Source organism: Streptomyces sp. NPDC002324 (assembly GCF_053593335.1).
This window is the reverse complement of record NZ_JBSFCF010000008.1, coordinates 56,695-169,923: the sequence shown is the minus strand read 5'-3', so window position 1 is coordinate 169,923 and position 113,229 is coordinate 56,695. Positions and strand designations below refer to the sequence as shown.

Sequence of the window (113,229 nt, the reverse complement as noted above, 5' to 3'; positions counted from 1 at the left end):
GCGGGATGTTCATCAGGTTGGGCGGCAGGCCCTTGATCGCGTACAGCTCCTGGCCCTTCTGGTCCAGGCGCGGGATGGAGTCGAGCAGGCCCCGGGTGTACGGGTGGGCCGGAGCCTTGTAGATGTCGTGGACCGGGGCGGACTCCACGATGCGGCCCGCGTACATCACGGCGATGCGGTCGGCGACGTCGGCGACGACTCCGAGGTCGTGGGTGATGAGGACCAGGCCCATGCGGAGTTCGCGCTGCAGTTCGGCGAGGAGGTCCATGACCTGGGCCTGGACGGTGACGTCCAGCGCGGTCGTGGGCTCGTCGGCGATGATCAGCGCGGGTTCGAGGGCCAGCGCCATGGCGATCATGATGCGCTGGCGCATGCCGCCCGAGAACTGGTGCGGGTAGTCCCGCACGCGCTCCTTGGCGGCCGGGATGCGGACGCGGTCCATCAGCTCGACGGCTCTGGCGCGGGCGTCCTTCTTCGACAAGCCCCGGTGGACGACGAACATCTCGCCGAGCTGGTCGCCGACGGAGAGGACGGGGTTGAGGGAGGACAGGGCGTCCTGGAAGATCATCGCCATCTCGGCGCCCCGGATCTTCCGGCGCTCGTCCTCCTTGAGCTTCAGCAGGTCCTGGCCCTTGAAGAGGATCTCGCCGCCGGTGATCCGCCCCGGCGGCATGTCGAGGATGCCCATGATGGCCTGCGCGGTGACCGACTTCCCCGAGCCGGACTCCCCGAGCACGGCCAGCGTCTGCCCCTCGTCCACCCCGTAGTCGACCCCGTTGACCGCCTTGGCGACCCCGTCCCGCGTCCGGAACTCCACGTGCAGATCACGTACTTCGAGCAGCATGACGGCGGTTCACCTCAGCTTCGGGTCGAGGGCGTCGCGGACCGCGTCGCCGAGCATGATGAACGCCAGGACGGTGATCGCCAGGGCGCCCGAGGGCCACAGCAGGGCGTGCGGGGCGTTGCGGATGTACGGGGAGGCGGCGGAGATGTCGATGCCCCAGGAGACGCTCGGGGGCTTCAGGCCGACGCCCAGGTAGGAGAGGGTCGCCTCCAGGGCGATGTAGGTGCCCAGCGCGATGGTGGCCACGACGATGACCGGGGCGACGGCGTTCGGGGTGATGTGCCGCAGCAGCATGCGCGAGTTGGAGGCGCCGAGGGCGCGGGCGGCCTGGACGTAGTCGTTCTGCTTGGCGGTGATGACCGAGCCGCGGGCGATGCGGGAGATCTGCGGCCAGCCCAGCAGCACCATGAAGCCGATCACCGGCCAGATGGAGTTGCTGGTGACCACGGACAGCAGCACCAGGCCGCCGAGCACGACCGGGATCGCGAAGAAGACGTCGGTGATCCGGGACAGGAACGAGTCCGGGTGGCCGCCGAAGAACCCGGCGAGCCCGCCGAGCACCGACCCGAGCAGCGCGACACCGAGCGTCGCGCAGACGCCGACGGAGATGGAGATCCGCGCCCCGTAGACGGTACGGGTGTACACGTCACAGCCCTGGCCGTCGTAGCCGAAGGGGTGACCGGGCTGCGCGCCCTCCTGGGCCTTGGAGAGGTCGCACTTGAGCGGGTTGCCGGAGGCGATCAGCGACGGCCACAGCGAGATGACGACCAGGAAGAGGATCACCAGCGCCGAGATGATGAAGACGGGGTTGCGGCGCAGGTCGCGCCAGGCGTCGGACCAGAGGCTGCGGGCCCTGTCGGCCGGACCGCCGCCCGCCGGGCCGTCTCCCAGGCGCTTCTCCAGGGTCTCTCCCTCGGTGGTGGCCAGATCCATGGTGCCGTCCAGTCCCGTCGCGGCGATCGCCCCGTTCTCGGCCGCGCGCTGGCCGCCCGACACGTGCGGCTCCCCGGACTGCGGCTCAGGCATAGCGGATCCTCGGGTCGAGTACGGCGTAGAGGAGGTCGACGAGCAGGTTGGCGAGCAGGAACACCAGGACGAGGACGGTCACGAAGCCGACGACGGTCTGGGTGTTCTGGCGGAGGATGCCCTGGTAGAGCTGGTAGCCGACGCCGTGGATGTTGAAGATCCGCTCGGTGACGATCGCGCCGCCCATGAGGGCGCCGATGTCGGTGCCGATGAAGGTGACCACGGGGATCAGGGAGTTCCGCAGCAGGTGTTTGCGGATCACCCGGTGCCGGGGCAGTCCCTTGGCGACGGCGGTGCGGACGTAGTCGGCGCGGGCGTTCTCCGCGATGGACGTCCGGGTCAGGCGGGTGACGTAGGCGAGGGAGACGGAGGCGAGGACGAGCCCGGGGACGATCAGTTCGTCGAAGGGGGCGTCGGAGGAGACCGACGGACTGATCCAGCCCCACTCCACGCCGAGCAGCAGTTGGATCAGCAGGCCGGTGACGAAGGTGGGGACGGAGATGACGACCAGGGTGACCACCAGCGCCCCGGTGTCGACGGGCCGCCCGCGCCGCAGGCCGGTGACGACACCGAGGGTGACGCCGATGACGATCTCGAAGAGGATCGCGACGATCGTCAGCCGGATGGTGATGGGGAAGGCGGAGGCCATCAGCTCGGTGACCTCCTGCCCGTTGAACGCGGTACCGAAGTCGCCGGTGAAGACGTTGCCCATGTAGGTCAGGTACTGCTGCCACACGGGCATGTCGAGGCCGAACTCGCGGCGCAGCTGGGCGGCCGTCGCCGGATCGCACTCCCGGTCGCCGCAGAGGCCCGCGATGGGGTCGCCCATCACGTTCACCATCAGGAAGATCAGGAGGGTGGCGCCCACGAAGACGGGGATCATCTGGAGCAGGCGCCGGACGACGTACCGTCCCACGGAGGATCAGCCGACCTTGATCTGGTCGTACACCGGCACGCTGAACGGGTTCAGGGAGACGTCCGACAGCCGCGCCGAGTAGCCCGCGCTGCCGTTCTGGTACCAGAGCGGGATGGCGGCCATGTTGTCCCGGACGACCTCCTCGGCCTTCTGGAACGTCTCCACGGCCTTCGCCGTGTCCGACTCGGCATTGGCCTCGTCGACGAGCTTGTCGAAGTCGGCGTTGGACCACTTGCCGTCGTTGGAGGAGGCGTTGGTGTAGTAGAGCGGCTGCAGGAAGTTCTGGATGAGCGGGTAGTCCATCTGCCAGCCGGCCCGGAACGGGCCGCTCATCTTCCGCTGGGTGATCTGGTTGCGGTAGTCGGCGAAGGTGCCGACCGGGTTGCCGACGCACGCCTTGTCGTTGTCGAGGGCGTTGTTGATGGAGTTGCAGACGGCGTCGACCCACTGCTTGTGGGAGCCGGTGTCCGCGTTGTACGTGATCTTGACCTGGCCGTTGGGGAGGCCACCGCCCTCCTTGATCAGCTTCTTGGCCGCGTCCGCGTCGTACTCGCAGGCGTCCCCGCACAGCCCCTTCTTGTAGCCGCCCTCCTCGCCGAGGACCGGGGAGGTCCAGTCGGTGGCGGGGGTGCGGGTCTTCTGGAAGATGGTGTCGGTGATCTGGTCGCGGTCGATGGCCCGGGACAGCCCCTGGCGGACCTTCTCCGAGCCGTCCTTGTTCCAGTCGGCGTCGTAGAACGGGAAGGACAGGGTCTGGATGATGCCGGCCGGGGTGTTGATGTACCGGTCGCCGAGGTCGGCCTTGACGTTCTTCAGCTGGGCGGCGGGGACGTCGTCGACGAGGTCGAGGTTGCCCGCCATCAGGTCGGTGTAGGCGGTGTTGTTGTCGGTGTAGACCTTCAGGTCCACGCCGCCGTTCTGGGCCTTGTCCTCGCCGGGGTAGTCGTCCCACTTGCGGACCGACAGCTGGGAGCCCTTGGTGTACGAGTCGACGGCGTACGGGCCGTTGCCGACGGGCTTGGCGAGCCAGGCGTCGTGGTCGGTGAAGAACGACTGCGGGAGCGGGGCGTAGGCGTTGTAGCCGAGGGTGTCGGGGAAGGTCGAGAACTTCTGGGTGAGCTGGACGGTGAAGGTGTTCTCGTCGGTGACCTTCAGGCCGGAGAGGGTGTCGGCGGTCTGCTTGCTGCCGTCGTCGGGGTGCGTCTTGTCGTAGCCCTGGATGTACTCGAAGAAGTACGCGTTCTTCTGGTTGTTCTTCAGGCTCGCCCCGTAGTTCCAGGCGTCCACGAAGGACTTGGCGGTCACCTTCTCGCCGTTGCTGAAGGTCCAGCCGTCCTTGACCGTGACGGTGAAGTTCTGCGAGTCGGTCGTCTCGATCTTCTCGGCGAGCATGTCCTTCGCCTCGCCGGTCTTCGGGTCGTACCGCTTCAGCCCGCGGAAGATCATGTCGAGCACCTTGCCGCCCTGCACCTCGTTGGTGTTGGCCGGCTCCAGCGGGTTCTGCGGGTCGCCCCACGAGGAGCTGAGCACGGCGCCGGTGTCACCGCTGCCGCTGTTGCCGCCGCCGCTGTCATCCCCGCCCCCGCACGCGGTCGCGGTGAGAGCCACCGCCGCCGCGCCGGCGATCCATCGAGCGTGCGTGGCTCCACGCATGGGGTGCCTCCTCGTCCGTGCGCGAGTGTGCGCAGTACGCCAGCGCGAGTGCACTGTTTCGTTACCGGTCAATATCGACCGTTAACCGGCATAAAGCACACCACGCGGTCCGTCCGGGGGAATGCATCCTCCGGATGCACGCACTCATTGCCCCTCGCGCGGCACCACGGTCGCCATCGGCCGCACCTGTGCGCCCGCCGACAGGCCCCCGCCCGGCTCTGGACGGTCTCGGTCACGGACTTCCGGTCACGCGTGCCCACAGAGCCCCCACGAGTCGCACAGAGCCCCCGGAGTCGGGACCCGGTCGCGCGCGCCCGTGCGGCGGGACGGGACGCCCACCTGGCCGCACGCCAGATGGGCAGCCGTCGCGGTAGGGGGCCCGGCCGATGCATCAGCCCGCGCCGAGGCAGGCCGGCGCAGCGCGCCCCTGATTGCGCCGAGGGCGGATGTATGTGTTCCGGCGCTTCACAGGAGGCCGTTCAATCCCACGAGAGTCCACGTCCCCCGTCGGCGCACCCATGACGTTCGACGGCTGGACGGTGAGGGGACCGGACGGCGGAGAGACCGGACGGTGAGGAGACCGGACAGCGGAGAGATTTAACGGCGGAGAGACTGGACGGTGGAGAGAACCGGCCTTCCGCTCTGACCGCCCGACGGATGCAGCCCATCCTGACGGGCTGGCCACGAAGGGCCCAGGTCAGCCCAGCTCGCCGCGCTCCACACAGAACTCGTTGCCCTCGGGGTCCGCCATGAGGACCCAGCCGCGCCCGTCGGGGCGGGTGTGGTCCGCGACCAGTCGGCCGCCCAGCGCCAGCACCCGCTCGACCTCCTCTTCCCGGGTACGACCGTGCGGCTTCAGATCGAAGTGGAGCCGGTTCTTCGCCGACTTGCCCTCGGGCACTCGGACGAAGAGCAGCCTCGGGCCGCCGGCCGGGTCCTCGATCAGCGCCTCCGGGTCACCGGGCTTGTCGTCGTCGGCCAGCGGACGGCCCAGCAGTCCGCTCCAGAAGAGGCCGAGGTCGTACGGATCTCCGGTGCAGTCGAAGGTGAGGCTGTGAATGGTGGGGTGTTCCAGGCTCAACTGGTGTCTCCATCGGGTGTCGTCGTCTTTTGGCATACAGGCGATTCAGCGGTTCCGTGGGCGAGCGAGGCCTCCGTGACGCATGCGCGGGAGCAGTCGAGGTCTCGCTCCAGTACCTCCCCTGTGACAGCCCGGAGGACCACAAGCCATGTGCTCGACCACTCGCCGCACTGACGGAGCACCGACCGCGCACCCCGGTCCACGGTGGCGCTCGGTCAGATGCCCGTCCGGCCGTCCACGAGTTCCCGTACGACGTCAAGGTGCCCGTTGTGCCGGGAGGTCTCCTCGATGAGGTGAAGGAACACCCAGCGGAGGTCGACGTGACGGCCGTCCCTGATGGGCCGCTGAGACTTGCTGTTCAGGTCGTGTGCGGCGAGCAGTTCGCGATGACGCCCGCTCTGCTCCTCGTATTCGGCCAGGAGTTGCGGCAACGGGACGTCGACAGCCGTGCGCATCTCAGGGTCGGGGTCGTCGTCGGTCGCCTCCGCGAGCGGACCGGTCATGTCCTCCCCGAGGAACACCACCTGAATCCAGTAGTACTCGACCCATCTCAGGTGACTGATCAGCCCGCAGAGAGTCATGAGCGGCGATCCCGGCAAGGGAGCCTTCCGCGCGTCCTGGGGTGACACGCCCTCACACTTGGCGATCGCGGTGGCGCGCGTGTAGTCGAGGAACGTGGTCAGCTGCGTCTGCTCGTCCCAGGCGGGAGGCGTATCGGTGCGTTTCGTCATCGCCGGACAGCATCTCCGGCACCGGCCCGAGTGACAAACGAATTAGTGTGTGGGCATGAATCAGCAACGTGATGCGGCGTTGTCGCAGGCTGTGCGGCTACGGGAAGAAAAGAACCCACAGGCGCGCGAGCAACTGCTGAATCTGGCCGAGCGGTATCCACAGGATGCCGCGATCGCCTATCAGGTTGCCTGGGCGCACGACGCTCTCGGCCTGGAGGCTGAGGCTGTCCCGTTCTACGAGCGGGCGTTGAACGGCTCCGGGCTGTCGCCCGGCGAACGGCACGGGGTCTTCCTGGGGCTCGGAAGCACATACAGGGTGCTCGGCCGCTATGAACTGTCACTGGCGACGTTGCGTCGCGGCCTGTCGGAGTTTCCCCACGACGCAGCTCTGCAGACTTTTCTGGCGATGGCGTTGTACAACCTCGGTGAGTCCCGAGAGGCCGTGCGGACCCTGCTCCAGGTGACGGCGGCCACCAGCGAGGACGGGCGTGTGCAGAAGTACCGCCGCGCGATCGAGTACTACGCCGAACACCTGGACGAAAAACAGTAGGCGTCGAGCAGGCCTCGATGATCAGAGGCCGGCGCTCCCCGGAGCGGTGCGAGGCGCGGACGGGTGTTCTGCCAGGGCTCCTCACGGGTCGTCATTTCCGCACCGGCGACTCCTCACCGGTCTGTACCGATGATGAGGCAACCTCGCGTTGTCGTGCGTTTCCCCGGGCCACTTGGGAAAAGCAGTCGTTGACGCACGGCAGCCACCCGACGGACCACCGCATGCCCCCACCTGCGGCGGGAGTGGCGGAGGCCTGCCGCACACGGAACCGGAGGTCCTGGACCACGGAGGAGAGTCACGGGAGGCGTGTCACTGGGCACGGACGGCCACGGCGGCGGGCGGTGCCTCGACACGCCTGTTCCCGGCACCGCAGCGAACGCCGGTGCCGGGAACAGGTCAGTCTCAGACTGCGTGCACCACGTTCTTCTCCTCCGCGAAATGACACGCGGACTCGTGGGCAGCTGGGGAGTCCACCCCCTGAAAACGCTCGGGAACCGCGAGCAGCGGGACCTCCTCGGCGCACCTGTCCTCAGCCTTCCAGCAGCGGGTGCGGAAGCGGCAGCCGGACGGCGGGTTGGCCGGGGACGGCACATCACCGGTGAGGATGATGCGTTCCCGGCCCTCACGGGCCTCCGGGTCCGGCACGGGCACTGCGGAGAGCAGTGCCTGGGTGTACGGATGCGTCGGGTGCTCGTAGATCTGCTCGTCCGTGCCGATCTCCGCCATCTTGCCGAGGTACATGACCCCGACCCGGTCGGAGATATGCCGCACGATGGACAGGTCGTGCGCGATGAAGAGGTAGGAGAGGTTGAACTCGTCCTGCAGCTTCCCCATCAGGTTGATCACCTGCGCCTGGACCGACACATCGAGCGCCGACACCGGCTCGTCGCAGATGATGATCTCCGGGTTGAGCGCGAGGCCGCGGGCGATCCCGATGCGCTGGCGCTGACCGCCGGAGAACTGGTGCGGGTACCGGTTGATGTACTCGGGGTTGAGCCCGACCACGTCCAGCAGGTCCTGCACCTTGCGGCGCCGGTCACCCTTGGGCGCGACCTCCGGGTGGATCTCGAAGGGCTCCCCGATGATGTCGCCCACCGTCATACGGGGGTTGAGGGATGTGTACGGGTCCTGGAACACCATCTGGATGTTGCGGCGTACGGCCTTCAGCGCGCGCCCGGACAGCTTGGTGATGTCCTGGCCCTTGTAGAAGACCTCACCAGCGGTGACCCGCTCCAGGTTCATCAGCAGCTTGGCCACGGTGGACTTGCCGCAGCCGGACTCGCCGACGATGCCCAGCGTCTCGCCCTGGTAGAGGTCGAAGGAGATCCCGTCCACGGCCTTGACCGCACCGACCTGCCGCTTGAAGAGGATGCCCTGGGTCAGCGGGAAGTGCTTGACCAGGTTGCGCACCTGGAGGATGGGCTCGCCGCGCTCGACCGGTGCCTCGATCGCCGCGACCGCCTCGTCCTCGGAGTGGGCGTCGACGACCTCCACCTCGGAGACGTTGGGCATGGCGTCCACGGCTCCGACGGACTCGTCCGCCTTGTTGGGCTCAGCCATGGATCGTGTCCTTCCAGAAGTGGCACGCGCTGCCGCGGCCGGCCAGCTCGCTGCCGTCCCGCTCGGTCACCGGGAGCAGTGCCGGGATCTCCGTGGTGCAGATGTCCTGGACCTGGGGGCAGCGCGGGTTGAAGGCGCAACCGGTCGGGACGTGCAGCAGGTTGGGCGGCAGACCCTTGATCGCGTACAGCTCCTGGCCCTTCTGGTCCAGGCGCGGGATCGACTCCAGCAGACCCTTGGTGTACGGGTGCGCCGGCCGCTTGTAGATCTCGTGGACCGGCGCCTGCTCGACGATCCGGCCCGCGTACATCACCGCGATCTTGTCGGCGACGTCGGCGACGACGCCCAGGTCGTGTGTGATCAGGATGAGGCCCATGTGGAACTCGCGCTGCAACTCGGCGAGCAGGTCCATGACCTGGGCCTGCACCGTCACGTCGAGGGCGGTGGTGGGCTCGTCGGCGATGATCAGGTCGGGTTCCAGGGCAAGCGCCATAGCGATCATGATGCGCTGGCGCATACCGCCGGAGAACTGGTGCGGGTAGTCGTTGACCCGCGCCGCGGCCGCGGGGATCTTGACCCGGTCCATCAGCTCGATGGCCTTGGCCTTGGCCGCCTTCTTGGACAGGCCCAGATGCACCCGGTACATCTCGCCGAGCTGGTAGCCGACGCTGAGCACGGGGTTCAGCGAACTGAGCGCGTCCTGGAAGATCATGGCGATCGTGGTGCCGCGCAGCTTGCGGCGCTCCTCGGCCGACATCTTCAGCATGTCCTGGCCGCGGTAGAGGATCTCGCCCTGCGGGATCTTCGCCGGTGGCATGTCCAGGATGCCCATGATCGCCTGTGCGGTGACGGACTTGCCGGAGCCGGACTCGCCGAGCACGGCGAGCGTCTCGCCCGCGTTCACGCTGTAGTTGACACCGTTGACGGCCTTGGCCACTCCGTCGCGGGTGTGGAACTCCACGTGCAGGTCACGGACTTCGAGCAGCGGGGCGCCGTCCTCGTCATGCCCGCGGGGCGCGGGGACGGCGTCGTTCTTGTCGATGATGGTCACGTACGCCCTCCTCAGCGCAGCTTGGGGTCGAGGGCGTCGCGCACCGCGTCGCCGAGCATGATGAACGCGAGCACGGTCACCGACAGCATCGCCGCCGGGAAGAACAGGACGTGCGGCGCGTTCCGGATGACCTTGGACGCCGACGAGATGTCCATGCCCCAGGACACGGTCGGGTCGGCGAGGCCAATGCCCAGGAAGGACAGGGTGGCTTCGGTCGAGATGTAGATGCCCAGCGAGATCGTCGCGACGACGATCACCGGGGCAATGGCATTCGGCAGGATGTGCCGGGCCAGGATCCGCGTGGTGCTCGCACCGAGGGCCTTGGCGGCGTGCACGTAGTCCGCCTGCTTGTTGGTGATCACCGCACCGCGCATGACGCGGGCCACCTGGGTCCAGCCGAGGAAGGACATCGCGAGGATGACGACGATGACCGAGCGCGTCTCGAAGGAGTTGAGCACGATGAGGGCGCCGAGCAGGAACGGGATGCCGAAGAAGACATCGGTGATGCGGGAGAGCAGCGAGTCGATCCAGCCGCCGAAGTAACCGGCGAGCATGCCGACGAGGCCGCCGACGACCGTGGTCAGCACGGTGACTCCGACACCGACGAAGATCGACGCGCGGGTGCCGAAGATGAGCCGGGTGTAGATGGACCGTCCCTGGCCGTCGTAGCCGAGCCACTCCGGGGAGAACCAGTGTCCGAGCTGCGGCTCACCCAGGTAGTGGTTGCGCAGGTCGCCGGAGCGAGGGTCGCCGCTGGAGAAGAGGCTGGGGAAGATCGCGATGATCAGCAGCAGCGCGATCAGCACCGCAGAGACGATGAAGTACGGGTTGCGCCGCAGGTCGCGCCAGGCGTTCGACCAGAGGCTCGCGGGTTTCTCCTGGCCGGCGGGTTTCTGAGCCGGTGTCGCCTGCGGTGGGACGACGGGGCCCCCCGGTGTCTGGGCACCCGCGGTCTTGATCGCGTCCTTGGCCGCGTCCTTGGTCACGTCAGGCATAACGGATCCTCGGGTCCAGGACCGCGTAGAGCAGGTCGATGAGCAGGCTTGCCAGCAGATACACCAGCACCAGGATGGTGACAATGCCGACGATCGTGGCACCCTCGCGCCGGAACAGCGCGGTGTAGAGGGCGTTGCCGACGCCCGGCACATTGAAGATGCCTTCGGTGACGACCGCTCCCGCCATCAGGGAGCCGATGTCCGTGCCGAGGTAGGTGACCACGGGGATCAGCGAGTTGCGCATCAGATGGACACCGACCACACGGCGACGCGGCAGACCCTTGGCCACGGCCGTGCGCATGTAGTCGGAGCGCAGGTTCTCGGCGATCGACGTACGAGTCAACCTCGCCACGTACGCGAGGGAGAGCGAGGCGAGGACGGCTCCTGGCAGGATCAACTCGTTCCAGTTCTCGGCGTTCTGGACGTTGGGCGAGACCCAGCCCAGGTTGAACGAGAACACCTGGCGCAGGACGAAGGCCAGGACGAAGACCGGAACGGAGATCACCAACAGGGTGAAAACCAGGATGAGGGTGTCCGCGGCGCGGCCGACCCGCAGGCCCGCGAAGATGCCGAGGGAGACACCGAGGACGAGTTCGATGACGAAAGCGACCGTGGCGAGCCGGATCGTCGTGGGGAAGACCCGACTGATCTCCTCCGCGACGGGCCGGCCGGCGAAGGTGTCACCGAAGTCGAAGTGGAAGAGGATGCCCGACATGTAGTCGACATACTGCTTCCAGAGCGGCTGGTCGAGGCCGAACTTGTGTCGCAGCGCGGCGAGGGTGGCCGGATCGGCGCCCTTGTCACCGAACATGGCCCGGACCGGGTCACCGGGCAGCGCGTACACCATAAGGAAGATGAGCAATGTGGTCCCGATGAAGACCGGGATCATCTGGAGCAGTCGTCGTGCGACATAGCGCCCCATCGTGCCTCCGTCTCAGGTCGGTGAAACGCGTGACCGCAGGCTCCCCCGACCGTGCGACCACGCACCTGGAGGACGGTGCCGCGGAGTGGGTCCGCGGCACCGCCTCTCCAAGTAGCCGACAATCGTTACTTCTTCTTGACTTCGATCTCGTTGAGGATCGGGTCACCGGACTGGTTGAACTTCACGTTCTGGACGTTGTTCGAGTAGCCCGAGTTGACCTTGTAGTACCAGAGCGGGATGGACGGCATGTTGTCGACCAGGGACTTCTCGGCCGTCTGGTACAGCTCCGCCGACTTCTCGATGGTAGGCGCCGCGTCGGCCTCCTTGACCAGCTTGTCGAAGTCCTTGTTGGAGTAACCGCTGGTGTTGCCGGCCACACCGGTGCCGTAGAGGTCACGGAGGAAGTTGCCGTTGAACGGGTAGTCGAGCACCCAGCCACCGCGGTACATCGACTTGACCTCCTTGGCGTCACGCGCCTCGAGGTCGGTCTGGAAGTCGGCCTTGGAGTCGCCGGAGCACTCGACGCCGGTGGCCTCGCGGATGCTGTTGCAGACCGCTTCGACCCATTCGCCGTGGCCGCCGTCGGCGTTGAACTGGATGGTGATCTTGTTACCGGGGACACCGCCACCGGCCTCGATCAGCTTCTTGGCCGCGGCCGGGTCGTACTTGGTGACGTCACCAGCGGCACCCGCCTTGAAGCCGAGCACACCCTGGGCGACCCAGCCGGTGGCCGGGGTACGGCTGCCCTGCAGCACGGTCTTGGTGATCGTGTCGCGGTCGATCGCCCTCGACAGGCCCTGGAGGACCCGGTTGTCGATGCCCTTCCACTGCTTGGTGTAGAAGGCCGGGACGATGGACTGGACGGCCGAGTAGTCCTGGTCGATGGCGCGGTCGCCCAGGTCGGTCTTGTAGTTCGCGAGGCTCGCGGCCGGCACCTGGCGGATGACGTCGACCTTGTCGGAGAGCAGGTCGGCGTAGGAGGCCTCGGGGCCGGTGTAGTTCTTGAAGAGCACGCCGCCGTTCTTGGGCTTGTTCGGGCCCTTGTAGTCGGCGTACGTCTTCACCTCGATCGACTTCTTGTGGTCCCACTTGACGAACTCGTAGGGGCCGTTGCCGACCGGCTTCTCGCCGTAGCCCTCAGGGTCCTTGAAGAAGCCGGACGGGAGCGGCGCGAAGACGTTGTACGCGAGCTTGTACTCGAAGTACGCGAGCGGCGCGCTCAGGGTGATGGTGAAGGTGTTGTCGTCGACGACCTTCAGGCCGGACATGGCGTCCTTCTTGGCCTTGCCCTTCTCCGGGTGGACGTCCGCGTAGCCCTCGATGTCGGAGAACCAGGAGGCGTTGGTCTGGTTGTTCGCGATGTTCGCGGCCCAGTTCCACGCGTCGACATAGGACTTGGCGGTGACGGCCTCACCGTTGTGGAACTTCCAGCCCGACTTGAGCTTGACGGTCCACACCTTCGAGTCGTCCGTGGTGATGGACTCGGCGTTGGTGTAGGTGATCTTGCCGGAACCGTTCTCGTAATCGACAAGAGTGTCGAAGAGCGAGGTGACGACGTCGGAGCCGTAGCTCTCCATCGTGTTCGCCGGCTGCAGCGGGTTCTGCGGCTCACCACTCTCGAACGTCACGATGCCCTTGGCATCAACGGCGCCCTTGTCGTTCCCCTTGTCGCCGCCGTCATCACCGCCACCACCACAAGCGGTCACGCTCAGCGCCACAACCGCGGCTATCGCCACCCACTTGGCGCTCTTCGCACCCCGCATGGGTTCCTCCTCATGAGTCCATTTGTTCACCACAGGAGGGAATACCAGACACAGCACCGACACGTGGGACGGAGAAAGTTGGGTACTCCCCTGGCTCGTGAGGCCGACGCGCCCCCCTAGACGCGTGACCCTTTGACCCGAGCTCTACGCGCCTAACTATCTGCCATGGGCCAGCGCCCGACCACCTTCGCAAGGTCTCGGTTCGATCACACCTTGCGCCTACTTCTTCCAAAATCCGGACAAAGGGTTTGGTGAGAGATCCCTGCGAAACGGACTTGTTACATATTTATCGGTCGCAGCCGTCCGCATACCGGACGCGATTGCGGAAAAAACGGGTTGCGGAATATCCGCTCTCGTGCAGGGGTGCCGAGGGCACGCTCATCTGCCACATACGCAAGGAGTCCCCTCCCCACGTAGCCGACAGGTTTCCGTCCGTCCGCCGGGCTGCCGTTGGACACGGCGCGACGAGAATCGCGGGATTCGCCGGCACACCCTTGGGGAAACCTGTGCATCCAGCAGCGTAGTGGGAATCGGCCAGGCCGAGAGCGTCTTCTCCCGCAACGAAGGGTTTTCCCTACCCCCGGGTAGGGGTCGCGGTTGGCACCGCACTTGCCGCACTCCGGATCTCAACAGCCGCGTGCGGCCCAAGCCGCCGCCCTCCAGTTCGCCCGTCGACGAGAGTCGTCGCCGAGAGCAGGGCGACGATCCCTCGCGAGAACACGCACGGCCCAACACGCGGAGACGCCGCGTCCGACGCCAAGCCGCCGCACAGGAGCGAGTCGACCGCACGCTGCGCGAGATCCTCGTGGCGCGACCGGACCGATCCCGTGTCGCGTCGAGGTGCGACTAGCAGGATCCACGACCAGCATCCCACGAGATAACCCGGCAAGACACACTTGGGCATTCGCCAGCTGTCCTACCTCATCGGCCGGGGATGGCACCCGGACCTGCGGGGCCATCGGGGGCAATGAGCCGACGCAGGACATGTCCAGCCACGTGAGCACCCTGTCGCGCGCGAACATTCATCACAAAGCGAGCCGGCTGAAGGCGAACTCAGAGAGCCCTCAGTGCCTGGGCATCGGCGCGTCGCCAAGCCCGCCAAGCGGATCCTCTGCACCCGCAAGGACAGCGCGACCACCGACCTGAAGTGCCAGCGAAATACGACATCAATAGCAACAAAAAGGCGATAACGGTGTACCCAGCAGCAAAGTCCGCAGTGAACTGGTGCTGCCTGGGCGCCAGGGAGTGCAAATCGTCACAAATAGTCAGCTACAGGAAAGAAAGTCCTCAAACCAACGGCTTAGCCCGACCCGCAAGGCCCCTGTCCATTGCTGATGCTCTTGCCGCCTGCCGGCGGAAGCCCCCTGGCCCGGTGACATCGGTCGACGCTTGGCAGGACCACCTCAAAGTTTCCTCAATTGAGTAGCACTACCGCGCTGTTGGCGTTTTACTCATCGAGCGATCAGCCAAGCAGCCATTCTGGCAGCAGAGTTCACGACGAGCACTCCCCCGCCGCAGCAGCGACGGGCACGACTGCTACGACCCAGGCACGTTCTTTACGCACATCTTTGCCACATGGCTGACAACAATGGCCAAAGCGCCTATGAGGCGCCAACACGGGGAGTTTGTATGAGATCCATCGCTAGCGGAGTCGTCGCACTAACCCTGGCCGGTTCCGGGTTGGTCGCCGTGGCTGCACCGAGCTACGCCTCCTGCGCACCGCAGAAGAAGATCATAAAGATCTCCAACATCAAGCGCATCGACAAGAAGACCAACCTGGTGAGTAGCGCCATCCAGGGGCCTGGCGACGTCTCCTACTCGGAGACGACGACTGCGACTTCGTCGTGGGGCGGGTCCGCGGCGGTGGAGGGAGACCTCAGCGCCATTTTCGCCTCGCTGAAGGTCAAAACCGAGATCAATCACTCCAAGACGTGGTCCAAGGCCAAGTCCTGGCGATACACCCTGCACATCGCCAAGGGCAAGACACAGCGCATCCGGATGTTCCACCGCCATAGCGAACTTACCGTCACCAAGAAGACCTTCAACACGGGCATTTGCAAGTACAGGACGACCTACAAGAAGAGGATCCACGTGCCGTACTCGGGCAACGCGGACAACGTGTGGAAGCGCGAAAACGTCTAGAATTCCTGCCTTCACCTCGCAGTGACGGTCCGGCCACTCCCCCTGGGGGAACGGCCGGACCGTCTGCGTGAACAGCGAGCCAGTATTTAGCCGTGCTTGGCGCGGCTCGCGGCGCGGGCGCGCTCGCGGGCGTCCAGGTTGACCTTGCGGATGCGCACGGCCTCCGGGGTCACCTCGACGCACTCGTCGTCGCGGCAGAACTCCAGGGACTGCTCCAGGGAGAGCTTGCGCGGCGGGACGATGGCCTCGAACGAGTCGGCCGAGGAGGACCGCATGTTCGTGAGCTTCTTCTCCTTGGTGATGTTCACGTCCATGTCGTCGGAGCGCGAGTTCTCACCGACGATCATGCCCTCGTAGACCTCGGTACCGGGGTCGGTGAACAGCACACCGCGCTCCTGGAGGTTCGTCATCGCGAACGCGGTGACGGCGCCGGAGCGGTCGGCGACGAGCGAACCGTTGTTGCGGGTCGTCAGCGTGCCGAACCACGGCTCGTGGCCCTCGTGGATGGAGTGGGCGATGCCCGTGCCGCGCGTGCCGGTCAGGAACTCCGTACGGAAGCCGATGAGGCCGCGGGACGGAACGACGAACTCCATGCGGACCCAGCCGGAGCCGTGGTTCGACATGTTGTCCATCCGGCCCTTGCGGACGCCCATGAGCTGCGTGACCGCGCCCATGTGCTCCTCGGGGACGTCGATCGTCATGCGCTCGACCGGCTCGTAGACCTTGCCGTCGACGATCTTGGTGACCACCTGCGGCTTGCCGATGGTCAGCTCGAAGCCCTCACGGCGCATCTGCTCGACCAGGATGGCCAGCGCCAGCTCACCACGGCCCTGGACCTCCCAGGCGTCGGGACGCTCGGTGTCGAGGACACGGAGGCTGACGTTACCGACCAGCTCGCGGTCGAGGCGGTCCTTGACCTGGCGGGCGGTGACCTTGCGGTCCTTGACCGCGGCCTTGTTGTCCGCGCCCTTGCCGGTGCCACCGCGGCCGACCAGCGGCGAGGTGTTCGTGCCGATGGTCATCGAGATCGCCGGCTCGTCGACCGTGATCAGCGGCAGCGCGATCGGGTTCTCGGTGTCGGCGAGGGTCTCGCCGATCATGATGTCCGGGATACCGGCGACGGCACAGATGTCACCGGGGCCGGCCACCTCGGCGGGCTTGCGGGTGAGCGCCTCGGTCATCATCAGCTCGGTGATGCGGACGTTGGCCATCGTGCCGTCACGCTTGATCCATGTGACGGTCTGTCCCTTGCGCAGCTCGCCCTGCTCGACGCGGAGCAGCGCGATACGGCCGAGGAAGTTGTCGGCGTCCAGGTTGGTGACGTGCGCCTGGAGCGGGGCCTCCTCGTCGTACGACGGGGCCGGGACGTGCGACAGGATCGTGGAGAAGAACGGCTCCAGGCTGTTGCTGTCGGCCGGGACGGTGCCGTCCTCCGGCTTGGTCAGCGAGGCGACACCGTCACGCGCACACGCGTAGACGATGGGGAACTCGATCTGGTCCTCGTCGGCGTCGAGGTCGAGGAAGAGGTCGTAGGTCTCGTTGACGACCTCGTCGATGCGCGAGTCCGCGCGGTCCGTCTTGTTGATGCACAGGATGACGGGCAGGCGCTGCTGAAGCGCCTTGCGCAGCACGAAGCGGGTCTGCGGCAGCGGACCCTCGGAGGCGTCGACGAGCAGGACCACCGCGTCGACCATCGACAGACCGCGCTCGACCTCGCCACCGAAGTCGGCGTGACCGGGGGTGTCGATGATGTTGATGGTGATGACGTCGCCGCCATCCTTCGGGTGGTACTTCACCGCCGTGTTCTTGGCGAGGATCGTGATGCCCTTCTCACGCTCCAGGTCGTTCGAGTCCATCATGCGGTCGTCGAGCGACTCGGCGGCGTGCGCGGCGAAGGCACCGGCCTGCTTGAGCATGGCGTCGACCAGAGTGGTCTTGCCATGGTCGACGTGGGCGACGATGGCAACGTTGCGGATGTCGTGGCGCGTGGCCATATTGAGGCGCTTCTCCCGGAGTGTGAGGACGGCCTGCGCTGACATCTGTGTCGCGCGGACCCTGCCGGGCTGGACACGCCACGGCCTCACCCCATGGTACGGGGCCGCGGGCACCGAGGCTCCCCGGGCCGTTTCGGCCCAGCTCAGCCCGGCTCAACCCCAGCTCAGGGCCGCTTCTCGGCGGCTCGGGCCGCCTCGGCCGCCCGCGAACCGACCGGGCACAGCTCCTCGGCCGCGGCCCGCCCGGCCGCCCCGTCCGGCGGGGTGTCACAGGGCAGGAATCCCGTGCCGACCGTCTCCCAGGTGTGGACGCGGCCCCGCGCCGGCTCGGCGTCCCCGCAGGTGTACGTGAAGCGGGCGTCGACGAATCCGATCTGCTTCCAGAGGTAGTACGGGCCGTCGAGCCCCCCGGCATGCCATCCGAACTCCGACTCCTCGGGCGGCTCCTCCTCGGACGGATCCGCGAGCGGCTCCTCCACCTTCAGATGCGCACCCAGTGCCTTGATCACCCGGGCCGGGGACACCCCTTCGGGCGCACCGGTGACCGTGGGCCGGTGGACGGTGCCGGGTTCCAATGGATGCAGACGGGTCTCGTAGGAGTGCGTCCCCTTCGCGAAGGTGACCGGTTCGCCGAGTGCCGTCGGCCACGTCGTCCGGCGTACGCCGGACCAGGTGTACTTGCCGTCCGCGCAGGACACGCCCGCCCGTGCGCGGCCGTCGTCCGGGGCGGCCGCGCCACCGGGACCACCCGTGCAGGCCGTCGCCCCCAGCGCCAGCGCCAGCACCCACACCGACACACCCGCACCCGCACCCGCACCCGCCGCGCGGTTCCGCCGTACCGAGTCGTGCATCGCCCGACCTCCCCCTCCGCATACGTCGGCCGCCGCCCGCGTGAGTACGGGGGCGGCGGCCGAGGTCCGTGGGGCAAGGATCCCCTATGAGGCGGTGGGGCGCGCCGGTCCCTTCGCGCCCTTCTTCAGGAAGCCCATGTCCTCGTAGACCGGGGTCTGGAAGCCGAAGGCGCCCGCGTTCGCGAGGGTGGTGCGGGCGGCGACGAGCTGGGGCCGCTGGTACAGGGGGATGGACCCGGCGGCGGCCCAGATGCGGGCGTCCGCCTTGCGGATCAGCGCGCGGGTCTTCGACTCGTCGAGGGTGGAGAGGGCCTGGTCGAACAGCTGGTCGACGCGGTCCGTGCCGACGCGCGTGTAGTTCTGCTCGACGTTCAGCGAGCCGTCGGCCGCCGGCACCGGCTTGGCGTAGATCGGCCGGGCGTCGGTGGCGGGGTACGCGGAGGTCGGCCAGGAGTACAGCGCGAGGTCGTACTGTCCGTTCGCGATGTGGTCCTTGAAGTAGCTCTCGTCCGGGACCTTCGTGATCTCCGTCCGGATCCCGACGCGCTCCAGCATCACCGCGATCCGCTCGCCGACGGCCCGCAGCGACTCCGTCCCCGGTCCCGACGGCAGTACGAACCGCAGCGTCAGCAGCTTGCCGTTCTTGGCGAGCGGCCCCCGCGCGGCATCGGCGGGCGCCCGCGTCCCCTGCGGGGCGTACGCGCCGGGCGCGCCGCCCGGCTTGAACTGCTTGCCGTCCTGGGCGAGGTTCTCGTCGGCGTCGTAGGGCTTGTCGTCCCCGCCGACGACGTACGTGCTGTCGTCCGCGGAGGAGCCGGACTTCTCGGAGCCGCGTTCGCCCGATCCGCTGCCGGGCTTGTCGGAACCGGAGTCGTTCTTCGTGCCGCGGCTCTCCCCCTCCGCGCCGGCCGCCTTCTTGCTCTCCGCCACGGGCTCGCGGGGTTCGAGGGGGCCGCCCTGTTCCCAGCCGGCGTCGGCCAGGAGGGCCCGCGCCTCGTCGGCGTCCTGGCCGCCGAGGGCGCCGCTGTTGTCCGCGTAGGCGGCCTGACCGGCGAGGGCGAGGTGGCTGCCGACGGGCTCGGCGGGCAGACCGAGGGGTTCGAGGACGAGGGCGGCGAGCTTCTCGCGGTCGATCGCGCGGGCCACGGCGCGGCGGACGCGCTCGTCGGCGAGAGGACCGTCGGAACCGTTCAGCGCGAGCTGGGTGAAGGCGGGTTCCAGGGACCGGCGGACGGCGAAGCCCCGCAGGGCGGACTGCTGCGAGAGGTACTCGGCGAGCGCCGCGCGCCGCTTCTCACGGGCACGGGTCTCGCCATCGGCGGCCTTCTCGTCCGAGCCGTGCGCGAGGGCCCAGGACCGCAGCGACTTCGCGGGGGTCAGGCCGGACTCGGGGCCGTGCGCCCCGCCCTCCCGGCCGAGCGGGCCGCGCTGCGAGAGCGGCGGACCGGCGCCTTGCGCCTTCTTCTTCTTGTCACGGGAGGCGAGCATGATCCGCTCGGCCTGCGCGGAGTCGATCTCGGCGATGTCGACCTTGTCCTCGGCCAGCGCCTCGTCCCGCTCGGCGCGCGGTACGGCGCGCAGAACCAGCTCGGAGAGCTTGGCGGTCCGTCCCCACCAGCGGGGGTTGCGGGCCAGCGTGACCTGGCCGGCCTTGCGGTCGACCTCCTTCAGCGCGAACGGCCCGGCGGTGACCTTGAGCTGCTTGCGGGCGCCGTCGTTGAAGGAGTCGGGGGTACCCATCACCTGCTTCGGGTACAGCGGCGAGAACAGCGACTTCCAGTCGGCGTACGGGCGGGCGAAGGTGACCCGGACCTCCAGGTCGTTGTCACCGCGTTCGATCTTCTCGATACGTTCGTAGCCGGAGTTCCTGGCGGTCCAGTACGCGGCGTCCTTGCCGGACAGGGCCCGCCACTGCGCGGCGAAGTCGGCGGCGCCGATCTCGCGGCCGTCGCTCCACACCGCCTGCTGGTTGAGCTTGTAGAGGACGACCTGCCGGGGCTCGCGTTCGACGACCTTCGCGGATTCCAGGAAGTCGGCGTTGAGCTGGGGGCGTCCGCCGGCGTCGAGGCGGTACATCGACGGCAGGACGGCACCGGCGATGCGTGCCGTGGTCGGGTCGGCGTCCGACTGGAAGGTGTTCAGCGTCTCCGGTACGGCGTCCACGGCCCAGCGCAGGGTGCCGCCGTCGGCGACGCGGTCGCGTGCGGCGGGCGCGATGTCCTGTCCGGCCAGGGGTCTGCCCGCCGGATCCTCCTCGCTGCAGCCGCTCAGGCCGGGCACCGTGAGCACGCCTGCGGCCAGGAACGCCAGGGTGCGGCGCCGGGCGCGCGGTCGAACGCGGTCGTGGGGAATCGGCATCACTGCGACCTCCTCGCTCCGCGGTGGGAGAACGGGGACGGGGGTGGCTCTGATCACGTTCGGCGGTATATGGAGCTGATCAGACGGATGCGGCCCACTGAAGAGGACGGGGTTCTCGTGGGGGTGGCGACACGACGAGGGGGGCGGCCGAACCCACCCGTTTGGGCGCCATGAAGTCGGGTGGGGCGCCTTGGGACCCGGTGGGCTCTGTTGTTCGGCGGGCGCGCGTCCGGCGGGACTTCTCGCGCGGTTCCCCGCGCCCCTGAGAAGCAGGGGCTGCGCCCCGAGCTTCTCAGGCCCGCAGGGGCCTGGGTCTTCACGGGCGCGGGGAACCGCGCGGGAAGCCCCACCGGGCCGCACCCGACAACGCACCCGGCAACGCGACCGCACCCCCGACGCTCCCCGGCGCAAAAGAACACCGCACACGGCTTCCCACCGGCACGTGTGACGCGCGACACTCGCAGGCGCATGAACATTGCCGCCTTGGGGTCACCACCCCCTGAAAGCGAGGGCAAGTCATGTCCGTGCACGACGACTTGACGGCAGTCCGGCGCTGCCTGGACGAACTGACCCGGTCCGTACGCCGCCTGGAGCAGCAACTCGGCGGCAGCGGCCTGGAGATACGCCGCGTCAGAACCGACGCCGACCACCTGCGCGAAAGCGTCGCGCTGCTCGGCGAGGCCGCCCCCGCCCTGGCGAAGCCACGCCGCCCGGACCTGGTCCCGATCCCCGACACCCCGTACGACAGCTCACTGTGGACGGACTCGGACGACGAGGGCCTCGGCGCCCGCGACCGCCGCGCCCCCTGACCGCCGCAACCGACCGCCCCACGCCCCGAAAGCCCAGCCCCCAGCCCTCGTCCCCGACACGCCAAGAACCCGACCGGGAGTCCCCCGTTGGCCACTGGTACGGAACCACCGGCAACTGAACCCCATCCCCGGCGGGGCGGCGTACGGACCCGTACGCGCGCCGCGATCTCCGCCCCGCACCTGCGCACCGACCGCTGGTGGCTGGCCCCCGCCGCGACGGCCGCCGGCCTGCTGGCGTTCATCGTGTACTCGACGTGGCGGGCCTTCGCCGACGCGCACTACTACGCGGCCCCGTACGTCTCGCCGTTCTACTCGCCCTGTCTGGCGGAACGCTGCGTGCCCATGCGCGGTGGCCCCAACTGGGAGCTCCTCGGCGGCTGGTGGGGCATCTCACCGGCGATCATCATCCTGATCTTCCCGCTCGGCTTCCGCCTGACCTGCTACTACTACCGCAAGGCCTACTACCGCGGCTTCTGGGCCTCCCCGCCCGCCTGCGCGGTCGCCGAGCCGCACCGGAAGTACTCCGGCGAGACCCGGTTCCCGCTGATCCTGCAGAACCTCCACCGGTACTTCTTCTACGCGGCCCTGCTCGTCGCCTGCATCCTCACCTACGACACGGTCCTGGCCTTCCGTGACGAGAACTACGCGTGGGGCCACATGGGCCTCGGCACCCTCGTGTTCCTCGTGAACATCGTGCTGATCTGGGCGTACACCCTCTCCTGCCACTCGTGCCGGCACATCGTCGGCGGCAAGCTCAAGCACTTCTCCAAGCATCCCGTGCGCTACCGGATGTGGAGTTGGGTCGGGAAGCTCAACGCCCGCCACATGCAGCTGGCCTGGGCGTCGTTGGTGAGCGTGGCGCTCGCCGACTTCTACGTGTACCTGGTCGCGTCCGGCGTCTTCGACGATCCGGCCCTCTTCTAACAGACAAAAGGTGCTTCTGATGTCCGTGGTCGAACGACAGGAGTGGGACGTCGTCGTGATCGGCGCCGGCGGCGCCGGGCTCCGCGCCGCGATCGAGGCCCGTGAGCGGGGCGCCCGTACGGCCGTGATCTGCAAGTCCCTGTTCGGCAAGGCGCACACCGTGATGGCGGAGGGCGGCATCGCGGCCGCCATGGGCAACGTCAACTCCGGCGACAACTGGCAGGTCCACTTCCGCGACACCATGCGCGGCGGCAAGTTCCTCAACCAGTGGCGGATGGCCGAGCTGCACGCGCGCGAGGCCCCCGACCGGGTGTGGGAGCTGGAGACCTGGGGCGCCCTCTTCGACCGTACGAAGGACGGCCGGATCTCGCAGCGCAACTTCGGCGGCCACGAGTACCCGCGCCTGGCGCATGTCGGCGACCGTACGGGCCTGGAGCTGATCCGCACGCTCCAGCAGAAGATCGTCGCGCTCCAGCAGGAGGACCACAAGGAGACCGGCGACTACGAGTCCCGGCTCAAGGTCTTCCAGGAGTGCACGGTCACCCGGGTGCTGAAGGACGGCGGCCGGGTCTGCGGCGTCTTCGGTTACGAGCGCGAATCCGGGCGCTTCTTCGTCCTCGAAGCGCCGGCCGTGGTCATCGCCACCGGCGGGATCGGCAAGTCGTTCAAGGTGACGTCGAACTCGTGGGAGTACACGGGCGACGGCCACGCGCTGGCACTGCTCGCGGGGGCGCCGCTGCTGAACATGGAGTTCGTGCAGTTCCATCCGACGGGCATGGTCTGGCCGCCGTCGGTCAAGGGCATCCTCGTCACGGAGTCGGTGCGCGGGGACGGCGGTGTCCTGCGCAACTCCGAGGGCGAGCGGTTCATGTTCGACTACGTCCCGGACGTCTTCAAGGAGAAGTACGCGGAGTCCGAGGAGGAGGGCGACCGCTGGTACGAGGACCCGGACCACAACCGCCGCCCGCCCGAACTGCTGCCGCGCGACGAGGTGGCGCGGGCCATCAACGCCGAGGTGAAGGCGGGCCGGGGCTCGCCGCACGGCGGGGTCTTCCTGGATGTGTCCACGCGGATGCCGGCGGAGACCATCCGGCGCCGACTCCCCTCGATGTACCACCAGTTCAAGGAGCTGGCGGACGTCGACATCACGGCGGAGGCTATGGAGGTCGGGCCCACCTGTCACTACGTGATGGGCGGGATCGCGGTCGAGTCGGACACGGCGGCGGCGCGGGGGGTGCCGGGCCTGTTCGCGGCCGGGGAGGTGGCCGGCGGGATGCACGGCTCCAACCGGCTGGGCGGCAACTCCCTCTCCGACCTGCTCGTGTTCGGCCGCCGGGCGGGGCAGCACGCGGCCGCGTACACGGCGGGGCTGAGCGGGGCCCGGCCACCGGTGGACGACATCGAGGTGGACACGGCCGCCGCCGAGGCGCTGCGGCCGTTCTCCGCCGAGGGTCCGGAGCCCGGCCTGGAGGCCGGCCGGCCGCCGGAGAACCCGTACACCCTCCACCAGGAACTGCAGCAGGCCATGAACGACCTGGTCGGCATCATCCGCCGCGAGGGCGAGATGGAGCAGGCACTGGAGAAGCTGGCCGACCTGCGGGTGCGGGCGCGCCGGGCGGGGGTGGAGGGGCACCGGCAGTTCAACCCCGGCTGGCACCTCGCCCTCGACCTGCGGAACATGCTGCTGGTCAGCGAGTGTGTGGCCCGGGCCGCGCTGGAGCGCACCGAGTCGCGTGGCGGCCACACCCGCGAAGACCATCCGACGATGGACCGCGACTGGCGCCGGATCAACCTGTTGTGCCGGCTCTCCGATCCGACGGGCGGGCCGGAGACCTGGGATCCCGTCGTCGGCCAGATCGCCCTCACCCGGGAGACCACCGAAGCCATCCGTCCCGACCTGCTCGCCCTGTTCGACAAGGAGGAGCTGGTCAAGTACCTCGCCGAAGAGGAGCTGTACGAGTGAGCGGCTACGACAGCGGCTGTGCCGGCCACGAGGAGGCGCGGTCATGAGCGGTTACGAGGCCCGCTTCAGGGTGTGGCGGGGCGATGTGCGGGGCGGCGCTCTGGAGGACTTCGAGGTCGAGGTGAACGAGGGCGAGGTGGTTCTCGACATCATCCACCGGCTCCAGGCGACCCGGACGCCCGACCTCGCCGTCCGCTGGAACTGCAAGGCGGGCAAGTGCGGTTCGTGTTCCGCCGAGATCAACGGCCGTCCCCGGCTGATGTGCATGACCCGGATGTCGGTGTTCGAGCGGGACGAGACGATCACCGTCACGCCGCTGCGGGCCTTCCCGGTCGTGCGTGACCTGGTCACGGACGTGGGATTCAACTACACCAAGGCGCGCGAGGTCCCGGCCTTCGTGCCGCCGGAGAAGCTCGGTCCCGGTGAGTACCGCATGATGCAGGAGGACGTGGACCGTCCGCAGGAGTTCCGCAAGTGCATCGAGTGCTTCCTGTGCCAGGACACCTGCCATGTCGTGCGCGACCACGAGGAGAACAAGCCGGCCTTCGCGGGCCCGCGCTTCCTCATGCGCGTCGCGGAGCTGGACATGCACCCGCTGGACGCGGCGGAGGACACCGGCCTGGACCGCAAGAGGACGGCCCAGGACGAGCACGGCCTCGGCTACTGCAACATCACCAAGTGCTGCACCGAGGTCTGCCCCGAAGGCATCAAGATCACGGACAACGCGCTGATCCCGTTGAAGGAACGTGCCGTGGACCGCAAGTACGACCCGCTGGTGTGGCTGGGGTCGAAGATCAGGAGGCGGTCCTCGGCGGGGTGAGGTCTGCCCTCTGGGGGCGTCCGCGTCGTCGTCCGGGCATCGCGGTCGCCGCGCGTCACCACCCGGGCGCCACCGGGTGGCGACGCGGCCGGGGCGGCTCGCGGGGTACGACAGCACCGAGCCGGCGACGGTCAGGACCCGCCTCGCGGGGGAAGCGGTCCTGAGGGGCCCTCGCCGTCGCCGCCGACCTCCGTCTCCCCCACTCCGCCGCACCCCGCTCGCGACCGCGCGAGTCCGGCCATACGCTCCCAAATGTGACGTCGCGTCTGAGAAGGAGCCGAGCGCGGGGCGCCACGTCGCACATAGCCGTGCGCCTGGCCCACACCGCCTTCGGGGTGCTCGCAGCCTTGGCCTGGCTCCTGCTCCCCACGACCACGGAACCGGCCGAAGGGCAATCCACGGACCGCCCCGCCGACACACGCCACACGGGCGACACGGCCCCGGGTGCGCCCCGGGTGCCCGCGGTCGGCGGCGAGCTGTCCAGGACACCGTCCGGGAACGGGACAGCGCCAAGGAGTACCGTCGGACCGGCCGCCGAGAGACAACCCGCCGCACCGCACGACGACAAGCCCTCCCGGACGCACGACGCAGGCCAGACAACCGTCGGACCCGCCGCCGACGGACGACCCGGCACTCCGGAGAGCGACGGCTCCCCCGGGGCGAGGGACCGTACGAGTAGTCGCCCCGCACATCCGGTCGATCCCGCATGGTCCGCGTTCCCGGCCATCGGCGGATGGCCCTTGGCGCCAGGTGCCGGCACCGGACCCGGTGGCCCGGCCGCCGCAGTGCCCCTCGCGCCCCGCGCCACCGGCGCACAGCCCGTGGCGCCCGGCATCGGCGCGGCGGCGCCGGTCGGAGACGAGGCGTCCGCGGCGGATCTGATCCTGCCGGTGGCCGCCGCGGGTGCGGCCGTCGCCGTGGCCGCGTACTCGCTCGTACGACGCCGACGCCGCGCCCAGCTGCGCACGACGCCGACCGGCACCTACGAACCGCCGACCAGCCCCCTGTCCGACCTCCGCCTCCGGGCCCGGCGGCTCCTCGTCGAGACCGACGACAGTGTCCGTACCAGCGCCGAGGAACTCCGCTTCGCGGCGGCCCGCCCGGGCCACGTTGCCGCCGAGCCGCCCCCGGACCGGCCCACGGACCACGACGACACCGAGCCCTCTACGGAAGCCCCAACCGGCCCCGCGCATCCGGAAGCCGAGCCGCAGCCGCAGCCGCACGGAGAAGGTCCGGCGGTCTCCGACGCCGCCCCACCCGAGGAACCAGGCACGCCCGACCCCACCCCGCCCGATCCCGGCGCCCCCACACCCACACCCCACGCGGCACAACCGACCGGCCCCACCGCCGCGGACGCCGGACCCCCCACGGTCGACTCGGCCGAGCCCCGCTCGGAGGCCGCGATCCCCCTCGACCCGGCCATGCCCTTCGCCGAGACCCCTGCGGGGCGGGACGCGGTGCAGCCGTTCGTGGAGGCGTTGGCGGATGCGCGGCGGGAGCTGGCGGGGGCCTGCCGGGCGGATCTGCGACTGGACGAGGAGCGCGGTGCCCTGTCGCCCGACGAGGAACGCGCACTGCTGGAAGAGATCCTCACCCGGTGCACGACCGCACAGCGGCGGCTCGACACGGCGACGCCCGCCTTCGACCAACTCCGGGCCCTGGAACGGGACATCACCCCCGCCCTGGAGTGCGCGGAGACCCGCTTCCGCGAGCTGGCCGGCCGTACGGCGACAGCGGCCACCACCCTCACCGCCCTGCGCGAGGACTACGCCCCGGCCGTCTCGCTCCCCGTCGCCGGCCATGTCGAACAGGCCAAGGACCGCCTGGTCTTCGCCACCACCGAGCTGAACCGCGCCCGCCAGGCCGCCTATCCGGGCGACCTGCACACCGCGGCCGCGCACCTGCGGGCCGCCGAGGGCGCCATCGACCAGGCGGACCTGTTCGTGACCGGGGTGGAACGGCTCGCCGCCGAGCTGGCGCACGCCACGGTGACCGCCGGACAGGGCGCCCGTGCCACCGGCCCGTACGACGACCCCTTCGACGTCCTGCGCCGTCAGGACAGCTGGTTCCTGCCGGCCCACAGCGCGGTCGCCACCGCGGCGGACTTCGTCACCACGCACCGGGGAGCGGTGGGCGCGCGGGCCAGGACCCGGCTGTGGGAGGCGGAACGGCATCTGACGCAGGCGATGCCGACGGACTCCGCCGGGCAGGACGAGAGCGCGGACACGGCGGCGGACACCCGGCGGGCCGACGCCCTCGCCCAGGAGGCCCGTCACCTCGCCGAGCAGGACGTCCGGGCGTACGGCAATCCGTACGGCGGCCCCGTCGGCGACGGCCTGGCCGGTGCCCTGCTGGGCGGGATCGTCCTCGGCGAGCCGCCCGACGGAGACGGCCGGGCCGACCTGCGGGGCCCCGCCTGCTACGGCGGAACGGCCACCCGCGCCCGCAGAACGGCGGGCGGCCAGTTCTGACTAGGGCGGAGTCCCGGTCCCCGGCACTCCGCCCTAGAACAGGCTCAGCAACGCCTCCGCCGGATCCGTCAGCCCGTGCTCCCCACCCGGCAGCGGCAGTTCGAACCACACGGTCTTGCCGCGAGGCGTCCTGCGGGAGCCCCACGCGGCGGACAGCAGGCCGACGAGCTGGAGCCCTCGCCCGCCCTCGTCCGTGTCACGCGCCCGGCGCCGGCGGGGCTGCACGAGACCCGCGTCCCACACCTCGCAGACAAGCGTTCTGTCGAGCAGGAGCCGCAGCCGTATCTCCCCCTCGCCGTACCGCAGCGCGTTGGTGACCAGCTCGCTGACCAGCAGTTCCGCCGTGTCGATGAGGGGTTCCAGGTCCCAGGCCTGCAGCCGGCCGCGGGCGTGCTCGCGGGCGCGGCCCACGCTGCGCGGCTCACGCGGCAGGGTCCAGTCGCCGACGGAGTCCTCCGGCAGCCCCTGCACACGGGCCATCAGCAGCGCGATGTCGTCCTCGCCGTGGTGGGTGTCGAGGGTGTTGAGGACGTGGTCGCAGACGTCCTCCAGCGACCGGGGTGCGTCGCTGCGCAGCGGGGTCGGCGGCTGTCCGGGGTCCGTGAGCGCGCCGACGAACGCCTGGAGGCCCTCGTCGAGGGGATGGTCGCGGGATTCGACCAGTCCATCCGTGTAGAGCGCCAACAGTGCGCCTTCGGGTAGTTCGACCTCCACCTCCTCGAAGGGCTCGCCGCCGACGCCGAGCGGCATGCCGGGCGGCACGTCGAGCATCAGCGCGCTCTCGCCGGGCTCGACCAGCACCGGCGGCAGATGGCCCGCGTTGGCGAAGGTGCAGCGGCGGGTCACCGAGTCGTAGACGGCGTAGACGCAGGTGGCGAGGTAGACCTCGGAGAGATCCTTGTCGCGGGGGCGGCTGGCGGACGTGCGGGAGGCCGACTGGCCGCCGCCGGGGGTGCCGAGGCCGCGGGCGATCTCGTCGAGTGCCGAGAGGACCTCGGCCGGTTCGAGGTCCAGCAGGGCCAACGTGCGCACAGCCGTGCGCAGTTCGCCCATCGCCACCGCCGCCCGCAGTCCACGGCCCATCACGTCGCCGACGACGAGTGCCGTGCGGTGGCCGGGGAGTTCGATGACGTCGAACCAGTCGCCGCCGACCTCGGTGGCCGCGTTGCCCGGCAGATAGCGGCAGGCGATGTCGAGCCCGGAGGCCTCGGGGTCGCCCGGCGGCAGCAGGGAGCGCTGCAGGATGAGGGCGCGCTCGTGCTCGCGGCGGTACAGGCGCGCGTTGTCGATACAGACGGCGGCGCGTGCGGCCAGCTCGACGGCCAGGCCCCGGTCGCGTTCGCCGAACGGCTCGCTGCCCTTCGTGCGGGAGAACTGCACGAGCCCGACGACGGTGTCGTGCGCGACCATCGGCACGGCGAGCGTCGACTGGATGAGGTTGCCCTCCTCCGGCACCTCCTGGGGGCGGGCGGTGCGCAGGGCGTCCGCGCAGGACGAGTTGAACGGGTAGTGGTGGACCGCGCCGACCCGCACGGGGGCGGGTCCGCCGACGAAGGGCGCGTCGGAGACGGCGCTGGCGAAGGCGACGCGGCGCAGTTCGGCGCTGCCGTCGGCGAGTCCGGGCGGGGTCTCGTCGCCCACCAGGAGGCCCTGATAGAGGTCGACGGTGGCCAGGTCGCAGAAACCGGGGACGACGACGTCGAGGAGTTCGCGGGCGGTCGTCTCCAGGTCGAGGGAGTTGCCGATGCGTGCGCCGGCCTCGTTGAGGAGGGCGAGGTTGCGGCGGGCGGCGGCGGCCTCGCGGGCGGCGGAGCGACGGGCCGTGATGTCGGTGCCGAGCCAGGCGATGCCGATGGGGCGGCCGGTGCCGCTGTGCACGCGGTAGAGGTTGACGGACCAGTGACGGCGTTCCTCGGAGCCGGGCACGAAGCCCGTGATGTGCATGTCGGTGATCGACTCGCCGGTCTCCAGGACGCGGCGCAGGGTGGCCTCGACTCGCTCGGCCTCCGGGGACTGCAGATAGTCGCGGACGCCCCGGCCGCGGTGGTCGTCCACCTCGCCGCCGTAGATGGCGGCGAAACGCTGGTTGGCGCGCCTCACTTGGAGATCGGTGTCGATCAGAATGAAACCGAACGGGGATTGGCCGAAAATCGACTGCGAAGCGGCAAGGTCGGTCTCGATCCGGCGCAGGGTCCGGACATCCACGACGATGCACACCGCGGCCCGTTCACCGCCGTCCACGGTGGTGGGCATCACATAGACCTCGGCCAGCCCCTCCGTCCCTTCGGGACCCGGCACACGGAAGGGGACCACACCGGTCCACTCCCGGCCGTCGAGGACCTCGGCCATTTTCCGCTGGCCCTCTTCACGCCGGTCGGGGTCGATGAACGCCTCGATGGGGTCCATCCCCACGGCCCGCTCGGCGGATATGCCGAACAACTGCTCGGCGCGCAGGCTCCACTGGTCGACGAGCCCGTCGGCGCCGATCGAGAACGAGGCGACCTTGATGTAGTCGTAGATGGATCCGGGCGCGCTGGTCTGCCACATCGAGTCCCCGGTGCCGTGACCGCCCATGACACTCGCGCCACCCTCGGCACCGCTGGAACCGCCGGCATCACCGGCGCGCGCGTCGGACGGTCGCCCCTCGGGCGTTCGCTCCCCGGACGGCCGCCCCTGCGGCCCTAGGTTCCCGGACCCGCGACCCGGGCGGCCGTCGCCCGCTTCGCCGCGTGCGGCCCCGCTGTCGCGCGTGGCTCCGCCCAGGCCGGAATCGTCTGCGGCCTCGGGCCTCGCGCGGTCCGACGGGTTCCGGGAACCCGTGGACTCCGTGGCCTTCGCTGGTATCTCGCTCACGCGAACCGTCCCCTCCAGCTCACCGCGTCCGGCTTCGGTCACCAGGGGCGGCTGCCCGCAGTATCCAGCACTACGGCGCCGCACAACACGGTGTTCACGATCACAGCACGGTCCCGATCATTTTTGGACCGGCCGGAACATACTCCCAAGTCTTCTAACCAGGCAGTGCCCCCTCGAATCAAAGACTCCAGCCAGCGCTACTGGCTTGAACCAGTCGGTCGCACGCGCGCCCCGGGGAGCCGCCCCCTCGCTCGACCGTACGCCGTGGACTCCCGCCGTGCACCGGATTCTTCGTCCCGTACACCGACAGGTCCGCTCAGCCGGGAACCGCGAGTTCGAACCACACGGTCTTGCCCGCTTCGCCGGGGCGGGTACCCCAGGCCCGTGAGGAACAGGCCACCAACTGCAGACCCCGGCCGCTCTCGTCGTCGACATCGGCCGCGCGTTCGCGGGGCGGATCGGGCAGTGGATCGGACACCTCGACCAGGAGTGCGCCCGAGGGGCCGGAGGGACGCACGAGCCGCACCCCGATGGGTCCGGTGGCGTGCCGCAGCGCATTGGTCACCAGCTCGCTCACCAACAGGGCGGTGATGTCCCCGAGCACATCGAGGCCCCACTCGCGCAGTTGCCTCCGCACCACCGCGCGCGCGTCCCGCACCGCCCCCGGCTCCGCCGGAAAGGTCCACTCGGCGCAGTCGTCTCCGCTGTCGATCACGCCGATCACTTCCCAGTCCAGAAGCAGACCCTGTCCGGTTTCATGGGGTTAATGGGCACATACCCGATATCCCTGCCGAAGTACCGCGCACGAGGGCGCACTGTGGCACGAACGGCGTAGGGAGCGCACCCAGGACGGGCACGCAAGGGGCGCGGAGAACCGCGCGATCGGCCGCACTCGACCCGCAGCCACGATACTCACAGCCGTGGCGTCCCGGGGGCGAAGTGGCGGCACTCCCAAGGCGACACTCCCGGACCGGGCGGGTGGCGCGGGGCGCCTCGAACCGCTCGGACGGCTCGGACCGCTCGGACGGCTCGGACCGCTCGGACGGCTCGGACCGCTCGGACCGCTCGGACGGCTCGACAGAAGGTCCGCGGGGCCGACGGGACACGCACCCCGCACCGGGCCGGCACTGGAGCCCGACGGGCCATGACACCCGGCGATCGACTGCTCAGCCGGCGTCGCCCCAGGCCACCCGCGCCGCCTCCATCACGGCCGGCACGTCCTGGTCCAGCCAGTCGACGTCCCACACCTCGTCCACGGTCAGCCATCGCAGCTCGTCGTGGTCCTCCAGCGGCCGCGGCTCACCGGACAGCAGATGCGCGATCCAGACCTGGAGCACATACCCCGGCCGCACCGGCCACTCGCCGGGCACCCGCTCCGCGGACTTCGCCTCGACGCCCAACTCCTCGCGCAACTCACGCACGAGCGCCTGTTCGGGCGACTCGTCGGGCTCCACCTTGCCGCCGGGCAGTTCCCAGCGTCCGGCCAGCTCAGGCGGTGCGCTGCGGCGTGCGGCGAGCAGGCGCCCGCCACTCAGCAGAGCGGCTCCCACCACCACGATCGGTTCGGTCATGCGCGGGAGCCTACGGGAGCGGACACGGACGCCGGGCGGGGTGGATCAGTTACTCCCACCGTGGCCGTTCTGGCCGTTGTGCCCGTTCTGCCCGATGCGTTCGACCCAGTAGAGCTGCTTGTGGCCTCGACTGTCGAGGCTGTCCGCGATCTGCTGCGCCTCGGCGCGCGTCGCATACCGGCCCACCCGGTAGCGATTGCCGTTGTCGTCCTGCCGTACGACGAGCCAGGGAAGAGTGATCGTGCCGTCGTTCATCGACCCCCACCGCTCCTTCCCGCCCCGGCCCGCCCAGGTCCCGCCCCCGGATGCCGCCGCGCCCCGTCACCTAAGGAAACCGCAATCCGCATATGCCCGAGCGTACGCCTAACCTTCACGCAGCGAATCTGTCTTTTCACAAAGAGGTACGCAACCAGCCAAGACGAGGGGGGCGCACCCCGTCGCACGCGCCGCCGATCACCACCCGTGCGCCCCCCAGCGCTCCGACGAGCAGCGGTCCCGTGCCCTTCGTGCGAAACGGGAAGCTACCGGACGTCCTCGTGACCCGGCGGCAAGAACGACCGAATTCGAACTACGTTCGGATGTACCCCCGAAGCCCCGACAAGTCCAACTTCCCTCCGGCAAAGGCCACTTGACCCATGCCCGCGCCACCGCCCCCTACACCCGCGATGAGCCGGTTTTCCGAACGGGCAGCGGCACGACCTCACTTCACCGGCAGGTGATACGCCACCTGGTAGCGGTCCGCCGGGACCACCACGTCCGCCGTCTCGACCGGCCGGCCGGAGGCGAAGTACGTGCGCTGGACGACCAGGACGACATGCCCGGGGACGCCACCGAGGGCGAGCAGTTCCTCGGCCAGGCCGGGGCGGGCGCCGACCTCCTCGGTGACGTTGTCGACGACGACGTCGATCGCCGCCATGCGCTCGACGACGCCCATGCCCCCGAGGGGGCCCTCCTCGGGAAGCATCACGGGTGTGCGGCCCGTGACGGCGAGGGGCTCCCAGGAGGTGGAGAGCATCATGACCTCCCCCGCGTCCCGGAAGGTGTACCGGGTGCACATCACACGGTCGCCGATCTGGATCGCGAGCCGCTCCGCGACCGTCCGGCCCGCCTCGACCTGCTCGCTGCGCGACTCCCAGGTGCCGCGCGCCGCGATGTCGGCCTGCTCCTGGCGGAAGGGCGTGGCACCGCCGGCGGGCCGGAACCCGGAGCGGGCGACCCGGCGCGGCACCGGCCGCTCTCGCACATACGTCCCCGAACCGGAGCGGCCTTCCACCAGCCCCTCGGCCATGAGCACCTTGCGGGCCTCCAGCGCGACCGTGTCCGAAACGCCGTACTCCTCGCGGATACGGGCCTGCGAGGGAAGGCGGGTGTGCGGCGGCAGCGATCCGTTCACGATCTTCCTGCGGAGATCACCCGCGACACGCAAGTACGCCGGCTGCTCACCGAAAGTCACTGGCCGCTCCCATCTGGATGTACAGACAGCAACAGCGTGGCAACCGTGGGTTCAGCCATGCAAGCAAAGGCCAGAGAATCACTCGATGTGATGACATGTGTCTGCGGAGGGCTTTACGCAGGCACTTTCTCCCCACTATGGGTGCCGTCACACCTCCGCTTCGGTCTCGCCGTCGCCATCGCCCCGGCCGGTGCCCTCGTCGTCGCCCGACGGCGACTCGGTGGCCAGCCCCAGAGCCTCGCGGGCGGTGACCGCCTTCGGGCCGTCGGTCAGCCGGTGCGCCTTGTTCCAGTGGTCGGTGAAGTCCCCGGCGTCGTCGGCCTCGTGCGCCGCCCGCCACTCCTCGTGTGCGTGGTCGAGGGCCTCGGCGTAGTCGGTGACCGCCTGCTCGGCGCCCGGCTCCCAGTCGTGCGCGCGCAGCGCCCTCGTCTGCCGTTCCAGGGCCGAAGCCACCTGCGACGCCCACGCCCTGTGCCCGGCCAGGTCGTCCTCGACGTACTCCGTGTCGGGTATCCCGTCGAAGGCGTCGTCAAGGATCGCGCCGGCCTTCAGGAAGGCGAGCTGGTCGTCGTCGAGGGTGGTCTCGTCCTGCCGCAGCGAGCCGGTCAGGCCGCCCTCGGGGTCCGTGTTGCCGAACATGCAGGTGATCTCGCGGTCGCCGTACCGCCAGCTCTCCCGGGTCGGCGTGAAGTAGTAGACGTCGACGTCGGCCGGGAGGCCCCAGGGGTCCATCACATAGGACTCCGAGCGCGCGTAGCACCGGTCGTCGGCGGCCTCGGTGACCGCGTCGTCGCCCGGGTAGGGGCCGTCCGGCAGCGAGAACCCGGCGAACACCTCGGCGTCGTGCTCGCCGTCGCACCGCACGACGTCGACGTCGTCCGTGTACCCCTCCAAGGAGCCGCTCGGCGTGTCGAAGCACTCGCCCGTGGCCACCGAGAAGGTGCCGCCCGCACCGTTCGCCACGTCACGCAGGCCCTCCCACGCGTCGCGCGCGCCACCCGTGGTGAAAGCGAGCGTCGTCAGCAGGGCGCCGACCGTCGAGAGCACGATTCCGGCCACCGCCATGCCCTTGCCGCGTTCCCCCCTCTTGCGGATCTGCGCCAGCGCGAGGATCCCCAGGAGCAGCCCGACGCCCGGCAGGAAGCACAGCACCCCGAGGACGAGCGCGGCGATCGCGAGCCCGTTGACGGGCGGCGCGGGCCTCGGCGCCGGGTACGCCCGCCCCCAGGCCTGTCCCCACGCCTGGCCCGGGACCTGGTGCGGCACCTGGTACGGGTACGGCTGCCCCGGGGGCGGGAACGGGCCACCGCCCTGAGGTGGCTGGGGCCCGAGGGGCGGGGGTGTGGCCACGGGTACAGCTGCTCCTTGCGCCGAGCGGGTGGGAACTGACGTACGACTTGGCGCATGGTAAGCGGACGACGAGGGTGGGCGATACGCAGAAAGGACGGCCCGGCGAAGAAGGCGGGGGCGCGTCATCGTGCCAAGCCCCGGCGGCCGGATCACCGGCTGCGAACGCGCCACCGACCACCGCAGCGCCATGACGCACCGTCACCGACCGTCCCGGACAACCGGACCGACGCCACTACCCTTCGCCCATGACCCCTCTGCCGGATCGCTTCTGCCCGACGGACGGCACGCGCGTCCCCGCCGCCTCCCTCGCCTGGTGCTGCCCGGCCTGCCGCGGCCCCCTCGATCTGGACTTCGCGCCCACACCGGCGCCGCTCAAATCCCTGACCGGCCGGGTGAACTCGCTCTGGCGCTACGCGGAATGCCTCCCCCTGGCCTCGCCCACCGTCTCCCTCGGCGAGGGCCGGACGCCGCTCGTCGAGCTGAAGGACGGCATCCGGGCCAAGCTCGACTTCCTGATGCCGACGCTCTCCTTCAAGGACCGGGGCGCGGTACTGCTCGCCGAGCTGGCGCTGCGGCTGGGGCCCCGGCGGGTGATCGCCGACAGCAGCGGCAACGCGGGCACGGCGGTCGCCGCGTACTGCGCCCGGGCCGCGCTGCCCTGCACGGTGTACGCCCCGCTCGGCACCTCGGACAAGAAGCTGGAGCAGATCGGCGCCCACGGCGCACAGCTCCACCTCGTCGACGGCGGCCGCGAGGCGACGGCCCGCGCGGCCCGGGAGGCGGCGGACGCGGACGGCGTCTTCTACGCCTCGCACGTCTACAACCCGTACTTCCTGCACGGCACCAAGACCTACGTCCACGAACTGTGGGAGGACCTCGGCGGCCGGCTCCCCGAGGTGCTCGTAGTCCCCGTCGGCAACGGCACGCTGCTGCTGGGCGCGGCCCTCGCCGTCGCCGAACTGCACGCGGCGGGCCTCATCGACCGCCGCCCGGCCCTCTGCGCCGTCCAGTCGGCCGCCGTGGCACCTCTGGCCCACGCATGGACCGAGGGCGCCGACGACCTCGTCGGCGACACCACCACGGCACCCACCCTCGCCGAGGGCATCGCCATCCCCCGCCCGCCCCGGGCCCGCCAGATCCTCCGCGCGGTCCGCGACTCCGGCGGTACCTTCCTCACCGTCACCGAGGACCAGCTCCGCCACGCCCAACGCGACCTGGCCTCCCGGGGCCTGTACGTCGAGTCCACGGGCGTGGCCTGCTGGGCGGCCGTACGGGAGGGGGCGCTGGGGGCGCGCACGGCGGTGGTGCCGTTGTGCGGCGCGGGGGTGAAGACGGGGTTGGCGGGAGGCTGAGGACCGAAGGCGTCGCCCGGACCGGGGCCGGAGTCGGGGGTCAGTAGGCCGCGTACAGCATCAGCGCCAGGAAGCCCGCGCCGATCGCCGTCAGCAGCATGCTGCTCCGCTTGTGCCCGACCCACAGCAGGAGTGCCCCGGCGGCTACCGCCAGCACCCGGAACTCACCGTTGAACACCACGAGCACGCCGAGTATCGCCAGTGCCACCCACATGGGATTCCCCTCCCAGCCCGATGCGGACCACCTGCTGAAGGACTGCCCGCGCCGGGAGATCGACACCCGCCGCGCAGCGCGTCGAACGTGGTCACCCCGACGCCGCCCCGCCCCTTCCAGTCGGCGAACGCGTAGTGCCGGTCGGGGCCGTGGAGCACCGTGACGCGCAGGGCGCTACGGGCCTCGGTCTCCCGTGTCCAGTTCACGAGGACGCTCGCCGGGCAGACGACCATGAACCGGCTCTGCCCCTCGGCGGCCAGGTGGGCGAGGACAGCGATCGCCTGGATGGTCTTCCCGAGGCCCATCTCGTCGCCGAGCAGCACCTTGCGCTGCGCGAGCGCGAACCGCGCGCCGAACGCCTGGTAACCGCGCAAGGAGACCCGCCGGTGCGTGTCGTCGAGGTGCTGGGTCCGTACCCGCTCCGCCACCTCGTCCGGCAGGAAGCCCTCGGCGGCGGCCGTGTCCGGCAGCCGCCCCGAGATCTCGGCGGAACGAAGTTCGAAGTCCACCCAGGCCGCGACGTCGGACGAGAGCCCCCGGAGCAGGTCCACCGACGCCTGGGCGAGCAGCTCGGGCAGGCCCGCCCGCTCCGCCTCGTCCACCAGCGACCGGGTCTCGGCGACCGCCGCCCGCGCGCGAGCCTTCTTCTCCTGGCCGGCCAGAAGCATCCGGACCCTGCCGGCGGCGGGCCTCGCGTCGGCCAGCAACGGACCGAGCCGTTTCGTCAGGACGGTTGCCTTGTCGACCGCACGCCGCGCGTCCGGGCCTGCCTCCACCAGGACGTGCAGGGCCATGACGAGCGCTGTGGTGCGCGGTTCCGGCCGGTCCACGTCGATGTGGACGGCCACGGTCTCGTGCACAGCCTCGGAGAGCCGGCGGGCGGCGGCGAGCATGTGGTCGACGGTGCGCTGTCCGACACCGGGAATCTGCCGCAGCCGGTAGGGGCCCGCTTCGAGAACGCTGCCCAGGGTTCGTAGGCCGCTCTTCTCGACGCTCCCGAGGCGCAGCCGCCCTTCGGTGACGTCCTGCAGCCGGGCGACGGGAATGGCGTCGAGCTCCCGCTTCACCGCCTCGTCGTGGATCGGCTTCAGTGCCGCCCGTACCGCCTCCACCGCCCTGCCGTGGTCACCGACCACGGACTGCGCGGCCTCGTGGAGTCGCGCTCCCCTCGCGATGGTGTCCCGCTCGCCGCGCCCCACACGTCCCGCCCCTCTCCGGCCCTCCCCGCATCCTGCCACCGCCGCACCGGGCCTCGACGGGCCTTCACGGCTCCCTGCGGATCAACGGTACGAATTCACGGCCGGTGAGTGAGTACGAACCGTCTTCCGGCCAGAGGCGCGGGCCGGGCTTCGCAAGACCCACGCGACAGGGCGCCGCGCATCCTGGCCAAGCCGACCGAGCTGAAGAGCTACCCCCTCGGCTTCGACACCACCGCGTCGTCCACACGATCGACGTGACCACGAAGGGGCCGGCCCCGGGAGGAGACGACCCCTTCTGACCTGCACGCTTGACGAATCACGTGGCGCACAGCGACACACATGACTACACGTTGAAGCGGAACTCCACCACGTCCCCGTCCTGCATCACGTACTCCTTGCCCTCCATGCGGGCCTTGCCCTTGGCGCGGGCCTCGGCGACGGAGCCTGTTTCGACGAGGTCGGCGAAGGAGATGACCTCGGCCTTGATGAAGCCCTTCTGGAAGTCGGTGTGGATCACACCGGCCGCCTCGGGGGCCGTGGCGCCCTTCTTGATGGTCCAGGCGCGGGATTCCTTGGGGCCGGCCGTGAGGTAGGTCTGCAGGCCCAGGGTGTCGAAGCCGACCCGGGCGAGGGTGGCCAGGCCCGGCTCCTCGGCGCCGACCGACTCCAGCAGCTCCATCGCGTCCGCCTCGTCCAGCTCGGCGAGGTCCTGCTCCAGCTTGGCGTTGAGGAAGATCGCCTCGGCGGGGGCCACCAGCGCGCGCTGCTCGTTCTTGAAGTCCTCGTCGGTCAGCTCGTCCTCGTCGACGTTGAAGACGTACAGGAACGGCTTGGTGGTGAGCAGGTGCAGGTCGTGGAGGAGTTCCTCGTTGCCGGAGCCCTGCACGATGCCCTGGGAGAAGAGGGTGTCGCCCTTCTCCAGGATCTCCTTGGCGGCCTCGACGGCGGCGACCTTCGGGACGATGTCCTTCTTGATGCGCGACTCCTTCTGGAGACGCGGCAGTACCTTCTCGATGGTCTGCAGGTCGGCGAGGATCAGCTCGGTGTTGATCGTCTCGATGTCGTCCTTCGGCGAGACCTTGCCGTCGACGTGCACGACGTTCTCGTCCTGGAAGGCACGGATGACCTGGCAGATCGCGTCCGACTCGCGGATGTTCGCGAGGAACTTGTTGCCGAGGCCCTCGCCCTCGCTGGCGCCGCGCACGATGCCCGCGATGTCGACGAAGTCGACGGTCGCCGGGAGGACGCGCTGCGAGCTGAAGATCTCGGCCAGCTTGGTCAGGCGCTCGTCCGGGACGCCCACCACGCCGACGTTCGGCTCGATCGTGGCGAACGGGTAGTTGGCCGCCAGCACGTCGTTCTTGGTCAGGGCGTTGAACAGGGTCGACTTGCCGACGTTGGGCAGACCGACGATTCCGATCGTGAGCGACACGTTTGCGACTTCCCGTATGTAGGAGGGCCAGGCGGCCGGGGGCTGGGGCGGCAGGGCCTGAGGCCAGTCCGGCGGATCGTGCCCCAGCGGCCGGAGGACCGGCCGATCCCCCAGTTTACGGCGTGCCGACACCCGGTCCGGCGAGCTGTCGAACGCTTGGCCAAGGTCCGCTCGACGGCGTGTCTCGGAACCCATTCGGCACATTAACCGACCTAAGTTGGACGAGTGGAGCAGCAGCAGAGGACACATCCCCCTCGGACCGGGCCGCCGCGCGGCACACCGCCTCTTCCCCCGCAGGCCGGCAGAGGGGGCCGGGTACCCGGCGCGAGCGTGCCGCCTCGTGCTCCGGTCGCGCGCGGGCCCGTACCCCCGCCGGTCCGAGCCGTGCGGAGCGTCGCGCGGGCCGTGCGCCGGATGCCGGATCCCCGCCTCACCGACCTGGGCTGCGGGTTGTTCTGCGGGGCGGCGATGTTCGTGCTCGCCTGCCTCGACCGGTTGCTGTTCGGCGCGTCCCCGGCCCTCTACGGGCTGCTGTTCCTGCTGGTCAGCGCGTTGACGGCGGTGTGGGTACGGCCCGATGACCTGGCGAGCGCCCCCGTCGTCGTCCCCATCGCCTTCGCGGCCGGACTGCCGCTGCTGGCGGAGGGTGAGGGCGGCCTCGGCGGGCATCTCATGGCTCTCGTCACCGCCCTCGCCATGCAGGCGGGCTGGCTGTACGGCGGCACGCTCGTCGCCGGCGTCATCGTGACCGTGCGCAAGCTCCGCCTGATGGCCCACCGGGCCGCCGAGCGGGAACGGTACGTCCGGGAGGGCCGGGCGCGGGTCGGCGGGCAGGGCGGGCAGCGCCGGGGCCCGGAAGCGGATGGTCCGGGCCGGACGGCCGGTGTCCGGGCCCGGGAAACGGACGGCCACCGGCCGGTCGGGCCGCGTACTCCGAGGCCCCCGGCCCGGCCGCGCGACACCGTCCCCCGGGGACGTTAGGGGCGTTGCGGGCTCCCGCCCGCGCCCCGCCCCGGTGCGCCGCCCTCTCCTAGCCGGCCTTCGCCGCCCGCATCGCCGCGCCCACGATGCCCGCGTTGTTCTGCAGCTGGGCCGGGACGATCTCCGCCCTGATCCCCTCGAGTAGGTGCAGGAACTTCGCCGACTTGCGGCTGACGCCGCCGCCGATGATGAACAGTTCGGGCGAGAAGAGCATCTCGACGTGGGCGAGGTACTTGGTGACGCGCCTGGCCCAGTGCTCATAGGTCAGGTCGTGGTCTTCCTTCGCCTTGGTGGAGGCGCGCGTCTCCGCGTCGTGGCCGTGCAGCTCCAGGTGGCCCAGCTCCGTGTTGGGGACGAGGACGCCGTCGGAGAAGACGGCGCTGCCGATGCCCGTGCCGAAGGTGAGCAGGATGACCGTGCCCTGACGGTCGCGCCCGGCTCCGAACTGCATCTCGGCGACGCCCGCCGCGTCCGCGTCGTTCACCACGGTCACCGGCAGGCCGCCGATGCGCTCGCTCAGCAGGGCGCGCGCGTCCACGTCGATCCAGCTCTTGTCGACGTTGGCCGCCGTACGGATCGTGGCGCCGCCCGTGACCACGCCGGGGAAGGTGATGCCGACCGGGCCGGTCCAGCCGAAGTGGTCGACGACCTCCTTGACCCCGTCGGCCACCGAGTCGGGCGTCGCCGGGTGCGGGGTCAGCACCTTGTGTCGCTCGTCCGCCAGGTCGCCCAGGTCCAGGTCCACGGGTGCGCCCTTGATCCCGGAACCACCGATGTCCACGCCGAAGATGTGCATGGCCCTACGTTACGTCGTACGACTGACAGTCACGTCGGTGAGGTGCCCGGCCGCCGCCGGGCGTCCGGATCCTCACGCCGTGGGACGCGTACGGCCCCGGAACCTTCACGTTCCGGGGCCGTACGGCGGGTGCGGGGAGGGTCAGGCGCCCTGGCCGGTGCGCTCGGCGACCAGGGAGGCGGCCTCCTCGCGCAGGTCGCGGCGGAGTTCCTTGGGCAGGGAGAAGGTGATCGACTCCTCGGCGGCCTTGACCAGTTCGACGTCCCCGTAGCCGCGCTGGGAGAGCCATTCGAGGACCTCCTCGACGAGGACCTCCGGCACGGAGGCGCCCGAGGTGACGCCGACGGTCTCCACGCCCTCCAGCCAGGCCTCGTCGATCTCGCTCGCGAAGTCCACGAGGTAGGCCTCGCGGGAGCCGGCGAGCTTGGCGACCTCGACGAGCCGGACCGAGTTGGAGGAGTTGCGGGAGCCGACCACGATGACCAGTTCCGCCTCGGCGCCCATCTGCTTCACGGCGAGCTGGCGGTTCTGCGTGGCGTAGCAGATGTCGTCGCTGGGCGGCGAGACGAGCAGCGGGAACTTCTCCTTGAGCGCGCCGACCGTCTCCATCGTCTCGTCGACGGAGAGGGTGGTCTGGGAGAGCCAGACGATCTTCGACGGGTCGCGGACCTCGACCTTGGCGACGTCCTCGGGGCCGTCGACGAGCTGGATGTGGTCCGGCGCCTCGCCCGAGGTGCCGATGACCTCCTCGTGCCCCTCGTGCCCGATCAGGAGGATGTCGAAGTCGTCCTGGGCGTACCGGATCGCTTCCTTGTGGACCTTGGTGACCAGCGGGCAGGTCGCGTCGATGGTGGCGAGCCTGCCGCGGGCGGCCTCGTCGTGGACGGTCGGGGCGACGCCGTGCGCCGAGAACATGACGATGTTCCCCTCGGGGACCTCTTCCGTCTGCTCGACGAAGATGGCGCCCTTCCGCTCCAGCGTCTGCACGACGTACTTGTTGTGGACGATCTCGTGGCGGACGTAGATCGGGGCCCCGTACTGCTCCAGGGCCTTCTCGACGGCGATCACCGCGCGGTCGACACCCGCGCAGTAGCCGCGCGGGGCGGCGAGGAGGACACGGCGGCGGCCAGGCGAAGCGGTCATGGTGTCCATCGTAGGGGGTGGCTCCGCCGGGGGAGCGGGGGAGCGGGGTGGGAGGGGGGCGGTGCGTTGTCGGGTGCGGGCGCGTGGGGGCTGGTCGCGCAGTTCCCCGCGCCCCTGAAGGCCAGGCCCCTGCGGGCCTGGAAGACGACGGGCCGCGGGGCTGAAAGGCGACGGGGCCGCGGATCGAAAAGCACGGGGCGCAGCCCCTGCTTTTCAGGGGCGCGGGGAACTGCGCGACCAGCCCCCACCGGGCCGCACCCGACGAACCCGAACCCCCGAGCGGCTAGGCGCCCTTGTCCGTGCCCCCCGTTACGCTCGGCGCATGGCACTCAACACGTCCGCCGAATCCCCCCTCCCCGTCGGCGAGGTCTCCCGCCTCATCGGCGGCTGGATCGACCGGCTCGGCGCGGTGTGGGTCGAGGGACAGATCACCCAGCTGTCGCGGCGCCCGGGCGCGGGCGTCGTGTTCCTCACGCTGCGGGACCCGTCGCACGACATCTCCGTGGGCGTGACCTGCTACCGGCAGGTGTTCGACGCGGTGGCCGACGTGGTGAGCGAGGGCGCACGGGTCGTCGTCCTGGCGAAGCCGGAGTGGTACGCGCCGCGCGGCCAGCTGTCGCTGCGGGCCACGGAGATAAAGCCGGTCGGGGTCGGCGAACTGCTGGCCCGGCTGGAACAGTTGAAGAAGTCGCTGGCCGCGGAGGGGCTGTTCGCGCCGGAGCGGAAGAAGGCGCTGCCCTTCCTGCCGCAGCTGATCGGGCTGGTGTGCGGCCGGGCCTCGGCGGCCGAGCGGGACGTGCTGGAGAACGCCCGGCACCGCTGGCCGGCCGTCCGCTTCGAGGTGCGCAACGTCGCCGTGCAGGGGGTGCACGCGGTGCCCCAGGTCGTGCAGGCGGTGAAGGAGCTGGACGCGATGGACGGCGTGGACGTCATCGTCGTGGCGCGCGGCGGAGGCAGCGTCGAGGACCTGCTGCCGTTCTCCGACGAACAGCTCGTCCGGGCGGTCGCGTCCTGTCGTACGCCGGTCGTGTCGGCGATCGGGCACGAGCCGGACACCCCGCTGCTGGACTATGTGGCGGACCTGCGCGCGTCCACGCCGACCGACGCGGCCAAGAAGGTCGTGCCGGACGTGGGCGAGGAGTACGAGCGGGTGCGGTGGCTGCGCGACCGGGCGCGCCGGTGCGCGGAGGCGCTCGTGGAGCGCGAGGAGCGGGGGCTCGCGCACGCCCTCGCGCGCCCCTCGATGGAGGATCCGCACCGCATGATCGACGAGCGCGCCGACCACGTGGGCTCACTGCTGGACCGGGGCCGCCGCTGCCTCGGGCACCATCTGGACCGCGCGGTCTCGGAGTTGACGCACACGCACGCACGCGTGGTGGCCCTCTCCCCCGCGGCGACGCTCCAGCGGGGGTACGCGGTGCTGCAGAAGGCCGACGGCCATGTGGTCCGCGCGCCGGACGAGGTCGAACCCGGGGAGCCGTTGCGGGCACGGGTGGCCGAGGGCGAGTTCGCCGTCCGGGCCGACGGCACGGGGACCGGGGACTCCACGGGGGCGGCCGGTGCACCAGGGACTGTCGGCGCACCAGGCACTGTCGGAGGGGACGCATAAGGTGGGCCGCATGACCAGCAACGTGAGCGAGGCCGACGGGACGACCGAGGCGGCCGGGGCCTCCGAGACCGACCGCGCCCTGGGATACGAGCAGGCGCGGGACGAGCTGATCGACGTCGTGCGCCGCCTGGAGGCGGGCGGTACGACGCTGGAGGAGTCCCTCGCCCTCTGGGAACGCGGCGAGGAGCTGGCCAGGGTCTGCCGCCGCTGGCTGGACGGGGCGCGGGCGCGGCTGGACGCGGCGCTGGCGGAGGACGACGAGGGCGACGCGGAGGCCGCGGGCCGGGGCAAGTGACTCCGGCGGCCCGTCGCGAGGGGCCGGGGCACCGAACACCGAGGCGCTGTGAAGTGGATCACCACGGCCGAGCTTTTGTTGAACTTTGAACTTCCTCCACGTACGGTCGAGGACGTACACCCGCTCTCGCACGAAGGTTGCCTCATGTCCCTCGTTCTTGACCCCGCCGCCCAGGACCTGCTGTTCCGCGAGGCCCACACCGCGAACACGTTCACCGACGAGCCGGTGACCGAGGAGCAGGTGCAGGCGATCTACGACCTGGTCAAGTACGGCCCGACCGCGTTCAACCAGACCCCGCTGCGTATCGTCCTGGTCCGCTCCGCCGAGGCCCGTGAGCGTCTGGTGCCGCACATGGCCGAGGGCAACCAGGCCAAGACCGCCACCGCTCCCCTGGTCGCGATCCTCGCCGCGGACAACGAGTTCCACGAGGAGCTGCCGACCCTGTTCCCGGCGTTCCCGCAGGCCAAGGACCTCTTCTTCGCCGAGCGCGCCGCCCGTGAGTCCGCCGCCGGCATGAACGCCGCCCTCCAGGCCGCGTACTTCATCATCGGCGTCCGCGCCGCCGGCCTGGCCGCCGGCCCGATGACCGGCTTCGACTTCGCCGGGGTCCAGAAGGAGTTCCTGGACGACGACCACACCCCGCTGATGGTGGTCAACATCGGCCGGCCCGGCGAGGGCGCGTCCCACCCGCGCTCCCCGCGGCTCGACTTCGGCCACGTCGTCACCACGGTCTGAGTCCCACCGCGGCGACGCACCACCCGCAGCCGCACACCACGAAGGGCCCCGGCGTTCCCGCCGGGGCCCTTCGTCGCGTTCGCGGCGGGTTCTCCACCCGCGCCCGTCACCCGGTCCTGAGCGCCTCGGCCATCTTCGTCAGCCGGTCGAACGACGCGGAGCCCGTGACCACGGTCGTGGAGCCCTCGCCGCTCAGGACGAGGGCGTCGTAGCGGTCGCCCTCGTATCGCGTCCAGGTCTCGTCGCCGATCTCCTGCGTCGTACCGGTCTTCCGCGCGTCCTGGGTGGCGTCCGCGATGAACCGGGACGGCTTCTCCGCGGACTGTTCGACCGCCACGTACCGGCCGTCGGGGTCGTGGAAGCCGAGGTGCCAGTGGTCCGACTCGTCGCCCCGGAAGCGGACGGAGGTCGCCTTCCAGGTCTTGGGCAGCCCCTCGGGCGCGACCACCGGGTAGGAGGCCGCGCGACGCGCCGTCAGCAGTTCGACGCGGTAGTCGACGCGCTTCGGCTCCTGCTCGGCCTCGTCGTGCGGGATGAAGAGATAGATGACCCATGCCGCCAGCACGATGATCCCCAGGGAGAGGACCATGTCGCGAACGGTCTGCTTGCCTTTCGTACCTGCCACGTCCTCATCGTCGCAGGTGCACCGGCCCGCTCATCCGTGGGGTCCCCTGCTCATTTTGTCGGACTGACGATAGAGTCGGGCAGAACCCTCATCCGGCCGTCGTCGTATCAGAAAGGTGCGCTCCGATGACCGAGAATCATCAGCTGCCGTCCGAACTGGAAGTGCCCTCCGAGGCCCCCGACCGCAACCTCGCCCTGGAGCTCGTCCGGGTGACCGAGGCGGCCGCGATGGCGGCGGGCCGCTGGGTCGGGCGCGGAGACAAGAACGGGGCGGACGGCGCCGCCGTGCGCGCCATGCGCACCCTCGTCTCCACCGTGTCCATGAACGGCGTCGTCGTGATCGGGGAGGGCGAGAAGGACGAGGCCCCGATGCTCTTCAACGGCGAGCGCGTCGGTGACGGCACCGGCCCGGAGTGCGACATCGCCGTCGACCCGATCGACGGTACGACGCTCACGGCCAAGGGCATGACCAACGCGATCGCCGTGCTCGCGGCCGCCGACCGGGGCACCATGTTCGACCCCTCGGCCGTCTTCTACATGGACAAGCTGGTCACCGGGCCCGAGGCGGCCGACTTCGTCGACATCGACGCGCCGATCTCCGTGAACATCCGCCGGGTGGCCAAGGCCAAGCGGTCCGCGCCGGACGACGTGACCGTGGTCATCCTCGACCGGCCGCGGCACGAAGGAATCATCAAGGAGATCCGCGAGGCCGGAGCACGGATCAAGCTGATCTCCGACGGTGATGTCGCCGGCTCGATCCTGGCGCTGCGGGAGGGCACCGGTGTCGACCTGCTGCTCGGGGTCGGCGGCACGCCCGAGGGCATCATCTCGGCCTGCGCGGTGAAGTGCCTCGGCGGCACGATCCAGGGCAAGTTGTGGCCGAAGGACGACGCGGAGCGCCAGCGGGCGATCGACGCGGGCCACGACCTCGACCGGGTCCTGACGACCGACGACCTGGTGTCCGGGGAGAACGTGTTCTTCGTGGCGACCGGCATCACGGACGGGGAGCTGCTGCGGGGTGTGCGCTACCGCTCGGAGACCGCGACGACCGACTCGATCGTGATGCGGTCGAAGTCGGGAACGGTGCGGCGGATCGATTCGACGCACCGGCTGAGCAAGCTGCGGGCCTACAGCTCGATCGACTTCGAGAAGGCCAAGTAGCTCCGCCGGTCGCGCCCTCGCGGCGCGGCCGTACACGGCGAGGGCGCCCTCTTGTGCGGAGAGGGCGCCCTCGCCATGTCCGTACCGGCGTCAACCGGCGGCGGCTATCGCCCCGTTCGTCCGTGCCGTCTTGTTCAGTTCCAGGTCCCGGCGGCGCCTGCGGGCCAGGACGACCCGGCGTTCGGCCGCGGTCAGGCCGCCCCAGACTCCGTAGGGCTCGGGTTGCAGGAGTGCGTGTTCCCGGCACTCGACCATGACGGGGCAGCGGGCACAGACGCGCTTGGCGGCTTCCTCGCGGGAGAGCCGGGACGCGGTGGGCTCCTTGGAGGGGGCGAAGAACAGCCCGGCCTCGTCGCGCCGGCACACGGCCTCCGTGTGCCACGGGGCGTCCTGATCCCGGTCTCGCACTGGCACCCGCTGGGGCGGAACAGCAGCGACCTGCAGGGACGAATGCGGCGGATGCAGCACGGTCTACTCCTGACGACGGCTTCGCGAGCGAGAGACGATGCAGCAAGGCCTACCCGCTGTGCGCGGGCCTATGCACTGAGTCCCGATCCGCTGGAATTCGCCGCCCACACCGCGCGAGCACAACCGGACCGGCCCCCTCGGGTCATGTCCGGACGTGGTCGAATTCACACCCGTCAACGATCCTGGTGTTTGCGCAAATGATCGTCCACCTTGCGGGCGACATGGTCGGAGACCCGGCCGAGGAGGTCGGCGATCACCTTCCCCCGCTTCGGCCTCGCCTCGATGTTCCCGAGGACGGCGAGGCCGTCCACGTAGACCACCGGGGCGTCGGTCTCGCCCGAATCGAGCGCGTGCACCTCGAAGTTGCCGAGGATGCCGCCGCCGCTGCCACGCAGCGAGACGTTCTCCGGGACGCGGACCTCGACGCTGCCGAAGACCGAAATCGCCTTGATCATCACCTGCCGGTGCTCGAATATCGCCTCGCTGAGGTCGATCTCGACGCTGCCGAATATCGCGTACGCGTGGATGCGCCGGCCGGCCCGGAAGCGGCCCTTGCGCATCGAGGCACTGAAGACGGCCATCAGGCGGTCGTCGGGGTCGAGCGGGATGGCGCCGGGCGTCGGGCGGTTGGGCACGGAGGAGACCGGCGGCACATACGCCGGTGCCGCCCTGCGGGCCGCCTGGCCGGCCGGCAGGTCCCGCACGAAGACGTCCAGCTCGCCCACCGTCCGGGCGGCGAGCACGCCCTCGACCCGCTCGGAGTGCTCCTCGGCGGTGAGGCGGCCCTCGGCGAGGGCGTCGCGCAGGAGGTCGGCGATCCGGTCGCGGTCGGCGTCCGAGGCGCGCAGCTCGGCAGACGGCAACGGCGGTTCCTGGGTGGGGCGCTTCTGAAGGTCCACGACAGCAGATTACCCACTCGCGATAGATCGCGACCAGGGGTGTGGACAACTCCGGGCCGGCGAACTGAGCCTTACCTCACAAGCCCCGCCTCAGCGCCAGGTTCTACGCTGGTGAGCGCTGCCGATGGAGGCCAGCCGCGCCGTCTTGTCGAGCGCCGAGAGCCGAGTGCCGAGTGAGGAATGGGCGACATGCCTGAGTTCGAGTACACCGATCTGCTCCCCATGGGAGAGGACACCACCCCGTACCGGCTGGTGACCTCCGAGGGTGTCTCCACCTTCGAGGCCGACGGGCGCACGTTCCTCAAGGTGGAGCCGGAGGCGCTGCGCAAGCTGGCCGCCGAGGCCATCCACGACATCCAGCACTACCTGCGGCCGGCGCACCTCGCACAGCTCCGCCGGATCATCGACGACCCCGAGGCGTCGGGCAACGACAAGTTCGTCGCCCTGGACCTGCTGAAGAACGCGAACATCGCGGCCGCGGGCGTCCTTCCCATGTGCCAGGACACCGGTACGGCGATCGTCATGGGCAAGCGCGGGCAGAACGTGCTCACCGAGGGCGGGGACGAGAAGGCCCTGTCCCAGGGCATCTACGACGCCTATCTGAACCTGAACCTGCGCTACTCGCAGATGGCTCCGCTCACCATGTGGGAGGAGAAGAACACCGGGTCGAACCTGCCGGCGCAGATCGAGCTGTACGCCACCGACGGCGGCGCCTACAAGTTCCTGTTCATGGCCAAGGGCGGCGGGTCGGCCAACAAGTCGTTCCTGTACCAGGAGACGAAGGCCGTCCTGAACGAGGCCTCCATGATGAAGTTCCTGGAGCAGAAGATCCGTTCGCTGGGCACGGCCGCGTGCCCGCCGTACCACCTCGCGATCGTGGTGGGCGGTACGAGCGCCGAGTACGCGCTGAAGACCGCGAAGTACGCCTCCGCGCACTACCTGGACGAGATCCCGGCCGAGGGCTCGCCGCTCGGACACGGTTTCCGGGACAAGGAGCTGGAGGAGAAGGTCTTCGAGCTGACGCAGAAGATCGGGATCGGCGCGCAGTTCGGCGGCAAGTACTTCTGCCACGACGTGCGGGTCGTCCGGCTGCCGCGGCACGGTGCCTCGTGCCCCGTCGCGATCGCCGTGTCCTGCTCGGCCGACCGGCAGGCCGTCGCGAAGATCACCGCCGAGGGTGTCTTCCTGGAGCAGCTGGAGACGGACCCGGCGCGGTTCCTCCCCGAGACCACGGACGAGCACCTCGACGAGTCGTCGGACGTCGTGCGGATCGACCTCAACCAGCCGATGGACGACATCCTCGCCGAGCTGACCAAGTACCCGGTGAAGACGCGGCTGTCGCTCTCCGGGCCGCTGGTCGTGGCGCGGGACATCGCGCACGCCAAGATCAAGGAACGCCTCGACGCGGGCGAGGAGATGCCGCAGTACCTGAAGGACCACCCGGTGTACTACGCCGGTCCCGCGAAGACCCCGGCGGGCTACGCGTCCGGCTCCTTCGGCCCGACCACGGCCGGCCGCATGGACTCCTACGTCGAGCAGTTCCAGGCGGCGGGCGGCTCCAAGGTGATGCTGGCCAAGGGCAACCGCAGCAAGCAGGTCACGGACGCGTGCGACACGCACGGCGGCTTCTACCTCGGCTCCATCGGTGGTCCCGCCGCCCGTCTCGCCCAGGACTGCATCAAGAAGGTCGAGGTCGTCGAGTACGAGGAGCTCGGTATGGAGGCCGTCTGGAAGATCGAGGTCGAGGACTTCCCGGCGTTCATCGTCGTCGACGACAAGGGCAACGACTTCTTCCAGGACCCGGCGCCGGCGCCGACGTTCACGACCATTCCGGTGCGGGGGCCGGGGCTGGCGTAGCTTCTGCGGGGCGGCGGGCACGGATTCCGCCCCCGCCGCCCCAACCCGTCCCTCCCCAGGGGCTCCGCCCCTTCGACCCCGCCAGGGCGCCGCCCTCCCCCGCACCCCGCTGCGGCCGTGAACGGGCCCGTCCGCAAGCGCCGGACAGGATGAAATGGTGCCGCCGGGCGAACAAGTCGAACGACTTCATCCAGAACCCGGCGCCGCTCGGACTCGACGTTCCCGTCGATCCCGGGGGCCGGGGCCGGGGCCGGCGCCGGCGCAGCGGTAGCGGGTTCGGGGCGGTCGGGGGCGGTTCTCGCCCCCGCCGCCCCCGACCCGTCCCTCCCCAGCCGCGCTGCCCCTTCGACCCCGCCAGGGCGCTGCCGCCCACCCGCGTCCGCTTCGGCCCTGAACGGGCCTCGTCGAACGGTTACGCGAGCTTCTTCACCTGTGCGTCCACGACCTCCGCCGGGAACTCGAAGTCCTTGCCGGACGCGGCCGAGGCCAGGTTCAGGGCGGTGACGTAGCCGACGGTGCCGCCCTCGCGGAAGACGACGACCTTCATCGGGATCTTCGTGCCCTCGGCCTCGCTGAGGAAGGTGAGGGCGATCGCCTCGTCGGCTCCCTCGGGCGCGGGGTCCGTGGAGACCTTGGTGACCTGCTGGGAGGTGCCGTCGGCCGTGACCTCGAAGCCGTCCGCGCAGTCCTTGGCCGAGGTGGCGAGGGACTTCATCACCTTCTGGGCGGCCGAGCCGTCGTAGGAGGTCAGGCGGAGCAGGGTGCGGGTGGCGTCGAGGCCCGAGACGTCACCGCTCTTGGCGGCCTCGGCGGGGTCGATCTTCTTCTGCGTCTCGCGCTGCACGGTCGCGGCCGGCTCGTCGACGACGGAGCCGAGCATGGCGTACGCGACGGGCGCGCACGCGTCGGTGCCCGGCTCGATGTCCTTCCGGTCCACCGTGCCGGTGGGCTCGCTGACCTTGTGGCCCTTCACGTCCCCGTCCTTCAGGACCACCTTCTCCAGGTCCGCGGCGGAGAGGGCCTTACCGCCCGAGTCGCCCTCTCCCCCGCTCCCGCCGGAGTCCGAGCACGCGGCGAGCAGGGTCAGGGACAGGGCGGCGACACCGGCCACGCAGGACCGGCGTATGACAGCACTTCTCAATGCACGTTCCTTCTTCGACACTTCATTCGATATTTCATTCGACATCACGTTCGGCGATCGGCTCATCGCGGCGACCGTACTGCACGTCACCGACATCGGCGTGCGGAATTTCACGCTCACCCTCACGGGGTACGGCCGGGAACACCGGGCCCGGTCCGGACGCTGTACCTGGCATGAGTGACTACCGCGTCGAACACGACTCCATGGGCGAGGTCCGCGTGCCGGCGGACGCCAAGTGGCGGGCCCAGACACAGCGGGCGGTCGAGAACTTCCCGATCTCGGGGCAGCACATCGAGCGCGCCCACATCGAGGCCCTGGCCCGCATCAAGGGCGCCGCCGCGACGGTCAACGCCGAACTGGGCGTGCTCGACAAGGACATCGCCGAGGCCGTCCGGGACGCGGCGGAGGAGGTCGCCGAGGGGCGCTGGGACGAGCACTTCCCGGTGGACGTGTTCCAGACCGGCTCCGGCACCTCGTCGAACATGAACACCAACGAGGTCATCGCCACACTGGCGAGCGAGCGGCTCGGCCGGGACGTGCACCCCAACGACCATGTGAACGCCTCGCAGTCGTCCAACGACGTCTTCCCCTCCTCGATCCACATCGCCGCCACCGCCGCCGTCACCCGTGACCTGATCCCGGCCCTGGAGCATCTGGGCGCCGCCCTGGAGCGCAAGTCCGCGGAATTCTCCGACGTGGTGAAGTCCGGTCGTACGCACCTCATGGACGCGACACCGGTGACTCTCGGCCAGGAGTTCGGCGGGTACGCGGCCCAGGTGCGGTACGGCGTCGAGCGGCTCACGGCCTCGCTCCCCCGGCTCGCCGAACTCCCGCTGGGCGGCACGGCCGTGGGGACCGGCATCAACACGCCCCCCGGGTTCTCCGCCGCCGTCATCGCGGAGGTCGCGCGGGTCACCGGGCTGCCGCTCACCGAGGCGCGGGACCACTTCGAGGCGCAGGGGGCGCGGGACGGGCTCGTCGAGACGTCCGGACAGCTCCGTACGATCGCCGTGTCCCTCACCAAGATCGCCAATGATCTGCGGTGGATGGCGTCGGGGCCGAGGACCGGTCTCGCGGAGATCTCCCTGCCGGACCTCCAGCCCGGGTCCTCGATCATGCCCGGCAAGGTCAACCCGGTGATCCCGGAGGCCGTGCTCATGGTCGCCGCGCAGGTCACGGGCAACGACGTCACGGTCACCACGGCGGGCGCGTCCGGCAACTTCGAGCTGAACGTCATGCTGCCCGTCATCGCCAAGAACGTCCTGGAGTCCGTCCGGCTGCTCGCCAACGTCTCGCGGCTGCTCGCCGACCGGACGGTGGACGGGATCGTCGCCCACCGGGAACGGGCCCGCGAGTACGCGGAGTCCTCGCCGTCGGTGGTCACCCCGCTCAACAAGTACATCGGGTACGAGGAGGCCGCGAAGGTCGCCAAGAGGGCGCTCGCGGAACGGAAGACCATCCGGGAGGCCGTCCTGGAGGGCGGATACGTGGAGCGGGGCGACCTGACCCAGGAACAGCTCGACGAGGCGCTGGATGTCCTGCGGATGACACGGCCGTGACCGTACGGCGAGTTCCGGCCGTCGTGGGTGTCGCGCGGGTAACCGATTCCCGCCAAGGCGTGAACCGTAAGCGGTACCGCAGCGTCATATGCGCATGACACCTAATATCTGCGCATGGGAGACGACGGAGTGGTGAGACGAGTGGAAGCGGGCGGGTCGGCGGCATTCTGGGAGCCGGGGAGTCAGATCCTGTGGCGTTACCGGGAGAACGGCGGCGAACGCTTCCATATCGCGCGCCCCGTCACGGTCGTACGCGACGACGCCGAGTCGCTGGCCGTGTGGCTGGCGCCCGGCACCGAGTGTGTACGGCCGGTGCTGGCCGACGGCACCTCGCTGAACTCCGAGCCGCTCGCGTCGCGTTACAAGAAACCGCGCGGCGTGCGGCACGGCCGCTGGTCCGGCACCGGGGTGCTGAAGCTCGCACGGCCGGGCGAGCCGTGGTCGGTGTGGCTTTTCTGGGAGCAGGGTTGGCGTTTCAAGAACTGGTACGTCAACCTGGAGACGCCACTGGCCCGTTGGGACGGCGGTGTGGACTCCGAGGACCACTTCCTGGACATCTGCGTCTACCCTGACCGGTCCTGGGCCTGGCTCGACGAGGACGAGTTCGCGCAGGCCCAGCAGGACGGCCTGATGGACGCGTCGGCGGCCGAGCGGGTGCGGGAGGCGGGCCGGTCCGCGGTGGAGGTGATCCGCGCGTGGGGCCAGCCGTTCGCGGACGGCTGGCAGCACTGGCGCCCGAATCCGGCATGGGGAGTACCGTCTCTCCCGGACGACTGGGACCGTACGCCCGCGCACTTGTCCTCATGAGACCCTTGATGCGCCCCGGGTCCGCAACCGTAGGATCGTCCTCCGCAAGAGTTCACAGGGGCAACTCCCGCAGTTCGGGCAGGGCTTGACCGTACGTCACCGAGGGGCGGCAAGACGTGATCAAGGGGTACGAGGGTTACACCGGGGCGAGCCGGAGACGGCCCGGTGGACGGGCTGTACTGTCGTTCGCCGTGCCCGCCGGTACCGTGTGTGGCACAGGAACTGCCTCTGACCACGCGGGAATTCCGTTCCCAGGACACGTAATCCGGGTATCGGCCTTTCTGCGGGACGAAGTATCGGGTTTGCGGGACGCACTGCGCACACGACGCGCAGTCCCGGACGGATGGATTCGACACGCGTGACGGAGCACCCCACCTCCCACGAGCGCCCTCAGGGCGGCGCCGGCCCCACGGATCCCCGCGGGGCGCTCCTGCGTACGCAGGAGTCGATGCGTACCGCGCCCGCCGCGGCTTTACCCGCTCAGGCACGCATGGGTGACGCGCCGGCCGAGCCAGGCACCGCGACGTCCTGCGCGAAGGGCGGACAGGCCCCCTCGGAGCACGCCCAGCCGGCGGTCTCCGAGCACTCCCAGCCCGCGGCCGCCGAACCCGACCCCCCACACCGCCCGCGCCCCGCGCCGGAGACCATCCCGGCGCAGCCCGGCGGTGAGGCGGAACGGTCCGGCGGGACCGTCGGCGCTCTGGAGCGGCGCAGCGGGCAGGGAGTGGCGCCGGGCGCCCCCATGCCCATGCGGCGGGACGGCGACCGGCTGCGGTTCGTCGGCGCCGCGACCCGGCGGATCGCCCGGGGCATAGACCTGGACGAGATCGTGATGGGTCTGTGCCGGGCCACCGTGCCGACGTTCTCGGACGCGATCCTCGTGTATCTGCGCGAGCCGCTGCCGGTCGGTGACGAGCGGCCGACCGGGCCCATGGTGCTGCGGCTGCGCCGCACCGACCGGATCCCCGAGGAGCGGGACACCGAGGGCGGCTTCATGCCGTCCGCGCTCCAGCCGGAGCAGCCGGTGGATCTGGCGGTCGTCACGGCCGAGCAGTGCGAGGTACGGCCCGGAGGGGCGCTCGCCGAGGTGCTGCGGGGGGTGCGTCCGGTCTTCGCGGACGCGCCGGCCGCACACGACGCGCTGCCCGAACTGCTGGGCCCGGACGCGGAGCTGACGGTGCCGACCGGCCAGCGGGCGATCCTCGCCCCGCTGCGCGGCCGGCGCCGGGTGATCGGCGCCGCGGTCTTCCTGCGCCGCCCGGAGCGGATGGCGTTCGAGCAGGACGACCTGCTGGTCGCCGCCCAGCTCGCCACGCACAGCGCGCTCGGCATCGACAAGGCCGTGCTGTACGGCCGCGAGGCGTACATCGCCGACGAGCTGCAGCGCACGATGCTGCCGGAGGCGCTGCCGAAGTGCACCGGCGTACGGCTCGCGCACCGGTATCTGCCGGCCGCCGAGACGGCGCGGGTCGGCGGTGACTGGTACGACGCGATTCCCCTGCCGGGGAGCCGGGTCGCGCTGGTCGTGGGTGACGTGATGGGTCATTCGATGACCTCTGCCGCGATCATGGGGCAGCTGCGGACCACCGCGCAGACGCTGGCCGGGCTGGATCTGCCGCCGCAGGAGGTGCTGCACCACCTCGACGAACAGGCCCAGCGGCTCGGTACGGATCGCATGGCGACCTGTCTGTACGCCGTGTACGACCCGGTCTCGCACCGCATCACCATCGCCAACGCGGGCCATCCGCCGCCGGTGCTGCTGCATCTGGGCGGGCGTGCCGAGGTGCTGCGGGTGCCGCCGGGTGCGCCGATCGGCGTGGGCGGCGTGGACTTCGAGGCGGTCGAGCTGGACGCGCCGGCCGGTGGCACGCTGCTGCTGTACACCGACGGGCTCGTGGAGTCCCGGCTCCGGGACGTGTGGACCGGTATAGAGCAGTTGCGGGAGAAGCTGGCCGCGACCGCGCAGCTGACCGGGCCGGACCATCCGCCGCCGCTGGAAGCGCTGTGCGACGAGGTGCTCGACATGCTCGGCCCGGGTGACCGGGACGACGACATCGCGCTGCTCGCCGCGCGGTTCGATGGGATCGCTCCCAGCGATGTCGCGTACTGGTTCCTGGAGCCGGAGGAGATGGCTCCGGGGCGCGCGCGCCGGCTGGCCCGGCACGCTTTGTCCCGTTGGGGCCTGGAGGAGTTGACCGACTCGGTCGAGCTGTTGATCAGCGAGGTCGTGACGAACGCGGTGCGGTACGCGACGCGTCCGGTCACCCTGCGGTTGCTGCGCACCGATGTGCTGCGGTGCGAGGTGACCGACGACGTGCCGCAGCTGCCCCGGCTCCGGCAGGCCCGGGCGACGGACGAGGGGGGCCGTGGGCTCTACCTGGTCAACCGGCTGGCGAAGCGGTGGGGGGCCACGCGGTTGAGTGCGGGGAAGGTCGTGTGGTTCGAGCTCAACCAGGCCTGACACGGAAGACGAAGAGGGGGCGCCCGGTGATCACCGGGCGCCCCCTCTTCGTCGTGCGCTGGTCCCGCGCTAGTCGTCCACCTGTGGATCGTTGGGATCGGGCGGGAACGGGAAGTCACCGTCGTCCGACTGGGTCGCCGACGGGGACTCCTCCGGGCTCGACTCCGGGGGCGACTCCGAGGGCGACTCCGAGGGCGACTCCGAGGCCGTCGGAGGCTCGGAGGACGTCGGGGGCTCGCTGCTGGGGGTCTCGGACGGGGTCTCGCTCGGGGTCACCGAGGGGGTCGCCGACTCGGTGGGCGCGACCGCCGCTCCCTGCTTGGTGTCCAGGTCGAACTTGGTGGGCTTGCCCATGACGCCGAAGGTGTAGGTGGCCCAGATCTGGGCCGGGAAGCCACCGCCGTTGACCCGGGGGACGCCGACGGCGTTGTACATCGAGACGTGCTTGCCGTTCTTGCTCATGTCCTCGCCGAAGAGGCCGACGGAGGTCACGAGGTTCGGGGTGTAGCCGGTGAACCAGGCGGAGCGGTTCTCGTCGGAGGTACCCGTCTTGCCGGCGACCTGCTGGCCGTTGCGGGACGGGTTGTCGCGGACGGAGGTCTTGGCCGTACCGTCGTCGACCACGCCGGTGAGGACCGAGGTGACCGTGTCGGCGGCCTCCTCGCTGATGACCTGATCACCGATCGGATCGGGGAACTCGACCTCGCCGTCCCGGTGCGTGGCCGAGGCGAGGAGGGTCGGGGTGACCTTCTTGCCGTGGTTGTCGAGCGTGGCGTAGATACCGGCCATCTCCAGCGGGCTGGCGCCCATGGAGCCCAGGGTCTGGGCGGGGACGGCCTGCATGCCCTCGGTGTCCATGCCGAGCCTCCCGGCGACCTCCATGACCTTCTCCATGCCCACGTCGACGCCCATCTGCGCGAAGACGGAGTTGATGGACTTGTTCATGGCGGTCTGGACGGTGACGTCGCCGTAGTCGACGTTGTCCTCGTTCGGCGGGTTGAAGCCGACCGCGGTGCCGTCGTCCATCACCTTGTGCCTGCTGTCACCGTCGTAGACGGTGCTGGCGGTGATCGGGTCGCCGTCCTGGGTCTCGGCGTCCTCGTCGACGGCCGCGGCGAGGATGACCGGCTTGAAGGTGGAGGCGGGCTGGTAGTCCCGGCGGGTGGCGTTGTTCGTGAAGTGCTTCACGTAGTCGACGCCGCCGTACATGGCGACGATCTTGCCCGTCTTCGGGTCGACCGAGACCGCGCCGGCCTGGATGTACTTGTCGACCTTGCGCTTCTTGGTGTCGAGCTTGCTGGTGAGGCGCTGCTTGACCGCCTTCTCCAGCGCGGCCTGCTTCTTCGGGTTGATGTTCAGCGTGACGTTCCAGCCGCCCAGGTCGATCTTCGTCTTGGCTTCCTCGAAGTCGGACGCCTTGTCCTCGACCACGAGCTGCTTGGCCAGCTGGTTGTTGGCGGCGTCGACCAGGTAGCCGTTCTGGCCGGCCATGCCGGGGGCGGTCAGGGGCGGCTTCAGCTTGGGCATCTTCATGCCCTCGCGCACCGAGGCCTTCAGCTCCTTCATCTCGACCATGTTGTCCAGGACGTAGTTCCAGCGCGCCGTGACCAGCTTCCTGCCGGTCGGGGTGGCGGTGGCGAGGTCGTACTGGCTGGGGGCCTGCAGCAGCGCGGCGAGGTAGGCGCCCTGCTCGACGCTGAGGTCATTGGCGTCCTCGCGGAAGTACGCCTGCGCGGCGGCCTGGATGCCCCAGGCGCTGCGGCCGTAGAAGCTGGTGTTGATGTAGCCCGCGAGGATGTAGTCCTTGGTCTCGTTGCGCTCCAGCTTCAGGGAGATGACCAGCTCGTTGAGCTTGCGGGTCACCGTCTGGTCGGACGTCAGGTAGTAGTTCTTGACGTACTGCTGGGTGATCGTCGAGCCGCCCTGCTTGCCCTTGCCGGACAAGGTGTTGATCACACCGCGGGCCATGCCCTTGAAGTCGACGCCGGGGTCCGAGTAGAAGGTCTTGTTCTCGGCGGCGACGAAGGTCATCTGCACGTCCTTGGGGACGTCCTTGAGTTCGACGATCTCGCGGTTGGTGTTACCGGTGCGGGCGAAGATCTTGCCGTTGGAGAACTTGTAGACGTTGCTTTCCTGGGTGGCCTGGGGGTTGCCGTCCTTGGGAACGTCGATCGACAGGTAGAGCGCCACGAAGGCACCCATGCCGAGCAGGCAGACGCCGAAGAACGTGCCGAGGATCTTCTTCCAGGTGAAGAGACGGCGCAGGAAGCTCTGCTGCTTCTTCTTCTTGCCGCCGCCCTTGGCCGCCGCCCTGGCCGCCGCCCGGCCGCCGCCCTCGGGCGGGGATATGACGGCCGTCGCCCCCGCTTCGCTCCCGGACGAGCGCTGGGGCGCCGCGCGGCGACCGCCGCGCTGCCGCGCTCGTCTTTCTTCCGCTCGTCCCATGGCTCCGGTCCGCTCCGACTTCTTCTCGGTCTCATACGTCACTCGGGTGTTGTCAGCTCAGCAAGCTAACACCGAGGACTGTGGCAAGAGGGAGTCGGTCCGCTCTGTGGTGGCGTGACAATGCGCACGCGGGCACGCGTGTCGCAGACCTCATCCCACCGGAACGGACGTTTCAACAGGCCGGATGGTTGCCCCACCAGACGCAGGAGTTGGCGCCGACCCCGGTGACAGAACCGTGACAATCGGCTCGGACCTGGGCCCCCTCCACACCCGGTGGCGACCTAAACACGGCAGGTATACGTGCGGTGTATACCCACTGTGTACAGTCGTGCTCATGTCCATCGGTCACACTCTCCTGGGACTCCTGGAGTCCGGGCCCCGACACGGTTACGACCTGAAGCGGGCCTTCGACGAGAAGTTCGGTCACGACCGGCCGCTGCACTACGGCCAGGTCTACTCGACGATGTCGCGCCTGCTGAAGAACGGCCTCGTCGAGGTCGACGGCATCGAGCCCGGCGACGGCCCCGAGCGCAAGCGGTACGCCATCACCGAGGCGGGCATCACGGATGTCCAGCGGTGGCTCGCGACGCCCGAGAAGCCCGAGCCGTATCTGCAGTCGACCCTCTACACGAAGGTCGTCCTCGCCCTGCTCACCGACCGGAACGCGGCCGACATCCTCGACACCCAGCGTTCCGAGCACCTGCGCATGATGCGCATCCTCACCGACCGCAAGCGCAAGGGCGACCTGGCCGATCAGCTGATCTGCGACCACGCCCTGTTCCATCTGGAGGCCGATCTGCGATGGCTGGAGCTGACCGCCGCCCGACTGGGCAAACTGGCCGAGGCGGTGGTCCGCCGATGACCCCCGCCGGCTCCCTGCTCGTGGCGACCGATCTGCGCAAGGCGTACGGGCCGACCAACGCCCTGGACGGCGCCGGGTTCTCCATCCACCCCGGCGAGGTCGTCGCGGTGATGGGCCCGTCCGGCTCCGGCAAGTCGACGCTGCTGCACTGCCTCGCCGGGATCGTGCCGCCCGACTCGGGCTCGATCACGTACAACGGCCGCGAGATGGCCACCATGAACGACACCGAGCGCAGCGCGCTGCGGCGCAGCGAGTTCGGGTTCGTCTTCCAGTTCGGCCAGCTCGTGCCGGAGCTGACGTGTGTGGAGAACGTGGCGCTGCCGCTGCGGCTGAACGGCGGCTCCCGCAAGGAGTCCGAGCGGACCGCCCTCGCCTGGATGGAGCGCCTGGAGGTCGACGACCTCGCCCGCAAGCGTCCCGGTGAGGTCTCCGGCGGTCAGGGCCAGCGGGTCGCCGTGGCGCGTGCGCTGGTCACCAATCCCCGGGTGCTGTTCGCGGACGAGCCCACCGGCGCGCTCGACTCGCTCAACGGCGAGCGCGTGATGGAACTGCTCACCGAGGCCGCCCGGTCGACCAACGCCGCCGTCGTCCTGGTCACGCACGAGGCGCGGGTGGCCGCGTACTCGGACCGCGAGATCGTCGTACGGGACGGGAAGTCGCGGGACATGGAGCGCGTCGTATGAGCGCGACCGTGCGCCAGTGGTACCGGGACCTGGCCATGGGGGTCCGGTTCACCTTCACCGGGGGTCGTGAGGGCTGGGTGCGCGCCCTGCTCACGGGGGTCGGCGTCGGCCTCGGGGTGGCGCTGCTGCTGCTGACCGCGGCGATACCGAACGCGTTGGCGACCCGGGGAGCCCGCGAGGAGGCCCGGCAGGACCGGGGCATCGGCTACCTGGAGAACAACAGCACGTCCAAGCCGACCGACAAGAGTCTGCTCGTCGCCGACACCGACACCGAGTACCGGCACCGCGAGATCAGGGGACGGCTCCTCGAACAGGAGGGCGCGGACGCGCCACCGCCGCCGGGACTGACCGAGTTCCCCGCGCCGGGCAAAATGGTCGTCTCCCCCGCCCTCGCCGCCCTGCTGAAGTCCGACGACGGGGAACTGCTGCGCGACCGGCTGCCCTACGAGACCGTGGGCACCATAGGCGAGACCGGGCTGATCGGCTCGGGTGAACTCGCCTACTACGCCGGTGCCGACGGCCTCGCCGAGCGGCTCGACGACTCGGTGGTGGCCCGCATCGACCAGTTCGGGATGTCCGAGGCCGATCAGACCGAGGAGGAGATGGACCCGGTCCTGCTGCTGCTCACGCTGGTCGTCTTCGTGGTGCTGCTGATGCCGGTCGCCGTCTTCATCGCCACGGCTGTACGGTTCGGCGGCGAACGGCGCGACCGCAGGCTGGCGGCGCTGCGGCTGGTCGGCTCCGACGGCCGGATGACACGCCGGATCGCGGCGGGCGAGGCCCTCGCGGGCGCCGTGCTGGGGCTGGTCTTCGGCACCGTGTTCTTCCTGCTGGGCCGGGAGGTCGCCGGTTCGGTCGAGGTGCTCGACGTCAGCGTGTTCCCGAGCTACCTCGACCCCTCCCCCGGGCTCGCCCTGCTGGTGGCGCTCGCGGTGCCGGCGGCGGCCGTCCTCGTCACCCTGTTCGCGCTGCGCGGTGTCGTCATCGAACCGCTCGGCGTGGTGCGCACGGCCAAGCCCGCGCGCCGCAGGCTCTGGTGGCGGCTGCTGCTGCCGCTCGGCGGTCTCGCCCTGCTCTACCCGATGGTCGGCCAGGGCTCGGAGAACGGGCAGTTCAACGAGTACATGGTGACCGGCGGTGTCGTCCTGCTGCTGTTCGGCATCACCGCGCTGCTGCCGTGGGTCGTCGAGGCGTTCGTCGCCCGGCTGGGCTCCGGCGGCGTCTCCTGGCAACTGGCCGTCCGCAGGCTGCAGCTGAGCAGCGGATCGGCGGCCCGCATGGTCAACGGCATCGCGGTGGCGGTGGCCGGCGCGATCGCCCTGCAGATGCTGTTCGCCGGGGTCGAGAGCAGGTTCACCGAATCAACCGGCAAGGACACCACGCGGGCCCAGATGGAGCTGACCCTGCCCCAGGACCTCCCGGCGCGTGTCGCCGGCGAGGAACTGAAGGGCGCCAAGGGCGCGGCGTCCGTCGCGGCGCTGTCCCACACGACGGTCGCCGACACGGTCGAGGACCCCGAGGAGTTCACGGAGCTGGCCGTCGGCGACTGCGCCGCGCTGCGCGAACTCGCCCGGATCCCCTCGTGCCGCGACGGTGACGTCTTCCTGCTGAGCACCCCGGACGATCCCAGCGCGACGCGGCTCGGCGCCGCCGGGAACACGCTGTACTTCGACCCTTCCTACAGCGGGGAGGAGCCGGGCGCCGGCATCCCCTGGAAGCTGCCGGCCGAGGTGAAGAAGGCGTCCGAGCGCACCGACGCGCTGCGCACGGGCGCGGCGGGGCTGCTGGCCACACCGGGCGCCCTGCCCGCGAAGGCGGAGAAATACCTGTACAGCACCGTCTACGTACGGACCGACCCCAAGGTCCCGGACGCGCTCGACGAGGTGCGCAACGCCGCCGTGGCGGTCGATCCGCTCATCCGGACCTGGGAGTGGACCTCGACCCGGCGGGTGGACCAGTTCGCGGACATCCGCACCGGTCTGCTGGTCGGCGCGTCCGCCGTGCTCGTCCTCATCGGCGCGAGTCTCCTCGTCTCCCAGCTGGAGCAGCTTCGCGAACGCAGGAAGCTGCTGTCGGCGCTGGTCGCCTTCGGTACCCGGCGCCGCACGCTCGGCCTGTCCGTGCTGTGGCAGACGGCGATCCCGATCACCCTGGGCCTCGTCCTCGCCTCGGCGGTCGGGCTGACCCTGGGCGCGGTCCTGCTGAGGATGACGAACGTCCCGGTGGGGGTGGACTGGGCGAGCGTGCTGTCGATGACCGGCATCGGCGCGGGCGTCGTCGTCCTGGTCACGGCGCTGAGCATGCCGCCGTTGCTGCGGATGATGCGGCCGGAGGGGCTGCGTACGGAGTAGGCCGGTGCCGCGGTGGCCCCGCGGCACCGCCACACTGGACCCCGTCAGCCGCCCGCCCGGGAGTGAGGACGCCATGTCGCTCGACACCTTGAGGTCCGCGATTCCGGAGTACGCGAAGGATCTGCGCCGGAACCTGGATTCCGTCCTCGGCGACTCCGGGCTGTCGGTGCAGCGGCTGTGGGGGACCGTGCTGGCCACGGCGATCGCCTCGCGCTCGGCGCGGGTGCTGCGCGAGCTGGCCCCGGAGGCGAGGGCACGGCTGTCGCCCGAGGCGTACACCGCGGCGAAGTCGGCCGCGGCGACGATGGCGTTGAGCAACGTCTTCTTCCGGACGCGGCATCTGCTCTCCGACCACGCGTACGGCGATCTGCGGACGGGGCTGCGGATGAATGTCATCGGCGATCCCGGGGTGGACCGGGTCGACTACGAGCTGTGGGCGTTCGCCGTGTCCGCGGTCAACGCGTGCGGGGCGTGTCTGGACTCGCACGAGCAGGCGCTCCGCCGGGCGGGGGTCGGGCGGGAGACGGTGCAGGAGGCGTTCCGGATCGCCGCGGTGATCCAGGCGGTCGGGGTCACGTTGGAGGCGGAGGCGGTTCTCTCCGAGTAGGTGCGGGTCTCTCCGAGCAGGTGCGGGTGGGGTGACCGGCTTGGCATCGCCTACGGAGCGGCTGCGGACCCGTCGGGGCTGGTCGCGCAGTTCCTCGCGCCCCTGAAGGGGCCTGCGGCCCTTCAGAAAATCGGTCGCGGGCCCGTTTAGTCCCCTGGGAACATCCCTCCCATGGCCTCCCTCTCCCCCCTCTCCCCCCTCTCCCCCCACTCCTCCCGCGCCTTCGACGACCTCGTCGCCGAAGCCGATGCCGTGCCCACCGACGGGTGGGACTTCTCGTGGTTCGAGGGGCGGGCCACGGAGGCCCGGCCGTCGTGGGGGTATGCGCGGGCGATGGGTGAGCGGCTGGGGCGGGCCTCGGCGGCGCTGGACATCGACACCGGGGGCGGCGAGGTGCTCGCCTCCGCTTCCCGGTTCCCGGCGGTGACCGTGGCCACGGAGGGGTGGCCGCCGAACGTCGCCAAGGCCACCGCGCGCTTGCGTCCGCGGGGCGCGGTGGTGGTGGCCGTGCCGCAGGGCGCGCCGCTGCCGTTCGCGGACGGGGCGTTCGACCTGGTCACCAGCAGGCATCCGGTGCGTCCGCCCTGGTCGGAGATCGCCCGGGTCCTCGAACCCGGTGGCACGTACTTCGCGCAGCACGTGGGGCCGAGCAGTGTCTTCGAGCTGGTCGAGCACTTCACCGGGCCGCTGCCCGAGGAGACCCGGCGCGGCCGCCACCCGGACGACGAGCGCGCCGACGCCGAGGCGGCCGGGCTGGAGATCGTGGACCTGCGGGCCGAGCGGCTCCGGATGGAGTTCCACGACATCGGCGCGGTCGTGCACTTCCTGAAGAAGGTCGTCTGGATGGTGCCCGGCTTCACCGTCGAGGCGTATCTCCCGCAGCTCCGCACCCTGCACGAGCGGATCGAGCGTGAGGGTCCCTTCGTCGCGCACAGCGCCCGCCACCTCTTCGAGGCGCGCAAGCCGGCCGTGTGAGGCGCCCGCTCAGGCGTGCGGTCCGACCGTGACCTTCCCGATCGCCAACTCGGCCCGCGCCTGCAGCACTTCGCCCACCCGCTCGACCCGCTCCCCCAACTCCCGCTCCTGCCGCGCGTCCAGCCGCCCGAGCGGCTCCACCGTCACCGTCGTACGCCGTCCCTGGCGCCGCTGGTGCCAGACGCCCGCGACCACACCGTCCACCAGCAGCAGCGGGTAGTTGCCCGCCTGCCCGCGCGCGAGGGCCCGTTCGTACGCCGCCCCGGGGAACAGCCGCTCGCGGGGCTGCGCGGCGATGCCGTACGCGTCGAAGTAGGGCAGCAGCCGTACGCCCCGCAGGACAGCGGCGGGGTCCTCGGGGAAGCCGGTGTCGCCCGCCGCCACCCAGGCGGGCTCCCCCTCGAAGTCGACCGGCTCGATCTCGCCGGAGGCGGCCAGTGAGGCGAAGAGCCGGTCGGACCAGGCACCGGGGGCCGCCGCCCACCGCGCGAAGTGGCGCGGGGAGGCGGGGCCGTAGGCGCGCAGGTAGTGCCGTACGAGCGTGGGCAGGCCGTCCTCCGGGGAGGCCAGGGGGGCGAAGTGCGGTGGCCGGGTGTAGGTCGCCCGGCGGTCGCGGTCGGGGGCGAAGCACAGGGCGCCGGACTGGCCCGCGCGGTGCAGCACCTGGCGCCAGCGGGGCCACAGGCCCTGGAAGGCGGGCATGACGAGGTCCCCGGCCCAGGGTCCGGTGCGCGCGACGACCTCCTCGCCCAGCTCCTCGACGGTCAGCGTGCTCCCTTCGAGGGCGGCGCCGATGGCGGCCACGACCTGCTCGGCCCGCTCCTCCCCGAGGCGTACGTCCGGGGCGAACGGGCTCGTTCCGGCCGGGATCGCGGTGAGCGCGGCCGTCCACAGGGGCAGCTCGGCGGTGGGCAGCAGATGCACGGTGCCGCGCGGCCCGAACGTCTTCACCAGTGTCCGGTCCTCCCACAGCGCGGCCCGTACGTCCGCCCGTGTGCTCCCTGCCGTGCGCAGACCCAGCGACAGTTCTGCCGCCGACAGCACCTGTGCGTGGGCACCCAGCATCGCCCCCGCCACCTCGGCGACCGGCGTACCGGCCGGCGCGGGCGCCCTCAGGAACAGCCGCTCCGTCCGCCGCGCACTCGCCTGCTCCCAGGTGACCGATCCGACCGATCCGACCGATCCGACCGGCGCGACCGACCTGACCTGTCTGACCTGCCTGACCTGCTCGTTCTTCGAGGTCCGCGTGGCCTTCATACGGGGGCACCCCCAGCGCTCGTCGCCGTCATGGGACCGAGGCTAGGCCCGATGGAGGTCAGATCCTGACCTAGATCGAGGTGTCCACATCGTTATCGCCCGCGGCTTGGATTCTCCGACTCCACTCACGTAGGTTCAGACCAAGGGAATTCGCGTGAGCAAAGCTGCGCGGTACGGCGTCGCGCGGTGGAGGGGGCTGCGCGAAGCCGTGCGCCCGACCTTCACCGTCAAGCGCGCGTTCCGCTCGCGCTTCACCCGTACGGGGGCGCCGGGCCGCTTCTCCCCGGAAGCCGCACAACATCGCGCAAGCCTCACATTCCCGCCGAGGTTTCGCCTTTTCTCCTTCGAATCCGCCGGGATCCGGCCATGATCACCCCTCGATCACACCCTGAATGAACGCTTCCGCATTCACCGTCACGCTGTCGTCCGGCTCCGGAGAGTAGTTGTGGAGCGCCGATGCACGCAGCATCACTCACGAAGGGTTATGGTGGAAACCCCCCCTCGGGCCGGTCCGTCTCCCCCCCACGGACCGGCCCGTTTTTTCTGCCCGCACGACCGCCCTCCCGCGGGAGCGAGCGGCAGGCCGGCGCCCCCGCGCACCGCACCGGGCCGCCCCCAAGTCCCCCGCCCCCGGGCCTCCCAAGGCCTCCGGCACCGGTAGGCTTCGGCTCTCCAAGGGGACCGCACCGCACCGGAGGGGCTGGAACACGTGAACCTGCGCGACACACTGCGCGGCCTGTTGGTCAAGGTCTACGCACGCAGGGTCGAGGGTCACCTCGACCACGCCCAGGTGCCCGAGCACATCGGCGTGATCGTGGACGGCAGCCGGCGCTGGGCGAAGGCGGCGGGCTCCACCACGATGCAGGGCCACCAGGCCGGCGCCCACAAGATCGAGGAATTCCTCGGCTGGTGCACCGAGACGGACGTGAAGGTCGTCACCCTCTGGCTGCTCTCCACCGACAACTTCAACCGCCCCAAGGAAGAGCTGGTCCCGCTCCTCGGCATCATCGAGGACACCGTCCGCTCCCTCGCCGCCGACGGCCGCTGGCGGGTCCACCACGTGGGGGCGCTGGATCTGCTGTCCCCCGGGATGCAGAGCGCGCTCAAGGAGGCCGAGGAATCCACCTCGGACGTCGACGGAATACTGGTCAACGTCGCGATCGGGTACGGCGGCCGCCAGGAGATCGCCGACGCGGTGCGCTCGATGCTCCTGGAGGCCCAGGACAAGGGCACCTCGATGGAGGAGCTCGCCGAGTCCGTCGACATCGACATGATCGGCAGGCACCTCTACACCGTCGACCAGCCCGATCCGGACCTGGTGATCCGTACGAGCGGCGAGCAGCGGCTGTCCGGATTCATGCTCTGGCAGACCGCGCACTCGGAGTACTACTTCTGCGACGTCTTCTGGCCGGCCTTCCGGAAGGTCGACTTTTTGCGTGCCCTGCGCGACTACGCGGTGCGTGGCCGTCGTTTCGGAGGCTGAAACTCCGTATTGCGGATGAGGTGCGCATCAGTGCGTCCGGGACAGAAGTAACGAGGAGTTCACCGGGACGCCGTCGTACCGCTTGGCATGGCGGCGCATGTTCGAGGGCATAAGCCAGTCAGGTCGACACCCGAACCACGGGTGTCGGATCTCAGCGGGCGGCTCGGGGCCGTCCGCCCGGGAGGCCCTTTGCACCAGCCCGATCGTGCGGTCACAGCACGGACGAAGCAGCGGAGGGCCGGTTTTCGGCCCGTGCAACGGCGCCGTCGACCGGCCCAGTTCGAACCCGTCGCTCCCCGACCTCATCCGAGGGGGTACGTCCTTCCGTGGTGACCAGCACAAAGCGCCGTATGCCAGACCGGCGCACCTACGTCCTCGACACCAGCGTCCTGCTGGCCGACCCGAACGCCCTGAGCCGCTTCGACGAGCACGAAGTCGTGCTGCCGATCGTCGTGGTGACGGAGCTGGAGGCCAAGAGGCACCACCCCGAACTCGGCTACTTCGCCCGGCAGGCCCTGCGCCTGCTCGACGAGTTCCGGGTCCGGCACGGCCGCCTCGACGCCCCCATTCCGATCGGGGAGCTCGGCGGGACCGTGAGGGTCGAGCTCAACCACTCGGATCCCAGTGTGCTGCCGAGCGGCTACCGCCTGGGGGACAACGACTCCCGCATCCTCGCGGTGGCCCGCAATCTGCAGGCCGAGGGCTTCGACGTCACCGTGGTGTCGAAAGACCTCCCGCTCAGGATCAAGGCGTCCTCCGTGGGGCTCCTCGCCGAGGAGTACCGCGCGGAGCTGGCCATCACGGACGCCTCCGGGTGGACCGGGATGTCCGAGCTGACCCTGGCCGGCGAACAGGTCGACATCCTCTTCGAGGAAGGATCGATCCACGTTCCCGAGGCGAGCACGCTGCCCGTGCACACCGGTCTGACGATCCAGTCGGAACGCGGCAAGGCACTGGGCCGGGTGACGCCCGACGGCAACATCCGCCTCGTGCGGGGCGACCGGGAGGCGTTCGGCATCAAGGGCCGCAGCGCGGAGCAGCGCATCGCGCTGGATCTGCTGCTCGACCCGGACGTGGGCATCCTGTCGATGGGCGGCCGGGCCGGCACCGGCAAGTCCGCGCTCGCGCTGTGCGCGGGCCTGGAGGCCGTGCTGGAGCGGCGGCAGCACCAGAAGGTGATGGTCTTCCGGCCGCTGTACGCGGTGGGCGGGCAGGAACTCGGCTATCTGCCCGGCTCCGAGTCCGAGAAGATGAGCCCCTGGGCGCAGGCGGTCTTCGACACGCTGTCCGCGGTCACCAGCCGCGAGGTCATCGAGGAGGTCACCGCACGCGGGATGCTGGAGGTCCTGCCGCTCACGCACATCCGCGGCCGTTCGCTGCACGACGCGTTCGTGATCGTGGACGAGGCGCAGTCGCTGGAGCGGAACGTCCTGCTGACCGTGCTGTCCCGGATCGGCGCGAACTCCCGTGTCGTCCTGACCCATGACGTGGCCCAGCGCGACAACCTGCGCGTCGGCCGCTACGACGGTGTCGTCGCCGTGGTCGAGAAGCTGAAGGGCCACCCGCTCTTCGCCCACGTCACGTTGACGAGGTCCGAACGGTCCCAGATCGCGGCCCTTGTGACCGAAATGCTGGAGGACGGGCAGATTTAACCCCGACCTTCCGGAATCAGTCCCAACCCCAGGGCGCCGCCCGGCAAAAGGCTCAGCAGCCTAGCCGGGCGGCGCCTTGGCGCGTGCGGCTTTCCGTGAATCTCCGGCGTCAAACGAGGTGTGAGCTTTCACACTCACCACTGAATTGCCTCGCGGTGTCGGGTTACGGCAGAGTCTCATTTCTGTCAGGCCCCGCATACGACACACCTGTACCCCCAGCGGTATGGCACCACAGCAACACCAGGTCAACTCCATAGCCTTCGTCGTATGCCGCCCGAGCACCTCGCGGCGCTCCTCGCAAGGGAGTTGTCCACCGGGCCCGCGCCTCCGTGACCCCGTAGTTGGAGGCCAGCGAACAGGGGCACGATTGCGTCCGCCAGGGTCACCGAGGCGGGCGATGCTGGAAGGAAACCGTGTGAGCCGGATTTCGGTCCGGGGATTCGCAGTGGCTTCGGCCACCGCGGTCACCGCAGTCGGCAGTGTCGTCGGAGTTGCCTCGGGCAGCACCGCCCAGACGACGACTGACGACGCCGAGGCGGTCGCGAACGACACCACGTTGCTCGCCGACATACCTGTGGGCCAGCAGGCCCAGGTGCAGACCGCGTCCCTGACAGCTCAGGCCGACGCCCAGGCCGTCGCCGCCGACGCGAGCGCCCGCAAGGACGCCGAGGCGACCGCCCGTAAGAAGGCGGCCCAGGACGCGATCGACAAGCAGCAGGCGGCGGAGAAGGCCGAGCAGGAGCGCAAGGCGAAGGAAGCTGCGGCGGCCGACGTCAAGGCCAAGTCCGCAGCCGCCGGTTCGCTCGGTGACATCCCCACGCAGAGCTCGTACACCGTCGCCGAGATCCAGGCGATGGCGAAGGCCGTCGTGGCCAGCGACCAGTGGACGTGCTTCAGCAACATCGTGAACCACGAGTCCACCTGGAACTACAAGGCCGTCAACCCCTCCTCGGGCGCGTACGGACTCTTCCAGGCGCTGCCCGGTTCCAAGATGTCGTCCGTCGGTTCCGACTGGCAGACCAACCCGGCCACCCAGATCAAGTGGGGCCTGAACTACATGGAATCGCGCTACGGCAGCCCGTGCGAAGCCTGGACGTTTTGGCAGGCGAACAACTGGTACTAGGCCTCCAGGCCGTCGAGGGCTTGACCGCCCGCCGCTCAACCTTGCGAAGCCCTCCACCGTCCTTTGGTGGAGGGCTTCGGCCATGTACGGTCGATGCGCCGAGCGGGATCACGGCCTCCGGGAGGAGTGATGACCAGCAAAGATGACGGGGGAAGAGGGCGAATGATGTCACGGGTTCCCGGGTGGCTCGGCCGAGTCGGCACCGGGTTGAGCGGGTGGGCCGACCGGCTGGAGCGGCGCCGGGCGGAGATCGAGTCGGAGACCGAGGGCCCGGACGGCGGCAGGGACGCCCCGGCCGGGCGACGACGCGACAGCGGGGCGGACGGAGGCGGCGACAGCGGCCTCGGCTCCGGTGCGGGGCCTGCCTCTGACGCGGGGTCCGAGTCCGGTACGGCCAAGGCGGTTGCCGGCGCCCGGAGTGCGGAGGAGTCCGGGAGCGGGGACGCGGTCGAAGACGGCTCAGGCGGTGCGGGCGGTCCGGCGGACTCCCCCGGCGGTGCCCGGGGACGGACGGCCGCCCCGGTCCTCCACGCCCGCCCCGATCCCGCGTCGGCGGTGCCCTGGGGCATGCGGGTGGCGGCCGAGGCCGGCTGGCGGCTGCTCGTGCTCGCGGGCACCGTCTGGGTGTTGATGCGGGTCATCAGCTCCGTACGGCTGCTGGTGCTCTCGTTCACCGCCGCCGTGCTCATCACCGCCGTGCTCCAGCCGGCCGTGGCACGGCTGACCCGGCACGGTGTACCGCGCGGCCTCGCCACCGCCCTGACCGCCGCCCTCGGCTTCGTCGTCATGGGACTGATCGGCTGGTTCGTCACCTGGCAGGTCATGGAGAACATCGACGACCTCTCCGACCAGATCCAGGACGGCATCGACGAACTGCAGCGCTGGCTCCTCGACAGCCCGTTCCATGTCACCGAGAACCAGATCAACGACATCGCCAAGAACCTCCGTGACGCGATCAGCGACAACACGGACACGATCACCTCGGCGGGCCTGGAGGGCGTGACCGTCATCGTCGAGGCGCTCACCGGCATCCTCCTGACGATGTTCTCCACGCTCTTTCTCCTCTACGACGGCAAGCGGATCTGGCAGTGGAGCCTGAAGCTGGTGCCGGCGGCGGCCCGGCCGGGTGTCGCCGACGCGGGACCGCGCGCCTGGCGGACGCTGACGGCGTACGTGCGCGGCACGGTGGTGGTGGCGCTGATCGACGCGATCTTCATCGGCCTCGGGATCTACTTCCTCGACGTGCCGATGGCGGTCCCGCTGGCCGTGTTCATCTTCCTGTTCTCCTTCATCCCGCTGGTGGGTGCCGTCGTCTCGGGCGCGCTCGCGGTGGTCGTGGCGCTGGTGACGCAGGGCGTCTTCACGGCCGTCATGACGCTGGTCGTCGTACTCGCCGTCCAGCAGATCGAGGGGCACGTCCTCCAGCCGTTCATCCTCGGACGGGCCGTACGGGTGCACCCCCTGGCCGTCGTCCTGGCGGTCGCCGCCGGGGGCATGATCGCGGGTATCGGGGGCGCGGTGGTGGCTGTGCCGCTGGTCGCGGTCACGAACACGGTGGTGGGGTCGTTGCGGGCCTACGCCGACGAACACGGGGGCGGGGGTTAGCCGTTCCCGAGGTCCACGGTCGGGGCCGGTGGCCGGTGGGTCAGTCGACCGCTCGGCCGTGGCGCATGAGGACGACCCCGTTGCCGAAGGTGCGGGTCTCGATCAGGCGCAGACCGGTCGGGGTGGCGGTGTCGCCCTCCGGGAAGAGCCGCTTGCCGGCACCGAGGCGTACCGGGTGGACGTAGATCCGGTACTCGTCGACCAGGTCGTGCCGCATGAACTCGGCCGCCAGGTCGGCGCCGCCGAGGGCCAGGTCGCCGCCGTCCTGTGCCTTGAGCGCCCGGATGTCCTCCACGACGACGTCCGGGACGATCGTCGTGTGCCGGTCCCCGTGCCGCAGGGTCCGGGAGAAGACCAGCTTCGGCGTGTTCCGCCAGATCGTGGCGAAGTCGACGACGACGGGCGAGGCCTCGGGGTCCTGGTCGGCGGTGGGCCAGTAGGCGTCCATCAGCTGGTAGGTGACGCGGCCTTCGAGGAAGGCTCCCATGTCCCTGAGGACGTCGTTGAAATGCGTGTGCAGTTCGTCGTCGACCACGTGCCAGTCGATCTCACGGTTCGGGCCCTCGATGTAGCCGTCGAGGGACACGGACATCATCAGGACGATCTTTCGCATGACTGCGGCTCCCTGTGGTTTCCGGTGGCGTGAACGCATCGCATCACACCGCACGCGCCTACGCAGTCGGTGCAACGGATAGTGGGAAATGGTGTTCGACGCCTTGTCAGGGGCCGTCCGTGGCGTCGCCGAACGCGTTCGTCAGGGGCGGGTAGTGCACGGCGCACTCCGCGCAGGCGTAGACGTTGAAGCCGGGGCCGGTGGCTCCGTGGTGCTCGTGGACCAGTACGGGGTTCTCGGTGACGCCCTCGCACCGGGCGCACATGCGGACCGGGAGGCGGCGCGGGGTGTGGGGCTCCCGATGCGTCATCGGCTCGCCCCCGCCAGGCCGACGGGAACGCGTGCCTCGCGGGGTACGGGTGGCTCGGCGTCCAGACCGAGTGACGCGAGGTAGAGGGCTCGGCGGCGTTCGCGCAGACCTCGGGTGGCGCGTCGGCGGATGCGGTCGTCCAGGGGGCGGGGGTCTGGCCTGAGGTGGGGGTGGAGTGGGGTTGGGCGGGGGTGGGTGATCAGCACCGGGGTCGGCACCGGGGTCGGCATCGGGGGTGGAGGCGGGGGCGGCGGCGGATCGGCTCGGTGTCGGCCGCGGGGGTGGGGCAGGCAGGTGTGCAGCATCCGGACCAGGAGGCGGAGGGTGTGGTCGAGCATGACCAGCACGCTACTGGGTAGACATGCGCGGTGTATAGCGGTTATGCGCGCCTCATTGATTCGCACAGCTGATCGCAGCCGTACGTTGTTGGAATGACCCCGGACCCCGAGCAGTCGCCGATCGACCCGCACAAGATCGCGTATGTCTACATGCAGATGGCCGATCACATCGCTGACCGCATCGCCAAGGGTGAGCTGCGGCCCGGCGCACGCCTTCCCGGCGAACGTGACCTCGCCGTCGAGTACGGAGTGGCACACCTGACCGCCCGCCGCGCCACCCGCGAGCTGCGGGAGCGCGGTCTCGTCGTCACCCTCCCCGCCAAGGGCACGTTCGTCGCGTATCCGGATGCCGGTCCCGGCGAGTAGCCGACCTCGCGGTCAGCTCTCGGTCGTCGTTCCTCCGGTCCTCGGGAACGAGACCTCCACTCGGCGGTTCTTCTTGCGGCCCTCTTCCGTGGCGTTGTCGGCGATCGGGTAGTCCTCGCTGTAGCCGCGCACCTCGAAGGTGACGTTGCCGTCCAGGTCGGCGGCGAGGAGGTCGTGGACGGCCTCGGCGCGCTTCTTGGAGAGCGTCAGACCGTGGGCGTACGAGCCGAGGTTGTCCGTGAAGCCGAAGACGCGGATCTTGGCCGCGTCCTGCTTCTTGATCTCCTCCGCGATCGCCTGGATGCGGGAGCGGGCCTGCGGGTTGAGTTTCGCGCTGTTCTTCGGGAAGAGAACCTCCGCCTGGAGCGCGAACGTCACGTTCTCGTTGGTGTCCTCCCGGCGCTCCTCGCCGCCGAGGTCCTCCACGACCGACTTGATGTCCAGGACCTTCGCCGGGGCGAGCGTGGCCCCCTGAGCGAGCTTCAGGCCCGGACTGTTCGCGTCGACCTCCGGGGGCGGGGAGGTGGTGACGGTGCCCGGGGGTTCGCTCGGGTCGTCCTCGGCGTACGCGGGGGCGGCGAGGGTGAGGGCGGCCAGGACGGCCACGGCTCCGGCCAGCACGGCGGCGCGTGGGGTGGGGGCGGTCATCGTCACGTCACTCGCCCTCGGAGAGTTCGATCGTGGCGGGGGGCATGGAGCCGACCTGGAAGTCTACGGAGGTGGTGTCTTCCGGGGGGGCGGGGAACTGGGCGAACCAGTCCGTGGTCGCGCCTGTCCCTACGCCTCCGGTGAACTTCGTGCACAGGCAACGCCCTTCCGTGTCACGAAGGACGAGGTACTTCTTCTTGCCCGTCTGATCTACGAGGTTCGCGCCCGCGATCGAGCCGCCGTTCTTGGCCAGTTCACTCTCGTCCCCCCGCCAGTCGGCGCCGACCCACGGCTTGCCGGTGCCGTTCGTGACCGTGCCCTCGACCGTGACGAAGCCGCCTCCGTCGCGGGCCGCCGACGTGACTTTGAGCGTCAGGCCGCCGGCCTTGACCTCGGCAAGAACCGACTCCGCCGCTGGCGCTTCGGACTCCTGCTTCTCGTCTTCTCCGTTGTCCTTGGATGGCGTCGAGGAGGACTTGTTGTCCGACGACTTGTCGTCGTCCCCTCCCCCGCCACAGCCGGCCACCGTGAGAACCAGCCCGGTGGCGATCGTCACCGTGGACAGAGCCATGCGGCCCTTCATGGTGTACCGGAACTTCATGAACACAACTTCCTCTCACTCGGCCAGACGCACAGAGAACATCACGGACGCGTCGGGAAGGTTGCCCGGATTGAAGTTTCCGGGGTCAATGTCCACAGGTACGCCGTCGCAGTCCAGAGTGACGGGCTTCTTGGGGTCAGCGTTCGGAGCGAAGTCGCAGCGCGGCTGAATGACGGCGACCGCCTGCGCTCTGGCCGTCATGCTCTCGGTGCCGGGAATGATCGAATCGCCCACGGTGTAGTCCGTCACGACGTCGACCTGGAACCCCGGATAACCGTTCACCTCGGTGAGCTGAGCGCCGCCTTCGAGGGTCGAATCGTTCTGCGCTGCCAAAGCCCCAGCGGCGGCGTCCGCTCCCTCCAGGGGGAGCCCACCGCCGGACAGGTCGAAAAAGTCCAACCAGTCCGCGCTACCCGCATCGATGGCGTCTTCAAGGTCCAGCAGCAACTCGTCCCGCGCCTGCTGAGCGGCCGCCAATGCGGCGGAGTCCGCCGCAGATTGGGCACCACTACGCGCGGACGCCGCCTGGGCGAACGCGAAGAAGGCCAACGCCGTGAAGAGCAGAATCGCCGTCAGCCAGATGTAGAGGGGGAGGGTGGACCCCCGGTCGTCGAACGGTCGTAGGCGCGTCAGCCGCCGACGACGTTGCTCACGGCGGCCAGGATCGCGCCCGAGATCATTCCGTCCAGCCCCAGACCGTCGATCATCACGAAGATCCCCGCGACGATGATCATGATGCCCGCGTACTCCACGAACCCCGCGCCCGCGTCCCGCCCCTTCCCGCGCATGCGGGAGACGACGGTGGTCCTCCAGGCCTGGAAACGGTGCTTCACCTTCATGGCGGTTGCCTTCCCGCGCGATGCCGACACCAACCGGATCACCGTACGTGAGACAGCGCGTACCGGGGGTGGGTCCGGGGGCCCAACTTCTTCCCGGGGATGGGGTCATCGGGGCCACCCCCCGGGGGTCGTGCCCAGCCAGTGGGCTATCGCCTCGCCGCGCGTCGAGCTGTGCAGTTTCGCGAAGATGCGGTTGATGTGGTTCTTGACGGTCTTCTCGCTGATGAAGCAGGTGGCGGCGATCTGGCGGTTGTTCATGCCGGACGCGATGAGGTCCATCACCTCCACCTCCCTTGAACTCAGGCCGAAGGACGGCCGGTTGAACTGTTTCACAGATGGTTGCAGCTGCGAAGAGCGGTCGTGACTTTCGTGTGAAGGTTCGTAGGAAACGCCGAGCGAGGATGAGACAGTCGCGGAGATGGTCGCGCGGCCTTCCCGCACGTCCCGTACCGCCGCGATCAGTTCGGGGGCCGTGAACTCGCCGTGGACGAGGTAGCCGACCGCTCCCCGGCGCAGCGCCTCGGCCACGACCTCGGGTTCCGTGCTGTAGGTCAGCATCATCACGGGGCAGAGGGCGACCAGTTCGGGGAGTGCGGTGAGGCCGTCCGTGCCGGGCATGCGGACGTCGAGGAGGGCCACGTCCGGGTGGTGGCGGCGGGCTCGGGCCACCGCCTCCTCGCCGTTCGTGGCCTGGGCGACCACCTCGATGTCGGGGTGCGTGTCCAGGAGGGCCGTGAGGCCGGCGCGGACCACCGGGTTGTCGTCGGCGACGAGTACGCGGAGGGGTGGGCCGGGGCGTGCCTGCGGCTGGTCAGGCATGTGCGGCCTCCTGTCGGGGGGTTTCGGGGGTGGCCGGTGCGCCGTCCGGGTGGGCGGGGAGCGGGAGGGTCAGGATCACGTGTGTACCTGTGCCGTCCGATCCCAGGTGCAGGGCCGCGCCCGTACGGTCCGCGCGTTCCGCCATGCCCAGGAGGCCGAAGTGGCCGGATTCCTGCGCCTCTTCGAGGGTGAGGGCGGGTGGGAGGCCCACGCCGTCGTCCTTGATCGTGAGGTGGAGGGTGTCCGGGGTGACGCTCAGGCGGACCTCCGCCGCCGTCGCCCGTGCGTGGCGGTGGATGTTCTCCAGCGCCTCCGACGTGATCGCCAGGAGATGGCGGGTCGTCTCGGGCGGGAGCGGTGGGGGTGGCTCGCCCGTGTGGGTCAGGTGGGTGGGGAGGGTGGTGCGGGACTCGAAGTCCGCTGTTCGGATGCCCAGTTCGGTGCGCAGGTCCGCAGGTGGGGTCGTCGTCAGGTCGGTGTGGCGGCGCAGGTCCGTGAGGAGGTCGCGGGACTCGGCGGCGGCTCGGCGGGCCGCCGAGGCGACGAGGCCGGCCTGTCGTTTCAGCTGGGCCGGGTCCGGGGCCGGACGGTCGGCCGAGGTCGCCAGGGCGTCGGCGGCCAAGGCCAGGCCGTGGAGGGTCTTGGCCACCGAGTCGTGAAGTTCCCGGGCCAGGCGGGCGCGTTCGGACTCCACCGCCTCCGCGACGGCGAGGCGGGACGTGGCCTCGGAGAGCGCCTGGGTGGCCGTACCGAAGCGGAACATCAGGTTCCGTAGGGTGACGCCGATGATGCCGGCCGCGACGCAGAAGCCGGCGATGAGGAGGGTGCTGACGCCCGCGCCGGGATGGTGTTCCCAGGTGCGGTGGACGGTGACGAGGACGGCCAGTTGCAGGCCGGTGAGCACGCCGGCGCCGCGCCAGCCGTAGAGAAGGCCGGAGAGGAGGGGGGTGCAGACCGTGGCGTAGGCGAGGGGGGAGGCCGGGGAGGCGGTGAGGAGGAGGACGGCGCCGAAGAGGAGGTCCAGGGCCATGAGGGTGGGGTGGGCGAGGAGGCGGGGGGCAAAGCGGTACCAGTCCCTGAGCATGGCGTACGAGACGGTGATGCCGAGGACGGCGGCGAGGAGTACGGCGTGGTTCTGGGGGCCGTCCGTGGTGTTGGCCATCGCGAAGGGGGTGCCGATGGCGAGGGTGACCAGGCGGACGGCGAAGGTCTGGCGGGCGAGGGACTGGAGGGCGTTGAGCTGGAGGCGGAGGGTGGCGGGGGGTGTGGCGTCGTCGGCGAGGTAGCCGGTGCCAGGAGTGGGGCCGGGGGTGGGGCCGGGCGGGGGTGGAGTGCGTCGGCCTGTCATCAGCGGCCCAGGATGTCGCCGAAGTTGGTGCCCGAGCCCAGGAACATGCCCGTGGCGATGAGGATCATCGTGGCCGGGAGCATGAAGACCAGGGTGACCAGCGTGGCCTTGGGGATGGTGCGGGCGGCTCGGCGGCGGGCGTTCTGCGCGTCGGTGCGGCGCATGTCCGCGGCGAGCTGGATCAGGGTCTCGGCGATCGGGGACCCCAGTTCCTCGCCCTGCTGGAGCGCTGAGACGAACTGGGCGACCTGCTCGGAGGAGTTGCGCCGGCGGAGTTCGTCGAAGGCCTGGCGGCGGCTGACGCCCATGTCCATCTGGCGCAGGGTGATGCGGAGTTCGTCCGCCCAGGGGCCCTCGTACTTCTCGGCGACCCGGTCCAGGGCCTGGCGGAAGCCCAGGCCGGCCGAGACCACGACCGCGAGGACGTCGAGGAAGTCGGGCAGCGTGCGGTCGATGACGTCCTTGCGGTCGCGGATGGCCTGCCAGATTGCCGCGTCGGCGGCCAGCAGCCCGAAGGCGAAGGTGAAGGCGGCGAACAGGGGGCGGTCGCTGGTCAGGAAGACCAGGCCCATGAAGGCGCCGAAGAAGCCGTACACGGCTCGGCGTGCGGCGTAGCGGTTGAGGGTGAGGCCGCCGGGGTTGCCCGCCATGTCGATGCGGCGGCGCTTGGCCTCGACCCGGCGGGGGCCCATGAGACGCAGGACGAGCGGGGCGAAGCGCATGCCGAGGCGGTCGACGGCCGAGCCGGTCTTCGAGACGCGGGTGGCGCCGACCTCCAGGGCGAGGGCCAGGTCGCTGGGGAGTTTCGCCTCGGCGCGGATCATGCGGATGCCCAGCAGGGCGCCCGCGACGGCGACGGCCGTCAGCAGCGCCAGGAGCAGAGGGAGCGTCGATGTCGTCATGGTCGTGTCGTCGCCCCCTTCTCAGACTTCGATCTTGCCGAGGCGGCGGATGACGAAGAAGCCGACCGTGTAGAGGCCGATCGAGATCAGGACCAGGAGCTGGCCGAGGGGGGAGCCGGTGACCCGGGCGAGGGCGCCGTCGTTCGAGGAGTTGATCAGGAGGAGGGAGCCGAGGCCCAGGAGGGGGACGGTGAAGGCGGTCGCGTTGACCTCGGAGAGCATCGTGCGGACCTCGCGCCGGGTCTCCTTGCGGTCCTCCAGGGTCTGGGTCAGGTTGCGCAGCGAACTCACCACCGTGCCGCCCGCCTTGTTGGACAGGACGAGCGTGGTGACGAGGACGATCAGTTCGCGGGAGGGGAGGCGTTCGGCCAGCTCGCCGAGCGCGTCGTCGACCGAGCGGCCGAGCGCCAGCTGATCGGCCACCCGGGCCAGTTCCTCGCCCGCCGGGGCCTCCAGTTCCTCCGCCGCCATCGCCAGGGCCGTGCGCAGGGCGAGTCCGGCGGCGGTGGCGTTGGCGAGGAGGCGGGCGACGTCGGGGAGCTGGTTGATGAAGGCCTCGATGCGTTTCTGGCGTTGCCAGTTGAGGAAGATGGCCGCCGCCCACACACCGATCGCGCCCGCGATCGGGCCGAAGAACGGGGCCAGGGTGGCGGCCGCGATCAGCCACAGGGCGAGGACGGCCATGGCGACGTACGTGGCGAACTCGCCCGCCGTCAGGTCGAGTCCCGTCGTCGTCAGGCGGAGGTGGATCGCCCGGCCGAGGCGGGTGCGGCGCAGCCTGCGGTCGACGGCCGTGAAGCGTCGGACGCGGCCCGCCGCCGTGCGCGAGGGGCCGCCGCCGTGGCTGCCCGCGAGACGGTCGGCCAGGGCCTGGCGCTGGGCGCGGCCGGAGACGTACGTGTGCGCGCCCGCGACGGCGAGGGTGCCGCAGAGGACGGTGGCGCCGAGGGCCAGCAGGGTGGTGTTGTCCAGGTCCAGGGGTGCCTGGGCCAGGGTCACCAGGGGCGCCCTGAGTTCCTGGAGTGCCTGGGTCGCCTGGGCTGCCTGGGCTGTCGCCATGTGTGGTCCTACCTCCTCGGGGCTCTCGGGGCTATCCGATGGCCTGGCGGGTGTTGAGCGGGTCGATGGCCTCGGTCACTCCGTACGCGGGGGGCAGCGGCTCGTTGGCCACGTACAGCTTCTCGGCGACGGGGCGGGGCACCGGCAGGTGTTCGAAGCGGCCGCGGACGACACGGTCGGCGCCGAGGGGGTCGGGGGCGTAGCGGGAGACCGTGGCGATACGGAACTGTTCGCGGCCGTGCGAGACGAGCAGGGCGATCTCGGTGACCTTGCGGGAGCCGTCGGCGAAGCGGGTGAGCTGGACGACCACGTCCACCGCCGAGTTGATCTGGTCCTTGAGGGCCTCGAAGGGGATGAGGACCTCGGACATCGAGCCGAGGGTCTGCAGCCGCATCAGCGCGTCCTCGGCGGAGTTGGCGTGGACCGTGGCGAGGGAGCCGTCGTGGCCGGTGGACATGGCCTGGAGCATGTCGAGGGTCTCGCCGCCGCGGACCTCGCCGACGATGATGCGGTCGGGGCGCATGCGCAGTGAGTTGCGGACCAGGTCTCGGATGGTGATCTGGCCCTTGCCCTCGATGTTGGCGGGCCTCGATTCCAGGCGGATGACGTGCTCCTGCTGGAGCTGGAGTTCCGCCGAGTCCTCGATGGTGATGATGCGTTCGCGGGGCGGGATCAGGCCGGACAGGGCGTTGAGGAGGGTGGTCTTGCCGGTGCCGGTGCCGCCGCTGACGATCACGTTGAAGCGGGCGCGGACGAAGGCGGCGAGCAGCATCAGCATCTGCTCGTCGAGGGAGCCGAGGTCGATCAGCTCCGGGAGGGTGTAGGCACGGGGGAAGCGGCGGATCGTGAGGGTCGGGCCCGTGAGGGAGAGCGGGGGGATGATCACGTTGACGCGTTCGCCGGTGGGGAGGCGGGCGTCGACCATGGGGTTCGACTCGTCGACCCTTCTGTTCACCGTGGAGACGATGCGTTCGATCGTCTGCATCAGCTGGTCGGTCGAGGCGAAGCGGAGGGGGAGCTGTTCCACGCGGCCGGCGCGCTCCACGAAGATCGAGTCCGGGCCGTTGACCATGATCTCGGTGACGGACGCGTCGGCCAGGAGGGGTTCCAGGACGCCCAGGCCGAGGGCCTCGTCGACGACCCTGCGGATCAGCTGGGAGCGTTCGGCGGAGGAGAGGACCGGGCCCTCTCGGCTGATGATGTGGCCGAGGACGCGTTCGAGACGGGCCCTGCGGTCGGCTGCCGTCAGCGTCGACATCTCGGCGAGGTCGATCTCTTCGAGGAGCTTGGCGCGGTAGACGGCCACGAGGTGTCCGTCCTCGCGTCCGGTTCCCCCTTCGTCGGGTGCGGCGATACGGGATCGCAGGCTCATCTTCTCGTCAACTCCTCTCGGGGGGTGGGTTGTCGGGGCGGTGGGCGTCGGTCAGGGGTCGAGGTCGTTCGGCATGGTGACCGAGCGTTCCACGGTGACCGGGTCGAAGAGGGGGACCACGGAGGGGACGGTGACGGTGACCGTGGCGGTGGTGGTGTCCGTGCCGCCTCCTCCCGGGTCGACCGAGGGGTTCAGCCATGCGCTCGCCGCGGCCACGCCCGCGGCCCCGCCGGTACCGGGTTGCAGTGACTCGGCTCTGGCCGCCGCGCGGGCCGCCGAGCCCGCCTGGCTGATGCCGTAGCCGATGAGGCCGAGCTGGATCGCGGCCATGCCTACGAGGAGGAGGATCGGGAGGAAGCCGGCGAACTCCAGGATGGAGGAGCCTCGGTCGTTGCGGAGGGGGTGGCGTCGGCGGAGGGGGTGCCGTCGGCGGAGGGGGTTCGGGCGGCTTTCCGTCGGGGGGTGGGGCGCGCGTTCGGTGCGGTGGGTGGGTCGGGTGCGCGCCGGGGGGTGTCCGTCCTCGGAACGGCGCGGAATCGGTCGGCTGGGAGGCGCGGGGCGTTGACGCGCCAACCGCTGCGGGCGGACACCCCCCGGCACGCCCCCTTCGCGCCGTACGCGGCCGGTCCTGCGTGCGGGGCGCGCCCGCCGTGCGCGGGCCGCGCGACCTGTTCGCCGGGTCCGTGCGGCTTCGTCCTGCGGGGTCATTGGGGGTCCCCCTCCAGTGCCGCGCCCGCCTCGCCGCTCACGGTCCAGCCCGCGTCGAAGCCGGGGAAGAAGAGGGGGACGTTGGCCTGGACCTCGGCTCGCATGACGGTGCCCGCGGGGGCGCAGTCGATGGAGGTGTCGGCCCAGGCGTTCGGGAGGTTCTGGGTGCCGGCGGCTTCGCAGGCGCCGGCCACGTCGCCGTCGACGGCGTAGGCGGCGGTGGCGGCGCGGGCGGCCTCGTCGGCGGCGTTGCCGGCGAGGGAGTAGGTGTAGCCGTAGAGCGCGGCCTGCCAGAGGATCGTCATGGTGATCAGGAGCAGGGGGAACATGCCGGCGAATTCAAGGGTCACCGAGCCGCGGTCGCCTCCCTTGCGGCGCAGGACGAGGGCGCCGCGGTCGGAGGAGGACTTGCGGCGGCGGCCGCCGTGGCCGTGCTCCGGTGCGGCGACCAGGTCCAGTTCTCCGGCGAGGGCCCAGAGGGCCTGTTTGACCACCGAGCGGGCGTCGAGGTCCTGGAGGCGGCCCGCGTCGACGACGGACTGGAGTTCCTTGAAGGCGGCGGGGACGGCGGCGCGGGCCACCTTGGTGCCGGTGACCTTCTCGACCAGGGACGGCTGGATCTCCGTGGCGCGTGACAGGCGGTTGACGACCGTCAGGGTCTCCTCGGCCTTGCGGATCTGGAGGCGGTCCCAGAGGCGGACCATGCGTTTGGCGGCGCGGACCGCCACGACGTCCGGAGTGACCAGCAGCAGGGCGTGGTCGGCCATCTCGACGGCCGCCGCGGTGGCCGCGGTCACCTGCGAACCGCAGTCGACGATCACCACGTCGTGCCGGGAGCGGAGCGTGGCGACCACCTGACGGGCCACCCGGTCCGTCACCTCCTCGCCGCGCTCGCCCTCGGCGGGGGCGAGGAGGAGGGCGATACCGGTGTCGTGGGCGTAGACCGCCTCCTGCAGGACGCGGGGGTTGAGGTCCGTGATGGCGGCCAGGTCGGCGACCGAGCGGCGGAACTGGACGTCCAGGTACGAGGCGACGTCCCCCGACTGCAGGTCGAGGTCGAGGAGGGCGACCGTACGGCCGGACGCGCGGGCCGCGAGCGCGAGCTGGACGGCGGTGACCGTGGCGCCGACTCCGCCCTTGGCGCCGCTGACGGTGACGACGGTGCCGCCGGGGCCCGTGTACAGCTCCGGGGTGGGGCTGCCGAGGTGGCGGCGCATACCGGCCGACCAGGCGGCGGCGGCCTGGACGCGTTCGGCGAGGGCCTCGTAGGAGAGGGGGAGGTTGACGATGCCGCGGGCGCCGGAGTCCATGGCGGCGGTCAGGACGCCGGTGCTGGTGTCGGAGGTGACGAGGACGACGCCGACGGCCGGGAAGCGCAGGACGAGATCGCGGACCAGGTCCAACGCCGGTACGGGGCCGATGCGTTCGTGGACGATCACCACTTCGGGCAGTTCGTCCAGCGAGTCGGCGGCCAGCCGCGCCAGGGTGTCCAGCAGGGCCGTGGAGTCGGAGACGTGCGGGGCCGGTTCGGCGTCGGCCAGCTGGTCGAGCAGGGTGGTGAGGGCGCGGGCCGAGTCGAGGTCCCCGGCGGCGGGGAGGATGCGGATGGTCATCGGCGGATCCCCGTTCCGTTCGCGGAGGTGCGGGGCTCGGCGGCCGCGCACCGGCAGGGCTCGCGCGGAACCCCCGTTCGCCGTGCCCCCTTCAGCATGCCCACCCTCGGCACACCCACCCGCATCGGCATTCGACGCACCCAAGTTCGAGGCGTTCCCGTGCCCACGTTCCGGACCGACCTCATCGCGGGGCCTCCTCCTTGTCCTCGTCGAGGGTGTACGAGCGGTCGTCCGGTACGACGACGGTGGCCTCGCCGCCCCCGACGAGGGCGAGCCGGACGTGCTCGGCGAACGACTCGGCGAACGCGACGCGCTGGGCGTCGGCGGTGTCGAGCGCGAAGGTGATCGGGACCGCCTCGGTGGCCGTGCGGCGGCGGTCGCTGCTGGACTGGCCGGATTCCAGGGGGGTCAGCCTGCCCACGTCGATGACCCGGGCGTCGGTGACCATCAGTTTGGAGGTGTCCTTCTTGGAGTCGCTGTCCTTCTCCTCGAAGGTGGCGTAGATGTTGACCCGCGACCCCGGGTTGATCTTCCCCGCCACACCGGTCGACGCGTCGATCAGGATCGCGATCTCCTGCTGCCCGGCTTCGAGTTCCGGCCGGTCGACGATCATGTCGGACTGGAGCAGGGAGCCCTTGCGCAGCTGGGTGACGGCGATCTTCCCGCGGATCTCCGACAGATCGGTGACGGCGGTGCCGGACAGCCACCGCTCGGGCATCGAGATCCGCTCGAACTGGTCCGCCGTCAGTTCCTTGTAGGGCGCGATGTCGCCCTTGAGCCGGTAGGCGGTCACCTCGGGTCCGACCTTCGCGTTCACGTCACGGATCACCGAGAGCACCCCGGCGAAGGCGGCGAGGGCGCACAGGGCCGAGAGGACCAGCAGGATGACGCCGCGGCGCTGGCGTGAGTTCACTACTTCTCACCTCGTGGGAACGTGCCGGGCACTGGTGCGGGCCTGCTGTGTGTGGTGGCTCGCGGGCTGTGGAGTTGTCGTACGGCTGTCATGTGCCCCCTCGGGGAAGGGCTGCCGTCCGGGCCGGGCCGGCGGAGGTTTCCAGCTCCCGTAACGGGGCCGCGCAGAATCCGCAGCGGTCGCCGATGAGTTCGAGGCCGCACCAGTGGCACGTCTCCCGGCGTACGGACGACACGAGCTGGTAGAGCACGGAGACGTCCGAGAGCCCGGCGGCGAACTCGACTAGCTTGCCGGTCCCCCACCAGCGCACGGACCCCTCGGGCAGCGGCACCGGCAGGGACCCCTGCACCTGCCAGTCCTGCGCGAGCGTCGCGGTGACCCAGTCCGACGGCGGCTGCGGCCCCTGCGCGACGAGCAGCCGGGTGGCGAACTCGGGCCCGGCCAGGGGCTCCTGGCCGGCGGTGTCGATCCGCACGAGCTGGGGCTTGGGATTGGCCAGTACGGCGAACCGGGCGCCCGGCAGCCAGGACTTGGCGTGCGACTTCAGGGTGACCGGAACCCGGTCGAGCTTGGCGACGGAGCCGAGGAGGGCGCCGGCGTAGATGTAGTGCGCGAGGAGGCGTACGGAGGAGGCGAGCACTCCGGGGCTGAAGTCGCAGGCGGAGAGCTGCCGCAGCTGCTGGGCCAGCAGGGCGAGGCCGAGCGGGGGCAGGTCCACGCCGAGCAGGGCGATGCGGTCGCTCTCCAGCACGGAACGGACCGTGTGCAGCCGCCGGGTGAGGGCGGAGGGGTCGGAGGCCGAGTGCAGGGCGATGACATAGCCGTGCTGCTCGATCAGTGCGTGCATGCCGAACAGGGAGGCTTCGAGGGTCTCCTGCGGCTGGACGACCGCGGGCGGGGTCTGCCGGTCGAGCGGGGGGAGTACCAGGCCGGAGCTGGTGACGGCTATCGCGGTCGGCACGCTGCACACCACCCCGTTCGCTTCGGCGGGGTGGTCGACCACCGCCTCAGATGGCCCCTGTGAGGAACGGCGTCGTGCCCGCCGTCCCTCCTGCATCCTCTTGCATCAGCACCATATCCACGGCATGGCCAGATCAACACCGGATCTTCTTGATCAACTCACGGAAGGTGCGGGCCGTATCCACGCAGAGTGAGACGCATATGCCTCAACTCGGCAGGTGGGGAGGCCGGTTGGGGCACCCGTACGGGTGAACGGCTTTCGACCGGGAGTATTGACAACTCAATTGGTCTGGACCAGCGTACCGGGCATGTTCAGACACCCACAACGCATACAGATGCGGATGAAAGCGCCAGGACGTATACGGGGGCGGACGCGCCTGCGGTCGGGGGCCGTCACCACGGCCGTCGTCACCGCCCTCGCCCTCGGTCTCTCGCTGGTCGGCGCCGGACAGGCCTCCGCCGCGGACATCAACAACGTCAGGAACGCCGGATTCGAGTCGGGGCTCAGCGACTGGAACTGTTCGGCGGACAGCGGCGGCACCGTCTCCTCCCCCGTGCACGGGGGCGCGTCCGCGCTGCGGGCGGCTCCGGCCGGGCAGGACAACGCCCGCTGCACCCAGGCGGTGGCGGTGAAGCCCCGTTCGACGTACACGCTCAGCGCCTGGGTACGCGGCGGGTACGCGTACCTGGGCGCGACCGGTACCGGTACGACCGACGTCTCGACGTGGACGCCTGACTCGGCGGCCTGGAAGCAGCTGTCGACGACCTTCACCACGGGCGCCTCGACAACCTCGGTGACGGTCTACACGCACGGCTGGTACGGGCAGGCGGCATACCTCGCCGACGACGTGTCCCTCTTCGGCCCCGACGGCGGCGGTGGCGGCGACCAGCCGCCCACCGTCCCCTCGGCCCCGGCCGGGGTGACGGTGTCGGGCTCCACGTCCTCCTCGGTGTCCCTGACCTGGAACGCGGTCGCGGGCGCCACGGGCTACCACGTCTACCGGGGCGGCACGAAGGTCCAGTCGGCCGAGGGCACTTCGGCGACGGTGACGGGGCTCGCGGCCTCCACCTCGTACACCTTCCAGGTCACGGCGACGAACGCGGCGGGCGAGTCGGCCCGTTCGGCGACGGTGACGGGTACGACGACGGCGACCCCGGGCGGCGGCACGGGCGTCCCGAAGCACGCCGTGACCGGTTACTGGCAGAACTTCGACAACGGGGCGGCCGTCCAGAGGCTCTCGGACGTGCAGTCGCAGTACGACATCATCGCCGTGGCCTTCGCGGACGCCACCGCCACGCCGGGCGCGGTGACCTTCAGCCTCGACTCTGCCGGGCTCGGCGGGTACACCGTCGACCAGTTCAAGACGGACGTACGGGCCAAGCAGGCGGCCGGCAAGAAGGTCATCGTGTCGGTCGGCGGTGAGCGCGGCACGGTGGCGGTGAACAGCGCCGCCTCCGCGACGAACTTCGCGAACTCGGTGTACGCCCTGATGCAGACGTACGGCTTCGACGGCGTCGACATCGACCTGGAGAACGGGCTCGACGCGATCTACATGACGCAGGCGTTGCGGTCGCTGTCGTCGAAGGCGGGCCCGTCGCTCGTCATCACGATGGCGCCGCAGACCATCGACATGCAGTCGACGTCGAACGCGTACTTCCGGACCGCGCTGAACATCAAGGACATCCTGACCGTCGTCAACATGCAGTACTACAACAGCGGTTCGATGCTGGGCTGCGACGGCAAGGTCTACGGCCAGGGGTCGGTGGACTTCCTCACCGCCCTCGCCTGCATCCAGCTGGAGGGCGGCCTCGCCCCCTCCCAGGTGGGGCTGGGTCTGCCGGCCTCGACGCGGGGCGCGGGCAGCGGGTACGTGTCGCCGGCCGTGGTGAACAACGCCCTCGACTGTCTGACCCGCGCCACGAACTGCGGCTCCTTCAAGCCGCCGCGGACGTACCCCGACCTGCGGGGCGCGATGACCTGGTCGACCAACTGGGACGCCACGGCGGGCAACGCGTGGTCGAACGCGGTGGGGCCGCACGTGCACGGGCTGCCGTAGAGGGCGCAGAGGTAGCAGAGGAATAGAGGACGTAGAGGACGTAGAGGAAGAGGAGACGACGAGCGGTGGCCTGCGTCCTGTTGTGGCGCAGGTCACCGGAACCTGTCCCACCGCACGGAGAGACACAGGTGTGAGGTGGGAGAGGTGCATACGAGATGAGTGACCCCGAGCGGGCGCAGGCGCGGGCCGAGTCCTCGGCACGGGCGCGGATCCGGGCGGGCGACCGGGAGGCCTTCGCCGAGGTCTACGACGCGTACGCGCGGACGGTCTACAACCACGCCTACCGGCTGACCGGCGACTGGTCGACGGCCGAGGAGGTGATGGCGGACACCTTCCTCGACGCGTGGCGCACCCGGGAGCGGCTGGAGCCGGACGGCGGCTCGGTGAAGCCGTGGCTGCTGGGCATGGCCACCAACAAGGCCCGCAACGCCAACCGCGGCCTCGGCCGCCGGCTGGCCTTCCTGGCCCGCCGGCCCGCACCGGCCCCGGTGGCCGACTTCGCCGACGAGACCGCCGGGCGCCTCGACGACACGCGCCGCCTCGCCGCCGTAAGCGAGGTGTACGGGCGGCTGCGGCGCGGGGAGCGGGAGGTGCTGGCGCTGTGCGTGTGGGCCGGCCTCGACTACGGGCAGGCGGCCGAGGCGCTGGGCGTCCCCGTGGGGACCGTGCGGTCGCGGCTCTCGCGGGCGCGGGCGCGTCTGGGCCGCCTGACGGACGAGCGGCTGCGCGAGGAGCGTCCCGCATGCGGGGAACCGGGGCGTCGCCGCGGAGAGGCAGAGAGCGAGGCCGTGTTCGCGGCCCGTCCGCTCAAGGAGATCCAGGAGGGATCCCGATGAACGAGGAGCTGGCCCGACTGCTGCCGCCCCCGCCCGAACGGGACGTGCCGCCTGGTCGCCTCACCCACCACAAGGACCGTCTGATGCGACTCATCGACGACGACAGGGCCACGGCGCCCGTCGTTCCCACCCCGCCGGCACCCCGTCCGCACCCCCGAATGGCCCGTCCGGCGCTGTGGCTGCCCGCCGCCGCGCTGGCCCTGGCCGGGGCGCTGACCGTCGGCCTGGTCACGACCACCGGCTCCGGCGACGGGGCGCGCCGGGACGACGGCACGAGCGCCGTCGTCCTGCTCGACCGGATCGCCGACGTCGCCGCGAGAACGGAGGTCGAGCCGGTCCGCGACGACCAGTTGGTCTACGTCAGGAGCCTGACGGCCGGGGCGGAGGCCGTGGAGGACGGCCCGTACGAGCCGGGAAAGCCGCACCGGCGGGAGGTGTGGGTGTCGCAGGAGCCGGGCCCGGTGAAGCAGTTGGCCCTGCACTACGAGGGCGGCGCGTACTCCCCGCTGAGGGAACTGCTGCCGCCGGGTTCGCCGGGCGTCCCCGCCGGGATCGACCGCCCCACGTACCGGTGGCTGGCCTCGCTGCCCACCGACCCCGACGACCTGCTCGCCGAGCTGTACCGGCTGACCAGGACGTGGAAGGGCGAGGAGAAGGCGCAGGCCGTCTTCGACAGGATCGGCGAACTGCTCGGCGAGACGGTCATGCCCGCCAGGACCGCCGCCGCGCTCTACGAGGCCGCCGCGAAGATCCCCGGGGTCACCCGTACCGACGACGCCGTCGACCCGGCCGGACGGCACGGCGTCGGCATCCGCCGCGTCGACGCACGCGCCGGGTGGGCCACCGAGTGGGTCTTCGACCGGGACACCCTCACGTACCTGGGCGAACGCAGCCGGCTGACGTCGGACGGCCCGATGGGCGCCAAGGGCATGATCCTGAGCGAGACCGCCGTCCTGGAGCGGGCCGTCGTCGACGCGTACCGCGAGCGGCCGAGTTCGTAGAGCCGAGTTCTCAGGGATGAGACCGTCCCTGCCCGGGGTGTCGTCCTCCGGCGGGGACAGGGTCCGTGGTCATCCCATCGGGCGGTAGTGGCCGAGCACCTGGGCCAGGTGGGCGAACCACTGGTGGAGGCGTTCACGGGGCTTGGCCTCGACCGAGCACTCGAAGAAGGTGCCGTCGGCGTGGATCACGGCGACCATGAGGGCCTTGCCGTTGCCGCTCGCCTTGTAGTGGACGCTGCGGATCTCCGGCCAGGGGAAGTCGACGCAGACGCCGTGGTCCTCGAAGGCGACACCGCTGACGTCGACGACGACGGAGTTGTGGCGGTCGACGGCCATGAACTCCGGCCCCTGGACCGCAGCCTCGCCCGCGGGCGGCTGGGGGTACGGGTGGGCGGGCGGCACCGGCTGCCCGTACGGCTGCGGGGGCTGGGCGTACGGCTGCTGCGGTTGCGCGTACGGCTGTGGCTGGCCGGCAGGGGCGGCCGGGGGTGCGTACGGCGGGGGCGGGGGGCCGAAGCCCGGGTGGCCTCCCGGCGGCGTCCACGGCGGTGACGGCGGTGGCCGGTGGCCCTGTTCGGACTGGTCCATGGCGGTTCGTTCCCCTGCCCCGTGGTGATGACTCGTACGGCACCGTATCCCTCCCTCACGCGTGAAACATTCTCCGGGTGCCACCGCATCAAGGGAGTGAGAGACGACGTAGAGAAGCAGCGGCCAGGGCCCGTACGGGCACGGTCAGGGGGAGCCGGAGATGAGACAGGTCCGCGCGGACGGGTACCAGGAGTTCGCGGCGGCGCGTGCGAGGCCTCTGTACCGGTCCGCGTGCCTGCTCACCGGCGGGGACACGCATCTCGCCGAGGATCTCGTACAGGAGACGCTCGGGCGGTTGTACGTGAAGTGGGGACGGGTGCGCCGGGCGGAGAACCCGGCCGGGTACGCGCAGACCGTGCTGACCCGCACGTTCCTCGCCCACCAACGGCGACGCAGCAGCCGGGAACGGGCCACCGACGTGCTCCCCGACGTGCCCGCCGCGCCGGGCTCCGACTCCTCCCTGCGCCTCACCCTCGTCGAGGCACTGGCCCAACTGCCGCCCAAGGACCGGGCGGTGGTGGTCCTGCGGTACTGGGAGGACCGGTCGATCGAGGAGACCGCCGCGGCGATGAACGCCAGTTCGGCGGCGGTGCGCACCCGGTGCGTCCGCGCCCTCGCCCGGCTGCGCGCCCTCCTCGGCGACACCATCGGAGAGTACGTCACCCCCTGAGTCCCGCCGGATGCCGACGGCACGCCCGCCCGCGATCACACCCACCCAGCGCGTCCACAGTCACACCCACTCCGAGAAACGGTGGTTCGTCATGCCCCTTGACCAGCACGGAGACCCCTTCGAGGAAAGGTTCGGCGACGCCCTGCGCCGGGCCGGCGAGGGCTTCGGGACCGAGGGGCACGCCTTGGTCGACGGCGGAGCCGCACGCGGACGCAGGCTGCTGTTCCGGCGCCGGGCGGCGATGCTGGGCGGGGCCGCCGGGGTCGCGCTGGCCGCCGTGGGCGGGGTCGCGCTGGCCGCCGTGGGCGGGGTGGTGCTGCTGCCCGGGGCCGGTGACGGAGGCGGCAAGCAGTCCGTGGCGGCGGCGCGGCCCGACGAGCCGAAGCCCAGGGACGACGACGGCGAGGTGTCCGGCGCCCAGCTCGTCAAGCGGCTCAAGGATCTGCTGCCGGCGGGGAAGTTCAGCGGGGAGGCGGCGCGTGGCACGGGCGCGCGGCCGGGGCCGTACGCGCAGGTCGTGTTCGACGACGGGAAGGGCGCGGCGGCGGTACAGCTCGGGCTCGGGCGGATCGATCCCGACAGCGAGCAGGCCCGGCAGCTGACCGACTGCCCGGACAAGGCGCTCGTCAAGTTCGACTCCTGTGTGGAGAGCACCCTGCCGGACGGCTCGCGCCTGATGCTCTTCGAGGGGTACGAGTACCCGGACCGCCGCGCGGACACCAAGCACTGGTACGCGCAGGTGGTCGACCCGGACGGGTTCGAGGTCAGCGTCATGGAGTGGAACGCGGCGGCGCAGAAGGACGCGCCGGTCACCCGGCCCGAGCCGCCCCTGTCCACCGCCCTTCTGCGGACGATCGTCACGGCCCCGGAGTGGCGCGAGGTCGTCGAGGCCATCCCCGAGGACGAGGCGGGCGACGGGGACCGGCCGCCGTCGTCGACGGAGAGGCCCGATGCCGGGTCCGTCGACGCTCCGACGGTGGACGGCGGCGCGATCCAGAAGAACCTCGGCGCACTCCTCCCCGAAGGCGTCCATGCCGTCGAGGAGGGCAACCAGGCGTCGGACTTCGCCTACGTCGTCCTCGACGACGGCGAGGGGCGGAGCCTGGTGCAGATCAATGTGCAGCCGGGGATGGCGGACGTCGCGGACTCGTTGTTCGGCACCGGTGCCGAGACCCTGCCGGACGGCACGAAGGTCGCCATCCGGCAGGAGCCGGGTGAGAAGGGCGGCGCGGGGGTCGTGAGGTGGACCGTGGACACGCTCCGCACCGACGGGTTGCGGGTCGTGATCAGCGCCTTCAACTCCGGCGCCCAGCACACGGCCGCGACCCGCAAGGCCCCCGCGCTCACCATGGCGCAGCTGCGGGAGATCGCGACCAGCGAGACGTGGAAGGCGCTGGGCTAGCCGGTCCCTCCGCTGCTGAACGGGCTCAGAAGAAGTCCGCCCACGGCTGGTCCCAGATCTGTTTCACGGCGAGGACCAGGAACAGCAGGCCCGCGACGGCCAGCATCGTGTTGCTGAGGATGCCGTTGCGCCATTCCCGCGGTGTGCGGGCGGAGTTGAGGAGCCAGAGGAGGGTGGCGGCGAGGAAGGGGAGGAAGGCCGCGCCGAGGACGCCGTAGAGGATGATCAGGCGGAACGGCTGGCCCTGGAAGAGCAGGACGATGGGCGGGAAGGTCAGCCAGAGCAGGTACGCGCGGAACGGCCAGGACTTCTCGCGCCGGCCGGAGGCGACCTCCTCGCCCGTCACGGCCCCCTTGCGGCGGAAGCGTTCCACGAAGTCCGCGAACATCAGGCTCACACCGTGCCAGACGCCGATGAGGGAGGTGTACGAGGTGGCGAAGAAGCCGATCAGGAAGAACTTGGCGGTGGCCGTGCCGTACTCGTCGGCCAGGATGTCGCCGAGCTGGATGAGGCCCTTGTCGCCGGAGGCGATGGCGATGTTCGCGGAGTGCAGCAGTTCGGCGCCGACGAAGAGCATCGAGATCACGAAGATGCCGGTCGTGATGTAGGCGACCCGGTTGTCCAGGCGCATGACCTTCATCCAGCCGGTGTCCGTCCAGCCCTTGGCGTTGACCCAGTAGCCGTACGCGGCGAGCGTGATCGTGCCGCCGACGCCGCCGATCAGGCCGAGGGTGTTGAGGATCGAGTCCTTCTCGTCGGGCAGGACGGGCAGGAGGCCGGCGAAGGCGTCCGCGAGGTTCGGGGTGACCCTGATCGCCAGGTAGACGGTGACGACGAACATGACGCCCACGAGGACCGTCATGACCTTCTCGAAGACCTCGTACTTGTTGAACCAGACGAAGACCAGTCCGCTCAGGCCGCACAGCACGGCCCACCACTTGAGGTCCATGACGTCCGGGAACAGCGCCTGCAGGGGCAGGGCGCTGGAGGACATCGCGGCAGCGCCGTACACGAAGCCCCAGATCACGACGTAGACGACGAAGAACCACGTCGTCCAGCGGCCGAGGCTCGCCCAGCCGTCGAAGAGGGTGCGGCCGGTGGACAGATGCCAGCGGCCGGCCGCCTCGGCGAGGGAGATCTTGACGAGGCAGCCGAGGACGGCCGCCCACAGCAGGGTGTAACCGAAGTTGCTGCCCGCGATCAGCGTCGCGACGAGGTCACCGGCGCCGACACCGGTCGCGGCGACGACGATGCCGGGTCCGATGTACTTCCAACTGGATGCGCGGGGTGGGGGGGTGGGGCCGGATGATGCGGGGGTGTCTGTGGGGTTTCCCGTGGTGTCCGCCATGCAGGTCAAGAAACCCCAAAGCCCCGCGCCGGACAAGAGGGCCTACCCGGGCCCCACCAGACCGGAAGCCACACAAGCGCACCCGATCGGCCCCGCGGGGACTCGCCCGGGCGCGCCCGTAGGGGCGCGGGGAACCGCCCGACCAGCCACGCCCGGGCGCGCCCGTAGGGGCGCGGGGAACCGCCCGACCAGCCACGCCCGGGCGCGCCCGTAGGGGCGCGGGGAACTGCGCGACCAGCCACGACGGCACCCGCGGCCGGACGACCCCCCAAGACCGAACCAGCCCGAGCCGCACCCCCCAACCCCCCGAACCCCCCAGACGCTACGCCGGAGGCCCCCCGCATCCGTCCGCCCCGCACGTGCCCAGCTCGAACCACACCGTCTTGCCCGGCCCGTCCTCCTGGCAGCCCCAGCGCCCGGCGAGCGCGTCCACCAGGAACATCCCCCTGCCGCTCTCCGATATCCCCGTGGCCCGGCGCACCCGCGGCGGGCGGCCGTCCGTGTCCGACACCTCGCAGCGCAGTACACCGTGCGCGGCCGTCAGAGTCAGCTTCAGCCGGCTCCCCGCGTGCACGAGCGCGTTGGTGACCAGCTCGCTCACCAACAGCTCCGCCGTGTCGGTCTGGTCGAGCAGTCCCCATGTCTCCAACTGCCGGCGCACCTGCGTGCGGGCCTGGGCGGCGGCGGTGGGACGGGGGTCGTACTCGACGCTCAAGTGGCCCGCGCCCATGGGTGGTTGGGGGTACGAGGCGAAATGGGGGCCGGAATCCGGAAAGAGACCCCCGGAGAGTTGCAGCATGCTTCCAGGGTTGCCGCCACGCGTACTCGGCGCACGGGGAGGATTACCCGTTTCCGGCCGCGCATATACCTGTTTCCCGCCCGGCTATGTCCACAATTAGTGCCCTATGACACCCATGTGCCCCTACGCGGTCGTGCGCGGCATACGCGCCCGTCGACCGTCTTCCCACTCTTGACCTGGTCATGCCAGAGCCGCACCATGAGCGCCACACCCGCACGAGGGCCTGCCGAACGCCCCCACGGTCATCGCCAGGCCCGAGGCACGTCGCAAGGATCCACCCCCCGCTCCACTCCCCACATCCGGAGACCCCGGAATTCCTGGAGACCAGAGGAGACTTCATGCGACTCCGCATACGCGGCAGGTCGGCCACGCCCGACGGCACGGGCAGGAGATCGGGCCGCCGCACCGCCGGCCTGGCCACCCTGCTGGCCCTCGCCCTCGCCGCCCCGGTCGCCGCGACGACCACGGACGCGACGGCGACCAGCGCCGAGCGGCCCCGGGCCTCGGCGGACGACATCCGCCAGTACGAGGTCCACATGCACTCGGACAGCGCGTCCCGCACGGCGCTGCAACGGTCCGGCGTGACCGTGGACGACGCCGACGACCACTCGGTCTTCGTCTCCGGACGCGCGGACCAGATCAAGAAGCTGCGGCAGCAGGGCTACGAGATCACGGCGCTCGGAGCGGTCCCGGACCGCTCCAACGGCGAGGACGACGTACGCCTCTTCGACTTCCCGTCCGCCGACTCCCGGTACCACAACTACGCGGAGATGACGAACGAGATCAACTCCGTGGTCGCGGCGAACAGTTCGATCGCCAGCCAGCGGGTCATCGGCACGACGTACCAGGGCCGGAACATCGTCGCCATCAAGATCAGCGACAACGTCGGCACGGACGAGGCCGAGCCCGAGGTGCTGTTCACCCACCACCAGCACGCCCGCGAACACCTCACCGTGGAGATGGCGCTCTACCTGCTCAACGAGCTGACCTCCGACTACGGGACCGACTCCCGGGTCACGAACATGGTGAACAACCGCGAGATCTGGATCATCCCCGACGTCAACCCCGACGGCGGCGAGTACGACGTCGCCACCGGCTCGTACCGCTCGTGGCGCAAGAACCGGCAGCCCAACAGCGGTTCGTCGGCCGTCGGTACCGACCTCAACCGCAACTGGAACTACCGCTGGGGCTGCTGCGGCGGCTCGTCCGGGTCGACGTCCTCGGACACCTACCGGGGTACGGCCGCCGAGTCGGCGCCCGAGGTGAAGGTCGTCGCGAACTTCGTGCGCAGCCGGGTCGTCGGCGGGGTCCAGCAGATCAGGACCGGGATCGACTTCCACACGTACAGCGAGCTGGTGCTGTGGCCGTTCGGGTACACGACCGCCGACACGGCGACCGGGATGACGGCCGACGACCGCAACGCGTTCGCGACGGTCGGCGGGAAGATGGCCGCGAGCAACGGGTACACGCCCGAACAGTCCAGTGACCTCTACATCACGGACGGGTCGATCGACGACTGGCTGTGGGGCAACCAGAAGATCTTCGGGTACACGTTCGAGATGTATCCGGGGTCTGCCTCGGGGGGCGGGTTCTATCCGCCCGACGAGGTGATCGCCCGGGAGACCTCGCGCAACCGGGACGCGGTGCTGCAGCTGCTGGAGAACTCGGACTGCATGTACCGGTCCATCGGCAAGGAAGCGCAGTACTGCTAGCCGAGGGTTTCGATCGGTGAGGGGGAACCGCGGGACCGTCGTGGCCGGTCCCGCGGTTCCCCGTGCCCGCTACGAGCCGGTGTCCTCGGACTCCTGCTCCTCCTCGGCGGAACTCTCGGCGGAACCCTCGTCGAAGTACGCGTCCAGGACCTCGTCGATCTGCTTCTCCCAGGCCGCGTGCTCCGACTTGGCCTTGGCCTCGATCTCCAGGAAGTACCAGCGGCGGTCCGGGGTGTGGACCGTGATCGTGAACCGCTTGCCGAAGCGGGGGGACTCCGTCTCGATCGCGCCGATCTCGTCCCAGCCGAACTCGCACTCCTGGTCGTCCAGGCGCAGCCGTACGCCACGGCTGTCGGCGATGATCTTCGCGCGGCGGTCGGAGGCCTCGAAGACGGGACCGTCGGCCGCGCCGGCTTCTGTGTCGGCGTCTGTGTCGGCTTCCGCTTCGGTCTCCGCGTCCGCCTCTGCTTCGGCCTCGTCCTCGACGTCCGTCTCGTCGTCGTCGGCCGGGGTCTTCTCGGCGGGCGACTTGTCGAGGGACGGCTTCGACGGCTCGGCGGCCGCCGGCTCGTTCCGTTCCGGGGCAGCCTCGTCCGGCTCGACGGGCTCCGTCGGCTTGATGTCCTCCGGCTCCTCCTGCTTCTCCTTCTTCACGGACACCGGTGCCGTGAGTCCGGGGATGTGCGACGGGTCGACCGCGGCGGCGGCCAGGGGCTGGTTGTTCGAACCGATGCGCTGCTCCACAGCGGGCAGTATGGTCGACGATCCTGTGCCGGGGACAGTCGGGCCGGGCATATGTCCGTATCTGGATTTCATGACCCTGCCCCCAGGCGCGAGGAGCGGGGTCAGGCGCCCAGGACGGCCAGCGCGTCGATCTCGATCAGCAGGCCCGCCGGGAGGCCGACGTAGACCGTCGTGCGGGCGGCCGGGACCCCGGTGAGGTGTTCTTCGAAGTACTCGTTGTAGAGGGCGTTCATCTCGGCGAAGTGGTCCACGTCGGTGAGGTAGACGCGGATCATCATCACGTCGTCCCAGGTGGCGCCGCCCTCTTCCAGGATCGCCTTGACATTGGCGAGGGTCTGGAGGGTCTGTTCGCGCAGGGTGGGGCCGGCGGGGGTGGGGGGTTCGCCCTCGACGGCCGGGAGGAAGCCGACCTGGCCGGCGACCTGGAGGATGTTGCCCCTGCGGACGCCGTGGGAGAACTTCGCGGGCGGGGCGGTGTGGGTCGTGGGGGTGAGGGCGACCTTCTCGGCCGGCCCGGACCGGTGGCTCATACGGTGTCCTTCGCTGGGGTTCTGCCGGAGTACTCGCCGCTGATCGCGTCCGCGGTGCGGCGGACCAGCGGGAGCAGGGTGAGGAGTTCGTCGGCGGTGACGACGACGTTGGGCGCGGAGACCGACATCGCGGCGACGACCCGGCCGTCGGTGCCGTGGACGGGCGCGGCGACGCAGTTGATGGACTCCTCGTGGCCGCCGAGGTCGGTGGCCCAGCCCTGTTCGCGGACCCGCGCCAGCTCCTTGAGGAAGGCGGGGGCGTTGGGGGTCGAACGGGGCGTGTACAGGGGGTAGTCGAGCCTCTCCGCGAGGACGCGGCGCTCCGCCTCGGGAAGGTCGGCGAGCAGCAGCTTGGCGACGGCCGCGACCGTGATGGCGACCGGCTTGCCGATGCGGGAGTACATGCGGACCGGGTAGCGGCTCTCCACCTTGTCGATGTAGAGGACCTCGTTGTCCTCGTGGACGGCGAGGTGGACGGTGTGGCCGCACGTCTCGTTGAGGCGTACGAGGTGGGGGTGGGCGATCTCGCGGAGGTCGAGGTTCTCGACGGCCTCCTGGGCGAGGGCGAAGAGGCGGGCGCCGAGGCGGTAGCGCTGGTCGGACTGGCGGTAGACGAGACCGTGTTCGTGGAGGGTCCGCAGCAGGCGCAGGGCCGTGGACTTGTGGACGCCCAGGCGGTCGGCGACCCGGCCGAGGTCGGCGGGGCCCTCGGCGAGCAGCGGCAGGATGCTCAGCGCGCGGTCGACGGTCTGGCTCATGGGGTGTGTACCTCCTCGGGGGCCCGATCGGCCTGTGTCCAGCCGGGGCCGAGTCGAAGTCTCCCCCACGCCTCGTCGTCCAGGGCCGCCAGGCGGTCGGCGTGGTCGCGCGGCGGTGGGGTGGCGAGGTCGCCGGGGACGGTGAGCGCGGCGGCGGCCGTCAGGTGGCCGTGGCGGAGGCGGGCGCGGGCGGGGAGGGCGCGCAGGGTGGCGGAGAGGAAGCCGGCGGCGAAGGCGTCACCGGCGCCCACGGGGGCGACCACGTCCACGTGCAGGGCGGGCTCGGAAGTGGTCGTGTCGGCGAAGGCGCGCCGGGGGATGTACGTCCCCGGTCCGACGGGCGTGCGGGCGAACAGGGTGGCTCCGTGGGCTCCCTGTTTCACCACCAGGGTCGCCGGTTGCGGCAGCAGCGTCCGGATCGCCGTCGGGCCGCCCGTGACGCCCCAGGCTTCCTCCGCCTCGTCCTCGCCCACGAGGACGAGGTCGGCGGCGCGGGCCAGTTCGAGCAGGACGCGGGGGCCGTCGGCGGTGCGCCACAGGCGCGGGCGGTGGTTGACGTCGAAGGAGATCAGGGGGCGGTCGGGGTGGGGGGCCGTCAGGTCGCGCAGCAGGCTCAGGCAGTCCTCGGACAGGGCGGCCGTGATGCCGGAGAGGTGCAGGACGCGTCCGGCGCGTGCCGCCGCGAGGTCCACGGTGGTGACCGACATCGCCGAGGCGGCCGAACCCGCCCGGTAGTAGGCGACCTCGTGCGCGTCCGTGGCCCGGTCCCCCGCCGTGCGGAAGTACACGCCGGTCGGACGGGCCGGGTCCCGGCCCACGGAGGTCACGTCCACGCCGTGTCCGCCGATCGTCTCGACCAGGTGGTCACCGAACCCGTCGGCGCCCACCCGGCTCACCCAGCGGACGGTGTGTCCGGCCGCCGCCAGCGCGCACGCGACGTTGGACTCCGCGCCGCCGACGGCCCGGTCGAAGGAGGGGACGTCGGCGAGCCGTCCGGGGCGGGTGGGAAGGAAGGTGACCATGGACTCGCCGAGCGCGACGACGTCGACGCCGGCGGGAGCGGCGCCGGGGGAACGGAGTCCGTCGGCGGTCACGATGGTGGAGGCTCCTCGTCGCGTCGGGGGGGGTGGGTTCGGCACCGTTGACCCAGGTCTGGCTGGGATGTTAGACAGCTTTAAGCGACATACGCAATGAACGTTGCATGTGATGCAACAAACCTCGTCTGGGAGGACCCCATGGGCGCCGAGAAGGTCGAAGCGCTGGCCCGGCTGGCCGCGGAACGCGTCGACCACCGCTTCAAGGGCCTCCCGCCGGACACCGACGGCAGCACCGTGGCCGAGCTGGCCGGCCGGCGGCTCAACCTGTTCACCGACGGCTTCACCACCCCCGTGCTCGCCCTGTCCGCCGAGCGCCTGGAGCACAACCTGGCGCTGATGGAGACCTATGCGGCCCGCCACGGCCTCGCCTTCGCCCCCCACGGCAAGACGTCCATGGCACCGCGGCTGTTCTGGCGGCAGATCGAGCGCGGCGCCTGGGGCATCACCCTGGCCGTGCCCCATCAGGTGCGCGTGGCACGGGAGTTCGGGATCGAGCGGGTCTTCCTGGCGAACGAGGTCGTCGATCCGGCCGCCCTGCGGTGGATCGCCGGCGAACTGGCCGCCGACCCCTCCTTCCGCTTCGTCTGTTACGTCGACTCCGTGCGCGGTGTCGAGCTGATGGACGCGGCGCTGCGGGCCGCCGGGGACCCCGCCCGCCCGGTCGACGTCGTCGTGGAGCTGGGCGCGGGCGAAGGCGCGCGCACCGGCGTCCGCACGGAGGCGGAGTGCGCGGCCGTGGCGGACGCGGTGGCCGCGACGGGGACACTGCGGCTCGTGGGGGTCGCCGGCTACGAGGGCGAGGTTCCGGGGGCCGACCCCGAGCGGGTGGGGGCCTGGCTGCGCCGGCTGACCGCGCTGGCCGTCGACTTCGACAAGGCGGGACGGTTCGCCGGGCTGGACGAGGTGATCGTCAGCGCGGGCGGCAGCGCGTGGTTCGACACGGTGGCCGAGGTGTTCGCCGAGCTTCCCGAACTGTCCCTGCCCGTACTGAAGTTGCTGCGGTCGGGCGCGTACGTCTCGCACGACGCCGGCCACTACCGCCGGCTCACCCCCTTCAACCGCGTCCCCGAGGAGGGCACCCTGGAGCCCGCCTTCCGGCTCTGGGCCCAGGTCGTCTCCCGCCCCTCCCCCGACCAGGCCTTCGCCAACGCGGGCAAGCGCGACGCCGCGCACGACCTGGACCTGCCGTCGGCCGAGGTGGTGCGGGACGCGAGCACGGGCGAGGTCCGCGAGGCGGCGGGAATCACGGTGACGGGGCTGTCCGACCAGCACGCGTGGCTGCGCACCGGGGCCGGGGCAGCGCTGGAGGTCGGTGACTGGGTGGGGCTGGGGCTGTCGCATCCGTGCACGTCGTTCGACAAGTGGAAGCTGATCCCGGTGGTGGAGGCGGACGGCACGGTCGTGGACTACGTCCGCACGTTCTTCTGAGCGGGCGGCGACCGCTGCCGATCCCGGCACCGCCCTGAAAGGTGACGCACATGGACCTGGTCCTCCGTGACGCCGACGTCGTCGACGGTTCCGGCGAGCCCTCCTACCGCGCCGACGTGGTCGTGGCGGACGGCAGGATCACGACGATCGTCAAGGAGGCGGCCGCGGCCGGGTGCCAGCGGCCGAGGGCCCAGCGCGAGATCGACGCCGAGGGCCTGGTCCTGGCCCCCGGCTTCATCGACATGCACGCGCACAGCGACCTCGCGCTCCTGCGGGACCCCGAGCACACCGCGAAGGCGGCGCAGGGGGTGACCCTGGAGGTCATCGGCCAGGACGGGCTGTCGTACGCGCCGGTCGACGACCGCACCCTCGAAGAGGTCCGCCGCGCGATCACCGGCTGGAACGGCTACGGCGAGGACATCGACTTCACCTGGCGCTCGGTCGGCGAGTACCTGGACCGCCTCGACCACGGCTTCGACGGCGAGGGCATCGCCGTGAACGCCGCGTACCTCGTCCCGCAGGGCACGGTACGGATGCTCGCCGTGGGCTGGGAGGACCGGGAGGCGACACCGCGGGAGCTGGACCGGATGCGGGAGGCGGTGGCGGCGGGCCTGCGGGAGGGCGCGGTCGGGATGTCGTCGGGGCTCACCTACACCCCCGGCATGTACGCCGGGGACGCCGAACTCACCGAACTGTGCCGGGTGGTGGCGTCCTACGGCGGCTACTACTGCCCGCACCACCGCTCCTACGGGGCGGGCGCGCTCCGGGCGTACGAGGAGATGGTCGCCCTGACCCGGGAGGCGGGCTGCGCCCTCCACCTGGCCCACGCCACCATGAACTTCGGCGTGAACGAGGGGCGGGCCCCTCAGCTGCTGACGCTCCTCGACGAGGCGCTCGCGGCGGGCGCGGACATCACGCTCGACACCTATCCCTACACCCCCGGCTGCACGACGCTCGTGGCGCTGCTGCCGAGCTGGGCGGGCGAGGGCGGCCCGGAGGCGGTGCTCGCGCGGCTGAGGGACGACACGACGGCCGAACGGGTCCGGCACCACATGGAGGCCGTCGGCGCCGACGGCTGCCACGGCGTGCCCGTCGCGTGGGACACCGTGGAGATCTCGGGCGTCACCGACCCGGCGCTGTCGTCGTACGTGGGCCGGACGATCGCGCGGGCGGCGAAAGAGCGCGGCGAGACCTCCTGGGCGACCGCCCGCCGGCTGCTCGTCGAGGACCGGCTCGGCTCCACGATCCTGCAGCACGTCGGGCACGAGGAGAACGTGCGGACCATCATGCGCCACCGGGCGCACACCGGCGGCTCCGACGGCATCCTGCGCGGCGACAAGCCGCACCCGCGCGCGTACGGCACGTTCCCGCACTATCTCGGCCGGTACGTGAGGGAGCTGGGCGTGCTCTCCCTGGAGGAGTGCGTCGCCCACCTCACCTCACGCCCCGCCGCGCGGCTGCGCCTCGTGGACCGGGGACTCGTCCGCGAGGGGTACCGCGCCGACCTGGTGCTCTTCGACCCGGCGACCGTGGCCACCGGGTCGACGTACGAGGCACCGCGCACCCTGCCGACCGGCATCCCGTACGTCCTGGTCGACGGCCGCCTCGTCATCGAGGACGGCCGGCGGACGGACGTACTGGCGGGCCGGGCGGTCCGGCGTGGCTCCTGACGGGTTCCCTACGGCCTGGGAAGGATGCAGCCGCTGCGGGTGAGGTCGAGCTTGTTGTCCACACCGAAGCAGGCGGGGACGTGCCAGGTCTGCTGGGCGTAGTTGATGCCCGGGCGGACGGTCACCGTGCCGTTGGCGTCGACCTCGCAGGGGTTGTTGTCGGTGCAGCGCCCGCCGCTCTCGTTGCCCGTGTTGTTGACGCCGACGACCTTGCCGGTGGTGTTGTTGAGGACCGGGGAGCCCGAGGTGCCGCCGATGGTCTGGCAGGCGGAGGTGTAACGGATGGAGTCCTTCCAGGTCCAGGCGCCCTCCTTCAGGCGGTACGCGTATCCGTCGACGGCGCAGCTGTAGGTCCGCTTCCAGTACCCGGAGACGACGGTGATGGGGGTGCCGACGGTCGGGCGGGCGGTGTCGTAGACGAGGGCGTCGATGCCATACGTGCTCTTGATCTGCGCGTACGTGGTGGTGAGCTGGTACACCGCCATGTCCGTGTCGGTCATCGTGCCGTAGGCGATCTTGCTGGCGCGCAGGGTGCCGACGCGGGTGCCGGCGGAGTTGAGCAGACCGAAGGTGCGGGTGGAGGCCCGGTCGACGAGGACCTGGCCGGCGGCCGGGAAGCCGGTCTCCAGGCAGTGGCCGTTGGTCATGACCAGCGCCGGGTCGTTGTCCTCGGAGGCGGGCATCCGGACGACCGAGCCGGAACAGTTGCTGAGCGAGACGGTGCCGGCGAAGTTGACGGCCTGGATCGCCGGGGCCGGGGCCGCGAGGTCGGCCACGGCCTTGTTCGCCGTGTCGACGACGCTGCCGACGGCCGACTTCACGGGAGCCGCCGCGGGCTCCGGCGCCGCGACCGCCGGTGCCGCGCCCACCCCGGTGATCACCAGGGCGAACAGCGCGGCGACGAGAGGCTTTCTCATGTGGGGGTCCCCTCTTGCTACGTGGATTGCTGCGTGGGTTGCTGGGTGAGCTGCTGTGCGGGCTGTGCTGTGCGGGCTGTGCTGTGCGGGCCGAGCGGTGCCGTGCGGGCTGTCGTGCGGTGGGGCTGAAGATCTTTCGGCCACCGCAGTTTGTCATGCGCATTGTGAAGGCCGGGTGATGGCCGAGCAAGGAGTTGGTTCCGGCCGCACGATCTTCGGCCAGAAGGCGGGAGATCGGGGGACGGTGGGGCGGTTCGGGCGGGAGAGGCCGCCCCGGGTGGTGGAAAACACGACACGGAACGCGTTACCGGGCCGTAAGCTCACGGGCATGCAGGTGATCCAGTCGACGAAGCTCGCCAACGTCTGTTACGAGATCCGGGGCCCGGTGCTCGAGGAGGCGATGCGACTTGAGGCCGCGGGGCATCGGATCCTCAAGCTGAACACCGGCAATCCGGCGGCGTTCGGCTTCGAGTGCCCGCCCGAGATCCTGGAGGACATCCTCCGCAACGTGTCGTCGGCCCACGGCTACGGCGACGCGAAGGGCCTGCTCGCGGCGCGCCGCGCGGTGGTCATGCACAACCAGACCCTCGGCATCGAGACGGACGTCGAGCACGTCTTCATCGGCAACGGCGTCTCCGAGCTGATCGTGATGGCCATGCAGGGCCTGCTCGACGACGGCGACGAGGTCCTCGTCCCGTCCCCGGACTACCCGCTGTGGACGGCGGCGGTCTCCCTGTCCGGCGGCACGGCCGTGCACTACCGCTGCGACGAGCAGGCCGACTGGATGCCGGACCTCGCGGACGTCGAGCGCAGGGTCACCGACCGCACCAAGGCGATCGTCATCATCAACCCGAACAACCCGACGGGCGCGGTGTACGACGAGGCCATGCTGCGCGGGCTCACGGACATCGCGCGCCGCCACAACCTCCTGGTCTGCTCGGACGAGATCTACGACAAGATCCTCTACGACGACGCCACGCACACCCCGACGGCCTCGGTCGCCCCCGATCTGCTGACCCTCACCTTCAACGGCATGTCGAAGGCGTACCGCGTGGCCGGCTACCGGGTGGGCTGGATGTCGATCTCCGGGCCCCGCGCGCACGCCGACTCCTACATCGAGGGTCTGACGATCCTCGCGAACATGCGGCTGTGCGCGAACATGCCCGGGCAGCACGGGGTGGTCGCCGCGCTCAGCGGACGCCAGACGATCAACGACCTGGTCCTGCCCGGCGGGCGGCTCAAGGAGCAGCGGGACGTCGCGTACGAGCTGCTGACGCAGATCCCGGGCGTCACGTGCGTGAAGCCGAAGGGGGCGCTGTATCTCTTCCCGCGCCTCGACCCGAACGTCTTCAAGATCAAGGACGACCGCCGGATGGTCCTCGACCTGCTTCGGCAGGAGAAGATCATGGTCGTCCAGGGCACCGGGTTCAACTGGGCCGAGCCCGACCACTTCCGGGTGGTCACGCTGCCGACGGTGGGTGATCTGCGGTCCGCGATCACCCGGATCGGGAACTTCCTGGACGGATACGCGCAGGCTTAGCGGCGCGGCGCGGGTGGTGGACCGGAGCTTTCGGACCTCGCTCAACTTTAGAACGAATCTAAGGTAGAGTGGTCGTCCGAGAGCTTGGAGGCCATCCCATGTACGAGCCGATCCGCACGAAGTCGGTCCACACGATGGCCGGCACGACCTCCTCCGACTTCCCTCACCGTTCGCGTGAGGAGGAGCTGGACATTCAACTCGCGGGTCATCTGGCGGCGCTGCTGGCGGCCACCGACGAGCTCCGCGCGCTGAGCCCCTCCGACGACCTCGACGCCGCCGCGGAGGCGCTGGCCGCGCGGGTCGCCGGGCTGCGGGGCGGGCTGCCGCCGGTCCGCGTCGCCTCCGGCGGGGGCGCGGGGGATGTCGCCGCGCTGCACCGTCGCGCGCACGCGCTCGCGGGGCGGGCACTCGTCGTCGCGGCGTCCCGCGCGGACACGGCGTCCGCGATCCTGGCGGCCGAGCGGATGGACGCGCACGCGGCCATCCCGCTGAGCGCGTAGCAGCCCGGGGGTACGGACCCATCGTCGAGCGCGCCTCCGGTGGGACTTCCCGCGCAGTTCCCCGCGCCCCTAAAAGCCCAGGCCCTACGGACCTACGAAAGCTCAGCCTTTCGCCCCTGAAAGCCCAGGCCCTACGGGCTTGAAAAGCCAGGCCCTACGGGCTTGAGAAGGCCAGGACCTGCGAGCCTGAAAGCCACGGCCTGCGGGCCTGAGAAGCGGCGGGCGCAGCCCCTGCTTTTCAGGGGCGCGGGGAACTGCGCGACCAGCCCCCACCGCACCCGCACCCGAAAACAGCCGGGCGCGCCCCATGCCTTCAGGGGCGCGGGGAACTGCGCGAGAAGCCCCACCGGGCCCGCGCTGAAGCACGCACCGAAACACGCACCGAGGCCCGCACCCCCGGCGGCAGCCGCCCGTTGCGTTCCGGGACCACCGCTTCACCCCCCGTTCACCCGGAACGACGAGGAACGTTGGGTTCCGGGAGCACTCTCCCCCTGTGAGACGAATCGCAGGAATCGTCCTCGCGGTCCTGCTGATCGGCGGCGTGGTGGCAGCCGTCGTGGCAGGCCGGGACACCGGGGACACGAGCACGGCAACGAAGACCGTGCGAGGAGTGATCGGGTCGGAGAAGGCGGAGTTCTTCGCCGACCCCCAGGTGGTGAAGGCCCTGGCCGCCAAGGGCTACACCGTGAAGACGGAGACGTCGGGATCCTGGGCCATGGACGGCCTGGATCTGAAGGGATACGACTTCGCGTTCCCGTCCAGCAAGGCACCCGCCGACGAACTGGCCGCGAAGTACAAGGTCCGTGAACCACTGCCCCGCCCCTTCTACTCCCCCCTCGTCGTGGTCGCCCACCGGGACGCAGCCGAGGTGCTGCGCGGGAACGGGTTCGCCACGCTCGACAAGGGCCGGGGCGTCCTCGACATGGCCGCCTATCTGAAGGCCGCCGAGAAGAGCCGGACATGGCAGGACCTCAAGGGGTCCGAGAAGTACGGCGAGTTGATGGGGCTGCTCTACATCGCCACCACCGACCCGACCACCTCCAACTCGGGCGCGCTCTACCTCGCCGCCGCCTCCAACGTCGCCAACGGCGGCCGTGTGGTCGCGAGCAAGGCGGACCTGGACAGGACCGCCCCGCTGATGCACGAACTGATCAGCGTCCAGGGCGCCCAGCAGCCGAGCACCGACGCGGCGTTCCGTGACTTCGTCAGCGGGGTCGGCAATCCCCTCGTGCTGGTCTACGAGTCACAGGTCGCCGCGCTGCTCACGGCGGACCGGCGTGTCGACGACCTGGTCGTCCTCTACCCGGACACCACCGTCTTCAGCGACCACACCGTCGTGCCGGTCACCGACGAGGGCCGTGCGCTCGGCGAACTCCTCGGCACGGACCCGGTGTTGCGCAAACTGGCGGCCCGGCACGGCTTCCGGCCGCAGGGCGCGGCCACCGAGTTCACGTCGGCGACCGCCGGCCACACCACCCACCTGATGCAGAAGCTGACCGTCCGGCAGGCGCCCGTGCCCACCTCCGAGGTGCTGCACGAGATGGCGCGCCGGGCCAGGGGCCAGTAGGACGAGGGGAAGACGACACATGACCATCGAAGACGGCAACGACGACCACACCTTCACGCTCACCCCTCCCGCACCGGTCGCCGCCGTGCCCCGGGAGAAGGCCGGCGGACTCGTCCCGGTCGAGGAGTCCGTGCGGACGGACATGGCCCGCAGGGCCGAGGAGTACGTGCGGGGGCTCACCGTCCTCGACGCGCGCTCCCCGGAGTTCGCCGGCAAGGTCGGGGAGATCACCTCGCTCGGCGCGGGCGAGATGCGCACCGCCGCCGCACAGTCCAACCGGATGCTGGAGCGGACCGTGCGCAGCCTGCCGAGCAAGGGCGGGGACGCGCAGTCGCAGGTCGCGGGCTCGCTCGTCGAACTCCGGCGCGTGGTGGAGGACCTGGACCCGAGGGATCTGCCGGCGAGCAGGGGCCGCAGGTTCCTGTCCCGGCTGCCCGGCGGCAACAAGCTGCGCGACCACGTCGCCAAGTACGCCTCCGCACAGGGCACGCTGAACAGGATCGTGGGCTCCCTGCGCGGCGGGCAGGACGAACTGCGGCGCGACAGCGCCGCGTTGCAGACCGAGCGGGTCCGGCTGTGGGAGACCATGGGCAAGCTCCAGGAGTACGTCGTCCTGACAGAGGCCCTGGACACGGCCGTAGAAACCCACATCCGGACGCACGTCGACGGCGTCGACCCGCAGCAGGGCGACACCCTGCGCGCAGACGTCCTCTTCCCCGTCCGGCAGAAGCACCAGGACCTGCTCACCCAGCTGGCCGTCTGCGCCCAGGGCTACCTGGCCATGGACGTCGTACGGCGCAACAACGAGGAGCTGATCAAGGGCGTCGACCGGGCCGCCACGACCACGGTGTCGGCGCTGCGCATCTCGGTGATGCTCGCCTCCGCGCTCGACAACCAGCGCAAGGTCGTCGACCAGGTCAACGCGTTGCGCGGCACCACAGAGGACCTGATCCGGGGCAACGCCGAGATGCTGTCCACCCAGAGCGGCGAGATCCAGCGCATCGCCGCCGATCCGGCCGTCGGTGCGGAGACGCTCCGCTCGGCCTTCCAGCAGATCTACCGCACGCTCGACGCCATCGACACCTACAAGGTGCAGGCCACGGAGACCATGGCCGCGACCGTCGAGTCCCTGACCTCCGAACTCCAGAACGCGAGCCAGTACCTGGAGCGCAGCCGGAACCAGGGTGCGCTGGAAGGGGGACTCGGATGAGCACACCGACAAGAGCGGGGACGGCGACCCGCACGAGGGCACGCGCCACGGCGGCCGTCGCCGCGGTGACTGGGCTCGTGCTCCTGACCACCGCCTGCACGGCCGGGGACGAGGCGGGGCCCGGCCCGGCGGAGGCCACCCAGTACATTCCCGGCACCCTGCGGGTCCTCGCCTCCAGCGAACTCGCCGACATGAAGCCGGTGCTGGAGCGCGTGGAGAAGGACACCGGCATCAAGGTCCGGCCCACCTACATGGGCACGCTCGACGCGGTGGACCTGCTCACCGGGTCCCGGGCGACGGGCTCGTACGACGCCCTGTGGCTCTCCTCCAACGACTATCTGCGGCTGCGCCCGGACGCGGCGAAGCAGGTCGTGTCGGAGACGCCGGTGATGTCCAGCCCGGTCGCGATCGGCGTGAAGAACGAGACCGTCGGCAAGCTGGGGTGGAAGCCCGACCGCGTCACCTGGCCGGACATCGAGAACGCGGTGGCGGACGGGAAGCTGACGTACGGCATGACCGACCCCTCCCGCTCCAACTCCGGTTTCTCGACACTGATCTCGGTGGCGTCCGGCCTGTCCGGCGCCCAGTCCGCGCTCACGGACGCGGACGTGGCACGGGCGACGCCCCGGCTGAAGGAGTTCTTCGCCGGGCAGAAGCTGACGTCGGGGTCCTCGGGCTGGCTGGCGACGGCGTACGACCGGCGCGGGGACGTCGACGCGCTCCTCAACTACGAGTCCGTGCTGAAGTCGCGCCAGGACCTGACGGTGATCCGGCCGCGCGACGGGGTCGTCACCGCCGACTACCCGCTCTCGTCGCTGGCGTCCACGAGCAAGGACGTCCGGGACGACGTACGCCGGCTCACCGACGCCCTGCGCACCCCGGACATCCAGCGCCTGATCACCGAGAGGACGCTGCGCCGCCCGGTCGTCGCCTCCGTCCCGCCCGCGGCCGGTCTCGACACCACGCGCCGCCGCGAACTCCCCTTCCCCGGCTCCCGGTCCGTCGCCGACGGCCTTCTCGACGCGTACGAGAACGAGCTGCGCCGCCCGTCGCGGACCGTGTACGTCCTGGACACCTCTGGCTCGATGGAGGGCGACCGGCTCGACCGGCTGAAGACCGCGCTCACCGAGCTGACCGGCGACTTCCGCGACCGGGAGGAGGTCACGCTGATGCCGTTCGGGTCGGACGTGAAGAGCGTGACGACGCATGTCGTCCGGCCCGAGGACCCGAAGGCCGGGCTCGACGGCATCCGCGCCGACACAGGCAAGCTGTCCGCCTCCGGGGACACCGCCATCTACACCTCGCTGCGGAAGGCGTACGAGCATCTCGGCGCCGCCGACCGGGACACCTTCACCTCCATCGTGCTGATGACGGACGGCGAGAACACCGAGGGCGCGAGCCCCGCCGACTTCGACGACTTCTACGAGCGGCTGCCCGCCGCCGACCGGCGGATCCCCGTCTTCCCGATCCTCTTCGGCGACTCCGACCAGGGCGAACTGGAGCACATCGCCGACCTGACCGGCGGCCGCCTCTTCGACGCCCGACAGGGCTCACTCGACGGCGCCTTCGAGGAGATCCGTGGCTACCAGTAGATTCATGGCGTACGTCGAGTCCCGCAAGAACCTCACCGGCAGCGCCCTCGGGATCGCCGGACTCGGACTGACCTTCGCGGGGATCGCGGGACCGTACTGGCCGGTCGTGGTCGTCGGGCTGTACGGCGCGGGCGCCCTGATCGCCCCGCCGGAGCGCCCCCCGCCGCCGGACTTCCCGGACCCCTCGGCCCAGCTCGACGAGGTGCGGACCGACTTCGGCACCCTGCGGGAGTACCTGGCCGGTATCGAGCTGCCACCCGCCGCGTCCGGCCGGCTCACCGAGCTGACCGAACTCCTCACCGCCCTCCTCGATCCCGGCTGGGTCGCCGAGATCCTCGCCCGCGACCCGGAGGGCGTCCACGCTCTCTCCCGGGCCGTACGGCAGGACGTCCCCGAGGCGGTCGACACCTTCGTACGCACTCGCTGGTGGACCCGGCTGACCCCGGGAACGGAACCCCCGGAACGCCACCTGGAGCGCCAACTCGGCTTACTGCATGAGGAGTTGGGCCGTCTCGCGGCGGCGCTGCGCGATGCGGAGGCACGTCGGCAGGAGTCGCACACGCGGTACCTGGAGGACCGGTCGGGATGAGGGGGCGGGTCGGTGCGTGGTGGGTGGGTGCGGGTCCGGTGGGGCTTCTCGCGCAGTTCCCCGCGCCCCTGAAAAGCAGGGGCTGCGCCCCGTGCTTCTCAGGCCCGCGGACCCGTCGCCTTCCAGGCCCGCCAGGGCCTGGGCTTTTAGGGGCGCGGGGAACTGCGCGATCAGCCCCCACCGGGCCCGCACCCGCCGACGCAACCCGCATCACCCCCTACGACCGGCGGGCAGCCGTCAGCCGAGGTTCGCCAGGATCACGATCAGCAACACCACCCCCACCACCACCGCCAGCACCTTCAACGCCGCGTACGGGGACGGCGGCTGATCCGGCGGAGCCACCCACGGGGCCCCCGGGGCCGTCGCGGGACGGGGTCCGTTGAACACGTCGTGCCCGGTGACCGCGGCCCGGGTGCACCAGGGGCACGTCGGCAGATGGGAGCCGTAGGTGTGCAGGGGCCGTACCGTGCAGGCGCGCACCTCACCGCGCTCCTTGTCGAGGGCGCGGAGCCAGGCCTCGGCCTTCGGCCGGGCGTCGGGGTTCTCGACGCCGGCGCCGAAGGCCGCCTTGGCGAGGGTGAGGAGTTCGGTCGGCAGGACGGAGGGGTCGATCGTGCCGCGCGGGATGGTGACCCGCTCGGGGCGGACGACATAGCTGCAGCTCGCGGCGATGTTGTCCTTGACGGTCGACTCGGAGGCACTCTCGTGCGGGACCCCGCCGAAGGGGTGGTTGCCGGCGGTGAGCAGCTGGTAGACGAGGACGGCGAGGGCGAAGTCGTCGCTCTGCCGGGTCGCGGGGCCGCCCGCCTGGCGCTCGGGGGACGAGTAGTCGGTGGTGTGCATCAGGCACGGGAAGAGTTCGCCGGTGACCGGGTCGGTGAAGGCGATCGAGTCGCAGTCGAGGAAGGTGACGAAGCCGTTGCCGTCGACGACGACGTTGCTGCTGGAGAAGTCGCCGATGACGAGGTCGTCGTAGTGCATCCGGGCCGTCATGAAGGCGAGGTTCCAGGCGACGCCCAGCAGGAACCGCCAGTCGGCCCGGTCGGGGAAGAGCTTGAGGCGCTGGACACGGGTGAACAGGCCCACCAGCTGCACGTGCTGGGGCTCGCCGAACCGGCGCATCGCGTAGCCGAGGAACTCGCCGTTCGTGCCCCGGGCGATCGCGGTGGGCCAGGCCAGCTCGGGCGGCTGGTTGGCGTCCGTCGGGCGGGCGGCCAGCGGGGACATCGTGAGCATGCGGGCCAGCCGTCGCTCCTGGTCCGGCCCAGGTGTGTCCCGGTAGATCTTGACGACGATCCCGGCGTCCCCCTCCACGGGGAACACCGCCGCCTGCCCGCCGCCCTTCAGCGGCAACTCGGCCAGCGTGACCCGCCTGCCGTCGAGAAAGACCGTGCGGCCGCTCATGGCCGTACCTCCGGGTGTCATTGGGCCGGTCGCCGCCGCGCGGACGCGTCGGCCTGGGGGCAGGGCCACGACCGGCAGAGTCGTCCGTCGTGCGCAGCGGTCATCGCCCGTGCGGTCATCGCCGGTGCGTGCGGACCGCTCGCAGCAGGGTCTTGTCGTCGGCGTTGAGGGCGGTGAGGCGGTCGGAGCGCAGGAGGGCCGCCAGATTGGGGTCGCGGTCGTCCTCGGCGGCGGTGTCCAGGGAGCGGAACACAGCGTCGGCGAACGAGGTGTTCGGGGACGTGGCGCCGTCGGCCGCCCGGTTGAGCATGGCCTGGGCGAGGCCGTCCGTGGACAGGAGCACCCCGTCGACCCCGTCGTCCGCCACGCACTCGGTGTGGGTCCAGCGTGCCGCGTCCGGCGAGGTGAGGAACACCGTCTCGTTGCTGTACTCGCTCGCCGCCGCGGCCTGCGGCAGCAGATGGAACTGCCGCTCCCCGTCCTCCGTCCCGGCCCGTACGACGACGAAGCCGTCCCCGACGGTGACATGACCGATCCAGCCGGGGGCGAGCACCACCACCGTGAGGGTCGTGGCGAAGTCCTGCGCGTCGGCGCCGGTCCGGTCGAGGAAGTCCTTGCTCACGTCGTGCAGGGAGTCCCGCAGCAGTTCGTGCACGGCCTCTCCCGGCGGCACCTCCAGGGCCGCCTCGGCCCGCCGCCCGAAGTGCTCCGTCGCGAGCCGCACCGCGAGCCGCGCGCCCTCCTCCGAGCGCGGCCGGCTGCCGGCCCCGTCGGCGACGGCGAGCACGGCGACGGAGGCCGTGGCGGTGGCGGCGCACGCGTCCTGACAGGGCAGTCCCTGGCGCCGGTGCCGGTAGCCCTCGACGCTCAGACCGTGGATCCGCCAGGGCGCGGCGGCGGTCATCTCACGCCTCCCAGGCCGGGCGCTGCGTCTTGAACTGGCTGAAGATCTTCTCGAACACCTCGTCCCCCGCGCCCTTCTGCTCGGCGTTGGCGCTGGCGGACATCATCTGGAGCAGCTCCCGGAACGGGAAGCCCTGCAGCCGGGCGTTGAACTTCGGCGCGAACGCGCGCAGCACCTGCTCCCCCCGGTCCGTGATCCCGCCGACCCCGATCGCGTACAGCCGGAAGCGGCGGGCGCTCTGCTCCTCGGCGAGGACGGGGACCAGCCGGTGCCAGGAGTCGGTGAGATGACCGGTCGGGTCGGTGGGCAGGCCGTCGGTGACGAGGCAGATCTGCGGCCGGTAGTACTGCAGCCCCGAGGCCCGTAGTTCGGCCTTGCGGGCCGCGACGATGTGCATCGCCAGCTCCAGCGCCTCGGTCATCAGGGTGACTCCGGCGGCCGTGAGCTGCGGTGCCTGGAATGCGTGCGCGGGTATGAAGGGGCTCGTGCGGGTGCGCGGGTCGAGGAGCTGGGGTCCGCGCCAGGCGCCGACACCCTGGCCGCCGAACGTGACGACGGCGACCTCCACGCTGTAGCTGAGGCTGACGTCGTCGTGGAGTTCGCGGGTCCATTCGGCGAGCGCGTTGTTCAGCGTCTGGATCGGCGGACCCGCCATGGAGCTGGACGTGTCGAGGCAGAGCACGAGCGGCATGCGCTGGGCGTTGTTCTCGAACTCGATGTCGGCGTACTCCGCCGGCAGTGTGGGCGGGTATTCGCGGTGCATGGTTCTTCCCCCTGTGCCTGTGTGTTGCCGATGCCTGTGTTGCCGATGCCTGTGTCGCGGTCGCCGCTGCCGGGCTCGCGGCTGGTGCTGTCATGGCTGCCGGGGTCGCGGCCGGCGCTTGCCGGCCGGTGGCTGCCGGCCGGCGCCGCCGGGGGTCATCTGGGCGTGCCCTTCGCGTGCCGGGCGGCGGTCGGCGGGAAGGCGTACAGGACCTCGGTATCCCGTTCCCGTGCGTCGGTGACGTCGACGAGAGCGCCGGGGGCGGGTGGTGGGCGCCCCGGCTCGGCCCACACGGCCCGGCGCAGCACCCGGTCAAGTTCGACATAGCCCTGCGGGTGGAGTTCGGTCCGTACGACGGCGGTCCGGGATTGCGTCGGGCGGGGTCCCACCTGACGCCCGTACCGGGGTGCGGGCGCGGCGCGCAGCCGCGTGGTGGCCTCGTCCCCCTCGTCGGCCGCGCCGCCGAGGCCGTTACCGCCCCCTCTCCCGCTCCCGTTTCCGCCCCCGCTCCCGCTTCCGTTTCCGCCGCGCGCCGCGTGCGCCGGCGCCGCCCGGGTGGGTCCGCCGAGGGCCCGCCCGGGAGACACCGCCCGATGGCCCACGGCCACCGGGCCCCTGGACCGCCGGATCACGATCACGAAGGCGAGCAGCAGCAGGGCGAGGAGGAGACCCATCCAGAAGGCGGTCCAGGCGCCGCTGCCGTAACCGGCGGGTTCGTCGTCGGTGATGCCGGCCTGTTCACCGCCCTGCTTCTGGCCACCCTGCTTCTGGCCGCCCTGCTTCTGGCCGCCCTGCTCGGCGGATCCGCCCGGGGAGGTGTCGGCGGGCGGCTTCCCGTCGTCGTCCCCCGGGCCGATGGCGTCGACATGGCTGGTGACGTCGGCGGCCAGACCCGCGTCGATCAGCGCCCTGCCGTCCAGAGGGGCGGACTTGTCGCCCCTGCGCTCGATCAACTCGCACATCAGTGTGCGGTCGACGCAGAGGCCCGCGTCCTTCAGGGCTCTCATCGGGCCGGGCCGCAGCCGGTCGATGCGGGCCTCGGGGTGGACGAGCCGCCCCTCGGCCAGGACCAGCAGGGCCGTACCGCCCTCACCGGTGGCCTTGTCCTTCTGCACGCGGACCACGAGCGGGTACCGGTCCCTGCGCAATGTCTCGATGTCCTGGTGCTGCCGCTCCTCGACGTCCTCGTACGCCAGTGGCTTGTCCAGCGTGATCACGACGGGGCCGTCCTTGATCACCTCGGCCCAGCACTCCAGCTGCTCGGTGAGCCGGTCGGCACATGCGTCGGCGACCGCCACGGACGGCCCACCCGGCACGAGTGCGACCAGTGACCCCACCAGCACACCGACGAACGACAAACGCCCGATCGCACCCATCGCACCCACCCCCCGTGGCCTGAAAGGCACCCCCCCGCGGCCCTGAAATAGCCCATCCCATAGTGGAGCAGGCGACGGGGCGGCCGGAAGGGTTTGGTGCATTCCGCCGGTGGAGTTACGGCGACTTTCGTCGACTTACGATCAGTACGCTTTTCACTTCTACAACTTGAACACCTGATGGCAACGGCTGAACATCTGTCGCGCCCTCTCCACCCAGTCATTGGCCAGCGCGTCGAAGTCCGCCTGGGTGATGCGGCACGTCAGCGGCAGGTCGCACACCCCGGCGAGGCAGGGCCGGGGCCCCCGCACGTCCCACACGGAAAGCATGGGAATCAATTGTTCGGTATTCCATGCGTTCGACGCGGCCGCCGCCATGGCGAGTTGATCCTGC

At 70.6% G+C, this 113,229-nt stretch carries 100 protein-coding genes and 1 pseudogene (2 of these 101 cut by a window edge); 42 read left to right on the top strand and 59 right to left on the bottom strand.

Annotated elements, in window-relative coordinates; all coding sequences use genetic code 11:
* The 6 genes from ACWCRJ_RS14030 to ACWCRJ_RS14005 all read right to left on the bottom strand — a co-directional run.
* Positions 1-844, bottom strand: partial view of an ABC transporter ATP-binding protein gene (locus tag ACWCRJ_RS14030; RefSeq protein WP_450939521.1) — the 5' portion only. It extends 152 nt beyond the left edge of the window; only the first 844 of its 996 coding nucleotides appear in the window; the start codon lies at positions 842-844; the stop codon falls past the left edge of the window.
* Positions 845-853: 9 nt separating this feature from the next.
* Complete coding sequence (locus ACWCRJ_RS14025; RefSeq protein WP_450939520.1) at positions 854-1,870, bottom strand: ABC transporter permease; 1,017 nt, start codon at positions 1,868-1,870, stop codon at positions 854-856.
* A complete protein-coding gene (locus tag ACWCRJ_RS14020) occupies positions 1,863-2,786 on the bottom strand; it encodes an ABC transporter permease (RefSeq protein WP_450939519.1) in 924 nt (307 codons plus the stop codon). The genes ACWCRJ_RS14025 and ACWCRJ_RS14020 overlap by 8 nt, the downstream gene beginning before the upstream one ends.
* A 6-nt stretch (positions 2,787-2,792) precedes the next feature.
* Positions 2,793-4,439 (bottom strand): peptide ABC transporter substrate-binding protein, encoded by a 1,647-nt coding sequence (locus ACWCRJ_RS14015; protein WP_450939518.1) that lies wholly within the window; start codon positions 4,437-4,439, stop codon positions 2,793-2,795.
* A 697-nt stretch (positions 4,440-5,136) separates the two neighbouring features.
* Positions 5,137-5,514 carry a VOC family protein gene (locus ACWCRJ_RS14010; protein ID WP_450939601.1) on the bottom strand — a complete coding sequence of 126 codons (378 nt, stop codon included), beginning with the start codon at positions 5,512-5,514 and terminating at the stop codon, positions 5,137-5,139.
* A gap of 221 nt (positions 5,515-5,735) precedes the next feature.
* Positions 5,736-6,251 (bottom strand): DinB family protein, encoded by a 516-nt coding sequence (locus ACWCRJ_RS14005; RefSeq protein ID WP_450939517.1) that lies wholly within the window; start codon positions 6,249-6,251, stop codon positions 5,736-5,738.
* A 55-nt stretch (positions 6,252-6,306) separates the two neighbouring features.
* On the opposite strand from ACWCRJ_RS14005, the gene ACWCRJ_RS14000 reads away from it, so the two are divergent.
* Positions 6,307-6,801 carry a tetratricopeptide repeat protein gene (locus ACWCRJ_RS14000; RefSeq protein WP_450939516.1) on the top strand — a complete coding sequence of 165 codons (495 nt, stop codon included), beginning with the start codon at positions 6,307-6,309 and terminating at the stop codon, positions 6,799-6,801.
* Positions 6,802-7,203: 402 nt separating this feature from the next.
* Here the strand turns inward: ACWCRJ_RS14000 and ACWCRJ_RS13995 are convergent, their stop codons facing one another.
* From ACWCRJ_RS13995 to ACWCRJ_RS13975, 5 genes are all read right to left on the bottom strand, one after another.
* Positions 7,204-8,361, bottom strand: coding sequence for an ABC transporter ATP-binding protein (locus tag ACWCRJ_RS13995; protein ID WP_450939515.1), 1,158 nt, complete (start codon positions 8,359-8,361; stop codon positions 7,204-7,206).
* On the bottom strand, positions 8,354-9,412 hold the full coding sequence (locus ACWCRJ_RS13990; protein WP_450939514.1) for an ABC transporter ATP-binding protein: 1,059 nt from the start codon (positions 9,410-9,412) through the stop codon (positions 8,354-8,356). The genes ACWCRJ_RS13995 and ACWCRJ_RS13990 overlap by 8 nt, the downstream gene beginning before the upstream one ends.
* 11 nt (positions 9,413-9,423) lie before the next feature.
* A complete protein-coding gene (locus ACWCRJ_RS13985; RefSeq protein WP_450939513.1) occupies positions 9,424-10,407 on the bottom strand; it encodes an ABC transporter permease in 984 nt (327 codons plus the stop codon).
* Positions 10,400-11,329 carry an ABC transporter permease gene (locus ACWCRJ_RS13980; protein WP_450939512.1) on the bottom strand — a complete coding sequence of 310 codons (930 nt, stop codon included), beginning with the start codon at positions 11,327-11,329 and terminating at the stop codon, positions 10,400-10,402. The genes ACWCRJ_RS13985 and ACWCRJ_RS13980 overlap by 8 nt, the downstream gene beginning before the upstream one ends.
* Before the next feature lie 125 nt (positions 11,330-11,454).
* Positions 11,455-13,092 carry a peptide ABC transporter substrate-binding protein gene (locus ACWCRJ_RS13975; protein ID WP_450939511.1) on the bottom strand — a complete coding sequence of 546 codons (1,638 nt, stop codon included), beginning with the start codon at positions 13,090-13,092 and terminating at the stop codon, positions 11,455-11,457.
* Between the two features lie 1,575 nt (positions 13,093-14,667).
* On the opposite strand from ACWCRJ_RS13975, the gene ACWCRJ_RS13970 reads away from it, so the two are divergent.
* Complete coding sequence (locus ACWCRJ_RS13970; protein WP_450939510.1) at positions 14,668-15,234, top strand: hypothetical protein; 567 nt, start codon at positions 14,668-14,670, stop codon at positions 15,232-15,234.
* A gap of 86 nt (positions 15,235-15,320) precedes the next feature.
* Here ACWCRJ_RS13970 and typA read toward each other — a convergent pair whose 3' ends face one another.
* The 3 genes from typA to ACWCRJ_RS13955 form a co-directional block, all read right to left on the bottom strand.
* On the bottom strand, positions 15,321-17,228 hold the full coding sequence (gene typA / locus ACWCRJ_RS13965; RefSeq protein WP_033525542.1) for a translational GTPase TypA: 1,908 nt from the start codon (positions 17,226-17,228) through the stop codon (positions 15,321-15,323).
* A gap of 164 nt (positions 17,229-17,392) precedes the next feature.
* Positions 17,393-18,079, bottom strand: a complete 687-nt coding sequence (locus tag ACWCRJ_RS13960; protein WP_450939509.1) for a hypothetical protein — start codon at positions 18,077-18,079, stop codon at positions 17,393-17,395.
* Positions 18,080-18,163: 84 nt separating this feature from the next.
* Complete coding sequence (locus ACWCRJ_RS13955) at positions 18,164-20,437, bottom strand: ABC transporter family substrate-binding protein (protein WP_450939508.1); 2,274 nt, start codon at positions 20,435-20,437, stop codon at positions 18,164-18,166.
* A gap of 518 nt (positions 20,438-20,955) precedes the next feature.
* On the opposite strand from ACWCRJ_RS13955, the gene ACWCRJ_RS13950 reads away from it, so the two are divergent.
* The 5 genes from ACWCRJ_RS13950 (at position 20,956) to ACWCRJ_RS13930 (ending at position 27,424) form a co-directional block, all read left to right on the top strand.
* Complete coding sequence (locus ACWCRJ_RS13950) at positions 20,956-21,246, top strand: hypothetical protein (RefSeq protein ID WP_005480660.1); 291 nt, start codon at positions 20,956-20,958, stop codon at positions 21,244-21,246.
* 87 nt (positions 21,247-21,333) lie between these two features.
* Entirely contained in the window at positions 21,334-22,170 is an 837-nt protein-coding gene (locus tag ACWCRJ_RS13945) for a hypothetical protein (protein ID WP_450939507.1), read from the top strand.
* Positions 22,171-22,189: 19 nt separating this feature from the next.
* Positions 22,190-24,133 (top strand): fumarate reductase/succinate dehydrogenase flavoprotein subunit, encoded by a 1,944-nt coding sequence (locus tag ACWCRJ_RS13940; protein ID WP_450939506.1) that lies wholly within the window; start codon positions 22,190-22,192, stop codon positions 24,131-24,133.
* A 43-nt stretch (positions 24,134-24,176) separates the two neighbouring features.
* Positions 24,177-24,953 carry a succinate dehydrogenase/fumarate reductase iron-sulfur subunit gene (locus tag ACWCRJ_RS13935; protein WP_046918485.1) on the top strand — a complete coding sequence of 259 codons (777 nt, stop codon included), beginning with the start codon at positions 24,177-24,179 and terminating at the stop codon, positions 24,951-24,953.
* 740 nt (positions 24,954-25,693) lie between these two features.
* Positions 25,694-27,424, top strand: coding sequence for a hypothetical protein (locus ACWCRJ_RS13930; protein ID WP_450939505.1), 1,731 nt, complete (start codon positions 25,694-25,696; stop codon positions 27,422-27,424).
* Between the two features lie 33 nt (positions 27,425-27,457).
* On the opposite strand, the gene ACWCRJ_RS13925 is transcribed toward ACWCRJ_RS13930, so the two are convergent.
* From ACWCRJ_RS13925 to ACWCRJ_RS13900, 6 genes are all read right to left on the bottom strand, one after another.
* Positions 27,458-30,319 carry a SpoIIE family protein phosphatase gene (locus tag ACWCRJ_RS13925; RefSeq protein ID WP_450939504.1) on the bottom strand — a complete coding sequence of 954 codons (2,862 nt, stop codon included), beginning with the start codon at positions 30,317-30,319 and terminating at the stop codon, positions 27,458-27,460.
* 274 nt (positions 30,320-30,593) lie between these two features.
* On the bottom strand, positions 30,594-31,001 hold the full coding sequence (locus ACWCRJ_RS13920) for an ATP-binding protein (RefSeq protein WP_005480669.1): 408 nt from the start codon (positions 30,999-31,001) through the stop codon (positions 30,594-30,596).
* A gap of 442 nt (positions 31,002-31,443) precedes the next feature.
* Positions 31,444-31,848: a (deoxy)nucleoside triphosphate pyrophosphohydrolase gene (locus ACWCRJ_RS13915; RefSeq protein WP_450939503.1), complete on the bottom strand. Its 405-nt coding sequence runs from the start codon at positions 31,846-31,848 to the stop codon at positions 31,444-31,446.
* A gap of 45 nt (positions 31,849-31,893) precedes the next feature.
* On the bottom strand, positions 31,894-32,103 hold the full coding sequence (locus ACWCRJ_RS13910; RefSeq protein WP_046912981.1) for an SPOR domain-containing protein: 210 nt from the start codon (positions 32,101-32,103) through the stop codon (positions 31,894-31,896).
* 445 nt (positions 32,104-32,548) lie between these two features.
* A complete protein-coding gene (locus ACWCRJ_RS13905) occupies positions 32,549-33,301 on the bottom strand; it encodes a GntR family transcriptional regulator (RefSeq protein ID WP_450939502.1) in 753 nt (250 codons plus the stop codon).
* Between the two features lie 147 nt (positions 33,302-33,448).
* Positions 33,449-34,651, bottom strand: coding sequence for a DUF4190 domain-containing protein (locus ACWCRJ_RS13900; RefSeq protein ID WP_450939501.1), 1,203 nt, complete (start codon positions 34,649-34,651; stop codon positions 33,449-33,451).
* Positions 34,652-34,896: 245 nt separating this feature from the next.
* Here ACWCRJ_RS13900 and ACWCRJ_RS13895 point away from each other — a divergent pair, with 245 nt between their 5' ends.
* Positions 34,897-36,003 (top strand): pyridoxal-phosphate dependent enzyme, encoded by a 1,107-nt coding sequence (locus ACWCRJ_RS13895; protein ID WP_450939500.1) that lies wholly within the window; start codon positions 34,897-34,899, stop codon positions 36,001-36,003.
* 258 nt (positions 36,004-36,261) lie between these two features.
* Here ACWCRJ_RS13895 and ACWCRJ_RS13890 read toward each other — a convergent pair.
* A pseudogene (locus tag ACWCRJ_RS13890) lies at positions 36,262-37,416 on the bottom strand (SNF2-related protein); the annotation flags it as partial.
* Between the two features lie 343 nt (positions 37,417-37,759).
* Entirely contained in the window at positions 37,760-38,848 is a 1,089-nt protein-coding gene (ychF, locus tag ACWCRJ_RS13885) for a redox-regulated ATPase YchF (protein ID WP_046917296.1), read from the bottom strand.
* 414 nt (positions 38,849-39,262) lie between these two features.
* Here ychF and ACWCRJ_RS13880 point away from each other — a divergent pair, with 414 nt between their 5' ends.
* A complete protein-coding gene (locus tag ACWCRJ_RS13880) occupies positions 39,263-39,829 on the top strand; it encodes a DUF6542 domain-containing protein (protein ID WP_450939499.1) in 567 nt (188 codons plus the stop codon).
* 49 nt (positions 39,830-39,878) lie between these two features.
* Here the strand turns inward: ACWCRJ_RS13880 and ppgK are convergent, their stop codons facing one another.
* Positions 39,879-40,625 carry a polyphosphate--glucose phosphotransferase gene (gene ppgK, locus ACWCRJ_RS13875; RefSeq protein WP_450939498.1) on the bottom strand — a complete coding sequence of 249 codons (747 nt, stop codon included), beginning with the start codon at positions 40,623-40,625 and terminating at the stop codon, positions 39,879-39,881.
* A 141-nt stretch (positions 40,626-40,766) separates the two neighbouring features.
* A complete protein-coding gene (locus ACWCRJ_RS13870; protein WP_450939497.1) occupies positions 40,767-41,768 on the bottom strand; it encodes a 4-hydroxy-3-methylbut-2-enyl diphosphate reductase in 1,002 nt (333 codons plus the stop codon).
* 322 nt (positions 41,769-42,090) lie between these two features.
* Here ACWCRJ_RS13870 and xseA point away from each other — a divergent pair, with 322 nt between their 5' ends.
* The 3 genes from xseA (at position 42,091) to ACWCRJ_RS13855 (ending at position 44,407) form a co-directional block, all read left to right on the top strand.
* On the top strand, positions 42,091-43,377 hold the full coding sequence (gene xseA / locus ACWCRJ_RS13865; protein ID WP_450939496.1) for an exodeoxyribonuclease VII large subunit: 1,287 nt from the start codon (positions 42,091-42,093) through the stop codon (positions 43,375-43,377).
* 10 nt (positions 43,378-43,387) lie between these two features.
* The gene (locus ACWCRJ_RS13860; RefSeq protein WP_450939495.1) at positions 43,388-43,672 is read left to right on the top strand and encodes an exodeoxyribonuclease VII small subunit; all 285 of its coding nucleotides are present in this window, start codon (positions 43,388-43,390) and stop codon (positions 43,670-43,672) included.
* A 144-nt stretch (positions 43,673-43,816) separates the two neighbouring features.
* A complete protein-coding gene (locus tag ACWCRJ_RS13855; RefSeq protein WP_450939494.1) occupies positions 43,817-44,407 on the top strand; it encodes a malonic semialdehyde reductase in 591 nt (196 codons plus the stop codon).
* A gap of 106 nt (positions 44,408-44,513) precedes the next feature.
* Here the strand turns inward: ACWCRJ_RS13855 and ACWCRJ_RS13850 are convergent, their stop codons facing one another.
* Positions 44,514-45,032, bottom strand: coding sequence for a DUF4245 domain-containing protein (locus ACWCRJ_RS13850; RefSeq protein WP_450939493.1), 519 nt, complete (start codon positions 45,030-45,032; stop codon positions 44,514-44,516).
* A gap of 125 nt (positions 45,033-45,157) precedes the next feature.
* Here ACWCRJ_RS13850 and glpX point away from each other — a divergent pair, with 125 nt between their 5' ends.
* On the top strand, positions 45,158-46,192 hold the full coding sequence (gene glpX, locus ACWCRJ_RS13845; RefSeq protein ID WP_005480703.1) for a class II fructose-bisphosphatase: 1,035 nt from the start codon (positions 45,158-45,160) through the stop codon (positions 46,190-46,192).
* 90 nt (positions 46,193-46,282) lie between these two features.
* Here glpX and ACWCRJ_RS13840 read toward each other — a convergent pair whose 3' ends face one another.
* The gene (locus ACWCRJ_RS13840) at positions 46,283-46,660 is read right to left on the bottom strand and encodes a WhiB family transcriptional regulator (RefSeq protein ID WP_078907616.1); all 378 of its coding nucleotides are present in this window, start codon (positions 46,658-46,660) and stop codon (positions 46,283-46,285) included.
* Between the two features lie 173 nt (positions 46,661-46,833).
* Complete coding sequence (locus ACWCRJ_RS13835; RefSeq protein WP_005480707.1) at positions 46,834-47,559, bottom strand: DUF1707 SHOCT-like domain-containing protein; 726 nt, start codon at positions 47,557-47,559, stop codon at positions 46,834-46,836.
* A 189-nt stretch (positions 47,560-47,748) separates the two neighbouring features.
* On the opposite strand from ACWCRJ_RS13835, the gene ACWCRJ_RS13830 reads away from it, so the two are divergent.
* Complete coding sequence (locus ACWCRJ_RS13830; RefSeq protein WP_450939492.1) at positions 47,749-49,416, top strand: fumarate hydratase; 1,668 nt, start codon at positions 47,749-47,751, stop codon at positions 49,414-49,416.
* Positions 49,417-49,828: 412 nt separating this feature from the next.
* Here the strand turns inward: ACWCRJ_RS13830 and ACWCRJ_RS13825 are convergent, their stop codons facing one another.
* Positions 49,829-50,557: a hypothetical protein gene (locus ACWCRJ_RS13825; RefSeq protein ID WP_450939491.1), complete on the bottom strand. Its 729-nt coding sequence runs from the start codon at positions 50,555-50,557 to the stop codon at positions 49,829-49,831.
* Here ACWCRJ_RS13825 and ACWCRJ_RS13820 point away from each other — a divergent pair.
* The 4 genes from ACWCRJ_RS13820 to ACWCRJ_RS13805 all read left to right on the top strand — a co-directional run bounded on the left by ACWCRJ_RS13820 (position 50,541) and on the right by ACWCRJ_RS13805 (position 55,384).
* Complete coding sequence (locus ACWCRJ_RS13820; protein WP_450939490.1) at positions 50,541-50,738, top strand: hypothetical protein; 198 nt, start codon at positions 50,541-50,543, stop codon at positions 50,736-50,738. The two genes, ACWCRJ_RS13825 and ACWCRJ_RS13820, sit on opposite strands and share 17 nt — an antisense overlap.
* Entirely contained in the window at positions 50,731-52,116 is a 1,386-nt protein-coding gene (locus tag ACWCRJ_RS13815) for a class II fumarate hydratase (RefSeq protein ID WP_450939489.1), read from the top strand. The genes ACWCRJ_RS13820 and ACWCRJ_RS13815 overlap by 8 nt, the downstream gene beginning before the upstream one ends.
* A gap of 114 nt (positions 52,117-52,230) precedes the next feature.
* Positions 52,231-52,923 carry a cytidylyl-2-hydroxypropylphosphonate hydrolase gene (fomD, locus tag ACWCRJ_RS13810; RefSeq protein WP_450939488.1) on the top strand — a complete coding sequence of 231 codons (693 nt, stop codon included), beginning with the start codon at positions 52,231-52,233 and terminating at the stop codon, positions 52,921-52,923.
* 343 nt (positions 52,924-53,266) lie between these two features.
* Positions 53,267-55,384 (top strand): SpoIIE family protein phosphatase, encoded by a 2,118-nt coding sequence (locus ACWCRJ_RS13805; protein ID WP_450939487.1) that lies wholly within the window; start codon positions 53,267-53,269, stop codon positions 55,382-55,384.
* A gap of 69 nt (positions 55,385-55,453) precedes the next feature.
* Here the strand turns inward: ACWCRJ_RS13805 and ACWCRJ_RS13800 are convergent, their stop codons facing one another.
* Positions 55,454-57,829, bottom strand: coding sequence for a transglycosylase domain-containing protein (locus ACWCRJ_RS13800; protein ID WP_450939600.1), 2,376 nt, complete (start codon positions 57,827-57,829; stop codon positions 55,454-55,456).
* A 334-nt stretch (positions 57,830-58,163) separates the two neighbouring features.
* On the opposite strand from ACWCRJ_RS13800, the gene ACWCRJ_RS13795 reads away from it, so the two are divergent.
* The 5 genes from ACWCRJ_RS13795 (at position 58,164) to ACWCRJ_RS13775 (ending at position 63,307) form a co-directional block, all read left to right on the top strand.
* The gene (locus tag ACWCRJ_RS13795; protein ID WP_450939486.1) at positions 58,164-58,691 is read left to right on the top strand and encodes a PadR family transcriptional regulator; all 528 of its coding nucleotides are present in this window, start codon (positions 58,164-58,166) and stop codon (positions 58,689-58,691) included.
* On the top strand, positions 58,688-59,374 hold the full coding sequence (locus tag ACWCRJ_RS13790; RefSeq protein WP_450939485.1) for an ABC transporter ATP-binding protein: 687 nt from the start codon (positions 58,688-58,690) through the stop codon (positions 59,372-59,374). Before ACWCRJ_RS13795 ends, ACWCRJ_RS13790 begins: the two co-directional genes overlap by 4 nt.
* A complete protein-coding gene (locus ACWCRJ_RS13785) occupies positions 59,371-61,725 on the top strand; it encodes an ABC transporter permease (RefSeq protein ID WP_450939484.1) in 2,355 nt (784 codons plus the stop codon). Before ACWCRJ_RS13790 ends, ACWCRJ_RS13785 begins: the two co-directional genes overlap by 4 nt.
* Before the next feature lie 73 nt (positions 61,726-61,798).
* A complete protein-coding gene (locus ACWCRJ_RS13780) occupies positions 61,799-62,332 on the top strand; it encodes a carboxymuconolactone decarboxylase family protein (RefSeq protein WP_450939483.1) in 534 nt (177 codons plus the stop codon).
* A 171-nt stretch (positions 62,333-62,503) separates the two neighbouring features.
* Positions 62,504-63,307 (top strand): class I SAM-dependent methyltransferase, encoded by an 804-nt coding sequence (locus ACWCRJ_RS13775; protein ID WP_450939482.1) that lies wholly within the window; start codon positions 62,504-62,506, stop codon positions 63,305-63,307.
* A 9-nt stretch (positions 63,308-63,316) separates the two neighbouring features.
* Here ACWCRJ_RS13775 and ACWCRJ_RS13770 read toward each other — a convergent pair whose 3' ends face one another.
* Entirely contained in the window at positions 63,317-64,564 is a 1,248-nt protein-coding gene (locus ACWCRJ_RS13770) for a winged helix DNA-binding domain-containing protein (RefSeq protein WP_450939481.1), read from the bottom strand.
* A gap of 709 nt (positions 64,565-65,273) precedes the next feature.
* On the opposite strand from ACWCRJ_RS13770, the gene ACWCRJ_RS13765 reads away from it, so the two are divergent.
* The 4 genes from ACWCRJ_RS13765 (at position 65,274) to ACWCRJ_RS13750 (ending at position 70,427) form a co-directional block, all read left to right on the top strand.
* Complete coding sequence (locus ACWCRJ_RS13765; RefSeq protein ID WP_334659526.1) at positions 65,274-66,047, top strand: isoprenyl transferase; 774 nt, start codon at positions 65,274-65,276, stop codon at positions 66,045-66,047.
* A 326-nt stretch (positions 66,048-66,373) separates the two neighbouring features.
* A complete protein-coding gene (locus ACWCRJ_RS13760) occupies positions 66,374-67,699 on the top strand; it encodes a PhoH family protein (RefSeq protein WP_037727319.1) in 1,326 nt (441 codons plus the stop codon).
* A 397-nt stretch (positions 67,700-68,096) separates the two neighbouring features.
* The gene (locus tag ACWCRJ_RS13755) at positions 68,097-68,822 is read left to right on the top strand and encodes an aggregation-promoting factor C-terminal-like domain-containing protein (RefSeq protein WP_450939480.1); all 726 of its coding nucleotides are present in this window, start codon (positions 68,097-68,099) and stop codon (positions 68,820-68,822) included.
* A 165-nt stretch (positions 68,823-68,987) separates the two neighbouring features.
* Entirely contained in the window at positions 68,988-70,427 is a 1,440-nt protein-coding gene (locus ACWCRJ_RS13750) for an AI-2E family transporter (protein ID WP_450939479.1), read from the top strand.
* 40 nt (positions 70,428-70,467) lie between these two features.
* Here ACWCRJ_RS13750 and ACWCRJ_RS13745 read toward each other — a convergent pair whose 3' ends face one another.
* The 3 genes from ACWCRJ_RS13745 to ACWCRJ_RS13735 all read right to left on the bottom strand — a co-directional run bounded on the left by ACWCRJ_RS13745 (position 70,468) and on the right by ACWCRJ_RS13735 (position 71,688).
* Positions 70,468-71,040 carry a dihydrofolate reductase family protein gene (locus ACWCRJ_RS13745; RefSeq protein WP_450939478.1) on the bottom strand — a complete coding sequence of 191 codons (573 nt, stop codon included), beginning with the start codon at positions 71,038-71,040 and terminating at the stop codon, positions 70,468-70,470.
* Positions 71,041-71,146: 106 nt separating this feature from the next.
* Positions 71,147-71,350: a hypothetical protein gene (locus ACWCRJ_RS13740; protein WP_450939477.1), complete on the bottom strand. Its 204-nt coding sequence runs from the start codon at positions 71,348-71,350 to the stop codon at positions 71,147-71,149.
* Positions 71,347-71,688: a hypothetical protein gene (locus ACWCRJ_RS13735; protein ID WP_450939476.1), complete on the bottom strand. Its 342-nt coding sequence runs from the start codon at positions 71,686-71,688 to the stop codon at positions 71,347-71,349. The genes ACWCRJ_RS13740 and ACWCRJ_RS13735 overlap by 4 nt, the downstream gene beginning before the upstream one ends.
* A 93-nt stretch (positions 71,689-71,781) precedes the next feature.
* On the opposite strand from ACWCRJ_RS13735, the gene ACWCRJ_RS13730 reads away from it, so the two are divergent.
* Positions 71,782-72,054 (top strand): GntR family transcriptional regulator, encoded by a 273-nt coding sequence (locus ACWCRJ_RS13730; RefSeq protein WP_450939475.1) that lies wholly within the window; start codon positions 71,782-71,784, stop codon positions 72,052-72,054.
* A gap of 12 nt (positions 72,055-72,066) precedes the next feature.
* Here ACWCRJ_RS13730 and ACWCRJ_RS13725 read toward each other — a convergent pair whose 3' ends face one another.
* The 13 genes from ACWCRJ_RS13725 to ACWCRJ_RS13665 all read right to left on the bottom strand — a co-directional run bounded on the left by ACWCRJ_RS13725 (position 72,067) and on the right by ACWCRJ_RS13665 (position 83,879).
* The gene (locus ACWCRJ_RS13725) at positions 72,067-72,708 is read right to left on the bottom strand and encodes an OmpA family protein (protein ID WP_450939474.1); all 642 of its coding nucleotides are present in this window, start codon (positions 72,706-72,708) and stop codon (positions 72,067-72,069) included.
* A 1-nt stretch (position 72,709) separates the two neighbouring features.
* A complete protein-coding gene (locus tag ACWCRJ_RS13720) occupies positions 72,710-73,303 on the bottom strand; it encodes a hypothetical protein (protein ID WP_450939473.1) in 594 nt (197 codons plus the stop codon).
* Positions 73,304-73,318: 15 nt separating this feature from the next.
* Positions 73,319-73,936 carry a pilus assembly protein TadG-related protein gene (locus tag ACWCRJ_RS13715; RefSeq protein ID WP_450939599.1) on the bottom strand — a complete coding sequence of 206 codons (618 nt, stop codon included), beginning with the start codon at positions 73,934-73,936 and terminating at the stop codon, positions 73,319-73,321.
* Positions 73,933-74,142 (bottom strand): hypothetical protein, encoded by a 210-nt coding sequence (locus tag ACWCRJ_RS13710; RefSeq protein ID WP_450939472.1) that lies wholly within the window; start codon positions 74,140-74,142, stop codon positions 73,933-73,935. The genes ACWCRJ_RS13715 and ACWCRJ_RS13710 overlap by 4 nt, the downstream gene beginning before the upstream one ends.
* A 105-nt stretch (positions 74,143-74,247) precedes the next feature.
* The gene (locus ACWCRJ_RS13705) at positions 74,248-74,961 is read right to left on the bottom strand and encodes a response regulator (protein ID WP_450939471.1); all 714 of its coding nucleotides are present in this window, start codon (positions 74,959-74,961) and stop codon (positions 74,248-74,250) included.
* Positions 74,954-76,309 (bottom strand): sensor histidine kinase, encoded by a 1,356-nt coding sequence (locus ACWCRJ_RS13700; protein WP_450939470.1) that lies wholly within the window; start codon positions 76,307-76,309, stop codon positions 74,954-74,956. The genes ACWCRJ_RS13705 and ACWCRJ_RS13700 overlap by 8 nt, the downstream gene beginning before the upstream one ends.
* Positions 76,309-77,211, bottom strand: a complete 903-nt coding sequence (locus ACWCRJ_RS13695; protein ID WP_450939469.1) for a DUF5936 domain-containing protein — start codon at positions 77,209-77,211, stop codon at positions 76,309-76,311. Before ACWCRJ_RS13695 ends, ACWCRJ_RS13700 begins: the two co-directional genes overlap by 1 nt.
* Positions 77,212-77,232: 21 nt before the next feature.
* A complete protein-coding gene (locus ACWCRJ_RS13690; RefSeq protein ID WP_450939468.1) occupies positions 77,233-78,270 on the bottom strand; it encodes a type II secretion system F family protein in 1,038 nt (345 codons plus the stop codon).
* 31 nt (positions 78,271-78,301) lie between these two features.
* On the bottom strand, positions 78,302-79,642 hold the full coding sequence (locus tag ACWCRJ_RS13685; protein ID WP_450939467.1) for a CpaF family protein: 1,341 nt from the start codon (positions 79,640-79,642) through the stop codon (positions 78,302-78,304).
* A 51-nt stretch (positions 79,643-79,693) separates the two neighbouring features.
* Entirely contained in the window at positions 79,694-79,972 is a 279-nt protein-coding gene (locus ACWCRJ_RS13680; protein WP_237547580.1) for a hypothetical protein, read from the bottom strand.
* Positions 79,973-80,346: 374 nt separating this feature from the next.
* A complete protein-coding gene (locus ACWCRJ_RS13675; protein WP_450939466.1) occupies positions 80,347-81,963 on the bottom strand; it encodes an AAA family ATPase in 1,617 nt (538 codons plus the stop codon).
* Between the two features lie 181 nt (positions 81,964-82,144).
* Positions 82,145-82,876: a Flp pilus assembly protein CpaB gene (gene cpaB / locus ACWCRJ_RS13670; protein ID WP_450939465.1), complete on the bottom strand. Its 732-nt coding sequence runs from the start codon at positions 82,874-82,876 to the stop codon at positions 82,145-82,147.
* Positions 82,877-82,964: 88 nt separating this feature from the next.
* The gene (locus tag ACWCRJ_RS13665; protein ID WP_450939464.1) at positions 82,965-83,879 is read right to left on the bottom strand and encodes a hypothetical protein; all 915 of its coding nucleotides are present in this window, start codon (positions 83,877-83,879) and stop codon (positions 82,965-82,967) included.
* Positions 83,880-84,177: 298 nt separating this feature from the next.
* Between ACWCRJ_RS13665 and ACWCRJ_RS13660 the strand changes: the two genes are divergently transcribed.
* The 3 genes from ACWCRJ_RS13660 (at position 84,178) to ACWCRJ_RS13650 (ending at position 87,730) form a co-directional block, all read left to right on the top strand.
* Positions 84,178-85,893 (top strand): chitinase, encoded by a 1,716-nt coding sequence (locus ACWCRJ_RS13660; RefSeq protein WP_450939463.1) that lies wholly within the window; start codon positions 84,178-84,180, stop codon positions 85,891-85,893.
* 155 nt (positions 85,894-86,048) lie between these two features.
* Positions 86,049-86,729, top strand: coding sequence for an RNA polymerase sigma factor (locus ACWCRJ_RS13655; RefSeq protein ID WP_450939462.1), 681 nt, complete (start codon positions 86,049-86,051; stop codon positions 86,727-86,729).
* The gene (locus ACWCRJ_RS13650; RefSeq protein ID WP_450939461.1) at positions 86,726-87,730 is read left to right on the top strand and encodes a CU044_5270 family protein; all 1,005 of its coding nucleotides are present in this window, start codon (positions 86,726-86,728) and stop codon (positions 87,728-87,730) included. Before ACWCRJ_RS13655 ends, ACWCRJ_RS13650 begins: the two co-directional genes overlap by 4 nt.
* A gap of 69 nt (positions 87,731-87,799) precedes the next feature.
* Here ACWCRJ_RS13650 and ACWCRJ_RS13645 read toward each other — a convergent pair whose 3' ends face one another.
* On the bottom strand, positions 87,800-88,318 hold the full coding sequence (locus tag ACWCRJ_RS13645; protein ID WP_450939460.1) for a hypothetical protein: 519 nt from the start codon (positions 88,316-88,318) through the stop codon (positions 87,800-87,802).
* A gap of 160 nt (positions 88,319-88,478) precedes the next feature.
* Here ACWCRJ_RS13645 and ACWCRJ_RS13640 point away from each other — a divergent pair, with 160 nt between their 5' ends.
* On the top strand, positions 88,479-88,988 hold the full coding sequence (locus tag ACWCRJ_RS13640) for a SigE family RNA polymerase sigma factor (RefSeq protein ID WP_450939459.1): 510 nt from the start codon (positions 88,479-88,481) through the stop codon (positions 88,986-88,988).
* Between the two features lie 91 nt (positions 88,989-89,079).
* The gene (locus ACWCRJ_RS13635) at positions 89,080-90,390 is read left to right on the top strand and encodes a hypothetical protein (RefSeq protein WP_450939458.1); all 1,311 of its coding nucleotides are present in this window, start codon (positions 89,080-89,082) and stop codon (positions 90,388-90,390) included.
* 25 nt (positions 90,391-90,415) lie between these two features.
* On the opposite strand, the gene ACWCRJ_RS13630 is transcribed toward ACWCRJ_RS13635, so the two are convergent.
* Both ACWCRJ_RS13630 and ACWCRJ_RS13625 read right to left on the bottom strand, forming a co-directional pair.
* Positions 90,416-91,738 carry an Nramp family divalent metal transporter gene (locus tag ACWCRJ_RS13630; RefSeq protein WP_450939457.1) on the bottom strand — a complete coding sequence of 441 codons (1,323 nt, stop codon included), beginning with the start codon at positions 91,736-91,738 and terminating at the stop codon, positions 90,416-90,418.
* Between the two features lie 322 nt (positions 91,739-92,060).
* A complete protein-coding gene (locus ACWCRJ_RS13625; RefSeq protein WP_450939598.1) occupies positions 92,061-92,468 on the bottom strand; it encodes an ATP-binding protein in 408 nt (135 codons plus the stop codon).
* 407 nt (positions 92,469-92,875) lie between these two features.
* Here ACWCRJ_RS13625 and ACWCRJ_RS13620 point away from each other — a divergent pair, with 407 nt between their 5' ends.
* Positions 92,876-94,249 carry a M14 family metallopeptidase gene (locus tag ACWCRJ_RS13620; RefSeq protein ID WP_450939456.1) on the top strand — a complete coding sequence of 458 codons (1,374 nt, stop codon included), beginning with the start codon at positions 92,876-92,878 and terminating at the stop codon, positions 94,247-94,249.
* Positions 94,250-94,318: 69 nt separating this feature from the next.
* Here the strand turns inward: ACWCRJ_RS13620 and ACWCRJ_RS13615 are convergent, their stop codons facing one another.
* The 4 genes from ACWCRJ_RS13615 to ACWCRJ_RS13600 all read right to left on the bottom strand — a co-directional run bounded on the left by ACWCRJ_RS13615 (position 94,319) and on the right by ACWCRJ_RS13600 (position 97,375).
* Complete coding sequence (locus tag ACWCRJ_RS13615; protein WP_450939455.1) at positions 94,319-94,993, bottom strand: hypothetical protein; 675 nt, start codon at positions 94,991-94,993, stop codon at positions 94,319-94,321.
* 101 nt (positions 94,994-95,094) lie between these two features.
* Positions 95,095-95,523 (bottom strand): RidA family protein, encoded by a 429-nt coding sequence (locus ACWCRJ_RS13610; RefSeq protein WP_450939454.1) that lies wholly within the window; start codon positions 95,521-95,523, stop codon positions 95,095-95,097.
* Positions 95,520-96,281, bottom strand: a complete 762-nt coding sequence (locus tag ACWCRJ_RS13605) for an IclR family transcriptional regulator (protein ID WP_450939453.1) — start codon at positions 96,279-96,281, stop codon at positions 95,520-95,522. Before ACWCRJ_RS13605 ends, ACWCRJ_RS13610 begins: the two co-directional genes overlap by 4 nt.
* A complete protein-coding gene (locus ACWCRJ_RS13600; protein ID WP_450939452.1) occupies positions 96,278-97,375 on the bottom strand; it encodes a sugar kinase in 1,098 nt (365 codons plus the stop codon). Before ACWCRJ_RS13600 ends, ACWCRJ_RS13605 begins: the two co-directional genes overlap by 4 nt.
* Before the next feature lie 141 nt (positions 97,376-97,516).
* On the opposite strand from ACWCRJ_RS13600, the gene ACWCRJ_RS13595 reads away from it, so the two are divergent.
* Complete coding sequence (locus ACWCRJ_RS13595; protein WP_450939451.1) at positions 97,517-98,806, top strand: amino acid deaminase; 1,290 nt, start codon at positions 97,517-97,519, stop codon at positions 98,804-98,806.
* 50 nt (positions 98,807-98,856) lie between these two features.
* Positions 98,857-100,476, top strand: coding sequence for an N-acyl-D-amino-acid deacylase family protein (locus ACWCRJ_RS13590; RefSeq protein ID WP_450939450.1), 1,620 nt, complete (start codon positions 98,857-98,859; stop codon positions 100,474-100,476).
* Between the two features lie 8 nt (positions 100,477-100,484).
* Here the strand turns inward: ACWCRJ_RS13590 and ACWCRJ_RS13585 are convergent, their stop codons facing one another.
* Complete coding sequence (locus tag ACWCRJ_RS13585) at positions 100,485-101,393, bottom strand: S1 family peptidase (protein WP_450939449.1); 909 nt, start codon at positions 101,391-101,393, stop codon at positions 100,485-100,487.
* Positions 101,394-101,721: 328 nt separating this feature from the next.
* Between ACWCRJ_RS13585 and ACWCRJ_RS13580 the strand changes: the two genes are divergently transcribed.
* The 6 genes from ACWCRJ_RS13580 to ACWCRJ_RS13555 all read left to right on the top strand — a co-directional run bounded on the left by ACWCRJ_RS13580 (position 101,722) and on the right by ACWCRJ_RS13555 (position 108,391).
* Positions 101,722-102,933 carry a pyridoxal phosphate-dependent aminotransferase gene (locus ACWCRJ_RS13580; protein WP_046917215.1) on the top strand — a complete coding sequence of 404 codons (1,212 nt, stop codon included), beginning with the start codon at positions 101,722-101,724 and terminating at the stop codon, positions 102,931-102,933.
* A 98-nt stretch (positions 102,934-103,031) separates the two neighbouring features.
* The gene (locus ACWCRJ_RS13575; protein WP_450939448.1) at positions 103,032-103,433 is read left to right on the top strand and encodes an SCO4983 family protein; all 402 of its coding nucleotides are present in this window, start codon (positions 103,032-103,034) and stop codon (positions 103,431-103,433) included.
* 493 nt (positions 103,434-103,926) lie between these two features.
* Positions 103,927-105,000: a hypothetical protein gene (locus tag ACWCRJ_RS13570; RefSeq protein ID WP_450939447.1), complete on the top strand. Its 1,074-nt coding sequence runs from the start codon at positions 103,927-103,929 to the stop codon at positions 104,998-105,000.
* Between the two features lie 19 nt (positions 105,001-105,019).
* Positions 105,020-106,210, top strand: coding sequence for a toxic anion resistance protein (locus tag ACWCRJ_RS13565; RefSeq protein ID WP_450939446.1), 1,191 nt, complete (start codon positions 105,020-105,022; stop codon positions 106,208-106,210).
* Positions 106,207-107,802, top strand: a complete 1,596-nt coding sequence (locus ACWCRJ_RS13560) for a substrate-binding and vWA domain-containing protein (protein ID WP_450939445.1) — start codon at positions 106,207-106,209, stop codon at positions 107,800-107,802. The genes ACWCRJ_RS13565 and ACWCRJ_RS13560 overlap by 4 nt, the downstream gene beginning before the upstream one ends.
* 4 nt (positions 107,803-107,806) lie before the next feature.
* Entirely contained in the window at positions 107,807-108,391 is a 585-nt protein-coding gene (locus ACWCRJ_RS13555; protein WP_450939597.1) for a hypothetical protein, read from the top strand.
* Between the two features lie 237 nt (positions 108,392-108,628).
* Here the strand turns inward: ACWCRJ_RS13555 and ACWCRJ_RS13550 are convergent, their stop codons facing one another.
* The 5 genes from ACWCRJ_RS13550 to ACWCRJ_RS13530 all read right to left on the bottom strand — a co-directional run.
* Positions 108,629-109,795 carry a hypothetical protein gene (locus ACWCRJ_RS13550; protein ID WP_450939444.1) on the bottom strand — a complete coding sequence of 389 codons (1,167 nt, stop codon included), beginning with the start codon at positions 109,793-109,795 and terminating at the stop codon, positions 108,629-108,631.
* 115 nt (positions 109,796-109,910) lie between these two features.
* Positions 109,911-110,699 carry a PP2C family serine/threonine-protein phosphatase gene (locus ACWCRJ_RS13545; protein WP_450939443.1) on the bottom strand — a complete coding sequence of 263 codons (789 nt, stop codon included), beginning with the start codon at positions 110,697-110,699 and terminating at the stop codon, positions 109,911-109,913.
* Between the two features lies 1 nt (position 110,700).
* On the bottom strand, positions 110,701-111,462 hold the full coding sequence (locus tag ACWCRJ_RS13540; RefSeq protein ID WP_450939442.1) for a vWA domain-containing protein: 762 nt from the start codon (positions 111,460-111,462) through the stop codon (positions 110,701-110,703).
* 155 nt (positions 111,463-111,617) lie between these two features.
* Positions 111,618-112,838: a hypothetical protein gene (locus ACWCRJ_RS13535; RefSeq protein WP_450939441.1), complete on the bottom strand. Its 1,221-nt coding sequence runs from the start codon at positions 112,836-112,838 to the stop codon at positions 111,618-111,620.
* 159 nt (positions 112,839-112,997) lie between these two features.
* Positions 112,998-113,229 carry the 3' portion of a hypothetical protein gene (locus ACWCRJ_RS13530; protein ID WP_237547582.1) on the bottom strand. The gene runs 53 nt beyond the window's last position, so the window shows 232 of its 285 coding nt (coding positions 54-285); its start codon lies beyond the right edge, outside the window; the stop codon is at positions 112,998-113,000.

Excerpts from the sequence above, each read along its gene's own strand:
- ppgK (WP_450939498.1), bottom strand. The coding sequence starts at position 40,625 with ATGCACATCTTCGGCGTGGACATCGGTGGTTCCGGGATCAAGGGCGCA.
- ACWCRJ_RS13595 (WP_450939451.1), top strand. The coding sequence starts at position 97,517 with ATGGGCGCCGAGAAGGTCGAAGCGCTGGCCCGGCTGGCCGCGGAACGC.
- ACWCRJ_RS13805 (WP_450939487.1), top strand. The coding sequence starts at position 53,267 with ATGGATTCGACACGCGTGACGGAGCACCCCACCTCCCACGAGCGCCCT.
- ACWCRJ_RS13815 (WP_450939489.1), top strand. The coding sequence starts at position 50,731 with ATGAGTGACTACCGCGTCGAACACGACTCCATGGGCGAGGTCCGCGTG.
- ACWCRJ_RS13575 (WP_450939448.1), top strand. The coding sequence starts at position 103,032 with ATGTACGAGCCGATCCGCACGAAGTCGGTCCACACGATGGCCGGCACG.
- ACWCRJ_RS14025 (WP_450939520.1), bottom strand. The coding sequence starts at position 1,870 with ATGCCTGAGCCGCAGTCCGGGGAGCCGCACGTGTCGGGCGGCCAGCGC.
- ACWCRJ_RS13880 (WP_450939499.1), top strand. The coding sequence starts at position 39,263 with ATGCCGGATCCCCGCCTCACCGACCTGGGCTGCGGGTTGTTCTGCGGG.
- ACWCRJ_RS13855 (WP_450939494.1), top strand. The coding sequence starts at position 43,817 with ATGTCCCTCGTTCTTGACCCCGCCGCCCAGGACCTGCTGTTCCGCGAG.
- ACWCRJ_RS13740 (WP_450939477.1), bottom strand. The coding sequence starts at position 71,350 with ATGACGCATCGGGAGCCCCACACCCCGCGCCGCCTCCCGGTCCGCATG.
- ACWCRJ_RS13915 (WP_450939503.1), bottom strand. The coding sequence starts at position 31,848 with ATGACCGAACCGATCGTGGTGGTGGGAGCCGCTCTGCTGAGTGGCGGG.
- ACWCRJ_RS13955 (WP_450939508.1), bottom strand. The coding sequence starts at position 20,437 with ATGCCGATTCCCCACGACCGCGTTCGACCGCGCGCCCGGCGCCGCACC.
- ACWCRJ_RS13970 (WP_450939510.1), top strand. The coding sequence starts at position 14,668 with ATGGCTGACAACAATGGCCAAAGCGCCTATGAGGCGCCAACACGGGGA.
- typA (WP_033525542.1), bottom strand. The coding sequence starts at position 17,228 with ATGGCCACGCGCCACGACATCCGCAACGTTGCCATCGTCGCCCACGTC.
- ACWCRJ_RS13580 (WP_046917215.1), top strand. The coding sequence starts at position 101,722 with ATGCAGGTGATCCAGTCGACGAAGCTCGCCAACGTCTGTTACGAGATC.
- ACWCRJ_RS13935 (WP_046918485.1), top strand. The coding sequence starts at position 24,177 with ATGAGCGGTTACGAGGCCCGCTTCAGGGTGTGGCGGGGCGATGTGCGG.
- ACWCRJ_RS13635 (WP_450939458.1), top strand. The coding sequence starts at position 89,080 with ATGCCCCTTGACCAGCACGGAGACCCCTTCGAGGAAAGGTTCGGCGAC.
- ACWCRJ_RS13535 (WP_450939441.1), bottom strand. The coding sequence starts at position 112,838 with ATGGGTGCGATCGGGCGTTTGTCGTTCGTCGGTGTGCTGGTGGGGTCA.
- ACWCRJ_RS13895 (WP_450939500.1), top strand. The coding sequence starts at position 34,897 with ATGACCCCTCTGCCGGATCGCTTCTGCCCGACGGACGGCACGCGCGTC.
- ACWCRJ_RS13975 (WP_450939511.1), bottom strand. The coding sequence starts at position 13,092 with ATGCGGGGTGCGAAGAGCGCCAAGTGGGTGGCGATAGCCGCGGTTGTG.
- ACWCRJ_RS13745 (WP_450939478.1), bottom strand. The coding sequence starts at position 71,040 with ATGCGAAAGATCGTCCTGATGATGTCCGTGTCCCTCGACGGCTACATC.
- ACWCRJ_RS13695 (WP_450939469.1), bottom strand. The coding sequence starts at position 77,211 with ATGACGACATCGACGCTCCCTCTGCTCCTGGCGCTGCTGACGGCCGTC.
- ACWCRJ_RS13940 (WP_450939506.1), top strand. The coding sequence starts at position 22,190 with ATGTCCGTGGTCGAACGACAGGAGTGGGACGTCGTCGTGATCGGCGCC.
- ACWCRJ_RS13640 (WP_450939459.1), top strand. The coding sequence starts at position 88,479 with ATGAGACAGGTCCGCGCGGACGGGTACCAGGAGTTCGCGGCGGCGCGT.
- ACWCRJ_RS13565 (WP_450939446.1), top strand. The coding sequence starts at position 105,020 with ATGACCATCGAAGACGGCAACGACGACCACACCTTCACGCTCACCCCT.
- ACWCRJ_RS13650 (WP_450939461.1), top strand. The coding sequence starts at position 86,726 with ATGAACGAGGAGCTGGCCCGACTGCTGCCGCCCCCGCCCGAACGGGAC.
- glpX (WP_005480703.1), top strand. The coding sequence starts at position 45,158 with ATGACCGAGAATCATCAGCTGCCGTCCGAACTGGAAGTGCCCTCCGAG.
- ACWCRJ_RS13755 (WP_450939480.1), top strand. The coding sequence starts at position 68,097 with ATGCTGGAAGGAAACCGTGTGAGCCGGATTTCGGTCCGGGGATTCGCA.
- ACWCRJ_RS13605 (WP_450939453.1), bottom strand. The coding sequence starts at position 96,281 with ATGAGCCAGACCGTCGACCGCGCGCTGAGCATCCTGCCGCTGCTCGCC.
- ACWCRJ_RS13780 (WP_450939483.1), top strand. The coding sequence starts at position 61,799 with ATGTCGCTCGACACCTTGAGGTCCGCGATTCCGGAGTACGCGAAGGAT.
- ACWCRJ_RS13690 (WP_450939468.1), bottom strand. The coding sequence starts at position 78,270 with ATGGCGACAGCCCAGGCAGCCCAGGCGACCCAGGCACTCCAGGAACTC.
- ACWCRJ_RS13790 (WP_450939485.1), top strand. The coding sequence starts at position 58,688 with ATGACCCCCGCCGGCTCCCTGCTCGTGGCGACCGATCTGCGCAAGGCG.
- ACWCRJ_RS13555 (WP_450939597.1), top strand. The coding sequence starts at position 107,807 with ATGGCGTACGTCGAGTCCCGCAAGAACCTCACCGGCAGCGCCCTCGGG.
- ACWCRJ_RS13590 (WP_450939450.1), top strand. The coding sequence starts at position 98,857 with ATGGACCTGGTCCTCCGTGACGCCGACGTCGTCGACGGTTCCGGCGAG.
- ACWCRJ_RS13785 (WP_450939484.1), top strand. The coding sequence starts at position 59,371 with ATGAGCGCGACCGTGCGCCAGTGGTACCGGGACCTGGCCATGGGGGTC.
- ACWCRJ_RS13820 (WP_450939490.1), top strand. The coding sequence starts at position 50,541 with ATGACAGCACTTCTCAATGCACGTTCCTTCTTCGACACTTCATTCGAT.
- ACWCRJ_RS13860 (WP_450939495.1), top strand. The coding sequence starts at position 43,388 with ATGACCAGCAACGTGAGCGAGGCCGACGGGACGACCGAGGCGGCCGGG.
- ACWCRJ_RS13655 (WP_450939462.1), top strand. The coding sequence starts at position 86,049 with ATGAGTGACCCCGAGCGGGCGCAGGCGCGGGCCGAGTCCTCGGCACGG.
- ACWCRJ_RS13710 (WP_450939472.1), bottom strand. The coding sequence starts at position 74,142 with ATGAAGGTGAAGCACCGTTTCCAGGCCTGGAGGACCACCGTCGTCTCC.
- ACWCRJ_RS13750 (WP_450939479.1), top strand. The coding sequence starts at position 68,988 with ATGTCACGGGTTCCCGGGTGGCTCGGCCGAGTCGGCACCGGGTTGAGC.
- ACWCRJ_RS13625 (WP_450939598.1), bottom strand. The coding sequence starts at position 92,468 with ATGGGCGCGGGCCACTTGAGCGTCGAGTACGACCCCCGTCCCACCGCC.
- ACWCRJ_RS13700 (WP_450939470.1), bottom strand. The coding sequence starts at position 76,309 with ATGACAGGCCGACGCACTCCACCCCCGCCCGGCCCCACCCCCGGCCCC.
- ACWCRJ_RS13720 (WP_450939473.1), bottom strand. The coding sequence starts at position 73,303 with ATGAAGTTCCGGTACACCATGAAGGGCCGCATGGCTCTGTCCACGGTG.
- fomD (WP_450939488.1), top strand. The coding sequence starts at position 52,231 with ATGGGAGACGACGGAGTGGTGAGACGAGTGGAAGCGGGCGGGTCGGCG.
- ACWCRJ_RS13960 (WP_450939509.1), bottom strand. The coding sequence starts at position 18,079 with ATGCACGACTCGGTACGGCGGAACCGCGCGGCGGGTGCGGGTGCGGGT.
- ACWCRJ_RS13985 (WP_450939513.1), bottom strand. The coding sequence starts at position 10,407 with ATGCCTGACGTGACCAAGGACGCGGCCAAGGACGCGATCAAGACCGCG.
- ACWCRJ_RS13730 (WP_450939475.1), top strand. The coding sequence starts at position 71,782 with ATGACCCCGGACCCCGAGCAGTCGCCGATCGACCCGCACAAGATCGCG.
- ACWCRJ_RS13610 (WP_450939454.1), bottom strand. The coding sequence starts at position 95,523 with ATGAGCCACCGGTCCGGGCCGGCCGAGAAGGTCGCCCTCACCCCCACG.
- ACWCRJ_RS13950 (WP_005480660.1), top strand. The coding sequence starts at position 20,956 with ATGTCCGTGCACGACGACTTGACGGCAGTCCGGCGCTGCCTGGACGAA.
- ACWCRJ_RS13675 (WP_450939466.1), bottom strand. The coding sequence starts at position 81,963 with ATGACCATCCGCATCCTCCCCGCCGCCGGGGACCTCGACTCGGCCCGC.
- xseA (WP_450939496.1), top strand. The coding sequence starts at position 42,091 with ATGGCACTCAACACGTCCGCCGAATCCCCCCTCCCCGTCGGCGAGGTC.
- ACWCRJ_RS13770 (WP_450939481.1), bottom strand. The coding sequence starts at position 64,564 with ATGAAGGCCACGCGGACCTCGAAGAACGAGCAGGTCAGGCAGGTCAGA.
- ACWCRJ_RS13735 (WP_450939476.1), bottom strand. The coding sequence starts at position 71,688 with ATGCTCGACCACACCCTCCGCCTCCTGGTCCGGATGCTGCACACCTGC.
- ACWCRJ_RS13830 (WP_450939492.1), top strand. The coding sequence starts at position 47,749 with ATGCCTGAGTTCGAGTACACCGATCTGCTCCCCATGGGAGAGGACACC.
- ACWCRJ_RS13995 (WP_450939515.1), bottom strand. The coding sequence starts at position 8,361 with ATGGCTGAGCCCAACAAGGCGGACGAGTCCGTCGGAGCCGTGGACGCC.
- ACWCRJ_RS13585 (WP_450939449.1), bottom strand. The coding sequence starts at position 101,393 with ATGAGAAAGCCTCTCGTCGCCGCGCTGTTCGCCCTGGTGATCACCGGG.
- ACWCRJ_RS13870 (WP_450939497.1), bottom strand. The coding sequence starts at position 41,768 with ATGACCGCTTCGCCTGGCCGCCGCCGTGTCCTCCTCGCCGCCCCGCGC.
- ACWCRJ_RS13660 (WP_450939463.1), top strand. The coding sequence starts at position 84,178 with ATGAAAGCGCCAGGACGTATACGGGGGCGGACGCGCCTGCGGTCGGGG.
- ACWCRJ_RS13800 (WP_450939600.1), bottom strand. The coding sequence starts at position 57,829 with ATGGGACGAGCGGAAGAAAGACGAGCGCGGCAGCGCGGCGGTCGCCGC.
- ACWCRJ_RS13680 (WP_237547580.1), bottom strand. The coding sequence starts at position 79,972 with ATGGCCGCGATCCAGCTCGGCCTCATCGGCTACGGCATCAGCCAGGCG.
- ACWCRJ_RS13550 (WP_450939444.1), bottom strand. The coding sequence starts at position 109,795 with ATGAGCGGCCGCACGGTCTTTCTCGACGGCAGGCGGGTCACGCTGGCC.
- ACWCRJ_RS13980 (WP_450939512.1), bottom strand. The coding sequence starts at position 11,329 with ATGGGGCGCTATGTCGCACGACGACTGCTCCAGATGATCCCGGTCTTC.
- ACWCRJ_RS13685 (WP_450939467.1), bottom strand. The coding sequence starts at position 79,642 with ATGAGCCTGCGATCCCGTATCGCCGCACCCGACGAAGGGGGAACCGGA.
- ACWCRJ_RS13645 (WP_450939460.1), bottom strand. The coding sequence starts at position 88,318 with ATGGACCAGTCCGAACAGGGCCACCGGCCACCGCCGTCACCGCCGTGG.
- ACWCRJ_RS13545 (WP_450939443.1), bottom strand. The coding sequence starts at position 110,699 with ATGACCGCCGCCGCGCCCTGGCGGATCCACGGTCTGAGCGTCGAGGGC.
- ACWCRJ_RS14015 (WP_450939518.1), bottom strand. The coding sequence starts at position 4,439 with ATGCGTGGAGCCACGCACGCTCGATGGATCGCCGGCGCGGCGGCGGTG.
- ACWCRJ_RS13775 (WP_450939482.1), top strand. The coding sequence starts at position 62,504 with ATGGCCTCCCTCTCCCCCCTCTCCCCCCTCTCCCCCCACTCCTCCCGC.
- ACWCRJ_RS13630 (WP_450939457.1), bottom strand. The coding sequence starts at position 91,738 with ATGGCGGACACCACGGGAAACCCCACAGACACCCCCGCATCATCCGGC.
- ACWCRJ_RS13795 (WP_450939486.1), top strand. The coding sequence starts at position 58,164 with ATGTCCATCGGTCACACTCTCCTGGGACTCCTGGAGTCCGGGCCCCGA.
- ACWCRJ_RS13705 (WP_450939471.1), bottom strand. The coding sequence starts at position 74,961 with ATGCCTGACCAGCCGCAGGCACGCCCCGGCCCACCCCTCCGCGTACTC.
- ACWCRJ_RS13560 (WP_450939445.1), top strand. The coding sequence starts at position 106,207 with ATGAGCACACCGACAAGAGCGGGGACGGCGACCCGCACGAGGGCACGC.
- ACWCRJ_RS14000 (WP_450939516.1), top strand. The coding sequence starts at position 6,307 with ATGAATCAGCAACGTGATGCGGCGTTGTCGCAGGCTGTGCGGCTACGG.
- ACWCRJ_RS13910 (WP_046912981.1), bottom strand. The coding sequence starts at position 32,103 with ATGAACGACGGCACGATCACTCTTCCCTGGCTCGTCGTACGGCAGGAC.
- ACWCRJ_RS14005 (WP_450939517.1), bottom strand. The coding sequence starts at position 6,251 with ATGACGAAACGCACCGATACGCCTCCCGCCTGGGACGAGCAGACGCAG.
- ACWCRJ_RS13540 (WP_450939442.1), bottom strand. The coding sequence starts at position 111,462 with ATGCACCGCGAATACCCGCCCACACTGCCGGCGGAGTACGCCGACATC.
- ACWCRJ_RS13620 (WP_450939456.1), top strand. The coding sequence starts at position 92,876 with ATGCGACTCCGCATACGCGGCAGGTCGGCCACGCCCGACGGCACGGGC.